Source organism: Streptomyces sp. NPDC029292, from assembly GCF_055569295.1.
Genome location: NZ_JBVHXR010000012.1, coordinates 207,819 through 300,355, shown reverse-complemented (window position 1 = coordinate 300,355; position 92,537 = coordinate 207,819). Strand labels below are relative to the sequence as shown.

At 70.8% G+C, this 92,537-nt stretch carries 74 protein-coding genes and 1 pseudogene (1 of these 75 only partly in view); 44 read left to right on the top strand and 31 right to left on the bottom strand.

Going from position 1 to position 92,537, the window contains the following annotated elements:
- The 5 genes from ACZ4WS_RS26440 to iolC form a co-directional block, all read right to left on the bottom strand.
- Positions 1 to 257 (bottom strand): aldehyde dehydrogenase family protein (locus tag ACZ4WS_RS26440; protein ID WP_467984005.1); only part of this gene is annotated, 257 nt, incomplete at its 3' end.
- A 14-nt stretch (positions 258 to 271) separates the two neighbouring features.
- On the bottom strand, positions 272 to 2,188 hold the full coding sequence (gene iolD / locus ACZ4WS_RS26435; RefSeq protein ID WP_467984003.1) for a 3D-(3,5/4)-trihydroxycyclohexane-1,2-dione acylhydrolase (decyclizing): 1,917 nt from the start codon (positions 2,186 to 2,188) through the stop codon (positions 272 to 274).
- Positions 2,185 to 2,997: a 5-deoxy-glucuronate isomerase gene (gene iolB, locus ACZ4WS_RS26430; RefSeq protein ID WP_467984001.1), complete on the bottom strand. Its 813-nt coding sequence runs from the start codon at positions 2,995 to 2,997 to the stop codon at positions 2,185 to 2,187. Before iolB ends, iolD begins: the two co-directional genes overlap by 4 nt.
- A 7-nt stretch (positions 2,998 to 3,004) precedes the next feature.
- Positions 3,005 to 3,856: a Cgl0159 family (beta/alpha)8-fold protein gene (locus ACZ4WS_RS26425; protein ID WP_467984036.1), complete on the bottom strand. Its 852-nt coding sequence runs from the start codon at positions 3,854 to 3,856 to the stop codon at positions 3,005 to 3,007.
- A gap of 167 nt (positions 3,857 to 4,023) precedes the next feature.
- Positions 4,024 to 4,974, bottom strand: coding sequence for a 5-dehydro-2-deoxygluconokinase (gene iolC, locus ACZ4WS_RS26420; protein ID WP_467983999.1), 951 nt, complete (start codon positions 4,972 to 4,974; stop codon positions 4,024 to 4,026).
- A gap of 122 nt (positions 4,975 to 5,096) precedes the next feature.
- Between iolC and ACZ4WS_RS26415 the strand changes: the two genes are divergently transcribed.
- The 4 genes from ACZ4WS_RS26415 to ACZ4WS_RS26400 all read left to right on the top strand — a co-directional run bounded on the left by ACZ4WS_RS26415 (position 5,097) and on the right by ACZ4WS_RS26400 (position 8,366).
- Complete coding sequence (locus tag ACZ4WS_RS26415; protein ID WP_467983996.1) at positions 5,097 to 6,014, top strand: sugar phosphate isomerase/epimerase family protein; 918 nt, start codon at positions 5,097 to 5,099, stop codon at positions 6,012 to 6,014.
- Positions 6,015 to 6,122: 108 nt separating this feature from the next.
- Entirely contained in the window at positions 6,123 to 7,121 is a 999-nt protein-coding gene (locus ACZ4WS_RS26410) for a helix-turn-helix domain-containing protein (protein WP_467983994.1), read from the top strand.
- Between the two features lie 369 nt (positions 7,122 to 7,490).
- The gene (locus ACZ4WS_RS26405; RefSeq protein WP_467983992.1) at positions 7,491 to 7,691 is read left to right on the top strand and encodes a helix-turn-helix transcriptional regulator; all 201 of its coding nucleotides are present in this window, start codon (positions 7,491 to 7,493) and stop codon (positions 7,689 to 7,691) included.
- Positions 7,692 to 7,775: 84 nt separating this feature from the next.
- A complete protein-coding gene (locus tag ACZ4WS_RS26400) occupies positions 7,776 to 8,366 on the top strand; it encodes a GNAT family N-acetyltransferase (protein WP_467983989.1) in 591 nt (196 codons plus the stop codon).
- Here the strand turns inward: ACZ4WS_RS26400 and ACZ4WS_RS26395 are convergent.
- Together ACZ4WS_RS26395 and ACZ4WS_RS26390 are read right to left on the bottom strand one after the other, a co-directional pair.
- On the bottom strand, positions 8,347 to 9,381 hold the full coding sequence (locus tag ACZ4WS_RS26395) for a zinc-dependent alcohol dehydrogenase family protein (RefSeq protein WP_467983987.1): 1,035 nt from the start codon (positions 9,379 to 9,381) through the stop codon (positions 8,347 to 8,349). The genes ACZ4WS_RS26400 and ACZ4WS_RS26395 overlap by 20 nt on opposite strands.
- Positions 9,382 to 9,522: 141 nt before the next feature.
- Positions 9,523 to 9,741: pseudogene (locus tag ACZ4WS_RS26390) on the bottom strand (cation:proton antiporter domain-containing protein); the annotation flags it as partial.
- Between the two features lie 55 nt (positions 9,742 to 9,796).
- On the opposite strand from ACZ4WS_RS26390, the gene ACZ4WS_RS26385 reads away from it, so the two are divergent.
- The 3 genes from ACZ4WS_RS26385 (at position 9,797) to ACZ4WS_RS26375 (ending at position 13,382) form a co-directional block, all read left to right on the top strand.
- Positions 9,797 to 10,747, top strand: a complete 951-nt coding sequence (locus ACZ4WS_RS26385; protein ID WP_467983985.1) for a PrsW family intramembrane metalloprotease — start codon at positions 9,797 to 9,799, stop codon at positions 10,745 to 10,747.
- A 52-nt stretch (positions 10,748 to 10,799) separates the two neighbouring features.
- Complete coding sequence (locus ACZ4WS_RS26380; RefSeq protein ID WP_467983983.1) at positions 10,800 to 11,039, top strand: heavy-metal-associated domain-containing protein; 240 nt, start codon at positions 10,800 to 10,802, stop codon at positions 11,037 to 11,039.
- A gap of 93 nt (positions 11,040 to 11,132) precedes the next feature.
- Positions 11,133 to 13,382, top strand: a complete 2,250-nt coding sequence (locus ACZ4WS_RS26375) for a heavy metal translocating P-type ATPase (protein WP_467983981.1) — start codon at positions 11,133 to 11,135, stop codon at positions 13,380 to 13,382.
- Between the two features lie 577 nt (positions 13,383 to 13,959).
- Here ACZ4WS_RS26375 and ACZ4WS_RS26370 read toward each other — a convergent pair.
- A complete protein-coding gene (locus ACZ4WS_RS26370) occupies positions 13,960 to 15,249 on the bottom strand; it encodes a citrate synthase (protein ID WP_467983979.1) in 1,290 nt (429 codons plus the stop codon).
- A 300-nt stretch (positions 15,250 to 15,549) separates the two neighbouring features.
- Positions 15,550 to 17,808, bottom strand: coding sequence for an SF1B family DNA helicase RecD2 (gene recD2, locus ACZ4WS_RS26365; RefSeq protein WP_467983976.1), 2,259 nt, complete (start codon positions 17,806 to 17,808; stop codon positions 15,550 to 15,552).
- 197 nt (positions 17,809 to 18,005) lie between these two features.
- Here recD2 and ACZ4WS_RS26360 point away from each other — a divergent pair, with 197 nt between their 5' ends.
- The 6 genes from ACZ4WS_RS26360 to rbsD all read left to right on the top strand — a co-directional run bounded on the left by ACZ4WS_RS26360 (position 18,006) and on the right by rbsD (position 24,249).
- Positions 18,006 to 18,140 carry a hypothetical protein gene (locus tag ACZ4WS_RS26360; RefSeq protein WP_467983974.1) on the top strand — a complete coding sequence of 45 codons (135 nt, stop codon included), beginning with the start codon at positions 18,006 to 18,008 and terminating at the stop codon, positions 18,138 to 18,140.
- A 157-nt stretch (positions 18,141 to 18,297) separates the two neighbouring features.
- Complete coding sequence (locus ACZ4WS_RS26355; protein ID WP_467983972.1) at positions 18,298 to 19,332, top strand: LacI family DNA-binding transcriptional regulator; 1,035 nt, start codon at positions 18,298 to 18,300, stop codon at positions 19,330 to 19,332.
- Complete coding sequence (locus ACZ4WS_RS26350) at positions 19,329 to 20,858, top strand: sugar ABC transporter ATP-binding protein (RefSeq protein ID WP_467983970.1); 1,530 nt, start codon at positions 19,329 to 19,331, stop codon at positions 20,856 to 20,858. The genes ACZ4WS_RS26355 and ACZ4WS_RS26350 overlap by 4 nt, the downstream gene beginning before the upstream one ends.
- Positions 20,848 to 22,797 (top strand): ABC transporter permease/substrate-binding protein, encoded by a 1,950-nt coding sequence (locus ACZ4WS_RS26345; RefSeq protein WP_467983968.1) that lies wholly within the window; start codon positions 20,848 to 20,850, stop codon positions 22,795 to 22,797. Before ACZ4WS_RS26350 ends, ACZ4WS_RS26345 begins: the two co-directional genes overlap by 11 nt.
- 67 nt (positions 22,798 to 22,864) lie before the next feature.
- Positions 22,865 to 23,863 (top strand): ribokinase, encoded by a 999-nt coding sequence (locus ACZ4WS_RS26340; protein WP_467983965.1) that lies wholly within the window; start codon positions 22,865 to 22,867, stop codon positions 23,861 to 23,863.
- On the top strand, positions 23,860 to 24,249 hold the full coding sequence (gene rbsD / locus ACZ4WS_RS26335) for a D-ribose pyranase (protein WP_467983963.1): 390 nt from the start codon (positions 23,860 to 23,862) through the stop codon (positions 24,247 to 24,249). Before ACZ4WS_RS26340 ends, rbsD begins: the two co-directional genes overlap by 4 nt.
- Before the next feature lie 211 nt (positions 24,250 to 24,460).
- Here the strand turns inward: rbsD and ACZ4WS_RS26330 are convergent, their stop codons facing one another.
- Complete coding sequence (locus ACZ4WS_RS26330; protein WP_467983961.1) at positions 24,461 to 25,552, bottom strand: TIR domain-containing protein; 1,092 nt, start codon at positions 25,550 to 25,552, stop codon at positions 24,461 to 24,463.
- A 362-nt stretch (positions 25,553 to 25,914) separates the two neighbouring features.
- On the opposite strand from ACZ4WS_RS26330, the gene ACZ4WS_RS26325 reads away from it, so the two are divergent.
- The 5 genes from ACZ4WS_RS26325 (at position 25,915) to ACZ4WS_RS26305 (ending at position 34,767) form a co-directional block, all read left to right on the top strand.
- Entirely contained in the window at positions 25,915 to 27,075 is a 1,161-nt protein-coding gene (locus ACZ4WS_RS26325) for an FxsB family cyclophane-forming radical SAM/SPASM peptide maturase (protein ID WP_467983959.1), read from the top strand.
- 267 nt (positions 27,076 to 27,342) lie between these two features.
- Positions 27,343 to 28,653: an FxsC protein gene (gene fsxC, locus ACZ4WS_RS26320; protein WP_467983957.1), complete on the top strand. Its 1,311-nt coding sequence runs from the start codon at positions 27,343 to 27,345 to the stop codon at positions 28,651 to 28,653.
- Positions 28,650 to 32,564 carry an FxSxx-COOH system tetratricopeptide repeat protein gene (fxsT, locus tag ACZ4WS_RS26315; protein WP_467983955.1) on the top strand — a complete coding sequence of 1,305 codons (3,915 nt, stop codon included), beginning with the start codon at positions 28,650 to 28,652 and terminating at the stop codon, positions 32,562 to 32,564. The genes fsxC and fxsT overlap by 4 nt, the downstream gene beginning before the upstream one ends.
- 58 nt (positions 32,565 to 32,622) lie before the next feature.
- Complete coding sequence (locus ACZ4WS_RS26310) at positions 32,623 to 33,573, top strand: hypothetical protein (protein ID WP_467983953.1); 951 nt, start codon at positions 32,623 to 32,625, stop codon at positions 33,571 to 33,573.
- A 33-nt stretch (positions 33,574 to 33,606) separates the two neighbouring features.
- Positions 33,607 to 34,767, top strand: a complete 1,161-nt coding sequence (locus ACZ4WS_RS26305) for a hypothetical protein (protein ID WP_467983951.1) — start codon at positions 33,607 to 33,609, stop codon at positions 34,765 to 34,767.
- 11 nt (positions 34,768 to 34,778) lie between these two features.
- On the opposite strand, the gene ACZ4WS_RS26300 is transcribed toward ACZ4WS_RS26305, so the two are convergent.
- From ACZ4WS_RS26300 to ACZ4WS_RS26290, 3 genes are read right to left on the bottom strand one after another with little or no spacing between them, the layout of a single operon-like run.
- On the bottom strand, positions 34,779 to 35,606 hold the full coding sequence (locus tag ACZ4WS_RS26300) for a sugar phosphate isomerase/epimerase family protein (RefSeq protein WP_467983949.1): 828 nt from the start codon (positions 35,604 to 35,606) through the stop codon (positions 34,779 to 34,781).
- Positions 35,603 to 36,754, bottom strand: a complete 1,152-nt coding sequence (locus ACZ4WS_RS26295; protein ID WP_467983947.1) for a dihydrodipicolinate synthase family protein — start codon at positions 36,752 to 36,754, stop codon at positions 35,603 to 35,605. The genes ACZ4WS_RS26300 and ACZ4WS_RS26295 overlap by 4 nt, the downstream gene beginning before the upstream one ends.
- Complete coding sequence (locus ACZ4WS_RS26290; RefSeq protein WP_467983945.1) at positions 36,751 to 37,902, bottom strand: Gfo/Idh/MocA family protein; 1,152 nt, start codon at positions 37,900 to 37,902, stop codon at positions 36,751 to 36,753. Before ACZ4WS_RS26290 ends, ACZ4WS_RS26295 begins: the two co-directional genes overlap by 4 nt.
- Positions 37,903 to 38,200: 298 nt before the next feature.
- On the opposite strand from ACZ4WS_RS26290, the gene ACZ4WS_RS26285 reads away from it, so the two are divergent.
- The 4 genes from ACZ4WS_RS26285 (at position 38,201) to ACZ4WS_RS26270 (ending at position 42,630) form a co-directional block, all read left to right on the top strand.
- Positions 38,201 to 39,250: a LacI family DNA-binding transcriptional regulator gene (locus tag ACZ4WS_RS26285; protein WP_467983942.1), complete on the top strand. Its 1,050-nt coding sequence runs from the start codon at positions 38,201 to 38,203 to the stop codon at positions 39,248 to 39,250.
- 261 nt (positions 39,251 to 39,511) lie between these two features.
- A complete protein-coding gene (locus ACZ4WS_RS26280; protein ID WP_467983940.1) occupies positions 39,512 to 40,444 on the top strand; it encodes a bifunctional helix-turn-helix transcriptional regulator/GNAT family N-acetyltransferase in 933 nt (310 codons plus the stop codon).
- 17 nt (positions 40,445 to 40,461) lie between these two features.
- Positions 40,462 to 41,262, top strand: a complete 801-nt coding sequence (locus ACZ4WS_RS26275) for a sugar phosphate isomerase/epimerase family protein (RefSeq protein WP_467983937.1) — start codon at positions 40,462 to 40,464, stop codon at positions 41,260 to 41,262.
- Between the two features lie 105 nt (positions 41,263 to 41,367).
- Positions 41,368 to 42,630, top strand: coding sequence for an MFS transporter (locus tag ACZ4WS_RS26270; protein WP_467983935.1), 1,263 nt, complete (start codon positions 41,368 to 41,370; stop codon positions 42,628 to 42,630).
- On the opposite strand, the gene ACZ4WS_RS26265 is transcribed toward ACZ4WS_RS26270, so the two are convergent.
- The gene (locus ACZ4WS_RS26265) at positions 42,608 to 43,198 is read right to left on the bottom strand and encodes an RBBP9/YdeN family alpha/beta hydrolase (protein ID WP_467983932.1); all 591 of its coding nucleotides are present in this window, start codon (positions 43,196 to 43,198) and stop codon (positions 42,608 to 42,610) included. The genes ACZ4WS_RS26270 and ACZ4WS_RS26265 overlap by 23 nt on opposite strands.
- A 49-nt stretch (positions 43,199 to 43,247) precedes the next feature.
- Between ACZ4WS_RS26265 and ACZ4WS_RS26260 the strand changes: the two genes are divergently transcribed.
- A complete protein-coding gene (locus ACZ4WS_RS26260; RefSeq protein ID WP_467983928.1) occupies positions 43,248 to 44,183 on the top strand; it encodes a LysR family transcriptional regulator in 936 nt (311 codons plus the stop codon).
- 96 nt (positions 44,184 to 44,279) lie between these two features.
- Here the strand turns inward: ACZ4WS_RS26260 and ACZ4WS_RS26255 are convergent, their stop codons facing one another.
- From ACZ4WS_RS26255 to ACZ4WS_RS26245, 3 genes are all read right to left on the bottom strand, one after another.
- Complete coding sequence (locus ACZ4WS_RS26255) at positions 44,280 to 44,921, bottom strand: GNAT family N-acetyltransferase (protein ID WP_467983926.1); 642 nt, start codon at positions 44,919 to 44,921, stop codon at positions 44,280 to 44,282.
- A 235-nt stretch (positions 44,922 to 45,156) separates the two neighbouring features.
- Positions 45,157 to 46,401, bottom strand: coding sequence for a 3-phosphoshikimate 1-carboxyvinyltransferase (aroA, locus tag ACZ4WS_RS26250; RefSeq protein WP_467983923.1), 1,245 nt, complete (start codon positions 46,399 to 46,401; stop codon positions 45,157 to 45,159).
- A 4-nt stretch (positions 46,402 to 46,405) separates the two neighbouring features.
- Positions 46,406 to 47,326: an EamA family transporter gene (locus tag ACZ4WS_RS26245; RefSeq protein WP_467984035.1), complete on the bottom strand. Its 921-nt coding sequence runs from the start codon at positions 47,324 to 47,326 to the stop codon at positions 46,406 to 46,408.
- A 157-nt stretch (positions 47,327 to 47,483) separates the two neighbouring features.
- Here ACZ4WS_RS26245 and ACZ4WS_RS26240 point away from each other — a divergent pair, with 157 nt between their 5' ends.
- The 3 genes from ACZ4WS_RS26240 to ACZ4WS_RS26230 all read left to right on the top strand — a co-directional run bounded on the left by ACZ4WS_RS26240 (position 47,484) and on the right by ACZ4WS_RS26230 (position 51,452).
- Positions 47,484 to 48,404 (top strand): LysR family transcriptional regulator, encoded by a 921-nt coding sequence (locus ACZ4WS_RS26240; protein ID WP_467983921.1) that lies wholly within the window; start codon positions 47,484 to 47,486, stop codon positions 48,402 to 48,404.
- A gap of 431 nt (positions 48,405 to 48,835) precedes the next feature.
- Positions 48,836 to 50,707, top strand: a complete 1,872-nt coding sequence (locus tag ACZ4WS_RS26235; protein ID WP_467983919.1) for a glycoside hydrolase family 3 protein — start codon at positions 48,836 to 48,838, stop codon at positions 50,705 to 50,707.
- Between the two features lie 112 nt (positions 50,708 to 50,819).
- The gene (locus ACZ4WS_RS26230) at positions 50,820 to 51,452 is read left to right on the top strand and encodes a hypothetical protein (RefSeq protein WP_467983916.1); all 633 of its coding nucleotides are present in this window, start codon (positions 50,820 to 50,822) and stop codon (positions 51,450 to 51,452) included.
- Positions 51,453 to 51,477: 25 nt separating this feature from the next.
- Here the strand turns inward: ACZ4WS_RS26230 and ACZ4WS_RS26225 are convergent, their stop codons facing one another.
- Both ACZ4WS_RS26225 and ACZ4WS_RS26220 read right to left on the bottom strand, forming a co-directional pair.
- Positions 51,478 to 52,926, bottom strand: a complete 1,449-nt coding sequence (locus ACZ4WS_RS26225) for a S28 family serine protease (protein WP_467983913.1) — start codon at positions 52,924 to 52,926, stop codon at positions 51,478 to 51,480.
- A gap of 100 nt (positions 52,927 to 53,026) precedes the next feature.
- On the bottom strand, positions 53,027 to 53,416 hold the full coding sequence (locus ACZ4WS_RS26220; RefSeq protein WP_467983911.1) for a hypothetical protein: 390 nt from the start codon (positions 53,414 to 53,416) through the stop codon (positions 53,027 to 53,029).
- A 165-nt stretch (positions 53,417 to 53,581) separates the two neighbouring features.
- On the opposite strand from ACZ4WS_RS26220, the gene ACZ4WS_RS26215 reads away from it, so the two are divergent.
- Entirely contained in the window at positions 53,582 to 54,064 is a 483-nt protein-coding gene (locus ACZ4WS_RS26215) for a hypothetical protein (RefSeq protein WP_467983909.1), read from the top strand.
- A 45-nt stretch (positions 54,065 to 54,109) separates the two neighbouring features.
- Here ACZ4WS_RS26215 and ACZ4WS_RS26210 read toward each other — a convergent pair whose 3' ends face one another.
- The 4 genes from ACZ4WS_RS26210 to ACZ4WS_RS26195 form a co-directional block, all read right to left on the bottom strand.
- Positions 54,110 to 57,874, bottom strand: coding sequence for an ABC transporter ATP-binding protein (locus ACZ4WS_RS26210; protein WP_467983906.1), 3,765 nt, complete (start codon positions 57,872 to 57,874; stop codon positions 54,110 to 54,112).
- A gap of 121 nt (positions 57,875 to 57,995) precedes the next feature.
- Positions 57,996 to 59,018 carry an esterase-like activity of phytase family protein gene (locus tag ACZ4WS_RS26205; protein ID WP_467983904.1) on the bottom strand — a complete coding sequence of 341 codons (1,023 nt, stop codon included), beginning with the start codon at positions 59,016 to 59,018 and terminating at the stop codon, positions 57,996 to 57,998.
- Between the two features lie 65 nt (positions 59,019 to 59,083).
- Positions 59,084 to 60,010 (bottom strand): serine hydrolase, encoded by a 927-nt coding sequence (locus ACZ4WS_RS26200; protein WP_467983902.1) that lies wholly within the window; start codon positions 60,008 to 60,010, stop codon positions 59,084 to 59,086.
- A 116-nt stretch (positions 60,011 to 60,126) separates the two neighbouring features.
- Positions 60,127 to 61,359, bottom strand: coding sequence for an epoxide hydrolase family protein (locus ACZ4WS_RS26195; RefSeq protein ID WP_467983900.1), 1,233 nt, complete (start codon positions 61,357 to 61,359; stop codon positions 60,127 to 60,129).
- Positions 61,360 to 61,572: 213 nt separating this feature from the next.
- Between ACZ4WS_RS26195 and ACZ4WS_RS26190 the strand changes: the two genes are divergently transcribed.
- The gene (locus tag ACZ4WS_RS26190) at positions 61,573 to 63,879 is read left to right on the top strand and encodes a glycosyltransferase family 39 protein (protein ID WP_467984033.1); all 2,307 of its coding nucleotides are present in this window, start codon (positions 61,573 to 61,575) and stop codon (positions 63,877 to 63,879) included.
- On the opposite strand, the gene ACZ4WS_RS26185 is transcribed toward ACZ4WS_RS26190, so the two are convergent.
- Positions 63,849 to 64,781: a helix-turn-helix domain-containing protein gene (locus ACZ4WS_RS26185; protein WP_467983898.1), complete on the bottom strand. Its 933-nt coding sequence runs from the start codon at positions 64,779 to 64,781 to the stop codon at positions 63,849 to 63,851. The two genes, ACZ4WS_RS26190 and ACZ4WS_RS26185, sit on opposite strands and share 31 nt — an antisense overlap.
- Positions 64,778 to 65,572: a helix-turn-helix domain-containing protein gene (locus ACZ4WS_RS26180; RefSeq protein ID WP_467983896.1), complete on the bottom strand. Its 795-nt coding sequence runs from the start codon at positions 65,570 to 65,572 to the stop codon at positions 64,778 to 64,780. The genes ACZ4WS_RS26185 and ACZ4WS_RS26180 overlap by 4 nt, the downstream gene beginning before the upstream one ends.
- Positions 65,573 to 65,882: 310 nt before the next feature.
- Between ACZ4WS_RS26180 and ACZ4WS_RS26175 the strand changes: the two genes are divergently transcribed.
- The 3 genes from ACZ4WS_RS26175 to ACZ4WS_RS26165 all read left to right on the top strand — a co-directional run bounded on the left by ACZ4WS_RS26175 (position 65,883) and on the right by ACZ4WS_RS26165 (position 68,170).
- Positions 65,883 to 66,365: a peptidoglycan-binding domain-containing protein gene (locus ACZ4WS_RS26175; RefSeq protein WP_467983894.1), complete on the top strand. Its 483-nt coding sequence runs from the start codon at positions 65,883 to 65,885 to the stop codon at positions 66,363 to 66,365.
- 225 nt (positions 66,366 to 66,590) lie between these two features.
- On the top strand, positions 66,591 to 67,397 hold the full coding sequence (locus ACZ4WS_RS26170; RefSeq protein WP_467983892.1) for an endonuclease I family protein: 807 nt from the start codon (positions 66,591 to 66,593) through the stop codon (positions 67,395 to 67,397).
- Positions 67,398 to 67,468: 71 nt separating this feature from the next.
- The gene (locus ACZ4WS_RS26165) at positions 67,469 to 68,170 is read left to right on the top strand and encodes a hypothetical protein (RefSeq protein ID WP_467983890.1); all 702 of its coding nucleotides are present in this window, start codon (positions 67,469 to 67,471) and stop codon (positions 68,168 to 68,170) included.
- A gap of 37 nt (positions 68,171 to 68,207) precedes the next feature.
- Here ACZ4WS_RS26165 and ACZ4WS_RS26160 read toward each other — a convergent pair whose 3' ends face one another.
- Entirely contained in the window at positions 68,208 to 69,953 is a 1,746-nt protein-coding gene (locus ACZ4WS_RS26160; RefSeq protein WP_467983888.1) for a PucR family transcriptional regulator, read from the bottom strand.
- A gap of 235 nt (positions 69,954 to 70,188) precedes the next feature.
- Here ACZ4WS_RS26160 and ACZ4WS_RS26155 point away from each other — a divergent pair, with 235 nt between their 5' ends.
- The 4 genes from ACZ4WS_RS26155 to ACZ4WS_RS26140 all read left to right on the top strand — a co-directional run bounded on the left by ACZ4WS_RS26155 (position 70,189) and on the right by ACZ4WS_RS26140 (position 75,447).
- Complete coding sequence (locus ACZ4WS_RS26155) at positions 70,189 to 71,661, top strand: sodium:solute symporter family protein (protein WP_467983886.1); 1,473 nt, start codon at positions 70,189 to 70,191, stop codon at positions 71,659 to 71,661.
- A 121-nt stretch (positions 71,662 to 71,782) separates the two neighbouring features.
- Entirely contained in the window at positions 71,783 to 72,787 is a 1,005-nt protein-coding gene (speB, locus tag ACZ4WS_RS26150; RefSeq protein ID WP_467983884.1) for an agmatinase, read from the top strand.
- On the top strand, positions 72,784 to 74,469 hold the full coding sequence (locus ACZ4WS_RS26145) for a thiamine pyrophosphate-binding protein (RefSeq protein ID WP_467983882.1): 1,686 nt from the start codon (positions 72,784 to 72,786) through the stop codon (positions 74,467 to 74,469). The genes speB and ACZ4WS_RS26145 overlap by 4 nt, the downstream gene beginning before the upstream one ends.
- 189 nt (positions 74,470 to 74,658) lie before the next feature.
- Positions 74,659 to 75,447 (top strand): phosphatase, encoded by a 789-nt coding sequence (locus ACZ4WS_RS26140; protein WP_467983879.1) that lies wholly within the window; start codon positions 74,659 to 74,661, stop codon positions 75,445 to 75,447.
- Positions 75,448 to 75,472: 25 nt separating this feature from the next.
- On the opposite strand, the gene ACZ4WS_RS26135 is transcribed toward ACZ4WS_RS26140, so the two are convergent.
- The 5 genes from ACZ4WS_RS26135 to ACZ4WS_RS26115 all read right to left on the bottom strand — a co-directional run bounded on the left by ACZ4WS_RS26135 (position 75,473) and on the right by ACZ4WS_RS26115 (position 80,001).
- The gene (locus tag ACZ4WS_RS26135; RefSeq protein WP_467983877.1) at positions 75,473 to 76,162 is read right to left on the bottom strand and encodes a maleylpyruvate isomerase N-terminal domain-containing protein; all 690 of its coding nucleotides are present in this window, start codon (positions 76,160 to 76,162) and stop codon (positions 75,473 to 75,475) included.
- Between the two features lie 60 nt (positions 76,163 to 76,222).
- Positions 76,223 to 77,197: a cation diffusion facilitator family transporter gene (locus ACZ4WS_RS26130; RefSeq protein ID WP_467983875.1), complete on the bottom strand. Its 975-nt coding sequence runs from the start codon at positions 77,195 to 77,197 to the stop codon at positions 76,223 to 76,225.
- 11 nt (positions 77,198 to 77,208) lie between these two features.
- The gene (locus tag ACZ4WS_RS26125; RefSeq protein WP_467983873.1) at positions 77,209 to 78,084 is read right to left on the bottom strand and encodes an acyl-CoA thioesterase; all 876 of its coding nucleotides are present in this window, start codon (positions 78,082 to 78,084) and stop codon (positions 77,209 to 77,211) included.
- Positions 78,085 to 78,119: 35 nt separating this feature from the next.
- Positions 78,120 to 79,277 (bottom strand): acyl-CoA dehydrogenase family protein, encoded by a 1,158-nt coding sequence (locus tag ACZ4WS_RS26120; protein ID WP_467983870.1) that lies wholly within the window; start codon positions 79,275 to 79,277, stop codon positions 78,120 to 78,122.
- A 112-nt stretch (positions 79,278 to 79,389) separates the two neighbouring features.
- A complete protein-coding gene (locus ACZ4WS_RS26115) occupies positions 79,390 to 80,001 on the bottom strand; it encodes an SACE_7040 family transcriptional regulator (protein ID WP_467983868.1) in 612 nt (203 codons plus the stop codon).
- Positions 80,002 to 80,098: 97 nt separating this feature from the next.
- On the opposite strand from ACZ4WS_RS26115, the gene ACZ4WS_RS26110 reads away from it, so the two are divergent.
- From ACZ4WS_RS26110 to ACZ4WS_RS26070, 9 genes are all read left to right on the top strand, one after another.
- Complete coding sequence (locus ACZ4WS_RS26110; RefSeq protein ID WP_467983866.1) at positions 80,099 to 81,715, top strand: carboxyl transferase domain-containing protein; 1,617 nt, start codon at positions 80,099 to 80,101, stop codon at positions 81,713 to 81,715.
- A gap of 14 nt (positions 81,716 to 81,729) precedes the next feature.
- The gene (locus tag ACZ4WS_RS26105) at positions 81,730 to 83,841 is read left to right on the top strand and encodes an acetyl/propionyl/methylcrotonyl-CoA carboxylase subunit alpha (RefSeq protein ID WP_467983864.1); all 2,112 of its coding nucleotides are present in this window, start codon (positions 81,730 to 81,732) and stop codon (positions 83,839 to 83,841) included.
- Positions 83,838 to 84,794, top strand: a complete 957-nt coding sequence (locus ACZ4WS_RS26100) for a hydroxymethylglutaryl-CoA lyase (RefSeq protein ID WP_467983863.1) — start codon at positions 83,838 to 83,840, stop codon at positions 84,792 to 84,794. The genes ACZ4WS_RS26105 and ACZ4WS_RS26100 overlap by 4 nt, the downstream gene beginning before the upstream one ends.
- Before the next feature lie 11 nt (positions 84,795 to 84,805).
- A complete protein-coding gene (locus ACZ4WS_RS26095; protein WP_467984030.1) occupies positions 84,806 to 85,966 on the top strand; it encodes an acyl-CoA dehydrogenase family protein in 1,161 nt (386 codons plus the stop codon).
- Between the two features lie 676 nt (positions 85,967 to 86,642).
- Positions 86,643 to 88,412 carry a tannase/feruloyl esterase family alpha/beta hydrolase gene (locus tag ACZ4WS_RS26090; RefSeq protein WP_467983862.1) on the top strand — a complete coding sequence of 590 codons (1,770 nt, stop codon included), beginning with the start codon at positions 86,643 to 86,645 and terminating at the stop codon, positions 88,410 to 88,412.
- Positions 88,413 to 88,675: 263 nt separating this feature from the next.
- On the top strand, positions 88,676 to 89,725 hold the full coding sequence (locus tag ACZ4WS_RS26085; RefSeq protein WP_467983860.1) for an ABC transporter substrate-binding protein: 1,050 nt from the start codon (positions 88,676 to 88,678) through the stop codon (positions 89,723 to 89,725).
- Between the two features lie 42 nt (positions 89,726 to 89,767).
- On the top strand, positions 89,768 to 90,610 hold the full coding sequence (locus tag ACZ4WS_RS26080; protein WP_467983858.1) for a siderophore-interacting protein: 843 nt from the start codon (positions 89,768 to 89,770) through the stop codon (positions 90,608 to 90,610).
- A gap of 153 nt (positions 90,611 to 90,763) precedes the next feature.
- A complete protein-coding gene (desA, locus tag ACZ4WS_RS26075) occupies positions 90,764 to 92,206 on the top strand; it encodes a lysine decarboxylase DesA (RefSeq protein WP_467983856.1) in 1,443 nt (480 codons plus the stop codon).
- A protein-coding gene (locus tag ACZ4WS_RS26070; RefSeq protein ID WP_467983854.1) for a lysine N(6)-hydroxylase/L-ornithine N(5)-oxygenase family protein crosses the window boundary here: on the top strand, positions 92,190 to 92,537 show its beginning. 936 nt of this gene lie beyond the right edge of the window; 348 of the gene's 1,284 nt are visible here — the first part of the coding sequence; its start codon is at positions 92,190 to 92,192; the stop codon falls past the right edge of the window. Before desA ends, ACZ4WS_RS26070 begins: the two co-directional genes overlap by 17 nt.

Sequence of the window (92,537 nt, the reverse complement as noted above, 5' to 3'; positions counted from 1 at the left end):
TCGGCGATCGAGTCACGGTTGGCGTCCAGCAGCGCGCGGAACTTGAAGAGGATCGTGGTCCGCTTGGCCAGCGAGGACTGGCCCCAGGTCGCGTACGCGTCCTTCGCGGCGGCGACCGCCGCGTCCACCTCGTCGACGGTCGCGAAGGCGACCTGCGTGGTCACGGCGCCGGTCGCCGGGTCGGTGACCGGCCCGTACGTACCCGACGCACCCTCGACAGTCTTGCCACCGATCCAGTGGTTGACGGTCTTCGTCATGGCCAAAAACTCCTTCACAGATGGCGGCGTCGGGCGGCGACGTGCCGGTCGTACTCCTCACGCGCCTTGACCGCCGACGATCGGGTCGCGGTCTCGGCCACAGGTACATCCCACCAGGCTTGAGCCGGAGGCGCGCCCGACACTGTGTCTGCCGTTTCGGTCTCCACGTAGACACATGTGGGAGTGTCCGCGGCCCGCGCCTCGGCGAGGGCCGCCCGCAGGTCACGTACGGTCTTCGCGCGTAGGACCCGCATGCCCAGGCTGGCCGCGTTGGCGGCGAGGTCGACGGGCAGCGGCGCCCCTGTGTACGTACGGTCCTCGGAGCGGTAGCGGTACGCGGTGCCGTACCGCTCGCCGCCCACGGACTCGGAGAGGCCGCCGATGGAGGCGTATCCGTGGTTCTGCAGGATGAGGACCTTGATCGCGATGCCCTCCTGCACGGCGGTGACGATCTCGGTCGGCATCATCAGATACGTGCCGTCGCCGACCAGCGCCCAGACGGGACGGTCGGGGGCCGCCATCCGCACCCCGATCGCGGCCGGGATCTCGTAGCCCATGCACGAGTAGCCGTACTCCACGTGGTACTGGTCCCGCGACCGCGCCCGCCACAGTTTGTGTAGGTCGCCGGGGAGTGAACCGGCCGCGTTGATGAGGATGTCGTCCTCGTTCACCAGCTCGTCGAGGACGCCGAGGACCTGCGGCTGGGTGGGCCGGATGTCGATGTCCTCGGCCTCGTACGCCGCGTCGACGCGGTACTCCCAGCGCTCCTTGTCGTCGCCGTACTCGGTGACGTACGCGGGCTCGGCCCGGTGCTCGTGCAGGGCGAGGGCCTCGGTGAGGACCTCCAGGCCCGCCCGCGCGTCGGCGATCAGCGGGATCCCGGAGAGCTTGTGACCGTCGTACGGCGCGATGTTGAGGTTCAGGAAGCGGACGCCCGAGGCGGTGAAGAGGGTGCCGGAGGCGGTGGTGAAGTCGGTGTAGCGGGTGCCGACGCCGATCACCAGGTCGGCGGTGCGGGCGAGCTCGTCGGCGGTCGCCGTCCCGGTGTGGCCGATGCCGCCGACGTCCTGCGGATGGTCCCAGCGCAGGGACCCCTTGCCGGCCTGGGTGGAGGCGACGGGGATGCGGGTGGCGGCGGCGAGTTCGGCGAGCGCCTCCTCGGCGCGGCTGTGGTGGACCCCACCGCCCGCGACGATCAGCGGGCGCCGGGCGTCGCGGATCGCCGTCACGGCGGCGGTCAGTTCGGAGGCGTCGGCCGCCGGACGGCGCACGGTCCAGGTCCGCTCCGCGAAGAACTCCTCCGGCCAGTCGTACGCCTCCGCCTGCACGTCCTGCGGCAGCGCGAGCGTGACCGCGCCGGTCTCGACCGGGTCGGTGAGCACGCGCACCGCCTGGAGCGCGGCCGGGATCAGTGCCTCGGGGCGGGTGATCCGGTCGAAGTACTTCGACACCGGGCGCAGACAGTCGTTGACCGACACGTCGCCCGCGTAGGGGACTTCGAGCTGCTGGAGCACCGGGTCGGCGGGGCGGGTCGCGAAGGTGTCGCCGGGCAGCAGCAGCACCGGGAGGTGGTTGATCGTCGCGAGGGCGGCGCCGGTGACGAGGTTCGTGGCGCCGGGTCCGATGGAGGTGGTGACGGCGTGCGTGGAGAGCCGGTTGCTCTGCCGGGCGTAGCCGACCGCCGCGTGCACCATGGACTGTTCGTTACGGCCCTGGTGGTACGGCATGTCGTCGCCGTACTCCACGAGCGCCTGGCCGATCCCGGCGACGTTCCCGTGGCCGAAGATGCCCCAGGTGGCGCCGATCAGCCGCTGCCGCTCGCCGTCCCGTTCCGTGTACTGGGCGGCCAGGAACCGCACCAGTGCCTGGGCGACCGTAAGCCTGGTCGTCGCCCCCGAGGCCTTTGACGCCCTTGTCGTCGGCTCTGTCATCGGTACCCCTCCGTGTGCTCCGGGTGGAAGCAGATCCGCCATTCCCTGTCCCTGCCCGGTCCGGCCATCACATTCAGGTAGTACATCGTGTGGCCGGGCTGGGCGATGGACGGACCGTGCCATCCGTCGGGGACGAGGACGGCATCGCCGGTGCGGACCTCGGCGAGGACATCGGATCCGCCCTCGCGCGAAGGGAATACGCGCTGATAGCCGAACCCGTTCGGGCCGTCGATCTCGAAGTAGTAGATCTCTTCGAGCTCCGATTCGATGCCGGGCCGGTGCTCGTCGTGCTTGTGCGGCGGGTACGAGGACCAGTTGCCGCCGGGGGTGATGACCTCGACGGCGATGAGCTTGTCGCAGTCGAAGGCGTCGGCGGAGGCGAAGTTGCGCACCTGGCGGGCGCAGCTGCCGCTGCCGCGGTCTTCGACGGGAACCTCCGGCGCGGGGCCGTAGCGGGCGGGGAGTCGGCGCTCGCACTTCGCTCCTGCCAGGGCGAAGCGGCCTCCCACGCCGGAGGCGATCTGTGCCCGGGCGTCACGGGGCACGTACGCGAAGTCGGTGACCCCCGCGAAGACGCTCTCCCTGCCCAGGATTTGGAACTCTTCGTCCTCTATGTGCACCGTACAACCGCCACTCAGGGGAAGCACGATCCACTCGCTGTCACCGGTGGTGAAGAGGTGCGTGCCGCCGGGTTCCAGCTCCACGACGCGCAGGCTGCTGTGGGTCCAGCCGGCGCGTTTGGGGTCGATGTCGAGCGCGTAGTTCGCGTCGGCGGTGGTGCCCTTGGGGACGTACAGCTCGTTGCTCATGCGGCCCTCACAGAAGTCCTACGGCGGTGTCGACCGCCGCTGCCACGTCGCCGTCCGCCGGATACAGCAGCGAACGGCCGACCACCAGGCCCTGCACGGTGGGGAGTTGGAGCGCGCCGCGCCACTTCTCGTACGCGCCCTCCTGGTCCTCGCCCACGTCGCCGCCGAGCAGGACGGCGGGCAGCGTGGAGGTCTCCATGACGCGGGCCATGTCGTCGGGGTTCTCGGTGACGGGGACCTTCAGCCAGGTGTACGCCGAACTGCCGCCCAGGCCGCTGGCGATGGCGATGGACTTGGTGACGGCGTCGGCGCCCAGATCGTTGACCAGTTTCCCGTCCTCTCGGCGACGGGACAGGAACGGCTCGACGAAGACCGGGAGTCGGCGCTCCGCCATCTCGTCGATGACGCGGGCGGTGGACTCCAGGGTGCGCAGCGAGCCGGGGTCGTCGTAGTCGATGCGCAGCAGCAGCTTGCCCGCGTCGAAGCCGAGCCGCTCGATGTCCTGCGGGCGGTGCCCGGTGAACCGGTCGTCCAGCTCGAAGGCGGCGCCCGCGAGTCCGCCCCGGTTCATCGAACCGAGGACGACCTTGCCGTCGAGCGCGCCGAGCAGCAGCAGGTCGTCGAGGATGTCGGCGGTGGCGAGCACGCCGTCGACTCCGGGACGGGACAGCGCGAGGCAGAGCCGCTCCAGGAGGTCGGCGCGGCTCGCCATGGCGAACTTGCGGTCGCCGACGGCCAGGGCGCCACGCGCCGGGTGGTCCGCGGCGACGATCATCAGCCGGCCCGAGTCGTTGACGAGGGGACGCCGGGGGCGGCGGGCGGCGGCTTCGGCGATCGCCTCGGGGTGATGCGTGCGGATGCGGACGAGGTCGGCGACGTCGACCTCGGGGCGTCTTTCGGGCGTGGAAGGGGCGGCGCGGGTCGCGGAGGGCGCGCCGGTAGTCGTAGCGCGGTCGCTGCCGCTTGTGGAGCGGTCGTCGTCGGTCGTGGTGGCGTCGCCGCCCTCGCGTCCGACGCGTCCCGCCCTCACCGCACCGCTCCTGCCGTGAGCGCGTGCTCGACCTCGTCGGGTGTCGGCATCGCGGAGGAACACTCCAGGCGGGACGCCACGATGGCTCCGGCGGCGTTCGCGTGCCGCATGATCCGTTCCAGGTCCCAGCCGGCGAGCAGGCCGTGACAGAGGGAGCCGCCGAAGGCGTCGCCGGCGCCGAGGCCGTTGAGGACCGTCACCGGCAGGGGCGGGACCTCGGCGCAGGTGCCGTCGCGGTGGACGGCGAGGACGCCCTTGGGGCCCTGCTTCACGACGGCGAGTTCGACGCCCGCGTCCAGCAGGGCGCGCGCCGCGGTGTGCGGTTCGCGCTCACCGGTGGCGATCTCGACCTCGTCGATGTTGCCCACGGCGACGGTGGCGTGGCGCAGGGCCTCGGCGTAGAACGGGCGGGCCGACTCCGGGTCCCGCCAGAACATGGGCCGCCAGTCGAGGTCGACGACCGTCGTGGCGGACTTGGCGCGATGGGCCAGCGCCGCGAGGGTCGCCGTACGGCTGGGCTCCTCGCTCAGGCCCGTGCCCGTCACCCAGAAGACGCGGGCCGCGCTGATTTCGACCAGGTCGAGGTCGTGCGCGTCGATCTCCAGATCGGGGGCCTTGGGCTGCCGGTAGAAGTACAGCGGGAAGTCGTCCGGCGGGAAGACCTCGCAGAAGGTGACGGGGGTCGGCAGGCCCGCGACCGGCGTGACCCAGCGGTCGTCGACGCCGAAGTCGCGCAGCGCCTCGTGGAGGTAGGTGCCGAACGGGTCGTCGCCCGTCCGCGTGATCACCGCGGTACGCCGACCGAGCCGGGCGGCGGCCACCGCGACGTTCGTCGCCGAGCCGCCGAGGAACTTCCCGAAGGACGACACGCGCGCCAGCGGGACCCCCGTCTGCAACGGGTAGAGGTCCACGCCGATCCGCCCCATGGTGATCAGGTCGTACGCCATCGACTTCCCTTCGCTTCGGCTGCCCCCAGGTCTAGTCCCGCGCGGGGAGCCCTGTCAACGTTTTGTCCAGACATTCGGACGAGGCCTTGACACCTCTCCCACGTGGCCGGAAGCTGACGCCCATGACGTCGTTGTCACCTCAGTCCTCACTGTCCCGCATCCGGATCGGTTCGGCTCCGGACTCGTGGGGCGTCTGGTTCCCCGACGACCCCCAGCAGGTCCCCTGGCAGCGCTTCCTCGACGAGGTCGCGCAGTCCGGATACGAGTGGATCGAACTGGGCCCGTACGGCTATCTGCCCACCGATCCGGCCGTCCTCAAGGAGGAGACCGCGCGGCGCGGGCTCACCGTCTCGGCCGGCACCGTCTTCACCGGGCTGCACCGTGGTCCCGACGTGTGGGAGTCCACCTGGGCGCACGTCTCGGACATCGCGGCGCTCACCCAGGCGATGGGCGCCGAGCACCTCGTCGTCATCCCGGCCTTCTGGCGGGACGACAAGACGGGCGAGGTACTGGAGGACAGCACGCTGTCGCCGGCGCAGTGGCGCGATCTGACCGCCCAGACCGAGCGCCTCGCCCACGAGGTGCGCGAGCGCTACGGGCTGCGGATCGTCGTCCACCCGCACGCCGACACGCACATCGACAGCGAGGAGAACGTGACGCGTTTCCTCGACGCGACCGATGCGTCGCTCGTGTCGCTGTGTCTCGACACGGGCCACTACGCCTACTGCGGCGGCGACAACGTCAAGCTCATCGAGACCTACGGCGAGCGCATCGGGTATCTCCACCTCAAGCAGGTGGACCCGCTGATCCTGGCCGAGGTACGGGCGAACGAGGTGCCGTTCGGGCCCGCCGTCGCCCGGGGTGTGATGTGCGAGCCGCCGTCCGGCGTACCGGCCCTCGAGCCCGTCCTCGCCGCCGCGCAGAAGCTCGACGTCGACCTCTTCGCGATCGTCGAACAGGACATGTATCCGTGCCCGCCGGACAAGCCGCTGCCGATCGCCCAGCGGACCCGGAACTTCTTGCGTTCCTGCGGGGCCTAGCCGATAGGTGGCCCGCTGAGCGCTCGGGGCTCGGCGGGCCTTCCGGCGCTCCGGTACGGCGTTGCACCATGGGTGTTTCCCAGGTGCGGGCGGCGGCGGGAGAGGCGGATGGCGACAGGGCAGCGGGCGCGGGAGGCGGTCGTCTCGCAAGCGGGGTACGGGCCCGGCGGCGCCTGGGAGACCGTGGTCGCGCTGCCCCATCCGCGGCTGCGGCCCGGGGTGCTCAGCTACCGCGGGATCCGGCTCGCCCTCGACGGGCCGCGGCGCAGGCTGGAGACACCGATCGGCGCCGCGACGCTGCTGCTGGGCTTCGAACAGCCCATACGCATCTCACGCGCGGGCCGGCCCACCACCACCCTCGTGTCGGTGTTCTCCGGACCGACCACCACCGCGGCCGTCGGCGAGCACGACGGACGGCTGACGGGCATCGAGGTGCTGCTCGCGCCGTGGGCCGCGTTCACGCTCTTCGGCACACCGCAGTACGAACTCGCCGACCGGACGGTGGATCCCGACGAACTGCCGCATCGCCTGGGCGCCCGCTCGAGTCGTGACCGCTGGAGCAGCATCGGTGAACTCTCCGCCGCGCTGGCCGCGTTGCCCGGCTGGGCGGAGCGGTTCGGGCTGCTCGACGATGTGTTCGCCCGCTGGGCTGCGGCGGGGACGCCGAGTTCGGCTCGGGTGGTGCGGGCCTGGGCCCGGCTGCGGCAGACCTGGGGTGCGGTTCCGGTCCCCAAGCTCGCCGGTGAAGTCGGCTGGAGCGTAAGGCAGTTGGAGAACCGGTTCCGGGAACAGATCGGGCTCGGGCCCAAGGCCGCGGCGCGGGTGCTGCGGTTGCAGCGGGCGCGACGGCTGCTGGCGGCGGGGTGGTCGCAGGCCGAGACCGCGGCGGCCTGCGGGTTCTACGACCAGGCGCATCTCAGCGGGGAGTTCCGGGCGATGACGGGGTGTACGCCGCGGGAGTTCACGGCGGCGCGGGGCGCTCCGTCGGTGGGGCTGCCGGGGCCGCCCGGCGCCGATCGCATGGCGGGGGAGGCGACCAGCCTGGTGCTCTCTGCCGACCGGAGTGACCGGAGTGCGATTTTTTCCAAGACCGGCAGGGTGCGCTGACGGCACGCTGTGCCTTCCGGCCATGAACGGGGGGGCGGGGGCCGGTGGGCCGGGCCCGGCGCAGCGGGTCCGGCCCACCTTTGGCTGGTGGCACGCCGTTACCCGGCTTCAGCACAGCCCCGTTTACAGGGCGCCCGGCGTTGGTGGCCGACATCCGGCTAATGCATCACTCGTGTCACAAAAACCACCTCCCTGTCACACATGTCCCGTGTACGCGGGTCTTGCGTCACACCCGGTCAACAGGGGCTGTCCTGTGCTCACGCCGTGTCGTTCACGGGGCACAGGCTTTGTGATCGCCAGCGCAGCGCCCCGGCTCCCCCGACGGCCATCCCCGGCCGCCGCCGCGGTACGCGCAGGGAGGTGCCCCTCATGACCGACCGTAGGCTCTGGTCGTACAAGGAGATCGCGGCGCACATCAAGGTGCAGCCGGACACCGTGCGTTCGTACCGCAAGCACGGACTGCTGCCCTCTCCCGACCATGTGGAGGGCGGAAAGCCCTACTGGTACGCGGATACCGTCCGGGCCTGGGTCGCGTCTCGCCCGCGCAACCGCGGCCGCAGAGACGACTGACGCACTCCCCTGTGCCCCGCCCGTGTGCGGGGCACCGTCTTTATTCGTTTGCCCAGGCACCGGCGGGCTGTCGAAGATCCGGAGATGAGCTTCTCCGTCAAACCGGTCCTCACCGGTGAGAAGACCGTGCTGCGCCCCTTCACCGAGGACGACGCGGACGTCATCGCACCGATCCTGGACGACCCCGAGGTCATCCGCTTCACCTTCCCACCGTCCGGTGAACTCACCCTGGAGCGGCTGCGTTCCTGGTACGGCTCCAGGGCCGGCCGGCCCGACCGGCTCGACCTGGCCGTGACCGACCGCGCCACCGGCGAACTCGTCGGGGAGGTCGTCCTCTACGAGTGGGATCCCGCCGCCGGCAGCTGCGCTTTCCGTACGCTCATCGGTCCCCGTGGCCGAGGGCGGGGGCTCGGCACCGAGGCGACCCGGCTCATCGTCGGTCACGGCTTCGAGCGACTCGGCCTGCACCGGATCACGTTGGAGCTGTACAGCGACAACCACCGGGCCCGCCGCGTCTACGAGAAGGCCGGCTTCGTCAAGGAGGGGGTCCGGCGCCGGGCTCTGCTGCGGGATGGCGTCTGGATCGATGAGACGCTCATGGCGGTCCACGCCCACGAGTGGGCCGCCCATCACGGTCACCCCGAGGGCGACGGGCTCAGCTCCACGGTTCGATGACCGTCACGCCCGACCCCGGTGCCGTGCCCATCGCCGCCAGCGCGGCCGGGGCCGCGTCCAGGGTGATGGTGGAGGTCACCAGGAGGTCGGGGCGGAGTACGCCGGCCCGGACGAGCTCCAGCATCCGTGGGTAGGCGTGCGCCGCCATGCCGTGGCTGCCCAGGAGTTCGAGTTCGAGGCCGATCACGCGGGACATCGGGACCTCGGGGGCCTGAGGCAGCAGGCCGACCTGGACGTGACGGCCGCGGCGGCGCAGGCCGTTCACCGAGGCCGCGCAGGTGACCGGGGAGCCGAGGGCGTCGAGGGAGAGGTGGGCGCCGCCGCCGGTCAGATCGCGGACCGCCGCCGCCGGGTCCTCGACCTGCGCGGCGTTCACACACTCCGCCGCCCCGAACTTCCGTGCGAGGTCCAGGGCCTGGGGCGAGAGGTCGACGGCGACGACCCGGGCGCCGGAGGCCGCCGCGATCATCACCGCCGACAGGCCCACACCTCCGCAGCCGTGCACCGCGACCCACTCCCCCGCCGCGACCCGGCCCTGCGCCACCACCGCCCGGAAAGCCGTGGCGAAACGGCAGCCGAGCGAGGCGGCCGTGGCGAAGGACAGCTCGTCCGGCACCGCGACCAGATTCACGTCGGCGTGGTCGAGGGCCACGTACTGGGCGAAGGACCCCCAGTGCGTGAACCCCGGCTGGGTCTGCCGCTCGCACACCTGCTGGTCGCCCGCCGCGCACGAGGGGCAGCTTCCGCAGGCGCAGACGAACGGGACGGTGACCCGGTCGCCGGGGCGCCAGCCGGTCACCCGGGCGCCCACCGCCTCGACGACCCCGGCGAGTTCGTGCCCCGGAACGTGCGGGAGCGTGATGTCCGAGTCGTGCCCCATCCACCCGTGCCAGTCGCTCCGGCACAGCCCGGTGGCCTCCACCCGCACCACGACCCCGTGCTCCGCGGGCTCCGGATCCGCCACCTCACGTACCTCGGCCGGCTCCTCGTACCGCTCGAACACCACTGCCCGCATCCGTCTCGCCCTCCACCCGGAGATCACCTTCGGGAGCGAACGCTAGCGGCCGCCCACGACCTTTTCCCGGGTCATGCACCGCTACCTCAAGCCGATCCTCGACGCCGCGGGCCCCGCCCACCCCTGAGATTCGCCGACCGCACCGGCGAGGAAGATCAGCATCGCGAGGCCCAGGTTCGAGAGCGTGTCGATGACCTGGCCGTCACCGGCCCAGCCCAGCGCGCCGGGACCGATCAGGATGCTGAGCAGGGTCTCGAAGATGACCGGCGGGACCGGCGGCCGGCGGCCGATTCCGTGCGCCGGCAGCGGGGCGAGCGGCGCGATGGGCGGGATCAGGATGAGTGTTCCGGACTGCGACATAGCGGATATTCGCCATAAGGTTCGGACAAACCTGACCGAGCCCGAGGGATGAGCCGTGACCCAGAATCAGCCGCCCGGTGCACCCCGGGCCCGCATTCCCGGACCCCAGCAGCCCCCGCCGTCGTATCCCCAGATCCGCGCCGGACTCTGGAGGCGCTGCCTGGGCGGCGGGCTCGCACTCTGGGCGCTGACCGCGGTGGTCACGTACGCGACGAAGAACACCACGTTGCTGCCGACCCTGATCCTGCTCGGCAGCTTCCTGATGCCCGTCGCCTTCGTGCTCTGGGCGTACGAGCGGCACGGCCGCGACCTGGGCGTGCACCTGATCCTGGGGTGCTTTCTGACCGGCGGCACCCTCGGCGTCCTCGGCGCGTCCCTGATGGAGTACTACCTGCTCCACCCGTCGCTGTCGATGTACGTCGGCGTCGGGCTGATCGAGGAGGCGGTGAAGCTCGCCGCGCTGACGTTCATGCTGCGCCGCTACCCCCGGGTGCGCGGGCTGCGGGCGGGCCTGGTGCTCGGCGCGACCGTCGGGTTCGGCTTCGCGGCGCTGGAGAGCGCGGGATACGCGTTCAACGCCGCTGTCTCGCTCAAGGGCGTGGACCTGCGCGCGCTGCTCGAGACCGAGATCCTGCGCGGGGTGTTCGCGCCGTTCGGGCACGCCCTGTGGACCGCGATCGCGGGTGCGGTGCTGCTGGCGTACCGCCGGCCGAACGGGCGCTTCCAGCTCACCGCTCCGGTGCTCAGCGCCTACTTCGGCGTCGCGCTGCTGCACGCCCTGTGGGACTCGACGCACGGCATCGCGATCTGGCTGGTCGCACGGCTGACCACCACGGGGCTCGACCAGACCCTCTTCGCGCAGGGCTACATCCCCACCCCCGCCGACGAGCAGAAACATCTCTTCACGCTGTTCTCGGTCGGCGGCCTGGTCCTGGTCTCGCTCGCCGGAATCGCCTGGGTGCACTCGCTGGCACGCCGGGACCCTACTTGGAGAAGTACCCCCTAGGGGTATATCTTGGATCCCGTAAGCCCCACACGCCTCGACGAGGAGAACCGACATGGCCGCCCAGACCGACACCCCGGGTTCCGTCACGACCGTCTACCAGGTGAGCGGGATGAGCTGCGGACACTGTGAAGGATCGGTCTCCGGTGAGATCTCCCAGATCGCCGGCGTCAGCTCCGTGAAGGCCGTGGCCTCCACCGGCGAGGTCACCGTGGTCTCGGCCGCGCCGCTGGACGAGGAAGCCGTGCGCGCCGCCGTCGACGAGGCGGGCTTCGAGCTCGCCGGCAAGGCCTGAGCACCCAGCACACCCAACAGCTTCTCCATACCGGGCCGTGCCGACCAGCTGATACTGGCTCCGCACGGCCCGGCTCAGCAACGGAGCCGGACGATGACCACCGCAGCACCAGCGACACGCATAGCCGAGACCCCTTCGACGTCGGAGGTCGAGCTCAGCATCGGCGGGATGACCTGCGCCTCCTGCGCGGCCCGCGTCGAGAAGAAGCTCAACCGCATGGACGGCGTCACCGCCACGGTCAACTTCGCGACGGAGAAGGCGAAGGTCTCGTACCCGGAGGGGGTACAGGTCGCCGATCTGATCGCCACCGTGGTGAAGACGGGGTACACGGCCGAGGAACCCCCGCCGCCGGTCCACACGCCGGAACCCGCCGCCGCCGAGGAAGACCCCGAACTCGCCTCCCTGCGCGTACGGCTCCTCGCCTCCGCCCTTCTCGCCCTCCCCGTCGTCCTGCTGTCGATGGTCCCGGCCCTCCAGTTCGACAACTGGCAGTGGCTCTCGCTGACGCTCGCCGCGCCCGTCGTCGTCTGGGGCGGACTGCCCTTCCACAAGGCCGCGTTCACCAACGCGCGGCACGGCGCGGCCAGCATGGACACCCTCGTCTCGGTCGGGACGCTCGCCGCGTTCGGCTGGTCCCTGTGGGCGCTGTTCTTCGGGGACGCGGGGATGCCGGGCATGCGGCACGGCTTCGACCTCACCGTCTCGCGTACGGACGGGTCCTCGGCGCTCTATCTCGAAGTCGCCGCCGGTGTCGTCGCGTTCATCCTGCTCGGCCGCTATCTGGAGGCCCGCTCCAAGCGGCGCGCCGGGGCGGCGCTGCGGGCACTGATGGAGCTGGGCGCGAAGGACGTCGCCGTGCTGCGCGGAGGCCGTGAGGTCCGTATCCCGGTCGCCCGGCTCGAGGTCGGCGACCGCTTCGTCGTACGGCCCGGCGAGAAGATCGCCACCGACGGGACGGTGGTGGAGGGTTCCTCCGCCGTCGACGCCTCCATGCTGACGGGCGAGTCGGTGCCGGTGGACGTGACCGTCGCCGACGCGGTGACCGGCGCGACCGTGAACGCCGCGGGGCGGCTGGTCGTCGAGGCCACCCGGGTCGGCGCGGACACCCAGCTCGCGCGGATGGCGCGGCTCGTGGAGGACGCGCAGAACGGCAAGGCGGAGGTGCAGCGGCTCGCCGACCGGATCTCCGGGATCTTCGTGCCGGTGGTGCTGCTGATCGCGCTCGGCACGTTCGGGGTCTGGCTCGCGGTCACGGGTGACACGGTCGCCGCCTTCACCGCGGCCGTCGCGGTGCTGATCATCGCCTGCCCGTGCGCGCTGGGCCTGGCCACCCCGACCGCCCTGATGGTCGGCACGGGGCGCGGCGCCCAGCTCGGCATCCTCATCAAGAGCCCCGAGGTCCTGGAGTCCACGCGCCGCGTCGACACGGTCGTTCTGGACAAGACCGGGACGGTGACGACGGGACAGATGAAGCTTCAACAGGTGTACGTCGTCGGTGGCGTCGCCGAGAAGGACGTTCTGCGGCTGGCAGGAGCCCTGGAACACGCCTCCGAGCATCCGATTGCCCGGGCGATCGCGGCGGGCGCTCAGGAGCGCGCTGGGGAGTTTCCGTCACCGGAGCACTTCGAGAACGTTCCCGGGCGCGGGGTGCGCGGGCGCGTGGAGGGGCACGACGTCACGGTGGGCCGGTTCCCGGACGCCCTTCCGGACGAGCTGGCCGACGCCAAGACGGCGGCCGAGGCGGAAGGCCGTACCGCCGTCGTGGTCGCCCGGGACGGCGCGGCACTCGGTGTCCTGACCGTCGCCGACGCGATCAAGGAGACTAGTGCGGAGGCCGTGCGCGAGCTGCGCGCCCTCGGGCTCACGCCGGTGCTGCTGACCGGTGACAACCGGGCGGTCGCGGAGTCCGTGGCGCGTGCCGTCGGCATCGACGCCGGGGATGTGATCGCCGAGGTGCTGCCCGAGGACAAGGTCGACGTGGTCAAGCGGCTGCAGGGTGAGGGGCGGACCGTCGCGATGGTCGGCGACGGGGTCAATGACGCGGCGGCCCTCGCCACCGCCGACCTGGGCCTTGCGATGGGCACGGGCACGGACGCGGCGATCGAGGCGAGCGATCTGACGCTCGTGCGCGGGGATCTGCGGGTGGCCGCGGACGCGATCCGGCTGTCGCGCAGGACCCTCACCACCATCAAGGGAAACCTGGTCTGGGCCTTCGGATACAACGTGGCGGCGCTGCCGCTCGCCGCGGCCGGTCTGCTGAACCCCATGATCGCGGGGGCGGCGATGGCTTTCTCGTCGGTGTTCGTGGTGACGAACAGCCTTCGGCTCAGGACATTCTCATGACGGCGGAGTAAGAGTCCCCCTAGAGTCCAACGACAGCCTCACATAAGCTCTTCACAAGGCTCGCGCATCTTCCTTACGCTTGGGTCCCGATTGCCGTATCGGGCCTCTTGCGCATCTTCAGGACATATGCAAGAGACGCAGATCACAGTGATGTGAACGTAACCATCGAAGGGGTTCGTGAGTCTAAGTTGGCGGTGTCAGAGGCGTCTTGGGGGGCGTTTCTGACATCTGGGGATGTCTTGGGGGACGTTCCCGGAACTGCGTTGCCGGGGCACGTACACCGGGGAGCTTTGAGCGGCCCTCCCGTCGGTACGGGTCCCGGCAGACCGCACAGCAGTAGCTGAGGTTTTGCTCGTTTAGCTCGCAGCACGTTCGCAGTACGCAGTAGTAGGCAGTAATACGCAGCGATTCAGGCGCTGTCCCACAGACGCCCGGCCGGATCCCGTGGGGGGAATCCGCACCGGCGCAAGGAAAGCGCCCTGACTGCCAGCCCGTGGGGGGACTGGTAGCAGGGCGCTTTCCGTATTTTTGAAGCTCGGTTCGCCTCCGGGCGCAGCAGCCCGGAGTGAACTGGGCCTTAGCGGGCCTCGACCGGCACGAAGTCGCGCAGGACCTCGCCCGTGTAGATCTGGCGCGGGCGGCCGATGCGGGAGCCGGGCTCCTTGATCATCTCGTGCCACTGGGCGATCCAGCCCGGGAGGCGGCCGAGGGCGAACAGGACCGTGAACATCTCGGTCGGGAAGCCCATGGCGCGGTAGATCAGGCCGGTGTAGAAGTCCACGTTCGGGTAGAGGCTGCGCGAGACGAAGTAGTCGTCGGAGAGCGCGTGCTCCTCCAGCTTGAGCGCGATGTCCAGCAGCTCGTCGGACTTGCCGAGGGCCGAGAGGACGTCGTGCGCGGCCGCCTTGATGATCTTCGCGCGGGGGTCGAAGTTCTTGTACACCCGGTGGCCGAAGCCCATCAGGCGGACGCCGTCCTCCTTGTTCTTCACCTTGCGGATGAAGGAGTCGACGTCGCCGCCGGAGGCCTGGATGCCCTCCAGCATCTCCAGCACGGACTGGTTGGCGCCACCGTGCAGCGGGCCCCACAGGGCGGAGATACCGGCGGAGATCGAGGCGAACATGTTCGCCTGCGAGGAGCCCACCAGACGCACGGTGGAGGTCGAACAGTTCTGCTCGTGGTCCGCGTGCAGGATCAGCAGCTTGTCGAGCGCGGAGACGACGACCGGGTCGAGCTCGTACTCCTGGGCGGGGACCGAGAAGGTCATGCGCAGGAAGTTCTCGACGTACCCGAGGTCGTTGCGCGGGTAGACGAAGGGGTGGCCGATCGACTTCTTGTAGGCGTACGCCGCGATCGTCGGAAGCTTGGCGAGCAGCCGGATCGTCGAGAGGTGACGCTGCTTCTCGTCGAACGGGTTGTGGCTGTCCTGGTAGAACGTCGACAGGGCGCTGACCACCGACGACAGCATCGCCATCGGGTGGGCGTCGCGCGGGAAGCCCTGGAAGAAACGCTTGACGTCCTCGTGCAGCAGCGTGTGCTGGGTGATCTCGTTCTTGAAGGTGGAGAGCTCGTCCACGTTCGGCAGCTCGCCGTTGATCAGCAGAGAGGCCACCTCAAGGAAGGTGGAGCGCTCGGCAAGCTGCTCGATCGGGTAGCCGCGGTACCGGAGAATGCCCTGCTCACCGTCGAGGTAGGTGATCGCGGATTTATACGCGGCGGTGTTGCCGTACCCGCTGTCCAGCGTCACCAGCCCGGTCTGGGCGCGGAGCTTCCCGATGTCGAAGCCCTTGTCGCCGACGGTGCTGTCGATCACCGGGTAGGTGTACTCGCCATCGCCGTACCGCAGTACTACAGAGTTGTCGCTCACGTCATCCCTCACCGACGTTGTGCCTCTTCTTCGAGGTGCCCTGACTGTCTCTACCATCCCCCATTTGGCCCTGGAGAGTGCACTCGGGGTCGACCATTGGGCCTATTGGCGGCACTCAGTGCCGCCAACCTGCTCATCCTGCCCCCCTTCGCCCGGGTTCCGGAAGTGCTGTGTGACCTTTGCGACTCATTTGATCGATCATTTTTTGTGAAGCCTGCCCGCACAGGCCTCCGAGCCGCCGAATCAACGCCGCGTCAGCCCTCCAGGGGACCGGACGTCAGCCCTCCGGGCGAGCGGGGGTCAGCCCTCCAGAGGGCGGGGTGAGAGCCGGAAGTCCAGGGCCGTGCAGCGGCGCCCCGCGGACACCGTGCGGACCGCCTGGCCTATCGCTTTGCGGGAACCGACGAGGACGACCAGCTTCTTTGCGCGGGTGACCGCCGTGTAGAGCAGATTGCGCTGGAGCATCATCCACGCGCCCGTGGTCACCGGGATCACCACCGCCGGGTACTCGCTGCCCTGGGAGCGGTGGATGGTCACCGCGTACGCGTGGGCCAGCTCGTCGAGTTCGTCGAAGTCGTAAGGGACCTCCTCGTCCTCGTCCGTCAGCACCGTCAGGCGCTGTTCGACCGGATCGAGCGAGGTGACAACGCCCACGGTGCCGTTGAAGACACCGTTCTCGCCCTTCTCGTAATTGTTGCGAATCTGGGTGACCTTGTCGCCGACCCGGAAGACCCGGCCGCCGAACCGCTTCTCGGACAGGTCGGGGCGGCCGGGGGTGATCGCCTGCTGGAGCAGGCCGTTGAGGTTGCCCGCGCCGGCGGGCCCCCGGTGCATGGGCGCCAGCACCTGCACGTCCCGGCGCGGGTCGAGCCCGAACTTGGCCGGAATGCGCCGCGCCGCCACGTCCACCGTGAGCCGCCCGGCCTCCTCGGTGTCGTCCTCGACGAAGAGGAAGAAGTCCTTCATGCCGTCAGTGACCGGGTGCTGCCCGGAGTTGATCCGGTGCGCGTTCGTCACCACCCCGGACTGCTGGGCCTGACGGAAGACCTGGGTCAGGCGGACCGACGGGACGGGGCTGTGGTCGGCGAGCAGGTCGCGCAGGACCTCGCCCGCGCCGACGCTGGGCAGCTGGTCGACGTCTCCCACGAACAGCAGATGGGCGCCCGGAGGCACCGCCTTGACCAGCTTGTTGGCGAGCAGGAGGTCGAGCATGGAGGCCTCGTCCACGACCACCAGGTCGGCGTCCAGCGGCCGGTCCTTGTCGTACGCCGCGTCGCCACCCGGCTTGAGCTCCAGCAGCCGGTGCACGGTGGAGGCCTCGGCGCCGGTCAGCTCGGCGAGCCGCTTGGCGGCGCGGCCCGTGGGGGCGGCGAGGACGACCTTCGCCCTCTTCGCGCGGGCCAGCTCCACGATCGAGCGGACGGTGAACGACTTGCCGCAGCCGGGACCTCCGGTGAGAACGGCGACCTTCTTGGTGAGCGCGAGCCGGACGGCCTCCTCCTGCTCGGGCGCCAACTCCGCGCCCGTACGCCCCTTCAGCCAGGTCAGCGCCTTGTCCCAGGTCACGTCGCGGAAGCCGGGCATCCGGTCCTGGTCGGTGCGCAGGAGGCGCAACAGCTGGGCGGACAGGGAGAGTTCGGCGCGGTGGAAGGGGACCAGGTAGATGGCCGTCACGGGGTCCCCGCCGTCCGGGCCGGGGACCTTCTCCCGTACGACACCGGGGTCGCCGTCCTCCTCCTGCGGGACCGTCAGTTCGGCGAGGCACTCGATGACCAGGCCGGTGTCCACCTGGAGCAGCTTGACCGCGTCCGCGATCAGCCGCTCCTCCGGCAGATAGCAGTGGCCCTGGTCGGCGGACTGCGACAGGGCGTACTGGAGACCGGCCTTGACGCGCTCCGGGCTGTCGTGCGGGATGCCGACGGACTGGGCGATCTTGTCGGCGGTGAGGAAGCCGATGCCCCAGACGTCGGCGGCCAGGCGATAGGGCTGGTTCTTGACCACCGAGATCGACGCGTCGCCGTACTTCTTGTAGATGCGGACCGCGATGGACGTGGACACCTCGACGGTCTGGAGGAAGAGCATGACCTCCTTGATCGCCTTCTGCTCCTCCCAGGCGTCGGCGATCTTCTTGGTGCGCTTGGGGCCGAGGCCGGGGACCTCGATGAGCCGCTTCGGCTCCTCCTCGATGATCTGGAGGGTGTCGATGCCGAAGTGCTGGGTGATGCGGTCGGCGAAGACCGGGCCGATGCCCTTGACCAGGCCGGAGCCGAGATAGCGGCGGATGCCCTGGACGGTGGCGGGGAGCACCGTCGTGTAGTTCTCCACCGTGAACTGCTTGCCGTACTGGGGGTGGGAGCCCCAGCGGCCCTCCATGCGGAGCGACTCGCCGACCTGGGCGCCGAGGAGCGAGCCCACGACGGTGAGCAGGTCGGCGGCGCCGCGGCCGGTGTCTACCCGGGCGACCGTGTACCCGTTCTCCTCGTTGGCGTAGGTGATCCGCTCCAGGACCCCTTCCACCACCGCCAGGTTCACCTGGCGGTTCCCCGCCTGATTGGACATGATCCGAAGGTACCGGCCGGGACTGACAGCCGTGCCGGGTCAGGACGCTTCGGCGCCGCTCGGGGCCGCCGCCGCGGGGAGTCCGGCCGACGGGTCGCCGCGGCGACGGGCACGCTCTCCATTCCGGGGGCCGCCGCCGAGATGACCGCGCCGCACCGGCCGAGCCGGCCGCCACCGGCCAGGGGGCGCTGAACGGGGTGCGACAGGCGGGCTCGGCACTCGGGGTCGCCGTGCTGGGCACGCTGGGCGGGCTGCCGGGGGCCGGGGCGGTGCCGGTGGGCGCGGGGCTGGTCTCGGCGGTGGTCATCTTCCGCGCGACGGCGAGGAGTTGATCCCGGAAGGGCACCCGTCACCCCTCCACCGAACCGCGCTCATCTGAGCGCGATTCATCACGATCCGGTCTCGGCAGGTGATTGAGGGCTTGATTAACACCCGTGTAATCGATTCCAATCCTCCGTGTAATCGATTCCACGAGGAGGTGGAGCGGCGATGGCGAGCATCAAGGACGTTGCCGCCGAGGCAGGCGTATCCGTCGCCACTGTCTCGCGCGTCCTGAACGACCATCCGTCGGTCAGCGAGGAAGCACGCACCCGTGTGCTGGCCGCCGTGCAGAGCCTGGGCTACCGCCCGAACGCCGTCGCCCGCTCTCTGCGCACCGACCAGACCCGCACCCTGGGCCTCGTCATCAGCGACGTACTCAACCCGTACTTCACCGAACTGGCCCGCTCCGTCGAGGAGGAGGCCCGCGCCCTCGGCTACAGCGTGATCATCGGAAACGCCGACGAGCGGCCCGACCTCCAGGACCACCACGTACGGACCCTGCTGGACCGCCGGATCGACGGGCTGCTGGTCTCCCCCACCGACGGCGGCTCCCCCGGGATGCTGGACGCCGCGCGCGCGGGGACGCCGATGGTCTTCGTGGACCGGTGGATCCCGGGCGTGGACGTGCCGGTCGTCCGGGCGGACGGGCGTGCGGCCGTACGGGATCTCGTCGCCCACCTGCACGGTCTCGGTCACCGGCGGCTCGCCATCATCGCGGGCCCGGCGGCGACCACCACCGGCAGTGAGCGCGTCGAGGCCTTCAGGGAGGCCCTGGCCGAGTACGGACTTCCCCTCCCCGACGCCTACATAGGGCAGGGCGACTTCCAGGCCGAGAGCGGGCGCCGGGCCACCGAGCGGTTCCTCGACCTGGCGGAGCCGCCCGAGGTCGTCTTCGCCGCCGACAACCTGATGGCGCTCGGCGCGCTGGACGCGATCCGCGCGCGCGGGCTGCGGGTTCCCGACGACATCGCGCTCGCCGCGTTCGACGACATCCCGTGGTTCGTGCACACCGATCCGCCGATCACCGCGATCGCCCAGCCGACGGGCGAGCTGGGCCGGGCCGCCGTACGCGCCCTGGTCGACCGCATCGAGGGGCGGCCCCCGCAGTCCGTCACCCTCCCCGCCCGTCTCGTCGCACGCCGCTCGTGCGGCGAGCCGGCCCCCACCCCGCACTCCCCCGCAACGAACAGGAGTAAGTCGTGAGCAACCAGGACGAGTTGCTGCGCATCGAGGGCATACGCAAGACCTTCCCCGGCGTGGTCGCGCTCGACAGTGTGGACTTCGATCTGCGCCGCGGCGAGGTACACGTACTGCTCGGCGAGAACGGCGCGGGCAAGAGCACGCTGATCAAGATGCTCTCCGGCGCCTACCACCCCGACGCCGGGCGGGTCCTCGTCGACGGCGAGGAGGTCCGTATCCAGGGGGCGCAGGACTCCGAGCGCCTCGGGATCGCGACCATCTACCAGGAGTTCAATCTCGTCCCCGATCTGACGGTCGCCGAGAACATCTTCCTGGGCCGCCAGCCGCGCCGCTTCGGGATGATCGACCGGAAGAGGATGGAGGCCGAGGCCGCCGAACTGCTGGAGCGGGTCGGTGTGAACGTGTCACCGCGCGCGCGGGTGCGTGAACTCGGTATCGCACGCCTGCAGATGGTCGAGATCGCGAAGGCGCTGAGCCTGAACGCGCGCGTCCTGATCATGGACGAGCCGACCGCGGTGCTCACCTCCGAAGAGGTCGAAAAACTCTTCGCCATCGTGCGTCAGCTGCGCGAAGACGGTGTCGGCATCGTCTTCATCACGCACCATCTGGAGGAAATCGCCGCCCTGGGGGACCGAGTTACGGTCATCCGCGACGGCAAGAGCGTCGGCCAGGTGCCCGCGTCCACGCCCGAGGACGAACTCGTACGGCTCATGGTGGGGCGTTCCATCGAGCAGCAGTATCCCCGTGAACGGGCTGATGCCGGGGCCTCGCTGCTGACCGTCGAGGGGCTGACCCGTGACGGCGTCTTCCATGACGTCAGCTTCGAGGTGCGGGCCGGTGAGGTCGTCGGCATCGCGGGACTCGTGGGCGCCGGACGTACGGAGGTCGTCCGAGCCGTCTTCGGCGCCGATCCGTACGACAAGGGCGCCGTGAAGGTCGCCGGTGCCGAGCTGCGCCGCCACGACGTGAACGCGGCGATGGAGGCCGGCATCGGGCTCGTCCCCGAGGACCGCAAGGGCCAGGGTCTCGTCCTCGACGCCTCCGTCGAGGAGAACCTCGGCCTGGTCACCCTGCGCGCCGCCACCCGCGGCGGGCTCGTCGACCTCAAGGGCCAGCGGGAGGCCGCCGCGCGGATCGCCGAGCAGCTCGGCGTCCGGATGGCCGGGCTCGGCCAGCACGTGCGCACCCTGTCCGGCGGCAACCAGCAGAAGGTCGTCATCGGCAAGTGGCTGCTCGCCGACACCAAGGTGCTGATCCTCGACGAGCCGACCCGTGGCATCGATGTCGGTGCCAAGGTCGAGATCTACCAGCTCGTCAATCGGCTGACGGCCGCCGGTGCCGCCGTCGTGATGATCTCCAGCGATCTGCCCGAGGTGCTCGGCATGAGCGACCGGGTGCTGGTGATGGCCCAGGGGCGGATCGCGGGCGAGCTGTCCGCAGCCGAGGCGACGCAAGACGCAGTGATGGCACTCGCCGTCAGCACACCAACCCATGCAACTACCGCTGTGGAGGGCTCCCGTGGCCACTGACACGCTCAAGAGCACATCGGGCGCGAGTGGCGCCTCGGCGGTCCGCCGCCTCCTGCTCGACAACGGCGCGCTCACCGCGCTCATCGCCCTCGTCATCGCGATGTCGGCCCTGTCCGGCGACTTCCTGACGACGGACAACCTGCTCAACATCGGCGTCCAGGCGGCCGTCACCGCCATCCTCGCCTTCGGCGTGACCTTCGTGATCGTCTCGGCGGGCATCGACCTGTCGGTCGGCTCGGTCGCCGCGCTCTCCGCCACCGTCCTCGCCTGGATGGCGACTTCGGAGGGCGTCCCGGTCTGGATCGCGGTGATCCTCGCGGTCGCCACCGGCATAGCCTGCGGCCTGGTCAACGGCGTACTGATCTCGTACGGGAAGCTGCCGCCGTTCATCGCGACGCTCGCCATGCTCTCGGTGGGCCGCGGCCTGTCCCTGGTGATCTCGCAGGGCAGCCCGATCGCGTTCCCCGACTCGGTCTCGCACCTCGGTGACACGCTCGGCGGCTGGCTGCCGGTCCCCGTCCTGGTGATGATCGTGATGGGCCTGATCACCGCCGTGATCCTGGGCCGTACGTACATCGGCCGCTCCATGTACGCGATCGGCGGCAACGAGGAGGCGGCCCGCCTCTCCGGTCTGCGCGTCAAGAAGCAGAAGCTCGCGATCTACGCGCTGTCCGGTCTCTTCGCGGCAGCCGCGGGCATCGTGCTCGCCTCCCGGCTCTCCTCCGCGCAGCCGCAGGCCGCGCAGGGGTACGAGCTCGACGCGATCGCCGCGGTCGTCATCGGCGGCGCCTCGCTCGCGGGGGGCACGGGCAAGGCGTCCGGCACGCTGATCGGCGCGCTGATCCTCGCCGTGCTGAGGAACGGCCTCAACCTCCTTTCCGTGTCCGCCTTCTGGCAGCAGGTCGTCATCGGTGTGGTGATCGCGCTGGCGGTACTGCTGGACACGGTGCGGCGCAAGGCCGGGGCGACCCCGGTGGCCGCCGGGGCTTCGGGGGGCGGCAAGGGCAAGCAGGCGATGACGTACGCACTCGCTGCCGTGGTCGCGGCGGCCGTCGTCGGCGCGATGTCCTTCCTGCACACCGGCTCGTCCTCGTCGACGACGCAGAAGGTGGGCCTGTCCCTCTCCACCCTGAACAACCCCTTCTTCGTACAGATCAAGGCGGGTGCGCAGACGGAGGCGAAGAAGCTCGGCGTGGACCTGACCGTCACCGACGCCCAGAACGACGCCTCGCAGCAGGCCAACCAGCTGCAGAACTTCACCAGTTCGGGCTTCGGTTCGATCATCGTCAACCCGGTGGACTCGGACGCGGCAGGCCCGGCGGTCCGCTCCGCGAACAAGGCCGACATCCCCGTCGTCGGCGTCGACCGGGGCGTGAACAAGGCCGACACGGCCGCGCTCGTCGCCTCCGACAACATTGCGGGCGGCAAGCTGGGCGCCAAGGCGATGGCCGAGAAGCTGGGCGGCAAGGGCAAGATCGTGATCCTGCAGGGCCTGGCCGGTACGTCCGCGAGCCGCGAGCGCGGCCAGGGCTTCGCCGAGGGTCTGAAGGCCTACCCCGGCATCCAGGTCGTCGCCCAGCAGCCCGCGGACTTCGACCGCACCAAGGGGCTCGACGTGATGACGAACCTGCTCCAGGCGCACCCCGACATCCAGGGCGTCTTCGCCGAGAACGACGAGATGGCGCTCGGCGCGATCAAGGCGCTCGGCTCCAAGGCGGGCACGTCGGTCGCCGTCATCGGCTTCGACGGCACCCCGGACGGTCTCAAGGCCGTCAAGGCGGGCACGCTGTACGCCTCCGTCGCACAGCAGCCGAGCGAGCTCGGCCGGATCTCGGTGGACAACGCGCTGAAGGCCGCCGAGGGCAAGAAGGTCGAGAAGACGGTGAAGGTGCCGGTGAAGGTGGTCACGTCGAAGAACGTGGACGAGTTCAGCGGATGACACCGGTGAGCGGCCGGACAGCATGCCTGTCCGGCCGCTCGACCGATCTGTTTTAGGGAGACGGTTCATGTACGACTACGACCTGCTGGTCGTGGGATCGGCCAACGCCGACCTGGTGATCGGGGTCGAGCGGCGGCCCGCGGCCGGAGAGACGGTGCTCGGCACCGACCTCGCCGTCCACCCGGGCGGCAAGGGCGCCAACCAGGCGGTCGCCGCCGCCCGCCTCGGAGCCCGTACGGCCCTGCTGGCCCGGGTCGGCGACGACGCCAACGGGCGGCTGCTGCTCGACGCGCAGCGGGAGGCCGGCGTCGACACCGTGGGCGTGCTGGTCGGCGGTGCGCCCACCGGGGTCGCGCTGATCACGGTGGACCCGTCCGGGGACAACAGCATCGTGGTCTCGCCCGGCGCGAACGGGCGGCTGACCCCCGAGGACGTCCGCGCGGCCGGGAGCCTCTTCCAGGCCTCCCGGGTGGTCTCGGCACAGCTGGAGATCCCGTTGGAGACGGTCGTGGAGGTCGTACGGAATCTCGCTCCCGGCGGCCGTTTCGTACTGAATCCCTCACCGCCGCGCGCTCTTCCCGCCGAGGTCCTCGCGGCCTGCGACCCGCTGATCGTGAACGAGCACGAGGCGCGGGTGATCGCCGGTACGGGTACGGCTCTGGGCGACTCCCCCGAGGAGTGGGCGGCGGCCCTGCTCGCCCTCGGCCCGCGCTCGGTGGTCATCACGATGGGCGCCCAGGGCGCGCTGGTGGCTTCCGCGGAGGGCGTCGTCCGGGTGGAGTCGGTGAAGGTCGAGGCCGTGGACACCACGGGGGCGGGCGACGCGTTCACGGCGGCGCTGGCCTGGCGGCTGGGGTGCGGTGAGCCGCTGACCGACGCCGCCGGGTACGCCGCCCGGGTCGGGGCCGCCGCCGTCACGCGGCCCGGCGCGCAGGTGTCCTTCCCCACCGCCGAAGAGGTCGCGTCCCTGTGCTGTGCCATCCCGGGGGACAACCCCCGGACCCCCGGCCGGAAAAGCAGCTCGGGAGAGTTGGCCGGAGAGCCCTGGCGAGGTGAGTCCCGGTGAGGAGAGCCGGAATCCTGAACCGCCATCTCGCGGGCGCGCTCGCCGAGTTGGGCCATGGGCACGAGGTCCTGGTGTGCGACGCGGGCATGCCGATACCGGCGGGCCCGCGCGTGGTGGACCTGGCCTTCCGGGCCGGGGTGCCGTCCTTCGCGGAGGTGCTGGACGGCCTGCTGGACGAGCTCGTGGTGGAGGGCGCCACGGCGGCGACCGAGGTCCGCGACGCGAACCCGGCCGCGTCGGCGCTGCTGGACGGGCACTTCCCCGGGCTGACACTGGTCCCGCACGAGCGCCTCAAGGAGCTGTCGGCGGACGCGCGTCTGGTCGTACGCACCGGGGAGGCCCGGCCGTACGCGAATGTGCTGCTGCGCTGCGGGGTGTTCTTCTGACCTCGACCGGGCCAAACAACTTCGAGGGGGCCCGGTCCATGGACCGGGCCCCCTCGGGTTTCCCCTCCGTATCAGAACCCCGCGATCCCCCCAGATCCCCCTCCAGAAGTCCTGATGCCAAGTACGACCCACGGAGTGCGGGAAGGGTTGCACGGTCTTCTGAGATTCTTTTCGGGGGTTTCGGGGGGCGGGAGATCGGGAGGTCGAGTCCTCAGGCCGGTCTGCGCATGATGTAGGCCAGGAGGGTCTCCAGGTCGCCGGCTCCCGTGATGGGGTCGATCTTGTAGTAGGTGGCGGAGCCGCTTCCGGGGAAGTAGGGAAGATCGTTCACGCTGTGTTCGGGGAAGACCACGCGCAGGAGGCGTCGGTGCCACGTCGTGGGATGGCCGTGCACGTAGTCCGAGAGGTAACTCCCTTCCCAGCTCACCCCCTCGCCCTTGCCCGGTGCCTCTGTGTGCTCGAACCGGCGCTTGTACGCCTGTGACGCGACCATGATGATGAAGTCCGCCTTCTGGCACTGGCGCTGCATCCACCGCGTCCAGATCTGCGGCTCGCTGGCCGCTTCCTGGTCCAGTCGCACGTCGGCGCCCCCGTTGCGCAGCAGATCCGCCAGGGAGGCCGCCCGCCGCTTGTGGGCGGGATCGTCCTCGTCGTGCGCGTAGGAGATGAACACCCGCGGCTGCCACCGTTCCCCGGGCGCGGAACTCCTCGGCTTCGGAACCTTCGCCGTCCTCGGCTCGGCGGCCCGCGGAAACGCGGGTTCCAGGTCGGGCCGGTCGTCCTTGGGCAACGGGGGAAGGTAGGCCGTGTATCCCCTGCAGACGGAGCGCGCGATCTCGTCCACGACCTTGGCGTACTGCTCCGATTCGGGGCCCAGATTCCACACGAGCCCGAACAGCCCGCTCTCGGAGTACTCGGCCACCACATCGGTGCTGATCATGGGGGCTCTGGGCAGGCCGGGCGGGAGGGATTCCACCGGCTGCCACCGGACCAGCACACGCATTTTCGGGCCGGCGAGGGGGCGCCACTGCAAAGGGACGCGGTTCAGGCGGTGTTGGAAGAGGGCCCAGTCCCTGCCGCAACCGCCGTCCGCGTAGTACTTCGGGGAACAGAGGGCGACCAGGACACCGGCCTCGGCGACGAGCGAGCGGCGGACGTCGGCCGGCACCTTGTCGTCGCACATCTCGGCGCTGACGGGGAGCCCCCGCTGCCTGCCCACCTCCTGGGCCAGATCCTGATGGAATCGCCTCACGTACCAAAGGTTTTCCGCGGCGGCGAAACTCGTGACGAAGTGGTTCGCCATGGGCAACCCCCTTCACTTCCCCTTGCCCATCGGCGTCCTCGATGACGCCGAAAAGCCGCGAACGTTGGCCAGTTGATGCCTCACCGCACATGAATCGCGCTGCGTACGGTAGGCGGGGGGACCTCTCATCGCCATGCGGCCGAGCACTCCGGCCCGGGGATGCGCCGACCCCCTCGGGGCGAACGGGGGCAGGGGTGGAGCGGTTGTGGAACCATCAGGCAGCACTCCATCGGACAGCGATCCCGAACACGCCACATCCATCCGTTCGGACCCGTACTGACACTACGTCAACCGACGACCTGTGGAACAGGTATCAGGGACCGACTTTCGGCGAATCGGCACCGCCTTCCCAGCATTGGCCAATGCCTCGGATTTCCGTGACATCCGACGGCAGAACCACACTGACGGCATTCGACCAATTCATCGTCAAGCTGCACAGCAGATGCAATCTCGCGTGTGACTACTGCTACGTCTACGAATTGCAGGACACCGGGTGGCGAGGGCGCCCGCGGACCATGCCCGCGGCGGTCCGTGACCGCGTGGTGGAGCGGATCGAGGAGCATGTACGCCGTCACGGGCTGCGCCAGGTCAGGGTGATCCTGCACGGCGGCGAACCACTCCTCGCCGGCGCGGAAGTGATCGCCGGCTTCGCCGCGTCGGTCCGCCGGGCCCTCGGCGCGGCGGGCGCCGAGACGCACCTTGCCGTCCAGACCAACGGCACCCTGCTCACCGACGCCATGCTGGACGTCCTGCTGCACCACGATGTGCAGGTCGGGATCAGCCTCGACGGTGACGAGGAGGCCCAGAACCGCCACCGGGGCCGGCGTGGAAAGGGCGGCGGTGCGCGGACGGGCAGCCACGCACGGGTGGCCGAGGCCCTCGCCCGGCTCGGCTCCCCCCGCTACCGCGGGCTGTACGGCGGCCTGCTGTGCACGGTGGACCCGGCCAATGATCCGGTGCGGACGTACGACGCCCTCGCGGCCCACCACCCGCCGGCCGTCGACTTCCTTCTGCCGCACGGGACTTGGGACCTCCCGCCGCCCGGCACGGACGGCCCGGGAGCGCCGTACGGCGTCTGGCTGACCGAGGTCTTCGACCGGTGGTGGCAGACCGGCCGTCCCGTGCGGGTGCGGCTCTTCGAGTCGATCGTCGCCCTGTGCCGGTACGGGACGGGCAGCAGCACCGAGCTGCTCGGCACCGTGCCCGCCGCGGTCGTGGTGGTCGAGACGGACGGAGCCGTCGTATGGACGGAGTCCCTCAACGCCGTGGCGGACGGGGCCGCGCACACCGGGGCGAACGTATTCAGCCATTCCCTGGACGCCGTGCTCGCGCTGCCCGAAGCCCCGGAACACGGCGTCGGCTCGCTGTGCCACACCTGTCGCGGGTGTCCCTTGGTCAACGTCTGTGGCGGCGGACTCCGTGCTCACCGCTTCGGGCGGGGACGGGGTTTCGACAATCCCTCGGTGTACTGTCGGGACCTCTCTCTGCTCATCCGGCACATCCGGGGTCGACTGTGCCCATGAAGAGACCGTGGAACACACGCCCGAAATCAGCGCCCCGATCAGCACAAATATCCGGAATTTCGCGCAACTTCAGAGGGACCCGCGAAGATGTGGCGGTTTCAAAGCAGTCTCACACAGGGCAAAATTGCCTATGATAGACCCGAATTGGCACCGTTGCGCAAGCTCGGACAGACCAATGAGCGCGCCGACGCCGATGTGGGCCAATGGGGCAGAGACAGACCGTCGTCGTTCGGGAGGCTGGTCCCTTGGGGGGTTGCTGTGGGGCCGTTGTTCTACACCAGTTATGCCAGTTCGACCGGCGACAGAGGACCGGTCCAGCGGTTCCACTTCGATGTCCAGACCGAGATCTACAGCGTGCTGGGCCGCCACCCCTCGGCCGAGGGCCGGCTGAAGCACGCTGAACCCGCACCCGGACCGGATCCCGCGGTCCTCACCTGCCGTTCCCTGCTGGTGCTCTACTCGGCCGACTATCTGGACGACGCCCAGTGCGGCAGGGAGTGGTCCGTCTTCCGCGAGCGGATGGACCGCCGGCTGTGGCTGACGGGAGAGCCGGCCGATTCCCTGATCGGCGTGCTGTGGCGGGCCGAGTCCCTCGTGCTGCCCAGAACCGTGGCGAACACCGGTCAGCTCCTTGACGACTTCGGGCAGGGATACCAAGGCCCGGGAGTGCTGGGCCTGCAGCGGGATCCGAGCGCCTGGGACCGCTACCGCCTGCTGGTCCGGCGTGTCGCCGAGCGTCTGATGCGCGCCGCGAAGACCCCGCTGCCCGCCATGGCCGAGGCCGAAAGCCGCACGGTGGAGCCGTACTTCGGCCCTGCCCGGGTTCCGGCGCAGGAGCAGCGCGCGGACCGGCCCGCGCCCCGGGCCGCGGAGCGGCGGACCGGTGAGCGGCGCGTCCTGCTGGTACTGGTCGCCGGCACCAGGTCCCGTATGGAACGCCTGCGCGAGTCCGTCGACGCCTACGGGGAGACCGCCGAGGAGTGGCGGCCCTTTCGTCCGTACAGCGACGAGCCGGCCGCCGCCACCGCCGCCTGGGCGGCGCACGCCTGCGGTGTCGACCGCCTGACCGTCGTCACCCTGGACGGAGGTCGGCCAGGTCCTCTTTCGGGTCATGTTCCGGGTGGCGGCGAACCCGCCGTCGTCCTGGTGCTGGTCGATCCGTGGATGACGGGCGACGCCTCCTTTCCGGCGCTGTGGGAGCAGTTGGCACGCTCGAGGGCGCGCGTCGCGGCCGTCGTCGTGGTGCTTCCGCGGCTGGACGAGGAGAGCCGGCTCGCCGCCTCCCGGCTGCGCGAGGCGCTGTCGCGGACCCCGGCGCGGGTGCTGGGCGCCTCGCACCACGAGGTCGGGTCGCCGGAATCGCTCACGCACACCGTGGCCGCGGTGATGGCCGATTCCTTCACCGACCCGATGGCGGAAGACCCTCCCTGGGACAGAGCGGGTGAGCTGCCCCTGGAGAGTTCCGCGGAGCGGCTCATCCGCAGACGGCACGAGCGCGCCGGCTGGCTCAAACGCGGGCGGGGGCCCTGGCCCCCCTTATTCAGCGGGACACCCAGAGAATCATGGGGCGGGGGATGAGTACGACCAGTCGTCCGGCGAGGATCATCTCGTTCTATTCCTACAAGGGGGGCGCGGGACGCACCATGGCCCTGGCGAACATCGCCTGGATCATGGCCAGCAGGGGGAAGTCGGTCCTCGTCGTGGACTGGGACCTGGAGGCTCCCGGGCTGCATCTCTACTACGCCAAGTACCTTCCGGTCTCCGACATGAGCTACGGCGCCGGGGTCCTGGACATGTTCAACGCCTTCGCCGAGGCCGCGAACAGCGACGAGCTGCTGTCGGAGGATCTGCGCGGGCTGCACGAGGACCACACCAACCTCGATCGCTATCTCGTCGACATCCGCCACCCCTTCCCGCGGGGCGGCCGTCTCCACTACATCGCTCCCGGCCGCATGGACGAGGGCTACGCCAACCGGCTGCACGACTTCGACTGGGGCCAGTTCCAGACCAGCGACGACGGCAAGGAGTTCCTGGCGGCGCTGCGGTCCCGGATGCAGGGCAGCAACTACGACTACGTCCTCATCGACAGCCGCACCGGACTGTCCGAAGGCGCGGGAATCTGCACGCTCGCCCTGCCCGACGCCGTCGTCATCGGCCTCGCCATGAACCGGCAGGCGATCGACGGCGCCCGGCAGATCGCCCAGCGCATCAGGGCCCATCACCGACCCATCGAGCTGCACGTGGTGCCGATGCGCATCGACACCTCCGAGAAACTGCGACTCGACCGCACCATCGCGGACGCCCGCACCGCCCTCGACCCGTTCCTGGACATCACCGGCGAGGACACGCTCGACGCCTACTGGGGCGAGGTGCAGATCCCCTACCGGGCGTACTTCGCCTACGGCGAGGAACTCGCGGTGATGGTCGAGAACCCCCGGCATTCCCACACCTTGCTCGCGGGGTACGTGAGGGCCGCCAAGCGGATCACCGACGGCGCCGTCGACTGCTTCGAACCGGTGCCGGACGAGCTCAGGGCCGAGTACGAGGACTGGAAGTTCCAGGTCGAACGGTCCACCGAGCCGCTGACCGTGACGATACTGAACGCTCCCGACGACCAGATGTGGGCCGACTGGATCGGCGAGCAGCTCAAGCCCGCCGGCGTCGAGGTGGTGGTGCAGCCGCAGGCGGACGACAAGCCCCTGGACTCCCTGCCCGACTCCGACTACGTCCTCGCCCTGCTCTCCCCGCACCTCCAGGGATCCCCCGCGGGACGGATGGTCGAGCGCCTCTCGGTGGGAGCGCCCGTCGGCAGCGCCCGCAAGCAGAAGATCGTGGGCCTGCGGGTGAGCACGGCCCGGCTCGGCGCGCACTTCGACTGGCCGGACGCCGCCAACCTCGCGGGGCTCAACGAGCGGGCGGCGCATCGGGCCCTGCTGTCCCGCTTCAGCCGGGGCGACGGCGACGCCGGGCGCTTCACTCCCTCGTACGGCCCGCGCTTCCCCGGCCGACAGCCGGACGTGTGGTCCCTGCCCATGCGCAACGCCCGCTTCATCGGACGGGTCCGGCAGCTGGAGTCGCTGCGGCAGGGGTTCGGCTTCGCGACGGGCGCCTACTCGGCACCGCGCGTCCTGTGGGGCATGAAGGGCGCCGGCAAACGCCAGGTGGCGCTGGAGTACGCGCATCGCTTCGCGTCCCAGTACGACCTGGTGTGGTGGATTCCGGCGACGAGCCCGGACAGCATCCAGGCCTCGCTCAGGGATCTCGCCCAGGCGATCAACGCGGCCTCCGGCGACGTACGGTCCGGTGACGACCTGCGGGCCCTGCTGGAGGATCTGCGGCTGGGGCGGCACTGCTCGCGCTGGCTGCTCGTCTTCGACGGGGCGGAGAACAACCAGACCGTCGAGCCGTATCTGCCGGGCGCCGGCACGGGGCACGTCCTGATCACGTCGATCAACTCGCAGTGGCCCGCCGAATACGACCCCCAGCAGGTGAAGGAGTTCACCCGCGAGGAGAGTCTGCAGCTGCTCAGCAGGGGCATCTCGGGGGCGAGCGACAGCGCGCTGGACCGGCTCGCGGATCAGGTGGGAGACCTGCCGCTGCTGCTGCAGGCGGCGGTGGCCCAGCTGCGCGCGTACCCCCGGCGGATCGACGACTACATCGCCCTCCTCAACAGCGGCGAGGCGGCCTCCCGGGACGAGGTCCTGCCGGAGTACCAGTCGGTCGACGCGGTCTACCGGCTGGCCTACACCAAGCTGAAGGCACAGTCCGCGGCCGCCGCCAGGCTGCTGGAGTTGTGCTCCTTCCTGTCGCCGGACGGCGTCGGCATGCACATCATCGAGTCGCCCGCGATGGTGGACCTGCTCTCCCAACTGGACGGCAGGCTGCGGGACTCACTGCGGCAGGGCAACGTGGTGAACCGGCTCGTCGAGCAGGAACTGGCCGGGGTGGACCAGAAGGCGCGCAGGCTGAAGGTGCACCGGGTCGTGCAGGACCTGGTCCGCGGCTGGCTGACCCCGGAGGAACGGGAGCGCACCCGCGCCGAGGTCCTGGGCGTGCTGGCCTCGCTGGTGCCGTTGGACCTGTGGCGGCACGAGCAGCGGCACCGGGGCGCCTTCGCCGAACTCGACCGGCATGTGCTCGCGTCCGGCGCGCTGGAGAGCTCCGACCCGGAGGTGCACCGCTGGCTGGTGAGCCAGGTCTACTACCGCTGGACCTCGGGACAGTGGCCCGCGGCACGGAAGCTGGGCGAGCGCGTCCTCGACGGCTGGCGGGAGGCACTCGGCCCCGAGGACACCATGGTGCTGCGCATGGAGTCGCAGGTCGCCGCGGCCTGCCGGATGCTGGGCCAGTACAAGTGCGCCCTGGAACTGTCCAGCCATGCGGTACGGATCCAGCGCGAGCGCGACAGCCACGACCCCTACACGCTGCTGGCGGCGCGCGGCTACGCCGCCGACCTGCGGGCCACCGGCCGGTTCCAGGAGGCCTTCGACGAGGACAAGCGGACCTACTCGGGGCTGGTCAGGGTGATCGGCCGGGAGCACAACGGCACGCTCGACGCCTCGAACAACCTTGCGCTGTCCCGGTTCTACGCGGAGACGGTCGAGGCCGCCGTGGACCAGGACCGGGCCACCTACGAGGCCCGTAAGCGGCTGTTCGGCGCGGACGACCACCGGCCCTGGGTCTCGTACGCCGCTCTCGGCACGTACTTCAGGGAAATGGGAGATCTCAACTCCTCCGAGAGGTATCTCATCCAGGCCTCGCTGCGGTTCCTCGACCTGGTGGGGCCGGACTCCCACTACTACCTCGGTGCGCTGGCCAGCCTGGGCATGACCATGGTGCGCGCCGGCGAGGCGCAGCAGGGACTGAAGCGGCTGCAGGACGCGTACGTGGGCTTCGAGAACCAGTGGGGCGACCGCCATCCGCGCACCATGTCCTGCGAGTTGTCCATCGCGATCGGTCTGCACGCGGCCGGGCGGACGGACGACGCGGCGGACCGCACGCGGGTGGTCTTCGAGCGCTACGTCGAGGTGTTCGGCCCCAAGCACCCCTTCACCAGCATCTGCCGCAGCAATCGGGCGCTGTACCTGCTGGGGATCGGGGAGGTGGACGACGCGCTCGAGCAGGCGCGGACGGCGGACTACGAACTCCGGGCGGCGCTGGGCCCCGAGCACCGCTACACGCTGGTCGCTCGCATGAACCTGAACAACTGCCTGGACGCCAAGGGAGTGGAAACCGGCTCGCGGGACTCGGAGGACAACGGGATCTACGAGAACTGCCGGCAGCCCTCGGCCTGGGGAGAGGACCATCCGGTCACTCTGACGGCCCTGGCGAACCTCGTGGACTCGCGCGCGGATGACACCACCGGCTTGCGGGCAAACCTCCTGCGCAAGGTCTCCGGATGTTTCCCCGAAGGGCATCGGCTCGCGGCTGCGCTGCTGGCCGAGCCGTATCGCAGGATCGGCGCGGACCTGGAGGTACAGGATGTCTGACCCCTCGGGCGCCACCGCGGCAGCCACTGTGCGTTATCCGGACGGGGAGGCTCCACAAATGAACGAACTAGCGTCACGGCTGCGTCAGTTGCTGCATGCGCAGGGCCTGGCGCATCTGGTGCTCTACGATCGCGACACCCCCAAAGTCGTGCTCGACGCCAATGCGCCACCGGGCTCGGACGAATCCGGGATTTCGACGACGTCACGCACCCATGAGCGCGCCGGGCGGCAGCTCTTTTACATTCTTGAAGAACTCGAACCCGATTTCGCCGAGTTGCGCACCGGCGCACTTATTCGCACCGTGTTGCGCGTCCCGACGGGCGCGGTGCTCTATTACCTGGTCGAGCCGGGATTCCATCTTTACGGTGCCACGTCGGCCATGGACCGGCTCAATGAGTTGGACACCAGGATGGCCGAGTGCGTCAACGGCCTCAGGTCGGCCGTGCGTTACAGCCCGTTGAACTACGGCGCCTGGTTCAACGACGAAGTGTGGGTGGAGAAACCGGCCCCCGACGCGTTCGCGGCGCCCGCCGACCCCGCGGCCGAGCGCGGCCCGGAAGGCGACGCCGGCTCCTACGCCTTCGGGGAACTGACGGACGACGGCCGCATACCGGCCGAAGCCGAGGGGACGCTGCGGGCGGCACTCGATGTGAACGGGCTGCACTACATCGCCTACTACACCGACCCGACGTCCGTGTGCACCGCCGACATTTTCAACCACCCGGCGCTCAGTGACTTCTTCCGGGTGCGGACCGCGGATCAGCGGCGGGACAAATACGGCAGAATGGGCCAGCTGCTGCCCGGCGTGACCCGCCGGATGAACATGTCCCTGCGCGCGATCCTGCGGGGAGAGGTGCTCCAGGTGGTCCTCGACGTGGAGCAGGGCGCCGTGTACTTCCACGCCCTGCCCGACGGGCGGTTCCTCGTGGGGGTGACGCTCGACCAGTCGCGGGTGACCGAGGCGGACCACCGCATCGTACGGCTGAGGCAGGAACTGACCGACGACTGACCCGGCGCCGCGGCCGGCCGAGAGGACGTGGGCGTGCTTTCTCGAACGGGCCGTTCCGGACGGCCGTACGCCCTGCTGGAAGCGCTCTTCCTGCCCCTCCTGCTGCCCGTCGCCGTGGCCGGCGCGGGCTGCCTGGTCGGCGCGTGGACGAGGCTCGACATCCGGGCCGGTGGCGGGTTCTACGGATGGCTGACGTCCGCGCTGCTGGCGGTCGGGCTGTACGGCAGTGCCGGCGGGATCTCCCGGCCGCAGGCGCGCGGCGACGTGTACCGGATCGTCGTCGCGATCACGTTCGGCGTGCTCGTCAAGGCCGCGTTCATCGCGGGCGTCCTGGCGCTGGCCTTCCCGGGCGACCCCCAATATCTCGTCCTCGCGGTCGCCATGGCGCAGATCGATCCGCTGTCGGTGTCCGCGATGCTGGAGAGCCGTGGCATGTCGCCGCGGGCGAAGTCACTGCTGGCGGCCTGGGCCTCCTTCGACGACCCGGTGACGACCGTCCTCGTGGTGATCCTGAGCTCGATGGTTCTGCAGGGCACCGGCGGTATCGCCGCGGACACCAAGACATATGCGGCGACCCTCGTCGGCAATCTCGCGCTCCTGGTGGCGGCGGCGCTCGTCTGGCTCGCGGTGCGGCGGCGCGGTCCGGCCGACGCTCCGGTCGGCGGGACCCGCAGGGCGATGCAGATCGTCGCCCTGGTGGCGCTGCTCGCCGTGGCCGCATGGCAGTTCCTGATGCTCGGGCTCGCGCTGTCGGCCCTGTTCTTCCGGCCCGCGCTGGGCCGCCTGCTGGGGCGGGCGACCGGCGCGGCCCTGCTGGTGGCCACCTTCCTGCTGGGCGTACTGCTGGCCCAGGGCGCCGACTTCGCCGTCGGTGCCGTGCTCGGGCTCGCCACCTTCACCGCGCAGATCCTCGTCGGCGCGGCGGTGTCGGTCGGCTTCTCGCACCGCGACCGCGCGTCCCTGTGCCTCAGCCAGCAGAACGGCATCACGGCCATCATCCTCGCGCTGCTGCTGGAACCCCGGCTGCCCCGGGCGGTGGCGATCGTCGCACCGGCGATCCTGACCGTGAACGTGCTGCACCTGGCGTCCAACGGCCTGCTGAGCCGTGTACGGAAGAGCGGGGCACCCGAGCGGAGCATGTCGGCCGCGCCGGGCACGGGCGAGGAGTCACCCGTGCCCGGCGCCTCCGCCTAGGGCCCCGAACGTCAGGCCGCGTGCTCCAGGAAGCGTGCCGCCGTCTCGGCCAGCACCTCCCGGCCGTCCCGGGCCCACAGCGCGTCGTTGAACAGTTCGACCTCGATGGGGCCGGAGTAGCCCGCCGCCTCGACGTACGAGCGCCACTCCCGCATGTCGATGGAGCCGTCGCCGATCTGGCCGCGGCCGTTGAGGACGCCCTCGGGCAACGGGGTGGTCCAGTCGGCGAGTTGGAAGGTGTGAATGCGGCCCGAGGCACCGGCGCGGGCGATCTGCGCGGGGGCCTGGTCATCCCACCAGATGTGGTACGTGTCGACCGTGACACCCACTTGCTCCGCGGGAAAGCGTTCCGCGAGGTCAAGAGCCTGGGCAAGGGTGGAGACCACGCAGCGGTCCGCGGCGTACATGGGGTGGAGCGGTTCGATGGCCAGGCGCACCCCCCTGTCCGAGGCGTACGGGCCGAGCTCCCCCAGCGCGTCGGCGATGCGTTCCCGCGCGCCGTGCAGGTCCTTGGAGCCCTCCGGCAGACCGCCCGACACCAGCACCAGCGTGTCCGTACCGAGGGTGGCCGCCTCGTCGATCGCCGCCCGGTTGTCGTCCAGGGCCCGCGCACGCTCGTCCGGGTCGATCGCCGTGAAGAAGCCGCCCCGGCACAGTGTCGTCACCGACAGACCGGCGTCCCGGACGAGCTTGGCCGTCGCCTCGACGCCGTACGACTGGACGGGTTCGCGCCACAAGCCGACGCCCGGGACACCCAATTCGAGGCAGGCGTCGACCAGTTCGGGCATGGACAGCTGCTTGACCGTCATCTGGTTGATGGAGAAGCGGGCAAGGCTCATGGGGTCACTCCGTACAGGGCCAGCAGGGTCTTCATGCGTGTCTGGGCCAGCGCCGGGTCCGGGAACAGGCCCAGGCCGTCGGCCAGTTCGTAGGCGCGCGCGAAGTGCGGGAGCGAGCGAGCCGACTGCAGCCCGCCCACCATGGTGAAGTGTTCCTGGTGCCCGGCCAGCCAGGCCAGGAAGACCACGCCCGTCTTGTAGAAGCGGGTCGGCGTCTGGAAGAGATGGCGGGACAACTCGACGGTGGGGTCGAGGAGTTCACGGAACCCCTTCACGTCACCCGTGTCGAGGACGCGGACCGCCTCCGCCGCGAGCGGGCCCAGCGGGTCGAAGATGCCCAGCAGGGCGTGGCTGAAGCCCTGGTCGTCGCCCGCGATCAGCTCGGGGTAGTTGAAGTCGTCGCCCGTGTAGCAGCGCACCCCGTCGGGCAGCCGGCGGCGCAGGTCGATCTCCCGCTGGGCGTCCAGGAGGGAGACCTTGATGCCGTCGACCTTGTCGGGGTGCGCGGCGATGACCTCCAGGAACGTGTCGGTCGCGGCGTCGAGGTCCGACGAGCCCCAGTAGCCCTCCAGCGCCGGGTCGAACATCGGGCCCAGCCAGTGCAGAACCACCGGCTCGGAGGCCTGGCGCAAAAGATGGCCGTACACGTCGAGGTAGTCCTCGGGCCCGGCAGCGGCCGCGGCCAGCGCCCGGGAGGCCATCAGGATCGCCTGCGCGCCCGACTCCTCGACGAGGGCGAGTTGCTCCTCGTACGCGGCCCGGACCTCCCGCAGAGAGCCGGAGGCGATCTGATCGGTCCCCACTCCACACGCGATACGGCCGCCGACGGCCTTCGCCTCGGCCGCGGACCGGCGGATGAGCTCCGCCGCGCCCGCCCAGTCCAGGCCCATCCCGCGCTGCGCGGTGTCCATCGCCTCGGCGACGCCGAGCCCGTGGGACCACAGGTGGCGGCGGAAGGCGAGGGTCGCGTCCCAGTCGACGGCTGCGGGCGAGTCGGGTGAGACGTCCGCGTACGGGTCGGCGACGACGTGCGCGGCCGAGAAGACCGTACGGGAGGTGAAGGGCGCGCCGGTGGCGAGGGCGAGGGGTTCGGTGCGCGGCTCATACGCCGTCAACCGGCCGTTCACGTCCGGGAGTTGGATGGTCACAGGGAAATCTCCGGTACGTCGAGACGGCGACCCTCGGCCGAGGACTTGAGGCCGAGTTCGGCGAGCTGGACGCCGCGGGCGCCGGCGAGGAGGTCCCAGTGGTAGGGCGCGTCGGCGTAGACGTGGCGGAGGAACAGCTCCCACTGGGCCTTGAAGCCGTTGTCGAACTCGGTGTTGTCCGGGACCTCCTGCCACTGGTCGCGGAAGGAGTAGGTGGCCGGGATGTCCGGGTTCCAGACCGGCTTGGGCGTCGCACTGCGGTGCTGGACACGGCAGTTGCGCAGTCCGGCGACGGCCGAGCCTTCCGTCCCGTCGACCTGGAACTCGACCAGCTCGTCGCGGTTGACGCGCACGGCCCAGGAGGAGTTGATCTGGGCGATGGCGCCGCCCTCCAGCTCGAAGACGCCGTACGCGGCGTCGTCCGCGGTCGCGTCGTACGGCTTGTCCTGCTCGTCCCAGCGCTGCGGGATGTGGGTGGCGGTGAGCGCCTGGACGGAGGTGACGCGTCCGAACAGCTCGTGCAGGACGTACTCCCAGTGCGGGAACATGTCGACGACGATGCCGCCGCCGTCCTCGGCGCGGTAGTTCCAGGAGGGCCGCTGGGCGGTCTGCCAGTCGCCCTCGAAGACCCAGTATCCGAACTCGCCGCGGATGGACAGGATCCGTCCGAAGAAGCCGCCGTCGATGAGGCGCTTGAGCTTCAGCAGGCCGGGGAGGAAGAGCTTGTCCTGGACGACGCCGTGCTTGATGCCCTTGTCGTGGGCGAGGCGGGCCAGCTCCAGGGCGCCGTCCAGACCGGTCGCGGTCGGCTTCTCGGTGTAGATGTGCTTGCCGGCGTCGATGGCCTTCTTGATGGCCTCCTCGCGGGCGGAGGTGACCTGCGCGTCGAAGTAGATGTCGATGGACGGGTCGGCGAGGACCGCGTCCACGTCCGTCGACCAGTGCTCGAGTCCGTGCTGCTCGGCGAGCGCCTTCAGGGCGTGCTCGCGGCGGCCGACGAGGACCGGCTCGGGCCACAGCACGGTGCCGTCGCCCAGGTCGAGGCCGCCCTGGTCGCGCAGGGCGAGGATCGAGCGGACGAGGTGCTGGCGGTAGCCCATGCGTCCCGTCACGCCGTTCATGGCGATACGCACCGTCTTGCGTGTCACGTCATTCCCTTCGTACGCGGGTCCGCGCCGCGTACGCCCCCACTGGAGAACTGGTGAGCGTGACAGCAAGCGCTTTCTATTCCTCTGAGAAGCTAGCCTCTGTCCAGCCGATTGGACAAGACCATGTGGGTGACGAGATGTTCGATCGTCCGGACGGCTGGACGCGGGGGGCGTGGACACGGTCGGATGGACCAGCACGTGGGGGCATACGACTGCACACCTGTGGACCCACATGCGGGGCCGGGCAACTGGATGCCCTTGAGGTCGACGACGAGATGCGCAACCGGAGGACGACGAAATGACCGTGACCCTGGCTGACGTGGCGGCGCGTGCACAGGTCTCGCCCGCGACCGTGTCCCGGGTGCTGAACGGGAACTATCCGGTCGCGGCCACCACGCGTGACCGGGTGCTGCGCGCGGTGGACGAGCTGGACTACGTACTCAACGGACCGGCGAGTTCACTCGCCGCCGCCACCTCCGACCTCGTCGGCATCCTCGTCAACGACATCGCCGACCCCTTCTTCGGGATCATGGCGGCCGCGATCCAGTCGGAGATCGGGGGGCCCGGGGGGCGTGCGGGCGGGGAGCGGCTGGGGGTCGTGTGCAACACGGGCGGCTCCCCGGAGCGCGAGCTGACCTACCTCACGCTCCTTCAGCGCCAGCGCGCCGCCGCGGTCGTCCTCACCGGAGGCGCGGTCGAGGACACCGCGCACGCCGCGGCCGTCGCGGCCAAGCTGCGCAGGCTGACGGACGCGGGGACCCGGGTCGTCCTGTGCGGGCGCCCGCCGGCGCCGCAGGCCGCCGAGGCGATCGCGCTCACCTTCGACAACCGCGGGGGCGGTCAGCAGCTCACCGAGCATCTGATCGGACTCGGACACCGGCGGCTGGGCTACATCGCGGGGCCCGAGGAGCGGACGACGACCCGGCACCGGCTGGAGGGCCACCGTGCCGCGCTCGCCGCGCACGGCATCGAGGACGATCCGCGGCGCACCGTGTACGGGCGTTACGACCGTCGCTCGGGGTACGAGGCGACGCTCGAACTCCTGCGCCGCGACCCGGAGTTGACCGCTGTCGTCGCCGCGAACGACACCGTCGCACTCGGCGCCTGCGCCGCCCTGCGGGACTCCGGGCTGCGCATCCCGGACGACGTGTCCGTCGCCGGGTTCGACGATCTCCCCTTCAGTATCGACGCCGTGCCCGCGCTCACCACGGTCCGGCTCCCCCTCTCCGACGCGGGCGCCCGCGCCGGGCGGATCGCGATGGGGCGGGAGGAGCCGCCGCCGGGCGGGATCGCCACGGTGCGGGGGGAGTTGATGGTGCGGGGGTCTACGGGGGCACCGCGGGCCTGAGGCAACGGCCCGGGACATGCGCGACCCGGTCCACTCGCATTTTGATCAGTGCCGCGGCGATGAGTTTCGCGCGGCCCCGCGGTCTCTCTTGCCGTAACCGCCCGAACGACGAAGAGTCTACCGGCCGGCCGCCGAGGGGTAGGCGGTGCGCGGGTGTCCGTTCTATCCTCGGAGCAACGGCATCTCTGACTGAGTCAGCCATTCGGGCCCGACCAGCCAGGACCGACCACCCAGCCCAGAGCCGACCATCCGGGGCCGATCATGACCGTCCAGGACATCCGCTCCTTCAACCGCTTCTACACGAACGTCATCGGCGCGCTGGACTACGGCCGTCACCTGTACGCCCCGTACACCCTCACCGAGTCCCGCGTGCTGTATGAACTCGCGCACTCCCCACACACCGACGCCGCCGACCTGCGCACCGAACTCTCCCTGGATTCCGGGTACTTGAGCCGCATCCTCAACAAGTTCGAGCAGGACGGACTGGTCGAGCGCGCCCCGTCCGAGAGCGACCCGCGCCGCCGCCGCATCACGCTCACCGCGCGCGGCCAGGACGCCGCCGACCTGCTCGACGAGCGTGCGCGGGAAACCGTGGGCTCGCTGCTCGCCACCGTGACCCCCGCCGACCGGGCGCGGCTGGCGGAGGCGATGCGTACGGTGCGGACGATCCTGGGCGACGGCCGGGCCCCGCGCCGTGAGGACGTCGTCCTGCGCGAGCCGGGGCCCGGTGACCTCGGCTGGATCGTGCAGCGCAACGCCGCGCTGTACGCGGCCGAGTACGGGTGGAACACCGATTACGAGGGCCTGGTGGCGAGGGTCGTCGCCGACTTCGCCGAGGATCACGACCCGCATCTGGAGCGGGTGTGGATCGCCGAGCTCGACGGCCGGCCGGTGGGGTGCGTGATGTGCGTACGGGACGACGCCCCCGGCACCGCCCGGCTGCGCCTCCTGCTCGTCGAACCGGACGCGCGGGGCCTCGGCATCGGCGATCAGCTGGTCGGCGCCTGCGTCCGGTTCGCCCGCGGCGTCGGCTACCGCGAGCTGGTCCTGTGGACGAACGACGTGCTCTCCGCCGCCCGCAAGATCTACCAGCGGCACGGTTTCGTCCTCGTCTCCGAGAAACCGCACCGCTCCTTCGGCGCGGATCTCGTCGGCCAGGACTGGCGCCTGGACCTGCACGCCAGTGGGGAGTGAGAGGTAATGTCCGCCTCATGAAGCTGGCCTTCTCCACCCTCGGCGTGCCCGGACTCCCCCTCCCCGACGTCGTGCGGCTCGCCGCCACGCACGGCTACCACGGCATCGAACTGCGCGCGCACCCCGAGGAGCCGGTGCACCCCGGCATCGGCCAGGCCGAGCGGGCCGACGCGGTGGCGGAGTTCAAGGCGGGCGGGGTCGAGATCCTGGGCCTGGCGGGGTACGCGCGCGTGGCCGCGCCGGGCGACGACGCCCCCGTACTCGCCGAGATCCGTGACCTGCTCGATCTGGCAAAGGACTTGGGCGCCCCCTTCGTACGGGTCTTCCCCGGCGCCGCCCCGGACCAGAGCCCCGAGGACGCCGACGCGACGGCGGCCCGGCGCCTCGGGACGGCCGCGGAGTACGCCGCCGACCTGGGCGTACGGATCCTGCTGGAGACCCACGACTCGCACCGCACGGGAGCGGACGCGATCAGGATCCTCGGCCTGGTCGGCCACCGCCAGGTCGGCTCGCTGTGGGACGTGATGCACACCTGGCTCGGCGGTGAACAGCCGTCGTCGACATACGCGGCGCTGTCCCCGTACCTCGGCTACGTCCAGGTGAAGGACATCGCGTCCGCCGAGGACACCACCCCGCTCCCCCTCGGCGCGGGCGTCCTGCCCCTCGCCGAGTGCGTGGAACTGCTCTCCCGCGAGGGCTGGGACGGCTGGCTGTGCTGGGAGTACGAGAAGCGGTGGTACGAGGGGGCCGCGCCGCTTCCCGGGCTGCTGCAGGCGGGACGCGATCACCTGGCGCGGCTGCTCAACGACTCCGCCTAGGCCCGCCTACTCCGTAGGCCCGCCGTAATGCATTGGCCTCACCTGCGGTCGGGCGGTTAACCTCCCCGCCGTGTATCAGCCCGAGCCGCGCCCCGGCATGCCCTCATGAGCCTCACCCGTACGTTGATCGACGTACGGCCCCTGCGCACCTCGCCCGTCTTCCGGCGGCTGCTGATCGGGCGGACGGTGTCCGTGCTGGGCGGCTTCATGACCATGGTCACCGTCATGTACCAGGTCTGGGACCTGACGCACAGCACGGTCTGGACCGGTGCGGTGGGGCTGGCGCAGGCGCTGCCGATGATGGTCGTCGGGCTGTTCGCCGGTTCGTGGGTGGACCGCGGCGACCGGCGCCGCATCTTCCTCCTCGCCACCGTCGGCCAGGCGGTCTGCTCACTCCTGCTCGCCATACAGGGCTTCACCGGGCATGTGCCGGTCACCGGCGTACTCGCGCTGGTCGCCGCGCAGTCCTGCTTCGGGGCGGTGGGCGGCCCGGCGGCGGGCGTGTTCGTGCCCCGGCTGCTGCCCAAGGACCAGGTCGCGGCCGGGCTCGCCCTCAACCAGATCTTCTTCCAGACGATGATGCTCGTCGGTCCCGCGCTCGGCGGCCTGCTGCTCGGCTGGGTCGGCATCGGCACCTGCTATCTGATCGACGCCCTGAGCTTTGGACTCTCCTTCTACGGCGCCTTCGGGCTGCCCGCGCTGCCGCCCGAGGGCGAGCCGTCGCGGGCCGGACTGCACGGCGTGCTGGACGGGCTCCGCTTCCTGGCCGGGCACCGGGTGGTGCGCGGCGCGCTGATCACCGACCTGGCGGCGACCGTGCTGTCGATGCCGGCCAGCCTCTTCCCCCTGATCAACGCCGAGCGGTTCGGCGGCGACCCGCGCACCCTCGGCCTGTTCCTGTCGGCCCTCGCCGTCGGCGGCATCGCCGCGTCCGCGCTGTCCGGTTCCGTCACGCGGCTCGGGCGTCCGGGTCCGGTGATGCTCTGCGGCGCCGGCACATGGGGGCTCGCGCTCGCCCTCTTCGGCCTGATGTCGAACCCGTGGGCGGGTCTTGGGCTGCTGGTGCTGGCCGGGGCCGCCGACACCACCTCCGTGATCTCGCGCAGCACCATCGTGCAGACCCGCACCCCGGACACCCTGCTCGGCCGGGTGACGGCGGCCGAGCAGATCGTCGGCCAGGCCGGACCCAACCTCGGCAACCTGCGCGGCGGCCTGGTCGCCGGCTGGTCCTCCGGCGCGACCGCCCTGGTCACCGGCGGCCTGCTGTGCCTGCTCGCGGTCGGCTTCGTCGGCACGACGACACCCGAACTGCGGGACGGGGCTACGCCGCCGGACGAGCGGTGGACTACGCCGCCGGACGAGCAGTGAACTTCGTCGTCTCGTCGAGGCACCAGTCCAGTACGGCGGGCCAGGAGCCGTAGCCCGCGTCCAGGTCGAGGTGGGCGGCCCCCGGGAGGATCTCGGTGGGGATGCCCAGGGGGTCACCGAAGACGGTCCGCGCGCCTTCCGGGCAGTACGGATCGTCGTCGCCCGCGACGAGCCGGGTGGGCCCGGGCAGGGCGAAGTCCAGCGGGGGCGGAGCGAATTCCGCGACCTCCGGGTGCCGTACGAGCACGGAGGCGGACGGCGGGGCCACGAGCAGCACCCGGTCGACGGCGTCGAGGCCCGGCACGCCGCGTGCGACGGCGTGCAGCCACAGCACGGCGGACGCGCTGTGCGCGACGATCACGCGCTCGGTGGTAGCGCTGAGATCGTCGACGTGGCGCACCAGCTCCGCCAGCCAGACCTCCAGGTCGGGGTAGTCGGGGTCGGGCAGTTGCGGGTAGCTGACGTGATGGCCGAGCTCGCTCAGCCGGTCGGCCAGCCAGTGCTGCCAGTGGGCCTTCGGGCGGTGGTTCTGCCAGCCGTGGAGGATGAGGTAGGAGCGTGTGGTCATGGACCGATGGTTTCCGATCACCGGCCTTCGGTCCAGTTAATCTTTTGCGATGGAACAGGTAAGCGAGACCTTCATAGTCGACCTGCGCCGCCTGACCGTCCTGCGTGAACTCCAGCGTCGGGGCAGCCTGGCGAGGACCGCGGAGGCCCTCCACCTGACGCCGTCGGCGGTCTCCCAGCAGATCGCGGCCCTCGCCCGCGAGGTGGGCGCGCCCCTGACGGAGCGCGACGGGCGGGGCGTACGGCTGACCGGACAGGCACGGGTCCTGCTGGCCCACGCCGATCTGATCGCGGCCCAACTGGAGCGGGCGCGCGCCGACTTGGCGGCGTACGCGGAGGGCGGGCGCGGTTCGGTCACCATCGGGTGCTTCTCCAGCGGGATCCTGGGTCTGCTGCCGGATGCGCTCCGCTCGCTGTCCTCCCGCCTCCCCCACGTCCGTATCGACGTCGTCGAGGCCGAACCGCCGGACCTGTTCACGGCCCTCGACGCGGGCCAGGTCGACGTCGCCGTAGCCGTGGACTTCTCGGCGGCGCCACCGCACACGGACGGCCGCTACAGCCGAGTCGACCTGCTCACCGACGTCCTGGACGTCGCGGTACCGGCCGGCCATCGGCTGGCGGATCGCGACCGCATAGCCCTGCGGGAGCTGGCCACCGACCCGTGGATCGTCGGCGACGCCCGCAGCTGCTGCGGGGCGGTCGCGCGGGCCGTCTGCTCGGCGGCCGGTTTCTCGCCGGACATCCGGCACGCGGTGAACGACTGGGGTGCGCTGGCGGCACTCGTCGAGGCGGGCCAGGGGGTCGCGCTGATCCCGCGCCTGGTCCGCCCCCTGTACGCCCACCGTCGGCTCGCCCTGCTGACCACCGAGTGCACGGCTGCGTCGCGGAACGTGTTCGTGGCGGTGCGGACGGGGTCGGAGCAGGATCCAGTACTGGCTGCCGTACGGGATCAACTGTGCTCCACAGCCGCCGGGTTGGTCACCTGAACACCCGGGTCCCCCGTGAAGCGACTGTCAGGGCCGCCCGCTTGAAGGCAACTGGCAACTACAAACGGGCGGCCCAACGGCGCCCATGAACTCCGTTCACCGCACCTCCGCCGCCCGTCCCGTGAACTTCGCCACCCGCTCCTCCAACCGCACCCTGCACTCCGGCCACTCCCCCGCCGTGACCGAGAAGATCGCGGAGTCACGGAGCCGCCCGTCCTCCCCGGGCGCCCAAGAGCGGGACCAGTTCCTCAGCACACCCTCGAAACGCGCGCCCGCGCTCTGGATCGCGGCGCGAGAGCGGCCGTTGCGGGCATCCGTCTTCAGGTCGACGCGCGCCACACCCCACTCCTCGAACGCGTGCCGGAAGAGGAGCAACTTGGCTTCGGCGTTCAGCCCCGTCCCCTGGGCCGAGGACGCGAGCCACGTGAACCCCACCTCGATGGCGTCGAGTCGATCGTCGGTCCGCCACAACCGCGGCTCCCAGAAGGACGTGGCGCCGACGGCCCGCCCGGAGGCCCGCTCGACCTGCGCGTACGGCGCGAGCTTCCCCGTCGCGGCGCGGCCGAGCTGCGCGTCGATGTACGCGTCGACCTCGTGGGCCCTCGGCACCCATGTGAACGCGTACGAGCCGCGGTCCTCCTCCGCCGCCACGGCGAGGTCGGCCGCATGCCGATGCTCCAGCGGCTCCAGCCGCACGAGCGCGCCCTCGAGAACCGGCCCCTCCAGCTTGAAACTCAACGCCCGACACCCCTTCGCGCACAACTCCGCAAACGCCTCTTCAAAGTCCGGGAGAGTCTTCCGCACACACCCGAGGCCGTCGAACGAAATTCCCGGCACCGTTCCGCGGACGGGTCCCTCGATCGGCCGTCAGGGCGAGGCGGAACCCCGGTCGGAGCTCCAGGACCTGGCGCGCCGTCTCCACCACCAGTGCGCGCCGAAGGTGCCGTTCAGCCAGAGGCTCATCCCGCCGCCCCTACGCGGACGCGCCCTCCCCCGACCACGCCGCGAACGCCTCATGGAAGCCGGGGAACGTCTTCCGCACGCACCCCGGGTCGTCGAAGCCGATCCCCGGTACCCGCAGGGACGTCACCGCGAAGGACATCACGATGCGGTGGTCGCCGTACGTCTTGATCTCCGCGCCGGCCGGAGGAGTCGTACCGGGGTGGATCTCGATCCAGTCGGGGCCGGTCTCCACGCGTACCCCCAGCCGCCGGAGGTTCTCGGCGCAGGCATCGAGGCGGTCGCACTCCTTCACGCGTGTGTTGGCGACGTCCTCGATGCGGACGGGGCCGGAGGCGAAGGGGGCGATCGCGGCCAGCGTGGGCATCGTGTCGGAAATGTCCCGCATGTTGACCGTGACGCCGGTCAGTTCACCGGTGCCCGTCACCGTCGTGGCCTCGGGGCCGACGTCCACCCGCGCGCCCATGCGGCGCAGGACGTCGACGAAGCCCAGGTCGCCCTGGAGCGCGCCCGAGCCGAGGCCCTTCACCGTGACCGCGCGGCCCGTCAGTGCCGCCGCCGCGAAGAAGTAGCTCGCGGTGGAGGCGTCGGGTTCGACGGCGTAGGTGGTGGCGCGGTAGCCGCCGGGCTCCACCGTGAACACGAAGCCCTCGCGGCGGACCGTCGCGCCGAACGCGCGCATCATGGCGAGCGTGATCTCGACGTACGGCACCGAGACGAGGTCCGTGACCGTGATGCGCAGGCCCTTGCGGGTCAGCGGGCCCAGCAGCAGGAGGGCCGTCAGGTACTGCGAGGACTGGCCCGCGTCCAGGGTCACGTCACCGCCCTCCACCCCGGCCGCCGCGATCCGCAGCGGGTGGTGGCCCTCCGCCTCCTCGTGACGGAGGTTCACTCCCAGGTCGCGCAGCGCCCGGGTGAGCGGAAGCAGCGGGCGGCGGCGCATCTGCGCGGAGGCGTCGAAGCGGTACGTGCCGTGTCCGGCGGCGGCCAGCGTCGGCAGGAAGCGGGCGGTCGTCGCGCCGTCCCGGCAGTACACGTCCGCGTCGGCGACCGCCGGGCCCTGCGGGCGGCCGTCGACATGCCAGGTGTCCGGCGTACGGCCGACCCGGTAGCCGAGCCGGGTCAGGCCCTCGGCGAAGCCCTCCGTGTCGTCCGAGCGGAGCGGTCGCCGCAGGGTGGTGACGCCGTCGGCCGCCGCCGCGAGGAAGAGGGCGCGCGCGGTGATGGACTTGGAACCGGGAATGTCGACTTCGGCCATGCCCTCATGCTGGCTCCCTGGCCTGCTCCCGCGCTGGAACGTCCGCCAGATGGACCTTCGCCCGGCCCTTCCCGTCCGATGCCAGCGACGTCAGCGCCACCCCGCCCACCAGCAGCGCCGTCGCTCCCCACCGCAGCGGGCTCACCGACTCCCCCAGGAACAGCGCCGCGGACGACATGCCGAAGACCGGGACCAGGAGGGAGAAGGGGGCCACCGTGGAGGCGGGGTGGCGGTGCAGCAGCCAGCCCCAGGCGCCGAAGCCGAAGACGGTGGTGATCCAGGCGACGTAGAGCACGACGCCCGCGCCCTGCCAGTCCAGGGCGCGCAGCGCGGCGAGGTCCCGGGACGGCCCCTCCGTCAGGAGCGACAGGCCAAGGAGCGGGAGTACGGGGACCGTGCTCACCCACACCATGAAGTTCAGCGGGTCCGGCGGGGACGCCCTGCGGGTGAGGACGTTGGACAGGCCCCAGCAGGCCGCGGCAGCGATGACCAGGGCGAAGGCGCCGAGCGGGCCGCCCGTGCCCTCGTCCACGGCGGCCAGGCCCACCCCGCACAGGGCCACCGCCATGCCCAGCAGCCGTACCCGGGTGGGGCGTTCGCCGAGGGCCGCGAAGGCGATCAGTGCCGTGAAGACCGCCTGGATCTGGAGGACGAGGGAGGACAGTCCGGCCGGCATGCCCGCGTCCATGCCGATGAAGAGCAGCCCGAACTTCGCGACGCCCAGGACCAGGCCCACCGCCACGATCCACTTCCAGGCCACCTTCGGGCGGCCCACGAAGAAGACCGCGGGCAGCGCGGCCACCAGGAAGCGGAGGGCCGAGAAGAGGAGGGGTGGGAAGTGGTCGAGGCCGACCTCGATGACCGTGAAGTTCACGCCCCAGACGGCGGCGACGAGGACGGCGAGACCGATGTGGGAGGGGCGCATGGGGGTGGGTGGCATGGAGGCGGGGCGCACGGGGGTGGGTCGCATGGGTCGAGCATCGGGCGGGCGGACCGTGTAGCACCAGCGCGGATATCTGTATGGATGGATGAAGCAACGCTTACGTAAGCTGACAGGGACCGCCGCACCCCGGGAGGCTCCCGTGCTCGATCTCCAACGTCTGCGCGCCCTGCACGCCGTCTCCGTGCACGGCACCGTCGGCGCCGCCGCGGCCGCGCTCGGATACACCCCGTCGGCCGTGTCCCAGCAGATCGCCAAGCTGGAACGGGAGACCAGGACCGTACTCCTGGAGCGGCAGGGGCGCGGTGTGCGGCTCACCGAGCAGGCCGAGCAACTTGCCGCCACCGCTCGCGAGTTGCTGGCCATTGTGGAGCGCGCGGAGACCGAGTTGGAGGAGCGGCGGGGGCTGCCGGCCGGGCGGCTGAGCGTGGCGGCGTTCGCGTCGGCGGCGCGGGGGCTCATGCCCGGTGTGCTGGCGGATCTCGCGCGGCGGCATCCGGCGCTGGACACCCGGCTCACCGAGGTCGATCCGCATCTGTCCGTCGATCTGGTCGCCAAGGGCGCGGTGGACGTGGCCATCGCGCACGACTGGGACATCGCGCCGTTGCCCGCGCCCGACGGGGTGGAGCAGGCGGTGATCGGGGACGATCTGTGCGATCTGCTGGTGCCCGCGGGGCATCCCTTCGCCGGGCGCCGGTCCGTGCGGCGGGAGGATCTCCAGGGGGAGCGGTGGATCTGCCAGCCGCCGGGGCGGGTGTGTCACGACTGGCTCGTACGCACCCTGCGCGCGGCGGGCTGCGAGCCCGACATCGTCCACCAGGCCGACGAGAACCCGACCCTCGTGGCCCTCGTCGCCGCCGGGCTCGGCGTCGCACTCATCCCGCGGCTCGGGCGGGGGCCGCTTCCCGACGGGGTCGTGGAGGTGCCGCTCGATCCCCTGCCGGTACGGCGGCTGTACGCGCTGTGGCGTACGGGTGCGGCTCGGCGCCCCGCCATCGCGGAGACGGTCCGCACGCTCCAGGCGCACTGGCCGTCGGTGTCGGCCCACCGCACCTCCGACTGACGCCTGGCGCGCCCGCGTTGGGGGCTGAGCTCGGGGTGGGTGCGCTTACCGGCGCTTGCGGGGTGCCGCTCTCTTGGGGACGGGCGCCGCCCCTAGCGGCACGATTGCCCGCAGCGAGGGCGGTTACGACGTCCCACCGTCCCCCTCCTGCACCCGCGCACCAACTTCCGGAGTTCCCCGAAACCCGGGAACCCGGACCCCCGCCGGTTCGTCCAAACCGCATGCTGTCGGATGAGTCTCCGCAGTGCGGTGTCGGCCTCGCTGCTGGCTGCGAACGCTGACCACCCTCTCCGCCGCCTGCGGCCGGCAGCACGCCGTCACCGGCGCGCCCCCCTCCAACTGCGCCGGTGGCGGCCCCTTCCCGGTTACTGTGCACACCCTTGACTGGAAGAAACTTCCCGGATATTCGTGACTCCTCGGAAGTTTCCTTCATGAGGGAAGGAGCGCACGTGCGCGACTCCAGCACGGGAAGCACCGCAAGACCGTCCAGACGTACCGTTCTCGCCGCCACGGCGGGCGTCACCGCGGCCCTCGCCGCGGGCACCACCTCGTACGCCGCCGCCGACGCCACCGACGCCGCCGACGCCGCCCCGCACGACGACAAGGAACTCCGCGCCCTCATCTCCCGTATGACGCTGGAGGAGAAGGTCGGCCAGCTCTTCGTGATGCGGGTGTACGGCCATTCGGCCACCGCGCCGGACCAGGTCGACATCGACGCCAACCTCAAGGAGATCGGCGTCAGAACGGCCGCCGAGCTGATCGCCAAGTACCGCGTCGGCGGGATCATCTACTTCGTCTGGGCGCACAACACCCGCGATCCCCACCAGATCGCGGCTCTGTCGAACGGCATCCAGCAGGCCAGCCTGGACCAGCCGCGCGGCCTGCCCGTCCTCGTCTCCACCGACCAGGAGCACGGGATAGTGGCACGGGTGGGCAAGCCCGCGACGCTCTTCCCGGGCGCGATGGCGTTCGGTGCGGGAGGCTCGTGCGAGGACGCGCGCACGGCGGGCCGCATCAGCGGCGCCGAGCTGCACGCGATCGGCATCCGCCAGGACTACTCCCCGGTCGCCGACGTGAACGTCAACCCGGCCAACCCGGTCATCGGCGTACGCTCCTTCGGCGCCGACCCGGACGCGGTGGCCGCGCTGGTGGCGGCCGAGGTGAAGGGGTATCAGAGCTCGGGCGTCGCGGCCACGGCCAAGCACTTCCCGGGGCACGGCGACACCGCCGTCGACAGCCACTTCGGCTTCCCGGTCATCACGCACAGCCGGGAGCTGTGGTCGAACCTCGACGCCGTGCCCTTCCGGGCCGCCATCCGCGCCGGCATCGACTCGATCATGACGGCGCACATCATGGTCCCGGCGCTCGACCCGTCCGGCGACCCGGCCACACTCTCGCACCCGATCCTCACCGGCATCCTGCGCGAGGAACTCGGCTACGACGGCGTCGTGGTGACGGACTCGCTCCAGATGGAGGGCGTACGGACGAAGTACGGCGACGACCGCGTCCCCGTGCTCGCGCTCAAGGCCGGTGTCGACCAGCTCCTCAACCCGCCCTCCCTCGACGTCGCGTGGAACGCGGTCCTGAAGGCCGTCCAGGGCGGCGAGCTGACCGAGGCCCGCCTCGACGAGTCGATCCTGCGCATCCTGCGCCTGAAGTCGAAGCTGGGTCTGCTCAATGATCCGTACGTCACCGACGGCGGCGTCGAGCGCACGGTCGGCACCCCCGCGCACCTCAAGGCGGCCGACCGGATCGCCGAGCGCACGACCACCCTCCTGGTCAACAAGGAGGGCCTGCTGCCCCTTTCCCGCCGGAGCCACCCGAAGGTGCTGGTCGTCGGCGCCGACCTCGCCTCCCCGTCCGCCAGCGACGGACCGCCCACCACCGTCCTCGCCGCCGCCCTCACCGAGCTGGGCTTCTCGGCGACGGCGCTGTCCACCGGCACCGCACCGTCGGCGGCGACCATCGCGCGGGCGGTCGCGGCGGCCCAGGAGGCCGACGCGGTGGTCGTCGGAACGTACAACGTGACGGCGACCGGTTCGCAGAAGACCCTCGTCGAGCAACTCGTCGCCACCGGCCGCCCGGTGATCGCCATCGCCGTCCGCAACCCGTACGACGTGGCCCAGCTCCCCTCCGTGGACGCCTTCCTGGCGGCCTACTCCTGGACGGACGTCGAACTGCGCGCGGCCGCACGGGTGATCGCGGGCCGGGTGCGGCCGAGGGGCAGGCTGCCGGTGCCGGTGCAGCGGTCGGACGATCCGGCGCAGGTGTTGTATCCGATCGGGTACGGGTTGACGTACTAGCCGTACGCCGCGCACCTGGAGTGCTGCCCCCAAGTGACGCAAAGGACCCCGCACGTCTGGCGTGTGCCCGCTGTCGCGGGTCACGCTGGACGGGGGTAATCGGGGGGAAGCCATGCGAGCCAGCTCGTTGTTCGGGCGTTCCGTTGGGGTGGCGTGCGCGCTGGTGCTGGCCGGGGCCGCGCTCACGGGCTGCCAGCGCTCGTCCGGCTCCGGGGACGGCAACCTCGGCGAGGGGACGACACCGACGAAGTCCTCGGGTTACGGAGCGGTGTTCCTCGCCCGCGACGAGTGCAGCTCCTTCGGGACGACCAGCTTCACGGAGGTGCCCTGCACGAGTGAACGGGCGGCCGCGCGGGTCGTCGCCCGCTACGACGGGAAGGTGGCCGACGGTCCCTCCTGCCCCGCGACCACGGACTTCGTCCTGCACATCAGCGAGACCGGTTCCGCCTCGGACGAGAACGGCGACGGCTCGATCCCGCGGGGCTACGCCTGCATGCGCAAGCTCGAACCCCCGCACCCCGGCGACCCCGGCGGCGGCGGAGGCCCCCGCACCATCGTCGGCGACTGCGTCTACAGCGCCGGCAGCGGCCAGGTCCGCGAGACCGCGTGCGACGGCAAGAGCAAGAAGTCTCCGGAGTACCGCGTCACCTCGGCCGTGGCCCGCCGCGCCCAGTGCCCCGCCTCGACCGCGCTGTACGTCCAGCTGGGCGGCGGCAAACCGGTGGGCTGCGCCCGCCCGGTGTGACCAACGGGCGGGCGCAGCCGGTGGGTTACGGTCGCAGCGCGGGCTCGCGCTCGACGTCGCGCCGGTCCAGCTTCGCGTCGTACTTCGCCAGCGGCTTCGCCGCGGACGGGTCCGACTGGACCGTCGTCGACGCGACGCCCGCCCACTCCAGGATGCGGGCCGTGGCGAGGGCCTTCTCGTCGGCGACGAGGCCCGCGACGTTGGCGCCGTGGTTCAGGCCCGGGGCCGTGAAGACGTACGAGTCACGCGCGCCCTTGCCGAGGCGGAAGCGCTCCGCGCCCCACGGGTCGTTCTGGCCGTAGACGTACAGCATGTGGTTCGCGTGGTGGCTGACCCAGGAGTCCACGTCACGCATCGCCGACGGCTGGAACGTCATCGGGATGGAGCGCGGCACGAAGTTCCGCGGCGGCTGGTAGCCGTAGCGGATCAGGTTCTTCTCGATGTACGGGAAGTGGATCGCGGGAGCGCCGAGCTGGGTGCCCGCCTGGTAGTAGTACGGCGTGTACGTCTCCAGGCCCTGGTCGGTGTAGGCCGAGAAACCGGAGATGGTGTCCACCGAGTCCCAGAGCGCGTCGTCCGTGGCGTGCGCCGCGTCCGCCGGGATCGACGCGCAGTCGGACAGCAGGCTGTACTGCCAGAAGCCCCAGACGTAGTCGAGGACGACCGCCTCGTACGCCTTGTCGAGGCTGCCGATCGTCGTGAAGGTGAATCCGTTGTCGGCGGCGTACGCCTCGTACTTCTTCTCCAGCGGCTCCCGGCGCACCAGCGCCTCGCGCTGCACGGCGTTCAGCTTGTCGCGGCACTCCTGGGTGCCGACGGTCGTGAAGAAGCGGTCGTACGCCGAGTCCTCGTCGTTCACCACGTCGTTCGGGGCGACGTACGCGACCACGCCGTCCATGTCGCGCGGGTAGAAGCGCTCGTAGTACGTGGCGGTCATGCCGCCCTTGGAGCCACCCGTGGACAGCCACTTCTGGCCGTAGATCGGCTTGAGGGCCTTGAAAATGCGGTGCTGGTCGCTGGCCGCCTGCCAGATGTCGAGCTTGGACCAGTCGGCCGGGTCGGGCCGGGACGGAGTGAAGAAGCGGTACTCCATCGAGACCTGGTTGCCGTCCACGATCTGGGTCGGCTCGCGGCGGCTGGGGGTCGTGGAGACGTTGTAGCCGCCGGTGTAGAAGACCGTCGGGCGCGAGGTGTCCTTGTGCAGCACGGTGATGCGCTGCTGGAACGTGCCCTTGGACAGGTGCCGGTGGTCGATCGGCTGGGTGTAGTTGAGAACGAAGAAGCGGTACCCGGTGTACGGCTTCTCCTGGATCAGGCTCATGCCCGGTATCGCGAGCAGCCGGTCCTTGATGTCGGTGTCGGCGGAAGCCGCGGTACTCGTGGCCTCCGGCTGGGCAGCGGTGGCCGCCCCGGCCGTGCTCAACGTGCCTATGAGCACCGTGAGCGCCAGCAGCCATCTGAGCGCCTTGCGCATGCACCCTCCCCTGGGAAATACGCAGATGTCCGCCGGAACCTAGCGGAGCAACTGGCGTGACACCAGGGGAAGTTGGAGAAACCTGTGAATTTGCCTGCGATCAGCAGAGAATCCAGCCGGAGTCCACCGACCCCGAGCCGACGGAGCCCTTGATGCGGACGCAGCGGTGTCCCGCGTGCACGGTCACCGGGCCCGCGTGGTGCGAGAAGCGCCCCTTGTCGACCACCGGCCGGTTGCCGCGCGCCTGCACGCTGACGGACATCGACTTGCGGGAGCCCTGCGTCTTGGGGAAGGTCACGGCGCAGACGTAACCGTTGCGCTTGTAGACGTGCACGTACCCGGTCGAGAAGGGCAGCGTACGGACCTGGTGTCCCGAACAGTAGGCCGAGGCGGCCTCCGCACTCCCCGGGCTGACCAGCGCGAGCAGCCCGGACGCGGCCAGCACGGCCAGACCGAGCGCCATCCGCCGGCGTATCGCACCACTGTCCACTGTCTCCCCTCCCGCAGCAATCAGCGTACTGGTGTACGGACGCACGACGTACACCGGATGGTTGCGTCCCCTCAAGGCTCACCCAAGGAGGTTTTTTCCGCGTTTGGGGCAACCGCACCCGTTTACCCGGTGTCCAACTGGTCGGAAAGCGAAAGGCGGTAGTCCATGTCACGCATGAAGCTCTCTCGTACGACCGGCCGCGCACTCGTCGCGGCGGCGCTCCTCACCGCGGCCGGCGCCTCCGTACCGGCCGTCGCCGGCTCCGCCGGCCCGCCCCCGGCCCCGGCCCGCAGCGGCGCCAACGGCCCCGCGTACGACCGGGTGGCCGACTTCTACGGCGCCTACATCGACGCGGTGACCGACTCGGGAACCGGTCACCTCGACACCCAGCTGCGCACCTTCTATCTGACCTCGGACCTCCGCGGGCGCCTCGCCAGGTGGGAGAGTCGTGAGCACGCGGACGGTGTCCTGCGCGCTCAGGACGTGCCGCGCGCCTGGAAGGTGACGCCCCGCGACAGCGGGATGGGCCACACCTGGTCGACGGTGCGCCTGACGTGGGGCTCCGCCCAGCATCCGACGTACACGTATCTGACCGTGCGCTCGGACCTGGCGACGAAGAAGATCTCCGACATCAAGGCGAAGGCCTGACGGACACGGACATCGGAGGCATCAGGCGGCATCAGGCATCAGGCATCAGGCGGACGATCCGACGGGCTCCTCCGGCTCCGGCGCTCCGACGAACGTCCGCCACAACTCGGCGTACATACCGTCGAGTTGGATCAGCTCCTCGTGCGTGCCGTCCTCCGCGACCCGGCCGTGGTCCATGACCACGACCCGGTCGGCGCGGGCCGCGGTCGTCAGACGGTGGGCGACCACCAGGGTGGTGCGGCGTCCCGCCAGCCGGTCCGTGGCCTGGTTGACCAGGGCCTCCGTGGCCAGGTCCAGTGACGCGGTGGCCTCGTCGAGGAGCAGGATGTCCGGGTCGACGAGTTCGGCGCGGGCCAGGGCGATCAACTGGCGCTGTCCGGCGGACAGATTGCGGCCGCGCTCGGCGACCTCGTGGAGGTAGCCGCCGTCGAGCGTGGCGATCATGTCGTGCGCGCCGACCGCGCGGGCGGCGGCCTCCACCTCGGCGTCGGTCGCGGCGGGGCGGCCGTAGGCGATGGCGTCCCGGACCGTGCCCTGGAAGAGGTACGCCTCCTGGGGCACGACGCCGAGCCGGTGGCGGTACGAGGTGATGTCGAGGCCGCGCAGATCGACGCCGTCGACGGCCACCCGCCCGCCCGTCGGGTCGTAGAACCGGGCGACCAGCTTCACCAGCGTCGACTTGCCCGCGCCGGTCTCCCCGACGAAGGCGACGGTCTGCCCGGCGGGGATGCTCAGCGAGACCCGGCTCAGGGCCTCCTCGTCGTCCCCGTAGGCGAAGTCGACGTCCTCGAAGGCGATGTCGCCGCGCAGGGAGAGCACCTCCAGCGGCTCGTCGGCGGCCTTCGTCGACGTCGGCTCCTGGAGCAGCTCCTGGATGCGGCCCAGCGACACGGTGGCCTGCTGGTAGCCGTCGAAGACCTGCGAGAGCTGCTGCACGGGCGCGAAGAACAGGTCGATGTAGAGGAGGTATGCGACCAGCGCGCCGGTCGTGAGGGTCCCGGCGTCGACGCGGTGCGCGCCCACGATGAGCACCGCCGCCGCGGCCACCGACGACAGCAGCTGCACGAACGGGAAGTAGACCGAGATCAGCCACTGCCCGCGAATCCGCGCCGTGCGGTAGCTGTCGCTGCCCTCCGCGAACCGCCGCCCACCCGAGCGTTCCCGCCGGAACGCCTGGAGGATCAGCAGCCCGGAGACCGACTCCTGAAGGTCGGCGTTGACCACCGAGACGCGCTCGCGGGCCAGTTCGTACGCCTTCACGCTCGCCCGGCGGAAGAAGAACGTGCCGATGATCAGCGGCGGCAGCGTCACGAAGACGACCAGCGCCAGCTGTACGTCGATGACCAGCAGCGCGCCCATGATGCCGAAGAAGGTGACGACGGAGACGAAGGCGGTGACCAGACCGGTCTGCAGGAAGGTGGACAGCGCGTCCACGTCCGTCGTCATCCGGGTCATGATCCGACCCGCCAACTCCCGCTCGTAGTAGTCGAGTCCGAGGCGTTGCAGCTGCGCGAAGATCTTCAGGCGGAGCGTGTACAGGACCCGCTCGCCCGTCCGTCCCGTCATCCGGGTCTCGCCGATCTGCGCCGCCCACTGGACGAGCACGGTGACCAGCGCGAGCGCGGCGGCGGCCCATACCGCGCCGTACGCGAGCTGGGAGACACCCTTGTCGATGCCGTGCCGGATCAGCACGGGCAGCAGCAGGCTCATGCCCGCGTCGACGGCGACGAGCCCGAGGCTGATGAGCAGCGGCGCCCCGAACCCTCGGAGCAACCGCCGCAGTCCGTACGACTCCTCGGGCGTGACCGCGCGCGCCTCATCGATGCCGGGGGTGTCGGTGGCCGGGGGCAACGCCTCTACCTGGGCGAGGAGTTCGGTCGTGGCAGGCATCCCGGCGAGCGCGTTGTCCTTGGGCTCGCGGTCGCCGGTCCACAGGTGCGGCGTACTGCCCCCTCTGGGGGGATTCCCCCCAGACCCCCCTTCCCGCTCGGCGTCGAACTCGGCGTCCAGCTCCTCCCGTACGGAGGTGTCCTCCTGCGGATGGAGCGGCTGGGCGTGGCCGGGCGAGACGCCGCCGAGCTCGTCCGGGTCGGTGAGCAGCCGCCGGTACAGCAGGGAGCGTTCCTGGAGTTCCTCGTGGGTGCCGATGTCGGCGAGCCGGCCGCCGTCGAGCACGGCGATGCGGTCGGCGAGGTTGAGGGTGGAGCGCCGGTGGGCGATCAGCAGGGTCGTCCGGCCCTCCATGACCTGCTTCAGTGCCTCGTGGATCTCGTGCTCGACGCGGGCGTCCACGGCGGAGGTGGCGTCGTCGAGGACGAGCAGGCGCGGGTCGGTGAGGATGGCGCGGGCGAGCGCGACGCGCTGGCGCTGGCCGCCGGAGAGCGTGAGGCCGTGCTCGCCGACCTTGGTGTCGTACCCGTCCGGCAGCTCGGCGATGAAACGGTCCGCCTGGGCGGCGCGGGCGGCGTTCTCGATCTCCTCGTCACTGGCCTCCGGACGGCCGTACGCGATGTTGGCCCGCACGGTGTCGGAGAAGAGGAAGGAGTCCTCGGGGACGAGTCCGATCGCGGCCCGCAGCGACTCCTGGGTCAGCTCGCGGACATCGTGGCCGCCGACCAGGACGGCGCCGTGCGTCACGTCGTAGAAGCGCGGGAGGAGGAGGGAGACCGTCGACTTTCCGGAGCCGGAGGAGCCGACCACGGCGAGGGTCTCACCGGGGCGGATCTCGAAGCTCAGCCCGTCCAGGACGGGCCGCCCCTCCTCGTACCCGAAGGACACGTCGTCGAACTCGACGGTCGCGGGCGCGTCGGCGGGCAGGGTCTTCGTCCCGTCCTTGATCGACGGCTCGGTGTCGATCAGTTCCAGCACGCGCTCGGCACCGGCACGCGCCTGCTGCCCGACGGTGAGGACCACGGCGAGCATCCGTACCGGTCCGACGAGCTGCGAGAGATACGAGGAGAACGCCACGAACGTACCGAGCGTGACCTGCCCGCGGACGGCGAGCCAGCCGCCCAGCGCGAGCATGGCGACCTGGCCGAGGGCGGGGACGGCCTGGAGGGCGGGGGTGTACTTGGCGTTGAGGCGGATCGTCCGCAGCCGCCCGGCGAAGAGCCGCCGCCCGACCTCCCTGAGCTTCCCGGTCTCCTGCTCCTCCTGCCCGAAGCCCTTCACCACGCGTACGCCGCTGACGGCGCCGTCGACCACACCGGCGACGGCGGCGGCCTGCGCCTGCGCGTACCAGGTGGCGGGGTGCAGCTTGGAGCGGCTGCGCTTGGCGACGAACCAGAGGGCGGGGGCGACGGCGAGGGCGACCAGGGTGAGCGGCAGGGACAGCCAGGCCATGATCCCGAGCGAGATCAGGAAGAGCAGCACGTTGCCGATGGTCATCGGCAGCATGAAGAGCAGGCCCTGGATCAGCTGGAGGTCGCTGGTGGCGCGCCCGACGACCTGCCCGGTGGACAGCTCGTCCTGACGCCGCCCGTCCAGCCGCGTGATCGTCTCGTACATCGCGGTACGGAGATCGTGCTGGACGTCCAGGGCGAGGCGGCCGCCGTAGTAGCGGCGGATGTAGGTGAGGACGTAGACGATGACGGCGGCGCCTATCAGCGCGCCCGCCCAGGGGGCCATGTCCCTGGTGTGGTCCCCCACGACGTCGTCGATGATCACCTTGGTGATCAGCGGGACCAGCGCCATGACGGCCATGCCGCCCAGCGAGGAGCCGAGCGCGAGCAGCACATCCTTCGGGTACCGCCACGCGTACCCGGCGAGGCGCCGTGCCCAGCCGCTCTGCTCCCCCTGTTGCGCTGCCACGCCGGTGCCTTCCGTAGATCCTTGTCCGCCGGAAGGCACCAACGCCGAGAGCAGCGGATTTCATCCCTCCGCAACAATCGGCGGCCGTACACGCGCGCCCGGCGTCAGGTGCGTAGCGCCGTTACTCCAGACGCGCGGTGAGGCGGTAGAAGCGGGTGGTCTGGACGGCGTTCTGGTTGTCGTCGCTGACCAGTAGCAGGCGCAGGCCGCCGCGGGTGCGGCCGGTGACCGCCAGGCCCTCGATGTTGTCGAGGAGCGGATTGGGCTGGGGCTGCTTCGCGGTGGCTCCGAGGGACGGGCAGTCGGCGATGTCGCCGAGGAGCGTCTTACGGACGAGCCGTACGCCGTCCTGGCCGGTCAGGGTGTCGATGCCGCTGGTGTCCGTGGCGTGCCGGAGGTCGGCCAGGTACAGCCGGACCGTGTTGCCGACACCCGAGGTGAAGCCGCGCTCCAGGACGAGGAGGCGGCCGTCGGGGGTGGCGGTGGCCTCGGAGACGCCCAGGCCGGTGTCGGTGCGGTAGCCGTACTGGGCGGAGAGCTGGAAGCCGCCCTTGGCGCGGTCCCAGGTCTGGAAGCGCACGATGCCGCTGGTGTCGCCGCTCAGGGAGCCTTCCATGGCGGCGAGCAGGGTGTGCCCGCCGGGCAGCAGGGTCAGGCCCTCGAAGGTCTGGTTCGAGGTGGCGCGGCCGGCGGGGGCGACCTTGAGCGCGTCCGGCACGGGGAGGCTGCCGAGCAGGGTGCCGTCCGGCTCGTAGCGGCGTATGGAGGGCTCGGTCTCGGAGGTGACCAGGCGTGTGCCGTCGCCGTTGACGACCAGCCCCTCGGAGTCGAGCGCGGCACCGTTCTCGTCGGCGAGCGGGACCACGCCGGTGGGCTGAAGGGTCTTGGCGTCCAGCGTGAAGAGCGAGGACCGGTCGGAGACCGCGGCGATCTGTCCGTCGCGGTCCACGGCGAGCGCGGAGAAGTTGCCGACGAACGTGCCCTCGTACGTCGTCTTGTCGAGCGCGTCGGAGAAGCTCTCGAGGGAGACGGAGGGCGAGCACGCGTTGCTGCCCTGGGCGGCGGTGGCGGGCCCGGCGGCGGTCAGGGAGGTGGCCGCCGCCAAGCCGGCGGTGACGGTGGCGAGTACGGATCTCAGGCGCATGCGGTCACGGTAGGACCCGTCGATGACTTGGGGGCGGACTCGCCGTGAATCACAGGAAGTTGAGATCAGCTCGCGGGAACCGCCACGAACGCCTCCTGCGGCGTGGACGTGGGCGTATAGCTCTGGGCGCTCGTGGAGGTGGTCGGCACCAGGTCCTTGTGGATGGCCTTGGCCACGCCCTGGATGGTGGTGACGCCGTAGTCCATGGTGCTGTTGCCGTGGGTGAGCACGGTGATCATGTAGTCGTGGCCGCCGCCCTTGAAGGTGCCCACGCTGTGCACCCGCCAGCCGTGCGTGGACCGCGACAGCCAGCCGTTCTTGACGTGCACGGAGACGGCGGAGGGCGCCCCGGCCGGCGTACCCCAGCGCTGCGAGGAGATGACCTTGCCCATCAGCTTCAGGATGTACGCGCGGGAGTTGTCGCTCAGGACGGAGTTCTTGGCGGTGATGAGCTGGAGCAGCTTCTGCTCGTCGTGGACGGTGATCTGGGTGAGTCCCCAGTAGCCGTTCGCGCCGGGCTTGGTCTGGGTCATCCCCGCGGCGGTGAGGAAGCCCTTCACCTTGGTCACGCCCAGCTGCTTCCACAGGGCCGTGGTCGCGGAGTTGTCGGACTTGGTGATCATGGCGGTGGCGAGGTCGTTCTCGCGCGTCGTGAGATACCGGTTGTGCTTCTTGGCGTCCCACAGCAGCGTGGCCAGCACGGTGACCTTGACGACGCTGGCCGAGTCGTACGCCGTGGTGCTCCGCAGGGAGCAAGTGGTCTTCGTCGTCCGGTCGTAGAGGCCGACCGCGATGGTGCCCTTGCGGTTCGCGAGCGCCGCGGTGATGTCCTTCTGCAGCTTGGCGGCCAGGCCCGCCTGGTTCGACGTACAGCTGACCGTCGGCGCCGTGGCGGCAGCGGCGGGTGCCGCGGCCGCCACGAACGGCACGAGCACCCCGGCCCCGAGGCTCACTGCGAGCACTCGGGCACCCCGGGATATCCGGTGAGTCATGGAGGCTTCCCATCCCCTTGAAGCGATACGCGTGCGCCACGGGCGCACTCGCCTCACTTGACTCGCAGGGATGACCGAAAGTTGTACGTGTGTTCAGTGGCGGCTCGTACGTGTGCTCAGCGGCGGCCGCGGAACGTGCGGCGCAGGTCGTCGACCCAGGCGTCCGGGATCTCCCAGGGGATGAAGTGGCCGCCGTTCTCGTGGGCGGTGAGATTGACGTGGTGGTACCAGTCGGCGCGGTCGCTGCCGAGCCAGTTCCGGACGCGCTGCTCGGTGGTGGTGACGCCGGGCGGGTTCTCGTGGCCGACGAAGGTGATGCCGGTGGGGGCCTCGATGACCGGCGTGCGGTCGTGGGAGGGGGCCCAGGGGTAGCGGTTGGCGTTGGCGTAGTAGCGCATCGAGGTTCCGATGGCGTTGTTCGCCCAGAAGATCGTGGCGTGGGTGAGGAGGTCGTCCTTGGAGAAGACGTTCTCCACGTCGCCGTGGTGGTCGCTCCAGTTGACCCAGCGCTCCAGGATCCAGGCCAGCAGACCGACCGGTGAGTCGGAGAGCCCGTAGGCGAGGGTGCTGGGGGCGAGGACATGGGCGGCGAGATGGACGGCGAAGCGCCGCTCCAGGGAGAGGAGTTGGCGCAGTGCGGGCTCGGGCAGGCCTTCGGGGATCGGGTGGCCGCCGCTGAGGTCCCAGGCCCGGTCGCCGTTGAAGAAGGTGAGTTTCTGGCCGGAGCCGATGTGGATGCCATGCAGCTCGGCGGCGTACTTGTGGCCGAGCTGGCCGGTGACGAGGGCGCCGACGTCGCAGCCGCCGGCGGCGTACTTCTCGTACCCGAGCGTGTCGGTCATCAAGGTGTGCCAGAGGTCGGCGACCTTCCAGAAGTTGATGTCGGGGTGGTCCGGCAGCGGGGTGGAGAAGCCGAAGCCGGGCAGCGAGGGGACGATGACGTCGAACGCGTCGGCCGGGTCGCCGCCGAAGGACGCGGGGTCGGCGAGCGGGTCGACGACCTTGGACCAGTGCCAGAAGGTCCACGGCCAGCCGTGCGTGAGGATGAGCGGCGTGGGGTCGGGACCGACGCCGGCTCTGCGCATGAAGTGGACCGGAACGCCGTCGACGCTCACCCGGTAGTGCTCGTAGGCGTTGATGGCGGCTTCGGCCTTGCGCCAGTCGTACTGGTGGAGCCAGTACTCGGCGAGTTCCTGGAGGTAGCCGCGGCCGACGCCGTAGGACCAGTCGTCGTTGCCCGCGTCGTCGGGCCATCTCGTGAGCCGCAGCCGCGCCTTGAGGTCGTCGAGGACGGAGTCGGGGACGTGGAGGGGCACGGGAGTCAGAGGGAAGCGCGCAGAGGCTGCCATGGGCCCAATGTATCAACGATTTATTTAATTTGCTTATACAATTCCCCTTGGCGCTCCCGGTGCAACTGACCCTCGACGCTTCAGCGCGACTGGCCCTTGATGCTTCAGCGCGACTGACCCTTGGCACTTGCGCGACTCAACCTTGGTCCAGTGCACAGCTCACCCCCAGGCGGAGCACAGTTCGCGCCCATCCGCCGCGGCCATGGTGCGATGGTGACATCTGCCACCGACCCACTGCCCGAGGCTCCGACGACCCCCCAGGCGCCGCCTCCACCGGCGCCCGCGGAGCCACCCCCCACGGCCCCCACGGCCCCCCGCTGGTCACTCCCCGCCCTGATCGCGATCATGGTGCTGGCCGCGGTGCTGTACTCCTGGAACCTGTCGGGCTCCAGCCTGAACACCTTCTACAGCTCGGCCGTACTCAGCGGCACGCAGAGCTGGAAGGCGTGGTTCTTCGGCTCGCTCGACGCGGGCAACTTCATCACCGTCGACAAACCGCCGTTCGCGCTCATGATCATGAGCCTGTTCTGCCGGGTCTTCGGCTTCGGCACCTGGCAGATGATGGTGCCCCAGATCGCGGCCGCGCTCGGCACGATCTGGATCCTGCACTCCTCCGTGAAGCGGGTCTTCGGGCACGCGGCGGCGGCCGTGGCCGCGCTCGTCCTCGCGCTGACCCCGATCACCGTCGCCATCAACCGTGACAACAACCCCGACACCCTCCTCGTCCTGCTGATGGTCGCGGCCGCGGCCCTGGGCCTGCGGGCCACCCGCGACGGCAAGCTGCTGCCGCTGCTCGGCTCGGCGGTGTGCTTCGGACTCGCCTTCAACACCAAGATGCTGCAGGGCTACATCGCCCTGCCCGCCGTCTTCGCCGTGTACCTGTACGCGTCGCACCTCGGCTGGGCGAAGAAGATCCGGAACCTGCTGCTCGCGGCCGTGGCGCTGGCCGTGTCCAGCTTCTGGTGGGCGGCGGCCGTGTCGCTGGTGCCCGCCGCCGACCGCCCGTACATCGGCGGTTCGACGGACGGCAGCGCCTGGGACCTGATCATGGGCTACAACGGCCTGGGCCGGGTCCTCGGCGGCGAGGGCAACGGCGGAGGCGGCGGCGCGGGAGGCGGGGGCGGCGGCACCTTCGCCGGTACCGCGGGCCTCGGCCGCATGTTCAACGACATCCTCGGCGGCCAGATCTCCTGGCTGCTCCCCTTCGCGGGCATCGCGCTCGTAGGCGGCCTGGTGCTGTGCGGCCGCGCTTCGCGCACCGACCAGAAGCGCGCCGCGCTGGTGCTGTGGGGCGGCTGGACCGTGCTGCACTACCTGACGTTCAGCATGGCCGAGGGCACCATGCACCCGTACTACACGACCGCGCTCGCCCCCGGCATCGCGGTCCTCACCGGCGCGGGCGGCGTGATGCTGCTGCGCGCCTTCCGCAGCGGTGACGCGCGCTGGTCCTGGGTGCTGCCCGCCGGGTTCGCGGTCACCGGCGTCTGGGCGATCGTGCTGCTGCGCCGGGCCTCCGGCTGGAACACCTGGCTGTGGCCGGCCATCGCGGTGGTCATGGTGGTGGCGATCGTGGGCCTGTTCGTCTTCCGCACCGGCTCCGGCAACGACTCCGGCTCCGGAAACGGCTCCGGCTCCGGCTCCGGCTCCGGCAACCGCGCGCGGTTGCTCGCCCTGTCCGTGGCCGCGGCGGTCGTGGCGGCCCTCGCGGGCCCGGCGGCGTACGCGGTCGCCACTCCCGCGAGTTCGGGCGGCGGCGGCATGGGCGGCACCAACCCGACCGCGGGACCGTCCACCGGCAGCGGCTTCGGCGGCGGTGGTCCCGGCGGCGGCCGGGGCGGCAACGGCGCTCCGGGCGGCGGCGAAGCGCCCGGCGGCACCCAGCAGGGCGGCCAGGAAGGCGGCTTCCCGGGCGGCACCGAGGCCGGGGGCGAGCTGCCCGGCGGCGGCGAGATGACGCCCGGCGGTGGCGGCACCGGTGAAATGCCCCAGGGCGGCGCCCCCGGCGGCGAGAACGGCACGCCCCCGGGCGGCACCGGCACCGGCACCGACGGTCAGCGCGGCGGCGCGGGCGGCTTCGGCGGAGGCGGCATGGGCGGCACCACCAGCAGCGAGCTGGTCTCGTACCTGGAGAAGCACCAGGACGGCGCCAAGTGGATCCTGGCGGTGTCCAACTCGCAGAGCGCCTCGCAGCTGATCGTGAGCACCGGCAAGCCCGTCATCTCCATGTGGGGCTTCACCGGCTCCGACAAGGCCATGACGCTCGCCAAGCTCAAGGAGCTGGTGAAGAAGGGCGAGTTGCACTACATCCAGGTCGGCGGCAGCGGGGGCATGGGCGGCAACAACACCCTCAGCTCGCAGATCACCGCCTGGGTGGAGAAGAACGGCACGGCCGTGAAGGAGAGCGCGTACAGCAAGAGCACGACGTCGGACTCGAGCACCGAGTCCGGGTCGGACTCGAACGCGCAGAGCGGCCAGACGACTTCGACGCTCTACCGCCTGGACGCGTCGGACGTCGGCTGACGCCGGCCGACGCCTTCCGCTACGGCCGCGGCCTCTGACCACGCCTGGTCAGGGGCCGTTCCCGTGCCGAAGCAGTGCCGCTTCCCGTCCCGTACGAGGCAGGCCTGTACGTGGTCCAGGTCGCGCCGGGCGACGGCGGTCATCGGGGTGGAGAGGGAACCCTTGGCGTCGTACTTGTCCCTGACCTCGGCCTCCTGTGTGGCATGGCGCGGGGCGAGGATCTCGACACGGTCCCCCACGTTGCCCAGATCGATACGCGCCCACACCGTGCCGCAGGGGGCACCGCGCCGGATCTTGACCACGGTTCCGCCGGGGAAGCGCTGTTGGCGCAGGGTTGTCGGTACGGGGTCGACACCGCACCCGTACTCCTCGGGGTCCTTGCCCGTGCAGCCGCCGCCGTGGCAGCCCTTCGACAGCGAGGCGGGCGCCGAGGCCGAGGTTGTGCCGTGCGCGCGTGGGCCGTCATCGGCGCCGAAGGTGCCGCTGGTCACCAGCAGCACGGAGACCGTACCGACGGCCAGGCCGCTCAGGACTCCGGCGAGGGGGCCGGGGCGGAGGCACCTGGCGAAGCGGCCGCCGTCAGGGGGCGGGGGCGGGTCGGCCCGTGAAGGCGACGGCGACGCCTCGGGCGGCGGCCGGTCGCCCGCGCGACCGCTCCACGCGGCATCGGCCAGCTCCCACAGGGCGAGCGGCCTGCCGGGCTCCGCACCCGCCAGCACGCACAACTCCTCGACAGCCTGCCGGGGCGGGACCGTCCTGCCGTTGAGATAGCGCTCCCAGGACGACTTGCTGTACGGCGTCTTCGCCGCCAGCGCGGCCAGGCTCAGGCCCGTACGCGCGCGCAGCCCGCGCAGTGTCTCCGTCAGCCGGACGCACTCCACCGGCCGGTCTCCTGACGTCATTTCCGCAGCACCCTCCAGGTGTCCTCGCCGACCACCCCGTCCACGACGAGGTGCGCCCTGTCCTGCATCCGCTCGACCGCGCGCTCGGTGCGGGGGCCGTACAGTCCATCGGCGATCCCCGGTGAGAAGCCGTGGTGGCGCAGCAGGCACTGGGCCTCGACGACGGGCCACTGCGCGGACTGCGGTCCGATCAGGGCCGTACGGGTCCTGCTGTATCCCGCGTACAGCAGGCCGTTCTTGTCCCGGCGCACCGTGCAGGGGTGGTCCTGGCCGGTCTTGAACACGAACTCCCCTGTCCTTGAGGCGCTACCGGAGGCTTTCGCGGAAGCGTTCCCGGTGGCGTTCTCCGAGGGCGCGACCGCCACCAGCACGGTCAGGGCGGCCAGCGCGGCCCCGGCGGCCGCCGACACGAAGACGAGAACCCATCGCCTCCGCACCCGGCGTTCCGCCGGCCGCGGCCCGCCCCGGTCACCGTCCTCCCCCTCGCCATCCCCGTCACCGCCCGCTTCCACCGCCGCCTCGGGCACGGCCACGTCGTGCACCGCCACCTCGTGCAGCGCGAGCAGCCGTGCCGGGTCGGTGTCGCAGGCGTGGGCGAGGGCCGCCACCGCCTGCTGCGGTGGCAGTGCCTTGCCGTTGAGATAGCGGTCCCAGGAGGAACGGCTGTACCCCGTTCTGGCGGCCAGTGCCTCCAGGCTGAGTCCGCTGTGGTCCTTGGCTCGGCGCAGATGTATGACGAGCTGTCGCACACGCGAGTCCAGCGAGGCCGGCAGCTGTTTCCAACGAGACATGCTCCACCCCATGTCTGTTCGCAGCTCCCTGTCAAAGATGCCCTATGACGGGGCTTCAGTTCCCGTGACCGACAACCGGGCAGAGCGATTCCGGCCGCGGTGGAGCCGCCCGGCGTCCCGTCGCCGCCTCGTCGCGCAGGACGTCCACGCAGGTCAGCGGGTGGGACGTCCCGCAGTGGTGGCATCTCCCCAAACACCCTGTTCTGACCAGGAGTTGGCGCGGCACTGTCGGTAGTGCACAACGGGCGGCGCGGTCCACCCCGCGCCGCCCCCGCACACCTACCGAACAGAACACGACGGGGAGCCACTCATGGCCATCAGCACACCGCGCACATACATCGGCGTAGGCATCGCCTCGCTCGCCCTGCTGGGCGGCGCGGCGACCGGCGTCGCCAACGCCACCACCGCCACCGACAGCTCCGGCGGTTCCGCTTCGGGCAGCTCCGCGAGCGTCCTGCACGAGCGCACCACCGCCCTCAACTCCAGCACTGCCGGACTGAAGGCCGCGGACAGCTCGCTCGCGAAGACCTGCACGTACCAGAACGGCTTCGGCTTCTCCTGCGGCTACTACAAGGGCCACCGGACGGTCGGCACCGGGAGCCGCGGCAACGCCGTCAAGGAAGTCCAGGCACTGATCAACCAGACCACCGACTACCCCCACCACCTGACCGTCGACGGCAAGTTCGGCCAGAAGACCAAGAGCGGCGTGGTGTGGTTCCAGAAGAAGTACCACGTCAAGCCCTACGACGGGATCGTCGGCCCGAAGACCTGGAAGGAACTCCGACTGAAGTAACACGGCAGCCCCACGGACCCACCACCACCGTCCGTCCGGCAGTCCGTCCGGCACACCGCGGCCCGTCCTCCCGGGGGAAGGACGGGCCGCCAAATCATGTACAGAACGCGGGACTTGACCGTTCCCGACACACAAACGACTCCTCCCGTTCACTCAGCGAAACACATGTCCATGTCACGCTCCGGTTGGCCGCTCATTCAACCCGCGTAGATCGGACTCCCCCAGATGCCCGCCACGCAGATACGCCGCTGGAAAACGCTGGCGCTTGCCACCTCCGCCGTGCTCGTCGGCCTCACCATGCCGGCGGTGACCGCGACTCCCGCGAGCGCCACGACGACCGCGTACGACAGCACGTACTACAAGAACGCGGTCGGCAAGACCGGGACGAGCCTGAAGTCCTCGCTGCACACCATCATCAGCACCGGCGTGACGAAGCTGTCGTACTCGGCGCTCTGGGACGCGCTGAAGGTGACGGACCAGGACCCGAACAACAGCAGCAACGTGGTCCTGCTGTACTCCGGCCTCTCCCGCAGCAAGACCCTCAACGGCGGCGACGTGGGCGACTGGAACCGCGAGCACGTGTGGGCGATCTCCCACGGCAACCTGACCACCTCGACCGGCCCCGGCACGGACCTGCACCACATCCGCCCCGAGGACGTGCAGGTCAACGGCATCCGCGGCAACAAGGACTTCGACGAGGGCGGCAGTACCTTCACCAACGCGGGCGGCAGCCTCACCGACTCCGACTCCTTCGAGCCGCGTGACGCCGTCAAGGGCGACGTGGCCCGCATGATCCTCTACATGGCGGTCCGCTACGAGGGCGACGACGGCTTCGCCGACCTGGAGCCCGACGACATCGTCGGCAACGGCAGCACCGCCTTCATGGGCAAGCTCTCCGTCCTCAAGCAGTGGAGCGACGAGGACCCGCCGAGCGCGTTCGAGGAGAACCGCAACCAGGTCATCTACGACACCTACCAGCACAACCGCAACCCGTTCATCGACCACCCGGAGTGGGTGGACGCGATCTGGTAGACGGCCGTGACGGGCTGAACTCCTCTGTTGTTCATAGGGAGTTCAGCCCGTCATCCGTCATGATCTGCGGCATGAGACAGCGCATGGACCTGGACCTGGAACTGGCCACCCTGACGCTGGCGGAGCACCGCGCGCGCTGGCTGACCGACCAGTGCTTCGTGTCTCCCGTCGCACACACCGCGGACCGGCTGGGAGTACAGGTCGCCCACGCCGGCTGGAGCGTCCGGCTCGTGGTCGAGCTGGAGCACACGGGGTGGGCGCATCTCCACTTCCTCACGGACACCGAGGGCGTGCAGGAGCGCTGGCGGGTCCGGTCCCTCGCCCGCTGGGACGCCCTGCTCGACCAGACCGTCGCGCGGGCCTCGCGCCTGCGCCTGGTACACGCCCAGCTGGTGGCCCGCACCTGCACGACGGGGTGGCTGGACTGGATCCACGGGGAGCTGTGGCTGCTGCCGACCAGCCTGGTCCGGGTACGCAGTGGGCTGCTGGACTCGGTGGCGAACTCCTTCGGGTCCGGCCTGACGGCGCGGAACCCGGGCCGCCCCATCACCTACGACCCGATGGCCGTCCTGGCCGGTCACCGCACCAACAGAATCATCCCCTTCGACGGTATCGAGAGCGCACGTCTGCACGGCGGTCTCTCCGCGTCGGGCCTGACCGTCGCGATGACCGACGGCACGCGCCACAAGCTCCTGTGGATGTCGTCCGAGCCCGCCCGCCGCCTGCTGACGGACCGCCTCCTCCCGGTACTGGGCGCCCGGCTCACCGTGTGACGACTGCCCGGCCGGCCGGGCACCAGGGGCTCGGCACTCATCCCCTCCGCAACGCGAACCACAACTCCATCCGTACGTCGGGATCGTCGAGGTCTGCCTCCAGCAACGCCGCACACCGTGCGATGCGTTGGCGGACGGTGTTGCGATGGACGGCCAGCGCCACCGCCGTACGGTCCCAACTGCCGTGCAGGGAGAGCCAGGTGCGGAGGGTCTCGGTGAGGGCCGGGGTCGCGGCGATGGGTGCGAGGAGGGCGCGGGCGTGCGCCTCGGCGTCGGACGGGGGGATGAGGTCCGCGAAGGCGGGACGCTCTCCGTGGCGGACCAGTGCCGTACGGGTCGCGCGGGCGCGGGCCAGGGCGCGGGCGGCCTGGGTGTCGGCGGCCGCCCACTCGTGCGGGCCGACGGGGGCGCTGACCCCGCAGGTCCAGCCCGCCTGCGCGGTGGGCTCGCGGTCGCCGGGGACGAGGACGCGTACGACGTCGCCGCCCGTGTCGACCAGCGCGGAGCCGAGCGCCGCCCCCAGCGCGGACGCGGCGACGGCGTCCGGCGCGGGGCCGTCCCCGGCGGGCCGCGCGTGCACGACGACCCACCGCTCCCCGCCCAGCAACGGCGCGACCGCCTCCGGCGCGGCCCCCAGCAGCAACCGCACGAGCGCCGCCGACCGCGCCGCCCCGCTGCCGCTCTGGTGCTCCCCGGTGAGGAGCGAGAGGAGCACGGCCGCCACGGAAGCGATCGTGTGATCACCGGGGTCACGGCGCGGCGCCCCTACGCCGAGCACGAAGCCCTGCCCGGCACCGAGTGCGTACGCGGCAAGGTGAACGCCACCAACGGTGTCGCTCGCCGAGGCGGGGACGGGCCCCCGCCCCTTCCCCGGCCGCACGACAGCGGCGAGCTCGGCGAGGGCTTGGGCGGTCGGGGGCTGCGCGGCCTCGGGCTGCATGGTCGGGGGCTGGGCGGCAGCGGGCTGCCCGGCCGGAGGCTGCACAGCCAAGGGCTGCGTGGTTGGGGCCTGCCCGGTCGAGAGCCCGGTCGAGACCTGCCCGGCGGGCGCCTGCACAGCCGGAGCCTGCCCGACCGGAGCCTGCCCGGCGGGAGCCTGCACAGTCTGAGGCTGCGTGGTCGGGGCATGCCCCGCCGGGGCCCGCCCGGCCGGAGCCCGACCGACGGCCCCCTCCACCGCCCTCCCCGCACGCGTCAGCTCCCCCCCGTCCGGCCCGTACAGCACGGCCCAGCCCCCCACCCGCTGGGCGAGCTGTCGCAACACCGCGGGTACCGGGTCCGGGCGGGCCGCGGCCGCGGCGAGGCTCTGCTGGGCCTCCGTGACGCGGCGCAGCTCTGCAAGGCGGGCCTGGGCCATGAGCTGCCAGACGGCGCGGGCCACGCCCGAGAAGGTGGTCTGGGGCGGGACCTCCAGGAGGGGGAGGCCGTATGTGTCGCAGGCCGCGACCAGCGCGCGCGGGACCGTGTCGTGGACCGGTACGAGGCCGAAGCCGAGGGCCGCGCCGCCCGCGGCGACGATGCGGGAGACGTAGTCGTCGAAGTACGTGCCGGAGCCCGCGGCCTCGGGGATGTGGACCCCGGCGGTCAGCAGCAGCTCGCCGCCCAGCAGGTAGGGGTACGGGTCCGCCATCTCCGACGTGTGCGCCCAGTGGATCACCGTGTCGGGGTCGGACGGGCCCGCGATCTGCCGCAGGCCCAGGTCGTCCCGGGCCAGGAGGGCGGAGAGCGGGACGGGTGGGGTGGGCGGGACGGGTGGGGCAGGTGGGGCGGATGCGTCCGGCATGGTGGACATTCCCTCCATCCGGTTCAGCGACACTGGATGAAACGTACACTTCAGAGTCGCCTTCCGGCCACCTAGGGTCAGTGCCGTCGGCAGCCGCGGGTACGGGCGTATGTCCCCGCGATCCGCTGCCGCAACCGGTGGCCGAGCCGCTGCCGGTCCCCCGGCCGGGCACCGCTCCCGACCGCGTCCCCATCTGCACGACACGCCACCGAGAGTGCGCGAAGGAGGGCCTCACATGGCCGTCGACTACACAGTGATCGTCGTCTATCTGGCCGGCATGCTGGCCATGGGCTGGTGGGGCATGCGCCGCGCCAAGTCGAAGAGCGAGTTCCTCGTCGCGGGGCGGCGCCTCGGGCCCGCCATGTACTCCGGCACCATGGCCGCGATCGTGCTGGGAGGCGCGTCCACCATCGGTGGCGTCGGCCTCGGTTACCAGTACGGGCTCTCCGGCGCCTGGATGGTCTTCACCATCGGCCTCGGTCTCCTCGCCCTCTCCATCTTCTTCTCCGCGCGCATCGCCCGCCTGAAGGTCTACACCGTCTCCGAGATGCTGGACCTCCGCTACGGCGGCCGGGCGGGTGTCATCTCCGGCGTCGTCATGTGGGCGTACACCCTCATGCTCGCGGTCACCTCGACCATCGCGTACGCCACGATCTTCGACGTCCTCTTCGACATGAACCGGACGCTCGCGATCATCCTCGGCGGCTCGATCGTCGTCGCGTACTCCACACTCGGCGGCATGTGGTCGATCACCCTCACCGACATGGTGCAGTTCGTGGTGAAGACCGTCGGCGTGCTGCTCCTCCTCCTCCCCATCGCGGTCATCAAGGCCGGTGGGTTCAGCGCGATGAAGGCCAAGCTGCCCACCGAGTACTTCGACCCGCTGGGCATCGGCGGCGAGACGATCTTCACGTACGTGCTGATCTACACGTTCGGCATGCTGATCGGCCAGGACATCTGGCAGCGCGTGTTCACCGCGCGCAGCGACACCACGGCGAAGTGGGGCGGCACGGTCGCGGGCACGTACTGCCTGGTGTACGCCCTCGCCGGCGCCGTCATCGGTACGGCCGCCAAGGTGATCTACCCGACGCTGCCCAGCGCCGACACCGCCTTCGCGACCATCGTCAAGGACGAACTCCCGGTCGGCGTACGCGGACTGGTGCTCGCTGCGGCGCTCGCGGCCGTCATGTCCACCTCCTCCGGTGCCCTCATCGCCTGCGCCACCGTCGCCAACAACGACATCTGGTCGAAGCTGCGCGGGGTGGTGAAGCGCGATGGCGAGGAGCACGACGAGGTCAAGGGCAACCGGGTCTTCATCCTGATCATGGGCGTCGCGGTGATCTGTACGGCGATCGCGCTCAACAACGTCGTCGAGGCGCTGACCGTCGCGTACAACCTGCTCGTCGGCGGCCTGCTCGTCCCGATCCTCGGCGGTCTGCTGTGGAAGCGCGGCACCGCGCAGGGCGCGCTCGCCTCCGTCGTGGTCGGCGGCCTCGCGGTCATCGGCCTGATGGCGACGTACGGCATCCTGGCGAACGAGCCCGTGTACTACGGCCTGCTGTCCTCGCTGGTCGCGTACGTGGTCGTCTCGCTGGCGACGCCCGCGACCGACGCCGCCGTACTGGCCGCCTGGCGGGAGCGCCTGGCCGGGCGCGGCGCGGACGCCGAGGCCGAGGCCGCGCCGGAGACGGCGGCCGTGGGCGCCTAGCGCCCGAGGAACTTCGGTCCGGCCGCCCGTACCCCCGCGGCGGCCGGACCGAATGGGCCCTGTCAGTGGGGTCCACGACACTGGAAGACGCATCACCCGCACCATCTGGAGGAGTCCGACGATGAGCAGCACCGAGAACCCGGCAGCAGGCGGCAGCCAGCCACGCGGCCCCGTCGACTCGTCCCGCATTCCGCGGTACGCGGGCCCCGCGACCTTCGCCCGGCTGCCGCGCCTCGACGAGGTCGGCACCGCGGACGTCGCCGTGGTCGGCGTGCCCTTCGACTCCGGCGTCTCCTACCGTCCGGGCGCCCGCTTCGGCGGCAACGCGATCCGTGAGGCGTCCCGCCTGCTGCGCCCCTACAACCCGGCGCAGGACGCCTCCCCCTTCGCCCTCGCGCAGGTCGCGGACGCCGGTGACATCGCCGCGAACCCGTTCAACATCAACGAGGCCGTGGAGACGGTGGAGGCGGCGGCCGACGAGCTGCTCGGCACCGGAGCCCGCCTGATGACCCTCGGCGGCGACCACACCATCGCGCTGCCCCTGCTGCGCTCCGTCGCCAAGAAGCACGGCCCGGTCGCGCTCCTCCACTTCGACGCGCACCTCGACACCTGGGACACGTACTTCGGCGCCGAGTACACGCACGGCACCCCGTTCCGCCGCGCCGTCGAGGAGGGCATCCTCGACACCTCCGCCCTCTCGCACGTCGGCACCCGCGGCCCGCTGTACGGCAAGCAGGACCTCACCGACGACGAGAAGATGGGCTTCGGCATCGTCACCTCGGCGGACATCTACCGCCGCGGCGCCGACGAGGTCGCCGACCAGCTGCGCCAGCGCATCGGCAACCGCCCGCTGTACATATCCATCGACATCGACTGCCTCGACCCGGCGCACGCGCCCGGCACGGGAACGCCGGAGGCGGGCGGCATGACCTCCCGCGAACTCCTGGAGATCCTGCGGGGGCTGGCGTCCTGCAACCTGGTCTCCGCGGACGTCGTCGAGGTCGCACCCGCGTACGACCACGCCGAGATCACCGCCGTCGCCGCGTCCCACACGGCGTACGAACTGACCACGATCATGTCCCGCCAGATCGCCGCGGCGAAGGCTTCGGAGGCCGAGAACAAGTGACTCACGACCACGACCTGGTTCTCCGTCCGTCGGCGGCACAGACGGAGGCCGCGCTGAACACTCCCCCCGGCCGCAATGGCGGAGACCTGGTCGTGGAGACCCTCACCGGTCTCGGCGCGACGACCGTCTTCGGCCTGCCCGGCCAGCACGCCCTGGGCATGTTCGACGCCCTGCGCCGCTCGTCGCTCCAGTACGTCGGCCTGCGCGTCGAGAACAACGCGGGGTTCGCGGCGGACGCGTACGGCCGCATCACGGGTGAGGCGGCCCCGCTGCTGCTGTCCACCGGCCCGGGTGCCCTCACCTCCCTGGCCGCGCTCCAGGAGGCAGCCGCCGCCTCGGCCCCCGTCCTGGCCATCAGCAGCCAGATCCCCACCGCCGGGCTCGGCGGCGGCCGCCACGGCTATCTGCACGAACTCCCCGACCAGCAGGCGTCGTTCAGGGGCGTGGTGAAGTCCGTGCACACGGTCCGCACCCAGTCCCAGATCCCGTCGGCGATCGCGGCGGCCTGGGAGTCGGCGCTCACCGCTCCGCACGGCCCGGTGTGGGTGGAGATCCCCCAGGACGTCCTCCTCTCCGAGACGCACCTGCCGGTGGTGACGGCGATGGACGCGACGCCGGAGGAAGTGGTCCCGCGCCCCGAACTGACAGCGGTGGCAGCCCACTTGCTGTCTTCCGCGGAACGCCCCGCGATCATCGCGGGCGGCGGCGTCGTACGGGCGGACGCGTCCGGAAAGCTGCGTCAGCTCGCCGAGAAACTGGCCGCCCCGGTGGTCACCACCTTCGGCGGCAAGGGCGCCTTCCCCTGGGAACACCCGCTCTCCCTCCAGTCCTGGCTGGAGGACCGCCACACGACGGACTTCCTGGAGGACGCGGACGTACTCCTGGTGGTCGGCTCGGGTCTGGGCGAACTCTCCTCCAACTACCACACGTTCAAGCCCCGGGGCCGGGTCATCCAGATCGAGGCCGACCTCGGCAAGCTGGAGTCCAACCACCCGGCGCTGGGCATCCACGCGGACGCGCGACTGGCGCTGCAGGCGCTCCTCGAGACGGTCGAGGAGCGCACGGACCCGACGGCCGCGGACCGCGTCAGCACGGTGCTGTCGAAGGTCGCCGATCGCATCGCCGCCCAGGAACTCACCCTGGAACAGGAGGTGTTGGCGTCCGTCCGCCGCGCCCTCCCGTCCACGTCCCCGTCCTTCTGGGACATGACGATCCTCGCCTACTGGGCATGGTCGGCCTTCGACCCGCGTGGGGCGAACACCATGCACTCGGCGCAGGGCGCGGGCGGCCTCGGCTACGGCTTCCCGGCGGCGCTGGGCGCGGCGGCGGCCGACCCGACCCGCCCAGTCCTCGCGGTCTCCGGCGACGGCGGCGCGTTGTACTCCATCGCCGAACTGGCCACGGCCAGGCAGTACGACCTGAACGTCACCTGGCTCATCGTCGACGACGGCGGCTACGGCATCCTCCGCGAGTACATGACGGACGCCTTCGGCCAGCCCACCGCCACGGAGCTGGCCCGCCCGGACTACGTCGCCCTCGCCGAGTCCTTCGGCGTCCCGGGCGTGCGCACGACCCCCGAGACCCTGGAGGAAGACCTGTTGAAGGCCCTGGCGGCCCCCGGTCCTTCGGTGGTGCTGCTCCCGGCGGTCCTGCGGATGTTCGCACCGACGCACCTGAGCTGACGGATGCCTGGTCGCTGAGGGCCTGGTCGTGCATCGGTCGGATGTCCGACGCAGGACCGGGTCTCCCTTCCCAGGCCCGCGGAACCGGCCGCGGCGGGAACCGATTTCACGCTCAGCCACCGAGTGACCCGCATCCCAGCGCTCGGGACACCGGTCCCCCGGGCGGGACGCACCGGCACAATGGGAAGCATGCCGATACCCGGGACCCCCAGCCGCGCCGAGCTCGTCGACCATCTCGTACGGACGCGTATCGCGGGCGACGTCGCCACGCCCCGCGAGAACAACCTCTCCCACTACCGCAAGCTGGCGAACGGCGACCGCAACTTCTGGCTCGGGCTGGAGCTCGGTGACCGCTGGACCGACGAGCAGGACGTGCTCGCGGTGATGGCGGAGCGGTGCGGAGTGAGCGACGACCCGGAGTACCGGTACGGGCAGGACACCATCGACCCGGAGCTGACCGTGGACGCGCTGGAGCGTGCGGCGGCGCGGCTGCGCAAGGCGGCGGACGGCGAGCAGCGGGTGCTGTTCGCCACCGGCCACCCGGGCGGCCTCCTCGACGTGCACCGCGCGACCGCCGCCGCCCTGCGCGCCGCCGGGTGCGAGATCGTGGTGATCCCGGACGGGCTGCAGACGGACGAGGGGTACGTCATGCAGTTCGCGGACGTCGCGGTGCTGGAGCACGGCGCCACGCTGTGGCACACCCACTCGGGTGAGCCGATGCGCGCGATCCTCGGCGGGCTCGAGCGGGACGGGCGGCCGCTGCCCGACCTGGTCGTCGCCGACCACGGCTGGGCCGGTTACGCGGGCCGGCACGGCGTCGACTCCATCGGCTACGCCGACTGCAACGACCCCGCCCTCTTCCTGGCCGAGGCCGAGGGGACCCTCCAGGTGACGATCCCGCTCGACGACCACGTGGTCAGCCCGCGCTACTACGACCCGATGACGGCGTATCTGCTCTCGGCGGCGGGCCTGGCCTAGAGGCTGGGCGGGACTGGTCCGGAGTCTAGAGGCCCGCGATCGACCCGGGGGCGCGCTCGGTGCGGGCCAGTCCCCGGATGACGTCCACCGTCCCGTGGCGCCGGACCGCGAGGCGGGCCAGCAGCTCGACCACCGGCGCGGTCACCCGCTCGGGGAAGTCCGGGGTCGGCAGGCCGACGCTGTATGCCAAGTCGTCGGCGTGGACGACCAGTTCGAGCAGCCGGGTGAGCAGGAAGTCGTCGAGGTCGAGGGACCAGTCGCCCCAGGACCGCATCCGGATCGGCCGCCCCGCGGGCACCTCGGGCAGGTCGGCCCGCAGCCGCGCGGCCGCGTCCCGGACCTGCGCCACGAGCACCTCGTGCCCCTCCGCCGCCGTGGCCTCGCCACCGCGCCGGATCCGTACGTTGACCGCTCCGTCGACCCCGGCGTCCAGCCAGGTCACCCGCGTCAGGTAGTACTCCCGCAGGGACACCACCGGCTCCACCGGCACCGGCTCCGCCAGCAGCTCCGGCAGGGCGAGCTCCTGCCAGGCGACGTGCCCCGCCAGTCCCCCGACGCTGAAGTCCCGCAGCGCACTGGGCTTCTCGAAGGCGGCGGCGACGGCGGGCTCCGCCAACAGCGCGGCGACGGTCCCGGCGGCCTCCAGGAAGACCTCCCGGATCCGTCCCCCGCGCCAGTTCCACGACTCTTCCGTGACAGTCACAGTGTCAGTCATGGCTTCATCCAATCCCGGTGGCCGGGCCGCCTCAACCGGATTGCGCACCTCAACCGGCTCTCAGGGCCAGGGATTCAGCCCCTCCGACCGCCGCTGCGCATACCCCGGCGTCGGATCCAGATACACCCGGCTCACCCCGGAGAACACCTCGCGCAGCCGCTGCTCCGCCTGTTCGCAGGCCCACTCGATCTGCGCGGCGGTGGACACGTCCCTGAAGTCGACCTTGGCCGCGATCAGCGCCTCGCGCGGCCCCTGCACCAGGGTCGTCAGCTCCAGTACGGCCTCGACGTGCTCGATCGCGAGGAGCTCGGCGCGAATCCGCTCGCGCATCGGCTTCGGCAGCGGCCGCCCGATCAGCAGCTCCGCGTTGGAACGCCCGAGCACCCAGGCGACGTACAGCAGGAGTGCGCCGATGCACAGGGACGCGATGCCGTCCCAGACCCCGGAGCCGCTGAGCTGACCGCCCAGCAGCCCGCCCGCGGCGAGCAGCAGACCCACCAGCGCGGCCGAGTCCTCCATGACGACGGCCTTCACGGCGGTGTCCGGCGTATGGCGCAGGTAGCGCTTGAAGGGAGCCCCGAAGCGCTCCGCCTCGCCGCGCGCCTGCCGCACCCCCGTCCGCAGCGAGTAGCCCTCCAGAAGGAAGGCGATCCCCAGCACGATGTACGAGACCAGGGGGTTACCCAGCTCCTCGCCCGCGACGAGGGTGTGGATGCCGTCGTAGATCGAGAAGACGGCGCCGCCGACGAAGGTCGCGACGGCCGCGAGCATGGCCCAGATGTAGCGTTCGGGCCCGTAGCCGAGGGGGTGCTCCTCGTCGGCCGGTTTCTCGCTGCGCTTGAGCGCCGTGAGCAGCAGCATCTCGGTGACGGTGTCGGCCACCGAGTGCGCCGCCTCGGACAGCATGGCGCTGGACCCGCTGATGACACCGGCGACCGCCTTGGCCACCGCGATCCCGAGATTGGCGACGGCGGCGACGATCACCGTGAAGGTGCTCTCGCCGCCGCCCTGTTCCTGCTCCTCAGCTGAGCCCATGCGGCCCAGTCTCACCGAGGAACGCGGACCACGCCTTCCTGAATCACCGAAATGGCCAGCCGGCCGTCCTGCGTGTAGATGCGGGCCTGCCCGAGACCGCGCCCGCCCGACGCGGACGGCGACTCCTGGTCGTACAGGAGCCACTCGTCGGCGCGGAACGGGCGGTGGAACCACATGGCGTGGTCCAGCGAGGCCCCGACGACGTCGCCGACGGCCCAGCCGCCGCGCCCGTGCGCGAGCAGGATGGAGTCGAGGAGCGTCATGTCGGAGACGTAGGTGGCGAGGACGACGTGCAGCAGCGGTTCGTCAATAGCACCGTGGAGCTTGCCGTTGGTGCGGAACCACACCTGGGAGTGCGGCTCGCGCGGCTCGCCGAACTTGCCGTACGGCGGTTCCTCGACGTAGCGCAGGTCGACCGCGGCGCGCGCCTCCAGGAACTTCTCCACCACCTCGGGGGCGAGGTGGTCGTACCCGCTGAGCCGCTCCTCGGAGGTGGGCAGCGTGGCGGGGTCGGGGGCGGACGGCATGGGGGCCTGGTGCTCGAAGCCGTCCTCGTGCCGCTGGAAGGAGGCGGACAGGGCGAAGATCGGCTGTCCGTGCTGGACCGCGACGACGCGACGCGCGGTGAAGGACCGGCCGTCGTTCATGCGGTCGACCGTGTAGACGATGGGCGCGCCGGGGTCGCCGGTGCGCAGGAAGTACGCGTGGAGGGAGTGGGCGAGGCGGTCCTGGGGGACCGTCCGCCCTGCGGCGACGAGCGCCTGTGCCGCGACCTGTCCGCCGAAGACGCGTGGAACGACGGCGGACTGGGACTGGCCGCGGAAGATGTTCTCCTCGATCTGCTCGAGGTCGAGGAGATCGAGGAGATCCTGAAGTGCCTGACTCATGGCACCTTTTCTACTGGCCGGTAATTTCGGGAACCTTACAGGCCCATGTCCTTCGCGATGATCATCTTCATGACCTCGCTGGTGCCGCCGTAGATGCGGTTGACGCGGTTGTCCGCGTAGAGACGGGCGATCGGGTACTCGTTCATGAAGCCGTAGCCGCCGTGCAGCTGGAGGCAGCGGTCGATGACGCGGTGCGCGACCTCGGTGCAGAACAGCTTCGCGGACGCGGCCTCGGCCGGGGACAGCTCGCCCGCGTCGAGGGCCTCCAGGGTGCGGTCGGCGACGGCCTGGGCGGCGTCCACCTCGGCCTGGCAGGCGGCCAGCTCGAACTTGGTGTTCTGGAAGGTGGCGACCGGCTTGCCGAAGACGGTGCGCTCCTGCACGTACTCCTTGGCGAACCGGACGGCCGCGGCGGCCTGCGCGTACGCGCCGAACGCGATGCCCCAGCGCTCGGAGGGCAGGTTGCCGCCGAGGTAGTAGAAGCCCTTGTTCTCCTCGCCGAGCAGGTCCTCGACCGGCACCTTCACGTCGACGAACGCCAGCTCGGCGGTGTCGGAGGTCTTCAGGCCGAGCTTGTCCAGCTTGCGGCCTATGGAGTAGCCCTCGGACTTGGTGTCGACGGCGAAGAGGGAGATGCCGAAGCGGCGGTCCTCGGCCGTCGGGGCGGAGGTGCGGGCGCAGACGATGACCTTGTCGGCGTGCACACCACCCGTGATGAAGGTCTTGGAGCCGTTGAGGACGTAGTGCGTGCCGTCCTCGGAGAGCTTCGCGGTGGTCTTCATGCCCGCGAGGTCGGAGCCGGTGCCCGGCTCGGTCATCGCGAGGGCCCACATCTCCTCACCGCTGACGAACTTCGGCAGGAACCGCTTCTTCTGCTCGTCGGTGGCGAGCGCCTTGATGTACGGCAGGCCGAGCAGCACGTGCACGCCGGAGCCGCCGAAGGAGACGCCCGCACGGGCGGTCTCCTCGTACATCACGGCCTCGAACTTGTACGAGTCGATGCCGGCGCCGCCGAACTCCTCGTCGACGCGGATGCCGAAGACACCCAGCTCGGCGAGCTTGTAGTAGAAGTCGCGCGGCGCCTGGCCCGCGGCGAACCACTCGTCGTAGACGGGAACGACCTCGGCCTCGATGAAGGCCCGCAGGGTCTCCCGGAACGCCTCGTGGTCCTCGTTGAACACAGTACGGCGCACCGCCGCCACCTCCACCTGGGGTTTCTGTCTAAGCGCTTGCTCAGACCCCAGGTTACCCGCCGGTCACGACGGTCGTCCAGAGCAACTAGTCCATGACGCTCGTCACGCCCGCTCACTCCACCCCGGCCGCCTCGGTCGCCCCGGCCGCCGCGAAGGCCCCCCGGGCCATCCGGTGCAGCAGCGCCGCCGTCGCCCCCCGCCCCGGCAGCGAACCGGGCCGTCCGAGATGCGGCGTCGAGTTCAGCAGCCCGAACACCGAGTGCACGGCGGAGCGGGCGGTGGGCTCGGCCAATCCCGGATAGACCTCGCGCACGACCTCCACCCACAGCTCGACGTACTGCCGCTGGAGCTGCCGTACGAGCTTGCGGTCGCTGTCCCGGAGGCGGTCCAGCTCGCGGTCGTGCAGGGTGATCAGGGGCCGGTCGTCGAGCGCGAAGTCGATGTGGCCCTCGATGAGCGAGTCGAGGAGCGAATCGGGGTTCCCGTCGGCCTCCGCCGCGCGGCGCTTGCCGCCGGTGAGCAGCTGCCCGCTGATCCCCACCAGCAGCTCGGCGAGCATCGCGTCCTTGCCCGCGAAGTGCCGGTACAGACCGGGGCCGCTGATGCCGACGGCCGCTCCTATCTCATCCACTCCCACGCCGTGGAAGCCGCGCTCGGCGAACAGCCGGGCGGCTTCCTTGAGGATCTGCTCGCGCCGGGTGGGGGCGTCGGTTCTCGTGGCCATGGAAGCAATTCTAGACAGGGAGGTTAGCGGTCGTTAACCTGAAGGAAATGCGTTAACGCTCATTAACTGGTGGACCACTGGGTGAGGGGACCGCAGGATGCACGAGGCACCGGAGCTGACGAGCGCGGCAGACCCCGCGTCGGAGGCCTGGCGGGCCAATGAGGCGGCCCATCGCGCGCTGGGCGAGGAGCTGCGGCAGAAGCTGGCCGCGGCCCGGCTCGGCGGCGGAGAGCGGGCCCGCGCGCGGCACACCGCGCGCGGGAAGCTGCTGCCGCGCGACCGGGTGGACACGCTCCTCGACCCCGGCTCGCCGTTCCTTGAGCTGGCTCCCCTCGCCGCCGACGGGATGTACGACGGACAGGCCCCGGCGGCCGGAGTGATCGCCGGGATCGGGCGGGTGAGCGGGCGCGAGTGCGTGATCGTCGCCAATGACGCGACCGTCAAGGGCGGCACGTACTACCCGATGACGGTGAAGAAGCACCTGCGCGCCCAGGAGGTGGCGCTCGAGAACCGCCTCCCCTGTGTGTATCTGGTGGACTCCGGGGGCGCCTTCCTGCCCATGCAGGACGAGGTCTTCCCGGACCGCGAGCACTTCGGCCGGATCTTCTACAACCAGGCGCGGATGTCGGGCGCGGGGATCCCGCAGATCGCCGCCGTCCTCGGCTCGTGCACGGCCGGCGGCGCCTACGTCCCGGCCATGAGCGACGAGGCCGTGATCGTGCGCAATCAGGGCACGATCTTCCTCGGCGGCCCGCCCCTGGTGAAGGCCGCCACCGGCGAGGTCGTCACGGCCGAGGAGTTGGGCGGCGGCGAGGTCCACGCGCGCGTGTCGGGCGTCACCGACCACCTCGCGGAGGACGACGCGCATGCGCTGCGGATCGTACGGAACATCGCGGCCACCCTCCCCGCGCGCGGGCCGGTGCCCTGGTCCCTGGAACCGTCCGTCGAGCCGAAGGTGGACCCGTACGGGCTGTACGGCGCGGTGCCGGTCGACTCCCGCACCCCCTATGACGTACGCGAGGTCATCGCGCGCGTGGTCGACGGTTCGCGCTTCGCCGAGTTCAAGGCGGAGTTCGGGCAGACCCTCGTCACCGGCTTCGCCCGGATCCACGGACACCCGGTCGGGATCGTCGCCAACAACGGCATCCTGTTCTCCGAATCCGCCCAGAAGGGCGCCCACTTCATCGAGCTGTGCGACCAGCGCGGCATCCCGCTGGTGTTCCTGCAGAACATCTCCGGGTTCATGGTGGGGCGCCAGTACGAGGCCGGGGGCATCGCCAAGCACGGCGCCAAGATGGTCACGGCCGTCGCCTGCACGCGCGTGCCGAAGCTGACCGTGGTGATCGGCGGCTCGTACGGCGCGGGCAACTACTCGATGTGCGGCCGGGCGTACTCGCCGCGCTTCCTGTGGATGTGGCCGGGCGCCAAGATCTCCGTGATGGGCGGCGAGCAGGCCGCGTCGGTCCTCGCGACCGTCAAGCGCGACCAGTTGGAGGCGCGCGGCGAGTCCTGGCCCGTCGAGGAGGAAGAGGCCTTCAAGGACCCGATCCGCTCCCAGTACGAGCACCAGGGGAACGCCTATTACGCGACGGCCCGGCTCTGGGACGACGGCGTGATCGACCCGCTGGAGACCCGGCAGGTGCTGGGGCTCGCCTTGACCGCGTGCGCCAACGCGCCCCTGGGTGAACCCCAGTTCGGCGTCTTCCGGATGTGAGGGGACCCCTGACGATGTTCGACACGGTACTTGTGGCCAACCGGGGCGAGATCGCCGTACGGGTGATCCGTACGCTGCGCTCTTCGGGCGTGCGCTCGGTGGCCGTCTTCAGTGACGCGGACGCCGACGCCCGGCATGTCCGCGAGGCGGACACGGCGGTACGGATCGGTCCGGCCCCGGCCGCCGAGAGCTATCTGTCGGTGGAGCGGCTCCTGGAGGCGGCGGCGCGGACGGGCGCGCAGGCCGTGCACCCGGGCTATGGCTTCCTCGCGGAGAACGCGTCCTTCGCGCGTGCCTGCGCCGAGGCCGGGCTCGTCTTCATCGGGCCGCCCGCCGAGGCGATCGCGCTGATGGGCGACAAGATCCGCGCCAAGGAGACCGTGCGGGCGGCCGGGGTGCCGGTCGTCCCCGGCTCCACCGGCAGCGGCCTCACCGACGCCCAACTGGCCGACGCCGCCCGGGAGATCGGCATGCCGGTGCTCCTGAAGCCCTCGGCCGGCGGTGGCGGCAAGGGCATGCGACTGGTACGGGACCCCGCGCTACTCGCCGACGAGATCGCCGCCGCCCGCCGCGAGGCCCGCGCCTCCTTCGGCGACGACACCCTCCTCGTCGAGCGCTGGATCGACCGCCCCCGGCACATCGAGATCCAGGTCCTGGCCGACGGCCACGGCAATGTCGTGCACCTGGGCGAGCGCGAGTGCTCCCTCCAGCGCCGCCACCAGAAGATCATCGAAGAGGCGCCGAGTGTGCTCCTCGACGAGGAGACCCGCGCGGCGATGGGCGAGGCCGCGGTCCAGGCGGCCCGCTCCTGCGGCTACCGGGGCGCGGGCACGGTGGAGTTCATCGTCCCCGGCGGCGACCCCTCCTCGTACTACTTCATGGAGATGAACACCCGCCTCCAGGTGGAGCACCCGGTGACCGAGCTGATCACCGGCCTCGACCTGGTCGAGTGGCAGCTCCGGGTGGCGGCGGGCGAGCAACTCCCTTACGGGCAGAAGGACATCATGCTCACCGGGCACGCGGTGGAGGCGCGCATCTGCGCCGAGACCGTGTCCGTCAAGGAGGGCGCCCGTGGGTTCCTCCCCTCGGGCGGCACGGTGCTCTCCCTGAAGGAGCCTTCCGGGCCGGGCGTACGCACCGACTCGGGGCTGACGGAGGGCACGGAGGTCGGCAGCCTCTACGACCCGATGCTGTCCAAGGTCATCGCGTACGGCCCCGACCGCGCGACCGCGCTGCGCAAGCTCCGGGCGGCCCTCGGGGAGACGGTCACCCTGGGGGTGCAGACCAACGCCGGGTTTCTGCGTCGGCTCCTTGCCCATCCGGCCGTCGTGGCAGGGGACTTGGACACGGGGCTGGTCGAGCGGGAGGTCGAGGGGCTGGTCCCGGGCGAGGTGCCCGAGGAGGTGTACGCGGCGGCGGCGCTGCTGCGGCAGGCGGCCCTCTCCCCCACCGCGGCGCCCGGTATGGGCGCTCCGCGCGCGGGTGGCACTTCCCCGGACCTCGGGCTCCGTCCCCGGACCCCGGAATGGGTGGACCCCTTCTCCGTTCCCAGCGGCTGGCGCCTCGGCGGCACCCCGGCCTGGACGGCACACCACCTTCAGGTGCCGGGGCGCGATCCCGTGACCGTCCGCGTGCGCGGCACGGCGGACGGCGGTGTCGAGCTGCTGCTCGGCACCGAGAGGCCGCCCCTCCGGGGGACCGGGACGCTCGCACCATCCCCGGGAGGGGGAACCGCGTCTCGGTTCACCTTCCACCTCGACGGGGTCGCCCACACCTTCGCCGCCCTGCCGGGAGGCACCTGGCTGGGCCGCGACGGCGACGCCTGGCAGGTGCGCGACCACGACCCCGTGGCCGCCTCCCTGACCGGCGCCGCCCACTCCGGTGCCGACTCGCTCACCGCCCCCATGCCCGGCACGGTGACCGTCGTGAAGGTCGCCGTGGGCGATGAAGTGGCCGCCGGGCAGAGCCTGTTGGTGGTCGAGGCGATGAAGATGGAGCACGTCATCTCCGCGCCGCACGCCGGGACCGTCAGCGAGCTGGACGTCACGCCCGGCACGACGGTCGCCATGGACCAGATCCTGGCCGTGATCGCACCGCACGAGCAGGAAGCGGAGGAGGCGGCATGACCGTTCAAGGGCTGCCCATGGTCGTACCGGCCCAGGATCTCCCCGCCCGGGTGCGGATCCACGAGGTCGGCGCGCGCGACGGGCTGCAGAACGAGAAGGCGACCGTGCCGACGGAGGTCAAGGCCGAGTTCGTCCGGCGCCTCGCCGACGCGGGCCTGACCACCGTCGAGGCCACCAGCTTCGTCCACCCGAAGTGGGTGCCCCAACTGGCGGACGCGGAGCAGCTGTTCCCGCTCGTCCGGGATCTGCCGGGCGTGCACCTGCCCGTGCTCGTACCGAACGAACGCGGACTCGACCGCGCGCTCGCCCTCGGCGCCACCCGCGTCGCCGTCTTCGCCAGCGCCACCGAGTCCTTCGCCAAGGCCAACTTGAACCGGACGGTCGACGAGGCACTCGCCATGTTCGAGCCCGTCGTCGACAAGGCGCGCGCGCAGAAGCTCCACGTCCGCGGCTACCTCTCCATGTGCTTCGGCGACCCCTGGGAGGGCGCCGTGCCCATCCACCAGGTCGTCCGCGTCTGCAAGTCCCTGAGGGACATGGGCTGCGACGAGCTGAGCCTCGGCGACACGATCGGGGTCGCGACGCCCGGCCATGTCCAGGACCTGCTCTCCGAGCTGAACGAGGAGGGCGTGCCGACCAGTGCGATCGGCGTGCACTTCCACGACACGTACGGCCAGGCGCTCGCCAACACGCTGGCCGCGCTCCAGCACGGCGTCACGACCGTCGACGCCTCCGCGGGCGGCCTCGGCGGCTGCCCCTACGCCAAGTCCGCCACCGGCAACCTCGCCACCGAAGACCTCGTGTGGATGCTCCAGGGCCTCGGTATCGACACCGGGGTCGACCTCGGCCGCCTCACCGCCACCAGCGTGTGGATGGCCGGACAACTGGGCCGACCCAGCCCGTCCCGCACCGTCAAAGCACTCGGTAAACCAACACAGCCCCACCAGGAGTGATCCCCATGTCCCTGGACCACCGCCTCTCCCCCGAACTCGACGAACTGCGCCGCACCGTCGAGGAGTTCGCGCATGATGTCGTCGCGCCGAAGATCGGTGACTTCTACGAGCGGCACGAGTTCCCGTACGAGATCGTGCGCGAGATGGGCCGCATGGGGCTGTTCGGGCTGCCGTTCCCCGAGGAGTACGGCGGTATGGGCGGCGACTATCTCGCCCTCGGCATCGTGCTGGAGGAGCTGGCCCGGGTCGACTCGTCCGTCGCGATCACCCTGGAGGCGGGCGTCTCCCTCGGCGCCATGCCCATCCACCTCTTCGGCACCGCCGAGCAGAAGGCCGAGTGGCTCCCCCGTCTCTGCTCCGGCGAGATCCTGGGCGCCTTCGGCCTGACCGAGCCGGACGGCGGCTCCGACGCGGGCGCGACGCGTACGACGGCCCGGCTCGACCCCGAGACGAACGAATGGGTGATCAACGGCACGAAGTGCTTCATCACCAACTCGGGCACGGACATCACGGGCCTGGTGACGGTCACGGCGGTCACGGGCCGCAAGCCCGACGGCAAGCCGCTGATCTCCTCGATCATCGTGCCCTCCGGCACCCCGGGCTTCACGGTCGCCGCCCCGTACTCGAAGGTCGGCTGGAACGCCTCGGACACCCGTGAGCTGTCCTTCGCCGACGTGCGCGTACCGGCCGCGAACCTGCTCGGCGAGGAGGGCCGCGGCTACGCCCAGTTCCTCCGCATCCTCGACGAGGGCCGCATCGCCATCTCCGCCCTCGCCACCGGCCTGGCGCAGGGCTGCGTGGACGAGTCGGTGAAGTACGCCAAGGAGCGGCACGCGTTCGGAAGTCCGATCGGCGCGTACCAGGCCATCCAGTTCAAGATCGCCGACATGGAGATGAAGGCCCACACGGCCCGCCTCGCGTGGCGTGACGCGGCCTCCCGGCTGCTGGCGGGCGAGCCCTTCAAGAAGGAGGCCGCCCTCGCCAAGCTCTACTCATCCACGATCGCCGTCGACAACGCCCGCGACGCCACCCAGATCCACGGCGGCTACGGCTTCATGAACGAGTACCCGGTGGCCCGTATGTGGCGCGACTCCAAGATCCTGGAAATCGGCGAGGGCACGAGCGAGGTGCAGCGGATGCTGATCGCCCGGGAGTTGGGGCTGGTGGGCTGAGCACTCGCGCACACCTAGGCACCGCGGCCACTCTCGGGCACCCGCCCCGGGGGTGGCCGCTGCGCGTCCGGCGCCGGGTACCAGCACACGGGCCTCCGCAGTGGCCTGATCCCCACCATGTTCCCACCGTATTCCTGCCGTGTTCCCGCCGTGCCAGGGCAGGCCCCCACGGACCCTTCCAAAATCCCTGACAAAATCGTCGACAATCTCGTCGACAGGTATTGCGTCAAGATTAACGCCGGGCTACGTTCCTTCGCGGTACCGCCACTGCAAAGTCGGAGTCGCGGAAGGAGGTTGAACCCAAGAGCCGCAGCCGCGCGCAGACCCCCGTGCGGGCGTCGGCGCGAGGGTGGGGCCGCAGGCGACAGGCAGAGCCGACCACCCGTCGGAAACCGTCACCACGCGCCCCTCCGCTCCGATCTTCCGGCGTTCGCTCCCGGCCCCTCCCCGCCCCTGTCACGTCACGGGCACGCTCGCGCGTCCGTTCCCGCACTCGCCGAACCGACCGCCGTCGCGGTCCGATACGCGCTGCGCACCGCCGCATCGCCCTCGACCTGCCGACGGTCGCTTCCGCACACCCGCCGCACACGGGCGAACGCGTTCCGCACGGTGCAGCTCGACGAACCGCACCCGTACGCCCCGTACGGCACCCCCGACGATCGAATGGAGACACGGCATGGCCACGCTGTTCAGATGGCATCGGTGGAAATCAGCCACCTTCATGGCCACCCTCGCCGCCGGCCTCGCGCTCGTGACCGGCGCAAGCGTGGCCCTCGCCAACGGCACGACCGACAGCACGCAGGATTCCACCTCGACTGTCGCCACCACCGTGAGCGGCACGTCCTCCGGTATCGCGCCGGCCATCTCCTGTTCCGGCATCACGGCCCTCGACCTGGCCGGCGCCGTCCCCGGCGTGCCCTTCGAGATCACCTCGGCCACGGAACTGGCCGCGAGCAGCAACACGCTCGGCAACTGGGCCGCCTGCGACGTGAAGGGCGTGATCGCCCCGCAGATCCACTTCGAGATCAAGCTGCCCGAGGCCGGCTGGCAGGCCAACTACCTCCAGGTCGGCTGTGGCGGCCTCTGCGGCAACACGAACGTGACCAGCGCCCCCGCCTCCACCGGCTGCGTCCCGCTGACCAGCGGTGAGTTCGCCGTCGCCTCCAGCGACGAGGGCCACTACCAGGGCGGCGGCCTGTTCTCCACCGACCCGACGCTGCGCGCGGACTTCGGCTACAAGTCCGACCACCAGCTCGCCCAGGCGGCCAAGGCCATCATCAAGCAGTACTACGGGCAGGCCGCCACCCACGCGTACTTCGACGGCTGCTCGCAGGGCGGTCACCAGGCCCTGACCGAGGCCCAGCGCTACCCGACCGACTTCGACGGCATCATCGCCGGAGCCCCGGCCAACAACTTCACCGCGCTGAACACGTTCTCGCACGCCTGGACCGCCCAGTCCGTGTACCTCAACGGCGGCCCGGCCACCATCACCAACGCCGACCTCGCGGACCTGCACAAGGCCGTGCTCAAGGGCTGCGACGCACCCGCGGACGGGATCATCGCCGACCCGCTGAGCTGCACCTGGGACCCGGCGACCATCAAGTGCGCGGCCGGACAGACGTCCACCTCCGCGGACTACTGCCTGACCGCCGACCAGGTCACCACCCTGCAGCGGATCTACGCCGGCCCGACCGACGAGAACGGCGAGCTGCTGTACCCGGGTTACCAGCTGCGCGGCTCCGAGCTGAACTGGGCCGGGATCATCACGCCGGCCACGGCCACCGCCAACTCCGGTGACATCAGCTTCGTCCGCGAGACCCTCCGCTACCAGATCTTCGACAGCCCGCAGCCGGCCCTGACGTACAAGGACGTCAAGTTCACCGCGGCCTACTACAAGAAGGTCATGCAGCCCAACGAGGGCATGTACGACGCCACCGACCCCGATCTCTCGGCGTTCAAGAAGGCCGGCGGCAAGCTGATCCTCTGGCACGGCCTGGGTGACCAGCACATCCCGGCCGTCGGCACCATGGCGTACTACAAGGCCGTGGAGAAGGTCATGGGCGGCGAGACGGCGACCAAGAGCTTCGCCCGCCTGTTCCTGCTCCCGGGCGTCGCGCACTGCGGCGGCGGCCAGGGTCCGGACACCTTCGACGCGCTGACCGCCATGACCGAGTGGGTCACCAAGGGTGACGCCCCGGCGAGCCTGACCACCAAGTCCGTGGACAGCACCGGGAAGACCACGGCCTCCCGCCCGGTCTACCCCTTCCCGTACTACGCCAAGAACACCACGGGCGGCTCGGCGGACGACGCGAGCAGCTACACCGCCGTCAAGTCCACCGCCGAGGCCAACCTGACGCTGAACTGGCTCGGTTCCTTCCGCTCCGGCTACGAGACGGTCGGCAACTGGGTCAAGGGCCAGTGGGTGGTCTCCAAGGGCAAGGTCTGACCTCCCGTCCCGACCACCCCAGGTGACAGTCCCGTGCGACAGGTCCATGTGACCTGACGCAGCAGGTGAGTTGAGACGACGATGCGGTCCCCGGTGTGTGCCGGGGGCCGCATCGTCGTGTCAGGCGGTCTCATCGGTCTCAGGCGGTACACAGGTTCGAGCGGGGGATGCCCCGCCCCCTGGACAACCAGTGAGGTTAGGCTAACCTACCTTCGAACTTGTCCGGCGGGCGCTCCCGCCCCGTGCCGAAAGCAGCCACACTCATGTCCAACGCCCGTGCCACCCACCTCACCCGTCGCGGCATCCTCGCCGCCGGCGGCGCCCTCGGCCTCGGTGCCGTCCTCGCCGCCTGCGGTGACGACAACGACACGAAAAACGGTGGTTCGGACTCCACGAAGGCCGCCGAGAAGTCCGGTCCCTGGACCTTCAAGGACGACCGCGGCACGACGGTGAAGCTGGACAAGACCCCGGCGAACATCGTCGCGTTCACCGGCGTCGCCGCCGCGCTGTACGACTACGGCATCGAGGTCAAGGGCGTCTTCGGCCCGACCACGACCAAGGACGGCAAGGCCGATGTGCAGGCCGGCGACATGGACGTCAGCAAGGTGACGGTCCTCGGCAACGAGTGGGGCCAGTTCAACATCGAGAAGTACGCGGCCCTCGCGCCCGACGTGCTGCTCTCCACGATGTTCGACGACGCGGGCACCCTCTGGTACGTCCCCGAGGAGTCCAAGGCCAAGATCGTCAAGCTCGCCCCGACCGTCGGCATCTCCGTCTACGACGTGCAGATGCCCAAGCCGCTGGAGCGCATGCTCGCGCTCGCCGAGTCGCTGGGCGCCGACGTGAAGTCCGCCAAGATCGTCGAGGCGAAGAAGAAGTTCGAGACGGCCGCCGAGCGGCTGCGCACGGCCGCCAAGGCCCGCCCCGAGATCAAGGTCCTCGCCGGCTCCGCGAGCCAGGACATCTTCTACGTCTCGGGCTCCAACCTCTCCATCGACCTGGAGTACTTCAAGGCGCTCGGCGTGAACATCGTCGAGCCCTCGGCCGGCGCCCTGAAGGCCAGCGGCGGCTGGTTCGAGAACCTGAGCTGGGAGAACGTCGACAAGTACCCGGCGGACATCATCATCATGGACGACCGCACCTCGACCATCCAGCCGGCCGACATCACCGAGGCCACCTGGAAGAAGCTGCCCGCCGTCAAGGCCGGCCAGGTCATCGCGCGTACGCCCGAGCCGATCCTGTCCTACGACAAGTGCACCCCGATCCTCGACAACCTCGCCGAGGCCATCGAGAACGCGAAGAAGGTCGCCTGACACCGCCCGCGCTGATTCCCTGACGACAACTCAGGAGCACTCATGACGACGGCCGTAGCCGCCCCGTTCCGTTTCTTCTCCCTCCAGGTCGTACGGACGAGGCGGCTCGGCCCGTCTCTGCTCCGGGTCACCTTCGCGGGCCCCGACCTGCGTGACTTCGCCTCCGACGGCCGCGATCAGAGCCTGTCGCTCTTCCTGCCGCATCCGGGCCAGACCGAGCCCGCAGTCCCCATCGAGCTGGGCGACGGCTGGTGGCAGGGCTGGCGCGAACTCCCCGACGACGTACGGGCGGTGATGCGCTCGTACACCCTGCGCGCCCTGCGGCGGAACCCCGACGAGATCGACATCGACTTCGCGCTGCACGGCGTGGAGCCTGAGGCCGGGACACCCGCCGGTCCCGCGTCCCGGTGGGCGTCCAGGGCCGCCGGCGGTGACCGCGTCCTGCTCCTCGGCCCGGCGATCGCGGACAACAGGGCGATCCGCTTCCGCCCGCCCGAGGACGCCGACCTGATCGTCATCTGGGGTGACGAGACAGCCGTACCCGCCGCCTCGGCCATCCTCGAATCGCTGCCGGCGGACGCCCGCGTCCGGGCCTGGCTCGAGGTCCATCACGCCGGTGACATCCAGGACTTGGTGACCGAGGCCGACGCCGAGATCACCTGGCTCGTACGGGACGAGGGGTCCCCCATGGCCCTCGATGCCATACGGGCCGCCCAACTCCCGCCCGCCGAACGCCCGTACGCCTGGATCGCGGGCGAATCCGGCTGCGTGAAGGAGCTGCGCCGCCATCTCGTGGGCGAGCGCGGGATCGACCGCAAGAGGGTCACGTTCGTGGGTTATTGGCGGCGCGGGCTGAGCGAGGAAGAGCTGCGCGAGCAGGAGTGACACAGGGCTGACGCGGAGCCGAGACAGGAGTGACCGCGGTCACGGGGAGGCGAGGTTTCGGGGTCGTTAAGTTAGGTTAGGCTTACCTAAGTTGAACGTCGGACTTCCCCTCTCCCCGTCCCGCTCGGACTCTCCCGCACGGAGGACCCCCACATGCGCTCGCACCTGCTCAATGACACGACCGCGGACCGGTACCGCCGTTCCGTGACCGAAGGAATAGAGCGGGTGGCGGCCAAACTCGCCACCACCGACCGTCCGTTCACCGGCGTCACGGTCGACGCCCTCGCTCCCCGCATCGAGCAGATCGACCTGGACCGCCCACTGCACGACACCACGGCGGTTCTGGACGAACTGGAAGAGGTCTACCTCCGGGACGCGATCTACTTCCACCACCCCCGCTACCTCGCCCACCTCAACTGCCCGGTCGTCATCCCGGCCGTGCTCGGCGAGGCGGTCCTCTCGGCCGTCAACTCCTCCCTGGACACCTGGGACCAGTCGGCCGGCGGCACCCTCATCGAGCGCAAGCTCATCGACTGGACCAATGAGCGGACAGGGCTCGGCCCGGCCGCCGACGGCGTGTTCACCAGCGGCGGCTCGCAGTCCAACCTCCAGGCGCTGCTGCTTGCCCGCGAGGAGGCCAAGTCCGACGACCTCGCCAAACTGCGTGTCTTCGCCTCCGAGGTCAGCCACTTCAGCGTCAAGAAGTCGGCGAAACTCCTCGGCCTGGGCGCGGACGCCGTCGTCTCGATCCCCGTCGACCACGACAAGCGCATGCAGACCGTCGCGCTCGCCCACGAGCTGGACCGCTGCAAGCGCGACGGCCTCGTCCCCATGGCCGTCGTCGCCACCGCGGGCACCACCGACTTCGGCTCCATCGACCCGCTGCCCGAAATCGCCGAACTGTGCGCCCAGTTCGGCGCCTGGATGCACGTGGACGCGGCCTACGGCTGCGGACTGCTGACCTCCCTGAAGAACCGGGACCGCATCGACGGCATCGAGCGCGCCGACTCGGTCACCGTCGACTACCACAAGTCCTTCTTCCAGCCGGTGAGTTCGTCCGCCGTGCTGGTCCGGGACGCGTCCACCCTGCGCCACGCCACGTACCACGCGGAGTACCTCAACCCGCGCCGCATGGTGCAGGAGCGCATCCCCAACCAGGTGGACAAGTCCCTCCAGACCACCCGGCGCTTCGACGCGCTCAAGCTGTGGATGACGCTGCGCGTGATGGGCGCGGACGGCATCGGCGAGCTCTTCGACGAGGTCTGCGACCTGGCGGCCGAGGGCTGGAAGCTGCTCGCCGCCGACCCGCGCTTCGACGTGGTCGTGGAGCCGTCCCTGTCCACCCTCGTTTTCCGCTACATCCCGGCCGCCGTCACCGACCCCGCCGAGATCGACCGCGCCAACCTGTATGCCCGCAAGGCCATTTTCGCCTCCGGCGACGCCGTCGTCGCGGGCACCAAGGTCGGCGGGCGCCACTACCTGAAGTTCACGTTGCTCAACCCCGAGACCACGACGGACGACATCGCCGCCGTACTCGGTCTGATCGCCGGCCATGCCGAGCAGTACCTGGGAGAGTCCCTTGACCGCGCTTCCTGAATCCCCCGCCAAGACATACGACTTCGTAGGGATCGGACTCGGCCCCTTCAACCTCGGTCTCGCCTGCCTCACCGAGCCGATCGCCGAACTGGACGGCGTCTTCCTGGAGTCGAAGCCCACCTTCGAGTGGCACTCCGGGATGTTCCTGGAGGGCGCGCACCTCCAGACCCCGTTCATGTCGGACCTGGTCACCCTCGCCGACCCCACCTCCCCGTACTCCTTCCTCAACTACCTGAAGGAATCGGGCCGTCTGTACTCGTTCTACATCCGCGAGAACTTCTACCCCCTGCGGGTCGAGTACGACGACTACTGCCGCTGGGCCGCGTCGAAA

Coding starts and splice junctions, on each gene's coding strand:
- iolD (WP_467984003.1), bottom strand. CDS start 2,188: ATGACAGAGCCGACGACAAGGGCGTCAAAGGCCTCGGGGGCGACGACC.
- iolB (WP_467984001.1), bottom strand. CDS start 2,997: ATGAGCAACGAGCTGTACGTCCCCAAGGGCACCACCGCCGACGCGAAC.
- iolC (WP_467983999.1), bottom strand. CDS start 4,974: ATGGCGTACGACCTGATCACCATGGGGCGGATCGGCGTGGACCTCTAC.
- ACZ4WS_RS26415 (WP_467983996.1), top strand. CDS start 5,097: ATGACGTCGTTGTCACCTCAGTCCTCACTGTCCCGCATCCGGATCGGT.
- ACZ4WS_RS26410 (WP_467983994.1), top strand. CDS start 6,123: ATGGCGACAGGGCAGCGGGCGCGGGAGGCGGTCGTCTCGCAAGCGGGG.
- ACZ4WS_RS26405 (WP_467983992.1), top strand. CDS start 7,491: ATGACCGACCGTAGGCTCTGGTCGTACAAGGAGATCGCGGCGCACATC.
- ACZ4WS_RS26400 (WP_467983989.1), top strand. CDS start 7,776: ATGAGCTTCTCCGTCAAACCGGTCCTCACCGGTGAGAAGACCGTGCTG.
- ACZ4WS_RS26395 (WP_467983987.1), bottom strand. CDS start 9,381: ATGCGGGCAGTGGTGTTCGAGCGGTACGAGGAGCCGGCCGAGGTACGT.
- ACZ4WS_RS26380 (WP_467983983.1), top strand. CDS start 10,800: ATGGCCGCCCAGACCGACACCCCGGGTTCCGTCACGACCGTCTACCAG.
- ACZ4WS_RS26375 (WP_467983981.1), top strand. CDS start 11,133: ATGACCACCGCAGCACCAGCGACACGCATAGCCGAGACCCCTTCGACG.
- recD2 (WP_467983976.1), bottom strand. CDS start 17,808: ATGTCCAATCAGGCGGGGAACCGCCAGGTGAACCTGGCGGTGGTGGAA.
- ACZ4WS_RS26355 (WP_467983972.1), top strand. CDS start 18,298: ATGGCGAGCATCAAGGACGTTGCCGCCGAGGCAGGCGTATCCGTCGCC.
- ACZ4WS_RS26340 (WP_467983965.1), top strand. CDS start 22,865: ATGTACGACTACGACCTGCTGGTCGTGGGATCGGCCAACGCCGACCTG.
- ACZ4WS_RS26330 (WP_467983961.1), bottom strand. CDS start 25,552: ATGGCGAACCACTTCGTCACGAGTTTCGCCGCCGCGGAAAACCTTTGG.
- ACZ4WS_RS26325 (WP_467983959.1), top strand. CDS start 25,915: ATGCCTCGGATTTCCGTGACATCCGACGGCAGAACCACACTGACGGCA.
- fxsT (WP_467983955.1), top strand. CDS start 28,650: ATGAGTACGACCAGTCGTCCGGCGAGGATCATCTCGTTCTATTCCTAC.
- ACZ4WS_RS26310 (WP_467983953.1), top strand. CDS start 32,623: ATGAACGAACTAGCGTCACGGCTGCGTCAGTTGCTGCATGCGCAGGGC.
- ACZ4WS_RS26300 (WP_467983949.1), bottom strand. CDS start 35,606: ATGAGCCTTGCCCGCTTCTCCATCAACCAGATGACGGTCAAGCAGCTG.
- ACZ4WS_RS26285 (WP_467983942.1), top strand. CDS start 38,201: ATGACCGTGACCCTGGCTGACGTGGCGGCGCGTGCACAGGTCTCGCCC.
- ACZ4WS_RS26280 (WP_467983940.1), top strand. CDS start 39,512: ATGACCGTCCAGGACATCCGCTCCTTCAACCGCTTCTACACGAACGTC.
- ACZ4WS_RS26275 (WP_467983937.1), top strand. CDS start 40,462: ATGAAGCTGGCCTTCTCCACCCTCGGCGTGCCCGGACTCCCCCTCCCC.
- ACZ4WS_RS26270 (WP_467983935.1), top strand. CDS start 41,368: ATGAGCCTCACCCGTACGTTGATCGACGTACGGCCCCTGCGCACCTCG.
- ACZ4WS_RS26265 (WP_467983932.1), bottom strand. CDS start 43,198: ATGACCACACGCTCCTACCTCATCCTCCACGGCTGGCAGAACCACCGC.
- ACZ4WS_RS26260 (WP_467983928.1), top strand. CDS start 43,248: ATGGAACAGGTAAGCGAGACCTTCATAGTCGACCTGCGCCGCCTGACC.
- aroA (WP_467983923.1), bottom strand. CDS start 46,401: ATGGCCGAAGTCGACATTCCCGGTTCCAAGTCCATCACCGCGCGCGCC.
- ACZ4WS_RS26245 (WP_467984035.1), bottom strand. CDS start 47,326: ATGCGCCCCTCCCACATCGGTCTCGCCGTCCTCGTCGCCGCCGTCTGG.
- ACZ4WS_RS26235 (WP_467983919.1), top strand. CDS start 48,836: ATGAGGGAAGGAGCGCACGTGCGCGACTCCAGCACGGGAAGCACCGCA.
- ACZ4WS_RS26230 (WP_467983916.1), top strand. CDS start 50,820: ATGCGAGCCAGCTCGTTGTTCGGGCGTTCCGTTGGGGTGGCGTGCGCG.
- ACZ4WS_RS26225 (WP_467983913.1), bottom strand. CDS start 52,926: ATGCGCAAGGCGCTCAGATGGCTGCTGGCGCTCACGGTGCTCATAGGC.
- ACZ4WS_RS26215 (WP_467983909.1), top strand. CDS start 53,582: ATGTCACGCATGAAGCTCTCTCGTACGACCGGCCGCGCACTCGTCGCG.
- ACZ4WS_RS26205 (WP_467983904.1), bottom strand. CDS start 59,018: ATGCGCCTGAGATCCGTACTCGCCACCGTCACCGCCGGCTTGGCGGCG.
- ACZ4WS_RS26200 (WP_467983902.1), bottom strand. CDS start 60,010: ATGACTCACCGGATATCCCGGGGTGCCCGAGTGCTCGCAGTGAGCCTC.
- ACZ4WS_RS26195 (WP_467983900.1), bottom strand. CDS start 61,359: ATGGCAGCCTCTGCGCGCTTCCCTCTGACTCCCGTGCCCCTCCACGTC.
- ACZ4WS_RS26185 (WP_467983898.1), bottom strand. CDS start 64,781: ATGACGTCAGGAGACCGGCCGGTGGAGTGCGTCCGGCTGACGGAGACA.
- ACZ4WS_RS26180 (WP_467983896.1), bottom strand. CDS start 65,572: ATGTCTCGTTGGAAACAGCTGCCGGCCTCGCTGGACTCGCGTGTGCGA.
- ACZ4WS_RS26175 (WP_467983894.1), top strand. CDS start 65,883: ATGGCCATCAGCACACCGCGCACATACATCGGCGTAGGCATCGCCTCG.
- ACZ4WS_RS26170 (WP_467983892.1), top strand. CDS start 66,591: ATGCCCGCCACGCAGATACGCCGCTGGAAAACGCTGGCGCTTGCCACC.
- ACZ4WS_RS26165 (WP_467983890.1), top strand. CDS start 67,469: ATGAGACAGCGCATGGACCTGGACCTGGAACTGGCCACCCTGACGCTG.
- ACZ4WS_RS26160 (WP_467983888.1), bottom strand. CDS start 69,953: ATGCCGGACGCATCCGCCCCACCTGCCCCACCCGTCCCGCCCACCCCA.
- ACZ4WS_RS26155 (WP_467983886.1), top strand. CDS start 70,189: ATGGCCGTCGACTACACAGTGATCGTCGTCTATCTGGCCGGCATGCTG.
- speB (WP_467983884.1), top strand. CDS start 71,783: ATGAGCAGCACCGAGAACCCGGCAGCAGGCGGCAGCCAGCCACGCGGC.
- ACZ4WS_RS26140 (WP_467983879.1), top strand. CDS start 74,659: ATGCCGATACCCGGGACCCCCAGCCGCGCCGAGCTCGTCGACCATCTC.
- ACZ4WS_RS26135 (WP_467983877.1), bottom strand. CDS start 76,162: ATGACTGACACTGTGACTGTCACGGAAGAGTCGTGGAACTGGCGCGGG.
- ACZ4WS_RS26130 (WP_467983875.1), bottom strand. CDS start 77,197: ATGGGCTCAGCTGAGGAGCAGGAACAGGGCGGCGGCGAGAGCACCTTC.
- ACZ4WS_RS26125 (WP_467983873.1), bottom strand. CDS start 78,084: ATGAGTCAGGCACTTCAGGATCTCCTCGATCTCCTCGACCTCGAGCAG.
- ACZ4WS_RS26115 (WP_467983868.1), bottom strand. CDS start 80,001: ATGGCCACGAGAACCGACGCCCCCACCCGGCGCGAGCAGATCCTCAAG.
- ACZ4WS_RS26110 (WP_467983866.1), top strand. CDS start 80,099: ATGCACGAGGCACCGGAGCTGACGAGCGCGGCAGACCCCGCGTCGGAG.
- ACZ4WS_RS26105 (WP_467983864.1), top strand. CDS start 81,730: ATGTTCGACACGGTACTTGTGGCCAACCGGGGCGAGATCGCCGTACGG.
- ACZ4WS_RS26100 (WP_467983863.1), top strand. CDS start 83,838: ATGACCGTTCAAGGGCTGCCCATGGTCGTACCGGCCCAGGATCTCCCC.
- ACZ4WS_RS26090 (WP_467983862.1), top strand. CDS start 86,643: ATGGCCACGCTGTTCAGATGGCATCGGTGGAAATCAGCCACCTTCATG.
- ACZ4WS_RS26085 (WP_467983860.1), top strand. CDS start 88,676: ATGTCCAACGCCCGTGCCACCCACCTCACCCGTCGCGGCATCCTCGCC.
- ACZ4WS_RS26080 (WP_467983858.1), top strand. CDS start 89,768: ATGACGACGGCCGTAGCCGCCCCGTTCCGTTTCTTCTCCCTCCAGGTC.
- desA (WP_467983856.1), top strand. CDS start 90,764: ATGCGCTCGCACCTGCTCAATGACACGACCGCGGACCGGTACCGCCGT.